At 47.8% G+C, this 115,343-nt stretch carries 95 protein-coding genes, 2 tRNA genes and 1 pseudogene (1 of these 98 running past the window's edge); 36 read left to right on the forward strand and 62 right to left on the reverse strand.

The features are described 5' to 3' along the window. Positions 1 to 194: 194 nt before the first annotated feature. From ACJMM9_RS17540 to ACJMM9_RS17560, 5 genes are all read right to left on the reverse strand, one after another. Positions 195 to 1,244, reverse strand: a complete 1,050-nt coding sequence (locus ACJMM9_RS17540) for a hypothetical protein (RefSeq protein WP_405329930.1) — start codon at positions 1,242 to 1,244, stop codon at positions 195 to 197. A 43-nt stretch (positions 1,245 to 1,287) separates the two neighbouring features. Continuing rightward, on the reverse strand, positions 1,288 to 2,229 hold the full coding sequence (locus tag ACJMM9_RS17545) for a tryptophan-rich sensory protein (RefSeq protein WP_405329933.1): 942 nt from the start codon (positions 2,227 to 2,229) through the stop codon (positions 1,288 to 1,290). Beyond that, on the reverse strand, positions 2,226 to 3,239 hold the full coding sequence (locus ACJMM9_RS17550) for a hypothetical protein (RefSeq protein WP_405329936.1): 1,014 nt from the start codon (positions 3,237 to 3,239) through the stop codon (positions 2,226 to 2,228). The genes ACJMM9_RS17545 and ACJMM9_RS17550 overlap by 4 nt, the downstream gene beginning before the upstream one ends. A 245-nt stretch (positions 3,240 to 3,484) precedes the next feature. Beyond that, positions 3,485 to 4,480: a tryptophan--tRNA ligase gene (locus tag ACJMM9_RS17555; protein WP_290922948.1), complete on the reverse strand. Its 996-nt coding sequence runs from the start codon at positions 4,478 to 4,480 to the stop codon at positions 3,485 to 3,487. A gap of 381 nt (positions 4,481 to 4,861) precedes the next feature. Continuing rightward, positions 4,862 to 5,683, reverse strand: a complete 822-nt coding sequence (locus tag ACJMM9_RS17560; protein ID WP_405329939.1) for a hypothetical protein — start codon at positions 5,681 to 5,683, stop codon at positions 4,862 to 4,864. A 550-nt stretch (positions 5,684 to 6,233) separates the two neighbouring features. On the opposite strand from ACJMM9_RS17560, the gene ACJMM9_RS17565 reads away from it, so the two are divergent. The 4 genes from ACJMM9_RS17565 to ACJMM9_RS17580 all read left to right on the forward strand — a co-directional run bounded on the left by ACJMM9_RS17565 (position 6,234) and on the right by ACJMM9_RS17580 (position 11,223). Beyond that, on the forward strand, positions 6,234 to 7,370 hold the full coding sequence (locus ACJMM9_RS17565) for a ribonuclease D (protein WP_405329941.1): 1,137 nt from the start codon (positions 6,234 to 6,236) through the stop codon (positions 7,368 to 7,370). A gap of 23 nt (positions 7,371 to 7,393) precedes the next feature. Next, positions 7,394 to 7,978, forward strand: a complete 585-nt coding sequence (locus ACJMM9_RS17570; RefSeq protein ID WP_405329944.1) for a 5-formyltetrahydrofolate cyclo-ligase — start codon at positions 7,394 to 7,396, stop codon at positions 7,976 to 7,978. 136 nt (positions 7,979 to 8,114) lie between these two features. After that, the gene (locus tag ACJMM9_RS17575) at positions 8,115 to 9,230 is read left to right on the forward strand and encodes a TrmH family RNA methyltransferase (protein WP_405329946.1); all 1,116 of its coding nucleotides are present in this window, start codon (positions 8,115 to 8,117) and stop codon (positions 9,228 to 9,230) included. A gap of 133 nt (positions 9,231 to 9,363) precedes the next feature. Continuing rightward, positions 9,364 to 11,223 (forward strand): CotH kinase family protein, encoded by a 1,860-nt coding sequence (locus tag ACJMM9_RS17580; RefSeq protein WP_405329949.1) that lies wholly within the window; start codon positions 9,364 to 9,366, stop codon positions 11,221 to 11,223. A 283-nt stretch (positions 11,224 to 11,506) separates the two neighbouring features. On the opposite strand, the gene cysK is transcribed toward ACJMM9_RS17580, so the two are convergent. Further along, positions 11,507 to 12,427: a cysteine synthase A gene (gene cysK / locus ACJMM9_RS17585; RefSeq protein WP_405329952.1), complete on the reverse strand. Its 921-nt coding sequence runs from the start codon at positions 12,425 to 12,427 to the stop codon at positions 11,507 to 11,509. 201 nt (positions 12,428 to 12,628) lie between these two features. On the opposite strand from cysK, the gene rbr reads away from it, so the two are divergent. Beyond that, positions 12,629 to 13,168, forward strand: a complete 540-nt coding sequence (gene rbr, locus ACJMM9_RS17590) for a rubrerythrin (RefSeq protein WP_405329955.1) — start codon at positions 12,629 to 12,631, stop codon at positions 13,166 to 13,168. A 167-nt stretch (positions 13,169 to 13,335) separates the two neighbouring features. Here rbr and ACJMM9_RS17595 read toward each other — a convergent pair whose 3' ends face one another. Next, complete coding sequence (locus ACJMM9_RS17595) at positions 13,336 to 14,838, reverse strand: T9SS type A sorting domain-containing protein (RefSeq protein ID WP_405329958.1); 1,503 nt, start codon at positions 14,836 to 14,838, stop codon at positions 13,336 to 13,338. Between the two features lie 160 nt (positions 14,839 to 14,998). After that, complete coding sequence (locus tag ACJMM9_RS17600; RefSeq protein WP_405329960.1) at positions 14,999 to 15,187, reverse strand: hypothetical protein; 189 nt, start codon at positions 15,185 to 15,187, stop codon at positions 14,999 to 15,001. A gap of 219 nt (positions 15,188 to 15,406) precedes the next feature. On the opposite strand from ACJMM9_RS17600, the gene ACJMM9_RS17605 reads away from it, so the two are divergent. From ACJMM9_RS17605 to nudC, 8 genes are all read left to right on the forward strand, one after another. Further along, positions 15,407 to 16,102, forward strand: a complete 696-nt coding sequence (locus ACJMM9_RS17605) for an Rpn family recombination-promoting nuclease/putative transposase (protein WP_405329963.1) — start codon at positions 15,407 to 15,409, stop codon at positions 16,100 to 16,102. A gap of 87 nt (positions 16,103 to 16,189) precedes the next feature. Continuing rightward, positions 16,190 to 16,378 carry a hypothetical protein gene (locus ACJMM9_RS17610; protein ID WP_405329964.1) on the forward strand — a complete coding sequence of 63 codons (189 nt, stop codon included), beginning with the start codon at positions 16,190 to 16,192 and terminating at the stop codon, positions 16,376 to 16,378. 403 nt (positions 16,379 to 16,781) lie between these two features. Then, entirely contained in the window at positions 16,782 to 19,121 is a 2,340-nt protein-coding gene (locus ACJMM9_RS17615; RefSeq protein ID WP_405329967.1) for an AAA family ATPase, read from the forward strand. Between the two features lie 4 nt (positions 19,122 to 19,125). Then, the gene (locus ACJMM9_RS17620) at positions 19,126 to 19,863 is read left to right on the forward strand and encodes a hypothetical protein (RefSeq protein ID WP_405329970.1); all 738 of its coding nucleotides are present in this window, start codon (positions 19,126 to 19,128) and stop codon (positions 19,861 to 19,863) included. Between the two features lie 215 nt (positions 19,864 to 20,078). Further along, positions 20,079 to 20,231, forward strand: coding sequence for a hypothetical protein (locus ACJMM9_RS17625; RefSeq protein ID WP_405329973.1), 153 nt, complete (start codon positions 20,079 to 20,081; stop codon positions 20,229 to 20,231). A gap of 465 nt (positions 20,232 to 20,696) precedes the next feature. Beyond that, positions 20,697 to 21,971 (forward strand): saccharopine dehydrogenase family protein, encoded by a 1,275-nt coding sequence (locus ACJMM9_RS17630; protein WP_405329976.1) that lies wholly within the window; start codon positions 20,697 to 20,699, stop codon positions 21,969 to 21,971. A gap of 92 nt (positions 21,972 to 22,063) precedes the next feature. Then, positions 22,064 to 23,962, forward strand: coding sequence for a biosynthetic arginine decarboxylase (gene speA / locus ACJMM9_RS17635; RefSeq protein WP_405329979.1), 1,899 nt, complete (start codon positions 22,064 to 22,066; stop codon positions 23,960 to 23,962). A 141-nt stretch (positions 23,963 to 24,103) separates the two neighbouring features. Then, a complete protein-coding gene (gene nudC / locus ACJMM9_RS17640; protein WP_405329982.1) occupies positions 24,104 to 24,934 on the forward strand; it encodes an NAD(+) diphosphatase in 831 nt (276 codons plus the stop codon). A 97-nt stretch (positions 24,935 to 25,031) separates the two neighbouring features. Here the strand turns inward: nudC and ACJMM9_RS17645 are convergent, their stop codons facing one another. After that, entirely contained in the window at positions 25,032 to 25,664 is a 633-nt protein-coding gene (locus ACJMM9_RS17645; RefSeq protein WP_405329985.1) for a hypothetical protein, read from the reverse strand. Between the two features lie 71 nt (positions 25,665 to 25,735). On the opposite strand from ACJMM9_RS17645, the gene ACJMM9_RS17650 reads away from it, so the two are divergent. Further along, positions 25,736 to 25,808: transfer RNA gene (locus ACJMM9_RS17650), tRNA-Gly, on the forward strand. A 250-nt stretch (positions 25,809 to 26,058) separates the two neighbouring features. Here ACJMM9_RS17650 and ACJMM9_RS17655 read toward each other — a convergent pair. The 4 genes from ACJMM9_RS17655 to ACJMM9_RS17670 all read right to left on the reverse strand — a co-directional run bounded on the left by ACJMM9_RS17655 (position 26,059) and on the right by ACJMM9_RS17670 (position 31,747). Beyond that, a complete protein-coding gene (locus ACJMM9_RS17655; RefSeq protein WP_405329987.1) occupies positions 26,059 to 27,168 on the reverse strand; it encodes an HAD-IIA family hydrolase in 1,110 nt (369 codons plus the stop codon). Positions 27,169 to 27,324: 156 nt separating this feature from the next. Continuing rightward, a complete protein-coding gene (locus ACJMM9_RS17660) occupies positions 27,325 to 27,969 on the reverse strand; it encodes a hypothetical protein (protein ID WP_405329990.1) in 645 nt (214 codons plus the stop codon). 241 nt (positions 27,970 to 28,210) lie between these two features. After that, positions 28,211 to 29,119 carry an aspartoacylase gene (locus ACJMM9_RS17665; RefSeq protein ID WP_405329993.1) on the reverse strand — a complete coding sequence of 303 codons (909 nt, stop codon included), beginning with the start codon at positions 29,117 to 29,119 and terminating at the stop codon, positions 28,211 to 28,213. A 9-nt stretch (positions 29,120 to 29,128) separates the two neighbouring features. After that, complete coding sequence (locus ACJMM9_RS17670; RefSeq protein WP_405329996.1) at positions 29,129 to 31,747, reverse strand: RND family transporter; 2,619 nt, start codon at positions 31,745 to 31,747, stop codon at positions 29,129 to 29,131. A gap of 121 nt (positions 31,748 to 31,868) precedes the next feature. Between ACJMM9_RS17670 and ACJMM9_RS17675 the strand changes: the two genes are divergently transcribed. From ACJMM9_RS17675 to ACJMM9_RS17695, 5 genes are all read left to right on the forward strand, one after another. After that, on the forward strand, positions 31,869 to 33,218 hold the full coding sequence (locus tag ACJMM9_RS17675) for a Na+/H+ antiporter NhaC family protein (protein ID WP_405329999.1): 1,350 nt from the start codon (positions 31,869 to 31,871) through the stop codon (positions 33,216 to 33,218). 76 nt (positions 33,219 to 33,294) lie between these two features. After that, entirely contained in the window at positions 33,295 to 37,287 is a 3,993-nt protein-coding gene (locus ACJMM9_RS17680) for an SNF2-related protein (protein WP_405330002.1), read from the forward strand. Positions 37,288 to 37,502: 215 nt separating this feature from the next. Next, complete coding sequence (locus tag ACJMM9_RS17685) at positions 37,503 to 38,435, forward strand: ORF6N domain-containing protein (RefSeq protein ID WP_405330005.1); 933 nt, start codon at positions 37,503 to 37,505, stop codon at positions 38,433 to 38,435. A 102-nt stretch (positions 38,436 to 38,537) separates the two neighbouring features. Next, complete coding sequence (locus ACJMM9_RS17690; protein ID WP_405330008.1) at positions 38,538 to 39,107, forward strand: pyridoxamine 5'-phosphate oxidase family protein; 570 nt, start codon at positions 38,538 to 38,540, stop codon at positions 39,105 to 39,107. Beyond that, positions 39,091 to 39,903, forward strand: coding sequence for a hypothetical protein (locus tag ACJMM9_RS17695; protein ID WP_405330011.1), 813 nt, complete (start codon positions 39,091 to 39,093; stop codon positions 39,901 to 39,903). Before ACJMM9_RS17690 ends, ACJMM9_RS17695 begins: the two co-directional genes overlap by 17 nt. A gap of 42 nt (positions 39,904 to 39,945) precedes the next feature. On the opposite strand, the gene ribF is transcribed toward ACJMM9_RS17695, so the two are convergent. The 6 genes from ribF to rimP all read right to left on the reverse strand — a co-directional run bounded on the left by ribF (position 39,946) and on the right by rimP (position 47,096). Beyond that, a complete protein-coding gene (gene ribF / locus ACJMM9_RS17700; protein WP_405330014.1) occupies positions 39,946 to 40,839 on the reverse strand; it encodes a riboflavin biosynthesis protein RibF in 894 nt (297 codons plus the stop codon). Then, on the reverse strand, positions 40,839 to 41,873 hold the full coding sequence (locus ACJMM9_RS17705; protein ID WP_405330017.1) for a tRNA pseudouridine synthase B: 1,035 nt from the start codon (positions 41,871 to 41,873) through the stop codon (positions 40,839 to 40,841). The genes ribF and ACJMM9_RS17705 overlap by 1 nt, the downstream gene beginning before the upstream one ends. Continuing rightward, positions 41,874 to 42,227, reverse strand: coding sequence for a 30S ribosome-binding factor RbfA (gene rbfA / locus ACJMM9_RS17710; RefSeq protein ID WP_014546935.1), 354 nt, complete (start codon positions 42,225 to 42,227; stop codon positions 41,874 to 41,876). Then, the gene (gene infB / locus ACJMM9_RS17715) at positions 42,227 to 45,325 is read right to left on the reverse strand and encodes a translation initiation factor IF-2 (protein WP_405330020.1); all 3,099 of its coding nucleotides are present in this window, start codon (positions 45,323 to 45,325) and stop codon (positions 42,227 to 42,229) included. The genes rbfA and infB overlap by 1 nt, the downstream gene beginning before the upstream one ends. Positions 45,326 to 45,406: 81 nt before the next feature. Further along, the gene (gene nusA, locus ACJMM9_RS17720; protein ID WP_088639215.1) at positions 45,407 to 46,630 is read right to left on the reverse strand and encodes a transcription termination factor NusA; all 1,224 of its coding nucleotides are present in this window, start codon (positions 46,628 to 46,630) and stop codon (positions 45,407 to 45,409) included. 13 nt (positions 46,631 to 46,643) lie between these two features. Continuing rightward, complete coding sequence (gene rimP / locus ACJMM9_RS17725; protein ID WP_014546932.1) at positions 46,644 to 47,096, reverse strand: ribosome maturation factor RimP; 453 nt, start codon at positions 47,094 to 47,096, stop codon at positions 46,644 to 46,646. A 162-nt stretch (positions 47,097 to 47,258) separates the two neighbouring features. Here rimP and ACJMM9_RS17730 point away from each other — a divergent pair, with 162 nt between their 5' ends. Then, entirely contained in the window at positions 47,259 to 47,468 is a 210-nt protein-coding gene (locus tag ACJMM9_RS17730; protein ID WP_405330025.1) for a hypothetical protein, read from the forward strand. A 91-nt stretch (positions 47,469 to 47,559) separates the two neighbouring features. On the opposite strand, the gene ACJMM9_RS17735 is transcribed toward ACJMM9_RS17730, so the two are convergent. From ACJMM9_RS17735 to ACJMM9_RS17755, 5 genes are all read right to left on the reverse strand, one after another. Continuing rightward, on the reverse strand, positions 47,560 to 48,282 hold the full coding sequence (locus tag ACJMM9_RS17735; protein WP_088639213.1) for an NUDIX domain-containing protein: 723 nt from the start codon (positions 48,280 to 48,282) through the stop codon (positions 47,560 to 47,562). After that, the gene (locus ACJMM9_RS17740; protein WP_405330028.1) at positions 48,279 to 49,343 is read right to left on the reverse strand and encodes a hypothetical protein; all 1,065 of its coding nucleotides are present in this window, start codon (positions 49,341 to 49,343) and stop codon (positions 48,279 to 48,281) included. Before ACJMM9_RS17740 ends, ACJMM9_RS17735 begins: the two co-directional genes overlap by 4 nt. 70 nt (positions 49,344 to 49,413) lie before the next feature. Next, positions 49,414 to 50,157 (reverse strand): peptidase M23, encoded by a 744-nt coding sequence (locus ACJMM9_RS17745; protein ID WP_405330031.1) that lies wholly within the window; start codon positions 50,155 to 50,157, stop codon positions 49,414 to 49,416. Between the two features lie 174 nt (positions 50,158 to 50,331). Next, complete coding sequence (locus ACJMM9_RS17750; RefSeq protein WP_405330033.1) at positions 50,332 to 50,892, reverse strand: STAS domain-containing protein; 561 nt, start codon at positions 50,890 to 50,892, stop codon at positions 50,332 to 50,334. A 29-nt stretch (positions 50,893 to 50,921) separates the two neighbouring features. Further along, complete coding sequence (locus tag ACJMM9_RS17755; protein WP_405330036.1) at positions 50,922 to 52,199, reverse strand: hypothetical protein; 1,278 nt, start codon at positions 52,197 to 52,199, stop codon at positions 50,922 to 50,924. Between the two features lie 108 nt (positions 52,200 to 52,307). Here ACJMM9_RS17755 and ACJMM9_RS17760 point away from each other — a divergent pair, with 108 nt between their 5' ends. Continuing rightward, positions 52,308 to 53,234: a tyrosine-type recombinase/integrase gene (locus ACJMM9_RS17760; protein ID WP_405330039.1), complete on the forward strand. Its 927-nt coding sequence runs from the start codon at positions 52,308 to 52,310 to the stop codon at positions 53,232 to 53,234. Positions 53,235 to 53,367: 133 nt separating this feature from the next. Here ACJMM9_RS17760 and ACJMM9_RS17765 read toward each other — a convergent pair whose 3' ends face one another. The 4 genes from ACJMM9_RS17765 to ACJMM9_RS17780 form a co-directional block, all read right to left on the reverse strand. Further along, the gene (locus tag ACJMM9_RS17765) at positions 53,368 to 54,489 is read right to left on the reverse strand and encodes a hypothetical protein (protein ID WP_405330042.1); all 1,122 of its coding nucleotides are present in this window, start codon (positions 54,487 to 54,489) and stop codon (positions 53,368 to 53,370) included. 8 nt (positions 54,490 to 54,497) lie between these two features. Then, complete coding sequence (locus ACJMM9_RS17770) at positions 54,498 to 55,697, reverse strand: hypothetical protein (RefSeq protein WP_405330045.1); 1,200 nt, start codon at positions 55,695 to 55,697, stop codon at positions 54,498 to 54,500. Between the two features lie 111 nt (positions 55,698 to 55,808). Further along, on the reverse strand, positions 55,809 to 56,342 hold the full coding sequence (locus tag ACJMM9_RS17775) for a DUF4416 family protein (RefSeq protein WP_405330048.1): 534 nt from the start codon (positions 56,340 to 56,342) through the stop codon (positions 55,809 to 55,811). Between the two features lie 4 nt (positions 56,343 to 56,346). Beyond that, positions 56,347 to 57,624, reverse strand: a complete 1,278-nt coding sequence (locus ACJMM9_RS17780) for a hypothetical protein (RefSeq protein WP_405330051.1) — start codon at positions 57,622 to 57,624, stop codon at positions 56,347 to 56,349. A gap of 77 nt (positions 57,625 to 57,701) precedes the next feature. On the opposite strand from ACJMM9_RS17780, the gene ACJMM9_RS17785 reads away from it, so the two are divergent. Continuing rightward, entirely contained in the window at positions 57,702 to 60,101 is a 2,400-nt protein-coding gene (locus tag ACJMM9_RS17785; RefSeq protein WP_405330054.1) for a DNA internalization-related competence protein ComEC/Rec2, read from the forward strand. Here ACJMM9_RS17785 and ACJMM9_RS17790 read toward each other — a convergent pair. The 3 genes from ACJMM9_RS17790 to hisC all read right to left on the reverse strand — a co-directional run bounded on the left by ACJMM9_RS17790 (position 60,083) and on the right by hisC (position 62,279). Further along, positions 60,083 to 60,223, reverse strand: a complete 141-nt coding sequence (locus ACJMM9_RS17790) for a hypothetical protein (protein ID WP_405330057.1) — start codon at positions 60,221 to 60,223, stop codon at positions 60,083 to 60,085. The two genes, ACJMM9_RS17785 and ACJMM9_RS17790, sit on opposite strands and share 19 nt — an antisense overlap. A 121-nt stretch (positions 60,224 to 60,344) precedes the next feature. Beyond that, positions 60,345 to 61,184 carry a histidinol-phosphatase gene (gene hisN / locus ACJMM9_RS17795; protein WP_405330060.1) on the reverse strand — a complete coding sequence of 280 codons (840 nt, stop codon included), beginning with the start codon at positions 61,182 to 61,184 and terminating at the stop codon, positions 60,345 to 60,347. 9 nt (positions 61,185 to 61,193) lie between these two features. Further along, positions 61,194 to 62,279: a histidinol-phosphate transaminase gene (gene hisC / locus ACJMM9_RS17800; protein ID WP_405330062.1), complete on the reverse strand. Its 1,086-nt coding sequence runs from the start codon at positions 62,277 to 62,279 to the stop codon at positions 61,194 to 61,196. A gap of 65 nt (positions 62,280 to 62,344) precedes the next feature. Here hisC and ACJMM9_RS17805 point away from each other — a divergent pair, with 65 nt between their 5' ends. After that, entirely contained in the window at positions 62,345 to 63,043 is a 699-nt protein-coding gene (locus ACJMM9_RS17805; RefSeq protein WP_405330065.1) for a hypothetical protein, read from the forward strand. A gap of 108 nt (positions 63,044 to 63,151) precedes the next feature. Here ACJMM9_RS17805 and ACJMM9_RS17810 read toward each other — a convergent pair whose 3' ends face one another. The 15 genes from ACJMM9_RS17810 to ACJMM9_RS17880 form a co-directional block, all read right to left on the reverse strand. Next, positions 63,152 to 65,719, reverse strand: coding sequence for an ATP-dependent Clp protease ATP-binding subunit (locus ACJMM9_RS17810; protein WP_405330068.1), 2,568 nt, complete (start codon positions 65,717 to 65,719; stop codon positions 63,152 to 63,154). Positions 65,720 to 65,947: 228 nt separating this feature from the next. Beyond that, positions 65,948 to 67,651 (reverse strand): ABC transporter ATP-binding protein, encoded by a 1,704-nt coding sequence (locus ACJMM9_RS17815; protein WP_405330071.1) that lies wholly within the window; start codon positions 67,649 to 67,651, stop codon positions 65,948 to 65,950. Continuing rightward, positions 67,624 to 67,893, reverse strand: coding sequence for a PqqD family protein (locus ACJMM9_RS17820; protein WP_405330074.1), 270 nt, complete (start codon positions 67,891 to 67,893; stop codon positions 67,624 to 67,626). The genes ACJMM9_RS17815 and ACJMM9_RS17820 overlap by 28 nt, the downstream gene beginning before the upstream one ends. Further along, the gene (locus ACJMM9_RS17825; protein WP_405330077.1) at positions 67,890 to 68,369 is read right to left on the reverse strand and encodes a hypothetical protein; all 480 of its coding nucleotides are present in this window, start codon (positions 68,367 to 68,369) and stop codon (positions 67,890 to 67,892) included. Before ACJMM9_RS17825 ends, ACJMM9_RS17820 begins: the two co-directional genes overlap by 4 nt. Next, positions 68,366 to 69,289, reverse strand: a complete 924-nt coding sequence (locus ACJMM9_RS17830) for a hypothetical protein (protein WP_405330080.1) — start codon at positions 69,287 to 69,289, stop codon at positions 68,366 to 68,368. The genes ACJMM9_RS17825 and ACJMM9_RS17830 overlap by 4 nt, the downstream gene beginning before the upstream one ends. A gap of 48 nt (positions 69,290 to 69,337) precedes the next feature. Next, the gene (locus ACJMM9_RS17835) at positions 69,338 to 70,444 is read right to left on the reverse strand and encodes a nucleotidyltransferase family protein (protein WP_405330082.1); all 1,107 of its coding nucleotides are present in this window, start codon (positions 70,442 to 70,444) and stop codon (positions 69,338 to 69,340) included. A gap of 3 nt (positions 70,445 to 70,447) precedes the next feature. Next, the gene (locus ACJMM9_RS17840; protein ID WP_405330084.1) at positions 70,448 to 70,609 is read right to left on the reverse strand and encodes a hypothetical protein; all 162 of its coding nucleotides are present in this window, start codon (positions 70,607 to 70,609) and stop codon (positions 70,448 to 70,450) included. A 17-nt stretch (positions 70,610 to 70,626) separates the two neighbouring features. Next, a complete protein-coding gene (locus ACJMM9_RS17845; RefSeq protein ID WP_405330086.1) occupies positions 70,627 to 71,535 on the reverse strand; it encodes a hypothetical protein in 909 nt (302 codons plus the stop codon). A 517-nt stretch (positions 71,536 to 72,052) separates the two neighbouring features. Then, positions 72,053 to 73,453 carry a TldD/PmbA family protein gene (locus ACJMM9_RS17850; RefSeq protein ID WP_405330088.1) on the reverse strand — a complete coding sequence of 467 codons (1,401 nt, stop codon included), beginning with the start codon at positions 73,451 to 73,453 and terminating at the stop codon, positions 72,053 to 72,055. 1 nt (position 73,454) lies between these two features. Then, positions 73,455 to 74,246 (reverse strand): imidazole glycerol phosphate synthase subunit HisF, encoded by a 792-nt coding sequence (hisF, locus tag ACJMM9_RS17855; protein WP_088629435.1) that lies wholly within the window; start codon positions 74,244 to 74,246, stop codon positions 73,455 to 73,457. 90 nt (positions 74,247 to 74,336) lie between these two features. Then, positions 74,337 to 74,660 (reverse strand): thioredoxin, encoded by a 324-nt coding sequence (gene trxA / locus ACJMM9_RS17860; RefSeq protein WP_173465362.1) that lies wholly within the window; start codon positions 74,658 to 74,660, stop codon positions 74,337 to 74,339. 102 nt (positions 74,661 to 74,762) lie between these two features. After that, the gene (locus ACJMM9_RS17865) at positions 74,763 to 75,524 is read right to left on the reverse strand and encodes an RNA methyltransferase (protein ID WP_405330092.1); all 762 of its coding nucleotides are present in this window, start codon (positions 75,522 to 75,524) and stop codon (positions 74,763 to 74,765) included. A 460-nt stretch (positions 75,525 to 75,984) separates the two neighbouring features. Beyond that, positions 75,985 to 76,055 (reverse strand) — tRNA-Gln (locus ACJMM9_RS17870). A 57-nt stretch (positions 76,056 to 76,112) separates the two neighbouring features. Continuing rightward, positions 76,113 to 77,531, reverse strand: coding sequence for a carboxypeptidase regulatory-like domain-containing protein (locus ACJMM9_RS17875; RefSeq protein WP_405330094.1), 1,419 nt, complete (start codon positions 77,529 to 77,531; stop codon positions 76,113 to 76,115). Then, positions 77,518 to 78,387, reverse strand: coding sequence for a TIGR02147 family protein (locus tag ACJMM9_RS17880; RefSeq protein ID WP_405330216.1), 870 nt, complete (start codon positions 78,385 to 78,387; stop codon positions 77,518 to 77,520). The genes ACJMM9_RS17875 and ACJMM9_RS17880 overlap by 14 nt, the downstream gene beginning before the upstream one ends. Positions 78,388 to 79,167: 780 nt before the next feature. Between ACJMM9_RS17880 and ACJMM9_RS17885 the strand changes: the two genes are divergently transcribed. The 3 genes from ACJMM9_RS17885 to ACJMM9_RS17895 all read left to right on the forward strand — a co-directional run bounded on the left by ACJMM9_RS17885 (position 79,168) and on the right by ACJMM9_RS17895 (position 81,336). Further along, the gene (locus ACJMM9_RS17885) at positions 79,168 to 79,944 is read left to right on the forward strand and encodes an alpha/beta hydrolase (protein ID WP_405330097.1); all 777 of its coding nucleotides are present in this window, start codon (positions 79,168 to 79,170) and stop codon (positions 79,942 to 79,944) included. A 191-nt stretch (positions 79,945 to 80,135) separates the two neighbouring features. After that, positions 80,136 to 80,873, forward strand: a complete 738-nt coding sequence (locus ACJMM9_RS17890) for a hypothetical protein (RefSeq protein ID WP_088639188.1) — start codon at positions 80,136 to 80,138, stop codon at positions 80,871 to 80,873. A 31-nt stretch (positions 80,874 to 80,904) separates the two neighbouring features. After that, complete coding sequence (locus ACJMM9_RS17895) at positions 80,905 to 81,336, forward strand: hypothetical protein (RefSeq protein ID WP_088639187.1); 432 nt, start codon at positions 80,905 to 80,907, stop codon at positions 81,334 to 81,336. 18 nt (positions 81,337 to 81,354) lie between these two features. On the opposite strand, the gene ACJMM9_RS17900 is transcribed toward ACJMM9_RS17895, so the two are convergent. Then, positions 81,355 to 82,074 (reverse strand): UDP-2,3-diacylglucosamine diphosphatase, encoded by a 720-nt coding sequence (locus tag ACJMM9_RS17900; protein ID WP_405330101.1) that lies wholly within the window; start codon positions 82,072 to 82,074, stop codon positions 81,355 to 81,357. Positions 82,075 to 82,192: 118 nt separating this feature from the next. On the opposite strand from ACJMM9_RS17900, the gene ACJMM9_RS17905 reads away from it, so the two are divergent. The 3 genes from ACJMM9_RS17905 (at position 82,193) to lnt (ending at position 85,641) form a co-directional block, all read left to right on the forward strand. Then, a complete protein-coding gene (locus tag ACJMM9_RS17905; RefSeq protein ID WP_405330104.1) occupies positions 82,193 to 82,693 on the forward strand; it encodes a hypothetical protein in 501 nt (166 codons plus the stop codon). Positions 82,694 to 82,936: 243 nt separating this feature from the next. Next, the gene (gene rsmI / locus ACJMM9_RS17910) at positions 82,937 to 83,623 is read left to right on the forward strand and encodes a 16S rRNA (cytidine(1402)-2'-O)-methyltransferase (RefSeq protein ID WP_097020386.1); all 687 of its coding nucleotides are present in this window, start codon (positions 82,937 to 82,939) and stop codon (positions 83,621 to 83,623) included. A gap of 86 nt (positions 83,624 to 83,709) precedes the next feature. After that, positions 83,710 to 85,641 carry an apolipoprotein N-acyltransferase gene (gene lnt, locus ACJMM9_RS17915; RefSeq protein ID WP_405330108.1) on the forward strand — a complete coding sequence of 644 codons (1,932 nt, stop codon included), beginning with the start codon at positions 83,710 to 83,712 and terminating at the stop codon, positions 85,639 to 85,641. Between the two features lie 97 nt (positions 85,642 to 85,738). Here the strand turns inward: lnt and ACJMM9_RS17920 are convergent, their stop codons facing one another. Further along, the gene (locus ACJMM9_RS17920) at positions 85,739 to 86,311 is read right to left on the reverse strand and encodes an alpha/beta fold hydrolase (protein WP_405330111.1); all 573 of its coding nucleotides are present in this window, start codon (positions 86,309 to 86,311) and stop codon (positions 85,739 to 85,741) included. Between the two features lie 320 nt (positions 86,312 to 86,631). Here ACJMM9_RS17920 and ACJMM9_RS17925 point away from each other — a divergent pair, with 320 nt between their 5' ends. From ACJMM9_RS17925 to ACJMM9_RS17940, 4 genes are all read left to right on the forward strand, one after another. Further along, positions 86,632 to 87,660 carry a hypothetical protein gene (locus ACJMM9_RS17925; RefSeq protein WP_405330114.1) on the forward strand — a complete coding sequence of 343 codons (1,029 nt, stop codon included), beginning with the start codon at positions 86,632 to 86,634 and terminating at the stop codon, positions 87,658 to 87,660. A gap of 2 nt (positions 87,661 to 87,662) precedes the next feature. Further along, on the forward strand, positions 87,663 to 88,880 hold the full coding sequence (locus tag ACJMM9_RS17930; RefSeq protein WP_405330117.1) for a hypothetical protein: 1,218 nt from the start codon (positions 87,663 to 87,665) through the stop codon (positions 88,878 to 88,880). A gap of 64 nt (positions 88,881 to 88,944) precedes the next feature. Continuing rightward, on the forward strand, positions 88,945 to 89,745 hold the full coding sequence (locus ACJMM9_RS17935; protein WP_405330119.1) for a TPM domain-containing protein: 801 nt from the start codon (positions 88,945 to 88,947) through the stop codon (positions 89,743 to 89,745). Positions 89,746 to 89,759: 14 nt separating this feature from the next. Continuing rightward, positions 89,760 to 90,446 carry a hypothetical protein gene (locus ACJMM9_RS17940; RefSeq protein WP_405330122.1) on the forward strand — a complete coding sequence of 229 codons (687 nt, stop codon included), beginning with the start codon at positions 89,760 to 89,762 and terminating at the stop codon, positions 90,444 to 90,446. Between the two features lie 20 nt (positions 90,447 to 90,466). On the opposite strand, the gene ACJMM9_RS17945 is transcribed toward ACJMM9_RS17940, so the two are convergent. From ACJMM9_RS17945 to ACJMM9_RS17990, 10 genes and pseudogenes are all read right to left on the reverse strand, one after another. Continuing rightward, a complete protein-coding gene (locus tag ACJMM9_RS17945; protein ID WP_405330125.1) occupies positions 90,467 to 92,662 on the reverse strand; it encodes a toxin-antitoxin system YwqK family antitoxin in 2,196 nt (731 codons plus the stop codon). Between the two features lie 224 nt (positions 92,663 to 92,886). After that, the gene (locus tag ACJMM9_RS17950) at positions 92,887 to 93,786 is read right to left on the reverse strand and encodes a helix-turn-helix domain-containing protein (protein WP_173353304.1); all 900 of its coding nucleotides are present in this window, start codon (positions 93,784 to 93,786) and stop codon (positions 92,887 to 92,889) included. 64 nt (positions 93,787 to 93,850) lie between these two features. Beyond that, a complete protein-coding gene (locus ACJMM9_RS17955) occupies positions 93,851 to 95,398 on the reverse strand; it encodes a DUF3943 domain-containing protein (protein ID WP_405330128.1) in 1,548 nt (515 codons plus the stop codon). Positions 95,399 to 95,506: 108 nt separating this feature from the next. Next, positions 95,507 to 96,442 carry a UDP-glucuronic acid decarboxylase family protein gene (locus ACJMM9_RS17960; RefSeq protein ID WP_088639177.1) on the reverse strand — a complete coding sequence of 312 codons (936 nt, stop codon included), beginning with the start codon at positions 96,440 to 96,442 and terminating at the stop codon, positions 95,507 to 95,509. Positions 96,443 to 96,623: 181 nt separating this feature from the next. Next, positions 96,624 to 97,487: a carboxylating nicotinate-nucleotide diphosphorylase gene (gene nadC, locus ACJMM9_RS17965; RefSeq protein ID WP_405330131.1), complete on the reverse strand. Its 864-nt coding sequence runs from the start codon at positions 97,485 to 97,487 to the stop codon at positions 96,624 to 96,626. Positions 97,488 to 97,541: 54 nt separating this feature from the next. Beyond that, complete coding sequence (locus tag ACJMM9_RS17970) at positions 97,542 to 98,411, reverse strand: BsaWI family type II restriction enzyme (protein WP_405330134.1); 870 nt, start codon at positions 98,409 to 98,411, stop codon at positions 97,542 to 97,544. Continuing rightward, positions 98,408 to 99,586 (reverse strand): DNA cytosine methyltransferase, encoded by a 1,179-nt coding sequence (locus ACJMM9_RS17975; protein WP_405330136.1) that lies wholly within the window; start codon positions 99,584 to 99,586, stop codon positions 98,408 to 98,410. The genes ACJMM9_RS17970 and ACJMM9_RS17975 overlap by 4 nt, the downstream gene beginning before the upstream one ends. 88 nt (positions 99,587 to 99,674) lie before the next feature. Further along, the gene (locus ACJMM9_RS17980) at positions 99,675 to 101,126 is read right to left on the reverse strand and encodes a sugar transferase (protein ID WP_405330139.1); all 1,452 of its coding nucleotides are present in this window, start codon (positions 101,124 to 101,126) and stop codon (positions 99,675 to 99,677) included. Positions 101,127 to 101,139: 13 nt separating this feature from the next. Then, positions 101,140 to 102,429 carry a homoserine dehydrogenase gene (locus ACJMM9_RS17985; protein WP_073423289.1) on the reverse strand — a complete coding sequence of 430 codons (1,290 nt, stop codon included), beginning with the start codon at positions 102,427 to 102,429 and terminating at the stop codon, positions 101,140 to 101,142. 44 nt (positions 102,430 to 102,473) lie between these two features. Beyond that, positions 102,474 to 104,525: pseudogene (locus tag ACJMM9_RS17990) on the reverse strand (TIGR02171 family lipoprotein); the annotation flags it as partial. 283 nt (positions 104,526 to 104,808) lie between these two features. On the opposite strand from ACJMM9_RS17990, the gene ACJMM9_RS17995 reads away from it, so the two are divergent. Further along, the gene (locus ACJMM9_RS17995; protein WP_088639174.1) at positions 104,809 to 105,981 is read left to right on the forward strand and encodes a sugar transferase; all 1,173 of its coding nucleotides are present in this window, start codon (positions 104,809 to 104,811) and stop codon (positions 105,979 to 105,981) included. 258 nt (positions 105,982 to 106,239) lie between these two features. After that, a complete protein-coding gene (locus ACJMM9_RS18000) occupies positions 106,240 to 108,360 on the forward strand; it encodes a glycosyl hydrolase (RefSeq protein WP_405330144.1) in 2,121 nt (706 codons plus the stop codon). A gap of 228 nt (positions 108,361 to 108,588) precedes the next feature. On the opposite strand, the gene ACJMM9_RS18005 is transcribed toward ACJMM9_RS18000, so the two are convergent. From ACJMM9_RS18005 to der, 4 genes are all read right to left on the reverse strand, one after another. Next, positions 108,589 to 110,514: an FISUMP domain-containing protein gene (locus ACJMM9_RS18005; RefSeq protein WP_405330147.1), complete on the reverse strand. Its 1,926-nt coding sequence runs from the start codon at positions 110,512 to 110,514 to the stop codon at positions 108,589 to 108,591. Positions 110,515 to 110,944: 430 nt separating this feature from the next. Continuing rightward, positions 110,945 to 111,976 carry an NAD(P)H-dependent glycerol-3-phosphate dehydrogenase gene (locus ACJMM9_RS18010; RefSeq protein ID WP_088630681.1) on the reverse strand — a complete coding sequence of 344 codons (1,032 nt, stop codon included), beginning with the start codon at positions 111,974 to 111,976 and terminating at the stop codon, positions 110,945 to 110,947. Between the two features lie 235 nt (positions 111,977 to 112,211). Next, positions 112,212 to 112,838, reverse strand: coding sequence for a glycerol-3-phosphate 1-O-acyltransferase PlsY (gene plsY / locus ACJMM9_RS18015; protein ID WP_405330151.1), 627 nt, complete (start codon positions 112,836 to 112,838; stop codon positions 112,212 to 112,214). Next, complete coding sequence (der, locus tag ACJMM9_RS18020; RefSeq protein ID WP_085490876.1) at positions 112,786 to 114,213, reverse strand: ribosome biogenesis GTPase Der; 1,428 nt, start codon at positions 114,211 to 114,213, stop codon at positions 112,786 to 112,788. The genes plsY and der overlap by 53 nt, the downstream gene beginning before the upstream one ends. 279 nt (positions 114,214 to 114,492) lie before the next feature. On the opposite strand from der, the gene aroE reads away from it, so the two are divergent. Further along, positions 114,493 to 115,343 carry the 5' portion of a shikimate dehydrogenase gene (aroE, locus tag ACJMM9_RS18025; protein ID WP_405330154.1) on the forward strand. 49 nt of this gene lie beyond the right edge of the window, so 851 of the gene's 900 nt are visible here — the first part of the coding sequence; it begins with the start codon at positions 114,493 to 114,495; its stop codon lies beyond the right edge, outside the window.

Below are 115,343 nucleotides of genomic sequence, written 5' to 3' on the forward strand. Positions count from 1 at the left end.
CTTGATAGCGTCGTCAGAGATCATAGCGTCGATGATCACCATCGTTTCGTATTGTCTCATAATGAGTCCCTTTGGTCTATCGCCCGGATACCGACATTGGTTCCGGGAGGGTTCCGATTAAAATCGGTGCGCCTAATATAGAAAAAAGCTTTTTCGATGTCAAACCCCGGGCGGAGGTCGGGAGGGCCTACGTTTTAAATGCCGAACTGGAGGCCGAGGAATCCCGCGACAGCCCATTCCTTTACATCGCGATTGAAGTAACGCTGGAAGACCATTTCAAAGGAAATCCACGTGGAACGGAGATTCTTTCGTGCCCAAGGCCATACTTCGCGTAAATTGAAAGCAAAGCCAGAACTAAACGTCACCTGCTGCGCCCATGAAAAGTTGAATTCATAACTGGCACTGCCAACAAGACCAATATACCGGCCCAAAGCGGCACCCATGCCCACTTCAACGCCAAGCGTAAACCCATCAAGCGAAAACATCTTTTCGCAATTGTTTTCTTCATCCAGAAATTCTTGATTTTCCACATCAACAGAGTCTTCGCTTGCAGAAGAACCTTTTACAACCTCGTTCGAATCCGAATCGCTGTTGTTACGCTTTTTAAGGACACCATCTTCCAACTCCTTGCGGAATTCAGAAAGGTCCGTTGTTTCTAGCCCCAACAAAACCGAAGCATAAAAGTCTATCCAGGAAAACGCCTTGTGAAGACGCGCGTTAAAGCGATAACGCTGGTACATAAGCATGACATCGCTGTCAAGAGTGCCGCCAAAGAAGCGAACGTCGATACCACCGGTTATAAATTTTTTATAGTGATACTCGACCTGCCCCTCCCAAACGCCAAGACAGTCACAGTCATCGGACGCCTTGAAAAGCCCTGCACCAATACCAACAGAAAGTCCTTTGCCAAGATACGCCGTCTGGTGCGGCAATGGGATACTACGTTCCTCCGGCTGCTTTTTTTTCTTTTTAATCGATTCCGGCATGATCACATAAACCGTATCGACAACCGTATCCTGAGGAGCTTCTCCAGAAACAAGCGAATCAGTCCCGTTATCCGCCCGAAGCAGAACGGTTGAATCCGAAGCCGCAGGAACAAAAGCCATACCGAACCCCGCTGTTTTTGATGAGTCCACATCGGAAGCGGCAGAGTCATTAACAACAACAGAAGATTTCGACTTTTTATCCTTACGCGAAACGGCACCGGAGTCTTTGGCTTCGGCATAGACATTCAAAATCAACAAGAGGACTAAAAAAAGGATTCGCACGACTGTAATTTAATAAAAATCATTCGTTTGCGCTATCACTCTTATTTTCCTGCTGTTGTATCAGCGCTTTTTCTATTTCTGCGCATTTTTTTGAAATCTCTACATAGGAAAGCGTGGTAAAAGTTTCGCGAGGAGGCATAAGGTCAAGCATCATTTTTTCAATAGCCATAGCGCCCTGCATTCCAAGTATGGAAGCATTGCTCAAATCCAATCGGCGACTGGTTTTGCGTTTATAGTCCTTCAGCAAGACATTCAAAGAATAGCCATCCCAAACAAGATCTGAGTGGTATTCCTGTTCGTATTTTTCTATAGAATTTTTCAGCGATTTCGCAATTAAAGATTTTTCGGAATTCAGCAACACCCACTGGCTAGAATCAATATTTGGCTTTACCCGGTGTTTATAGCCTTCATCATCAATATTTTCAGCACTACACATGCGATAGGCGGCACGATAAAAAACAGAGTCATTCCGTTCCCTGATGGCAATGATGCGAGAATCATTCCACCAAGCGTCTTCCTGAATCATTTCTATTTCGTAATCAGCGTTCTGTACCAAATCCAATTCAACATCCTGCAATGGTTCATCGACAATTTCTGCAAATGGTTGCATTCCTGAATCATGATAAACTATCCATTTTAAAGCAAAAAATAGAAGCAGCACAATGACGGAAACGGCTATGACATACAAAACTTTCTTTGTCTTAAAGAAATTCCCGATAAGAGCACCCGAGACATACAACGCGAGAAAGAACAAGCCCTCAAGCGCCATTTCCAAATCATTTTTGTCAACAAGCCATTGAATACTCCGAAACACGATAAATGCCGGAAGAAGCAAGCCAAGAACTAGCCAAAACTTTTTCCACGACGTCTTTTTGCGGAGCGCAAAGAAAATAATTCCCGGAAGAAATACAGGAAGAATCTCCGTTGCAAAAGTCATTAAGTATTTGAGAATTTCATTCATTTTTCCTCCGAATTATTTAATTCAAGGGAATCTTTTTGATTTGGAGTTTTAACTTGTTCGTAAGACGTATTATTTTGTTGATTATAAACGACGCTATTGACAAAAACGTTACGAGGTTCATTGCACTTTTCTGCGACTTCCCTGTAAGAAAGCGTAGTATAAGTTTCTCGCGGGGGCATAAATCTTTCGAACGTCTTTTCAATCGCCACTGCATCGTACACACGAGAACGTTTTGCATTCGGGAAATACAGCCAACGACGAGTTTTGCGTTTGTAGTCTTTTAGCACAATCATGGAAGCATAGCCCTCTATTCCCCACGCTGGCGAAAGTTCCTGGCTGTAATTTTCAACAGATCTTTTCAGATTTCGAACTAACGCAGATTTTTCAGGATCCAGCAAAACCCACTTGCCATCCAAAGCATATCCGCGCTGACTTTTTAATTTTCGTTCACCATAATCATAGTGGGTATAGGCGCACATATCATAGGTAAACTTGAAAAACACGGAATCGTTTCTTTCGCGAAAAGCAACCGTTCGTGCATCGTCATCCCAACGAATCCACCTAGATTCAGACATCCACTTAAATTCGGACATAAACATTTCGTAATCATCGTGGAAAGCGGCCAAATCGTTTTGTTCCAAAGGTTCATCGGAAATTTCGGCGTAAGGATGAACCATGAGGCTCCAAGCGAAGAACAAGAAAATAAAGAGCGGAGCAATTACGACAAAGGGAACGCACAATCGATGCCAAATTTTTTTCGTATCGAACGCCCGACCAAAAAATCCACAAGCCATAAAAGAAAAAAGATAAAGCAACATCACCACAAAGGGCAATGCTGGCGAGAATACACCATTGAACGCACCGCCATCGTTGATATATAGAAGGAAAACATAGCCGCTGACGAGAGCGCAAAAGACGGCAATCCAAAGGCCGAGCCAAAGCTTTTTAAAGCTGAAATTCTTATAAAAAAAGGCAAGCAAAAAGCTTAGCAAATGCGGCAAAACGATCAAGAACATCACAAACAAGATTTTCGAAAATTCGGGATCATCAAAAATATCCGACATTTGCCAAAAGAAATTTATCATAAGGTTCAATATACACAAAAGCCCTCGGCAGAAAAGCCGAGAGCCTTGTAAAATGTTTTAAAAGGGAGATGTCCGGTCGGGGCCGAGCGGTCTTTTCCAACAGCATCAGCATTTGGAAAAGGAGGGTCTTAGGGAGGGCGGAGCCTTCCCTAGTCGTAAGGAACTTACGTTTAGTAAGTTCCCAACAGATGACGGACGCGGTCCATCATAACCTTGGCCTTGGCGCGGGCGCGTTCCTTACCGTAAGCGAGAATCTTTTCGATTTCATCGGTATGGTCGAGCAAGTAGAAGTACTTTTCGCGAGCGGCACCGAGATGTTCTTCGAGGACATTCTGGAGTTCCTGCTTGGCGTGGCCCCAGCCCATGCCGCCTGCACGGTAGCGTGCTGCAAGAGCTTCGGTCTGTTCCGGCGTTGCAAAGAGTTTGTACAACTTAAACACATTGCAAGTATCCGGATCCTTCGGTTCTTCGATGCCCTGGGAGTTCGTCACAATCTTGCCGAGACGCTTCTTGAGAGCCTTCGGTTCAAGGAAGATGTCGATGTAGTTGTCGTAGGACTTGCTCATCTTGCGACCGTCGAGACCCGGGATAACACCCGTGGATTCCTGGAAAACCGGTTCCGGAACGGTGAACACGTCTTCGCCAAAGTGCTTGTTGAACTTGATGGCGATATCGCGAGCAAATTCGACGTGCTGTTTCTGGTCCTTGCCCACCGGCACGATGTCAGCGCTGAACATGAGGATGTCGGCATCCATGAGGCACGGGTAGCAGTAAAGGCCCATGTTCACGTTGGAGTCCACATCAACGCCAGCGGCGGTGTTTGCTTCGACCTTTGCCTTGTAGGCGTGGGCGCGGTTCATAAAGCCCTTCGGCGTAAAGCAGCTGAGAGCCCAGCTAAGTTCAAAGATTTCAGGAATATCGCTCTGCTTGTAGAACAGGGATTCTTCCGGGTTAAGGCCGAGAGCGAGCCAGGTTGCTGCGACCTTGTAGATGTTCGCACGCATTTCGGCGCCGTTCTGCACAGTCGTCAAAGCATGATAGTCCGCGATGAAATAGACCGTGTCATAAGTCTTCGTAAGTTCAAGAGCCGGGCGGATTGCGCCCACATAGTTGCCGAGATGGGGTGTGCCCGTCGGCTTGATACCGGTAAGTGAAATCTTTTTCATGGGGTGCAATTTAGGAAAATTTAAAGCCCAGCGAGCACCTTAAGCACGATAAAACAGCCCCCAAAAAGCAGATTTTGAAAAAACGCCCAATTTTACGTCAAAAAAATCCAAAAGTTCAAGATTTTACGTAAAAATTTTAGTTTATTAGCAATAAAATTCTATTTTTCACTAAAAAATTCGTTTTTTGAGCCTCATAAATAGATTTCGAAGCTAAAAACAGCCAAATTTAGTGTTTCAAAAGCACATAGACTTCCATTTTCAGCACCGAAATGGTTAATTTGTATCAAATTTTACGTCAAAATCGTTGCACGCAGCTTTTTTTGACGTAAAAAAAACGCCCAAAAACGAGAATCAACACCGCTGCGCAACAAATTAGTTTATTCAAATCAAATATTTTTTGACTAAATCTCGCACAATTTTCGAATTCAAAGGTTTCTCGTGAGTTTCCATAGTAAATATGAGATTGTCACCAAGAAAATACCCGTTATTCTGATACATTTCTATTTTAGCAACTGCATTACGGGCATATTCAGCATCATCCATCAATCCAAAATGCTCCCACACAAACTCCTTGCGGGTGTGAATATTCAAACAAGTAAAATCAGAATAGACATCAATGCAGCGAGACAAATCACCGTTTTTCATTTTATGCGGGAACTCATAGCGATAAGGAATACACAAACTCGCCAAGACATCGGCAATTATGATTTCTGATTTAGAGCGAACGCACTCCCCTTTTGAAGTCAAAAAACCCGTATTTTCAATAGTTTTTCCTTTATAGCGCAAGCTCTGCCATAAATCAGCATATTCCGAATCAGGGATATTCAGTGGCACAATTTGCTTTCGCCACCTTTCACTCATGGACATATACGTTTTTTCACCATTTTGCGGAACATAGCTATTTATCAATTTATCCAAGGCTTTCCTTTGACGTTTAAAATCTTCGAGAAGCAAAGCATTGTACTTTTTTTGCGCAAGCGCTTTAATCAATTTCGAATTTCCGCTAGACAAATAAAAACGTTTTGTACCTACAATACGTTGCCATTGCAACTGCGAATGACTACTTGTACCATTTAGGGAGCCTTCCGGGGCTTTTTCCAATTGTTTTTGCAAAAACTCAATAACTAGCTGAAGTTCATCAATACGTTTTTGAGCCTGAGACAAGATGCAATCAACAGAGACATCTATTTTAAAATTGTTCATTAAATATCCTCGCCATCCTAATTGGCTATATGAACATTCATAAAAGGAACGATATAAAAAGGATATAAGAAAAGATATAAGAACCCGTTTAATATACAAATTAAACAATTAACAAAAAGCAGATTTTGAAAAAACGCCCATTTTTACGTCAAAAAATTCCAAAAGTTCAAAATTTAACGTAAAAATTTTAGTTTGTCAGCAACAAAATTCTATTTTTCACTAAAAAATTCGTTTTTTGAGCCTCATAAATAGATTTTGAAGCAAAAAACAGCCAAATTTAGTGTTTCAAAAGCACATAGACTTCCATTTTCACCGCCAAAATGGTTAATTTGTATCAAATTTTACGCCAAAATCGTTTCGTTCCGCTTTATTTTGACGTAAAAAACGCACTTTTCAAGAAATTTCATCATTAAAAGGACATTTTTTGTGCGCAAACGCACACTTGCGCGGGGAAAGTGCTGTGTTGGGGTAAATTCGGAGGAAAAATAGCGCACTATCAATTTCTTTTATTACATTTCCTTGTCAAATGATTAAAGACGAGAAATACATATTGGTAGATAGTGAAGAATCGCTCGCAAACTTGCTTGCAGATTTGGAGCTTTACGACATGGCCGCAGTCGACACCGAGGCGGATTCCATGTACCATTACACGGCTCGTCTCTGTCTTATCCAGATTACCATTGGCGAACACCATTATATTGTGGACCCGCTTTGTGGACTGGACCTTGCACCGCTGTTCAAGGCACGTGCAATGCAGACGCTGATTTTCCACGGTGCAGATTACGACCTCAGACTTTTGTGGCAGACTTACGGCTTTTCGCCGAAGAGCATTTTCGATACGATGCTTGCAGCAAAGATCCTGGGCGAACAGCACCTCGGGCTTGCCGATCTGGTCAAGGAATATTTTGGCGACGAACTAAAGAAAGAAAATCAGAGAGCCGACTGGACGATTCGACCGCTTTCGCTGGACATGTGCGAATACGCCATCCACGATACGTTCTACCTTCACGAACTTTGTGCTATTTTAGCAGAAAAGCTGCAACAGGCCGGGCGCATGAGCTGGCTTACGGAGCAGTGCAACACGCTTATCGAACACGCAAGAACCCCGAACGCCCCGAAAAAAGACCCGTGGCGCATTACGGGTTCAAGTATTTACGGGCCATGCGCATTGAACATTCTCAAGCACTTGTGGGAATGGCGCGAAAAGCAGGCCGAAGAACTCGACCGTCCGCCTTATAAGGTGATGCAGTCCGAGCTGATGCTTGCGATTGTGAACGCCCAGAATTCGCATTTCCCGGAAGTCGATGAAACGTACCTTCCAAAGCTCCCCCGCAATTTCAAGGGCGAACGCCTGGAATCGTTTCTGAACATGCTCCGTACGGCTGTAGCCGTCCCGGAATGCGATTGGCCGATGCGCCTCCCGAAGGCTCCACCACCGCCAGTCATCCCGCATTCAGACTTGCTCAACGCGCTCAAGACGTGGCGTGACGAAAAGGCCGAAGAGCTGAAAATCGACGCCGCACTCCTTGCGAACAAGTCTCAGCTGATCTGGCTTGCAGCCCCGGGAAACATCCCGTGGGAAAAGCGCTACGAAGAAGCGCATTTGATGCATTGGCAACAAAATATCTGGAACGAAATTTTACGTGACAAGTTGCCGACCGCAAAGCGCATTGGCGACGAAGAGTAGAGCCTCAAAATAAAGGTTTTCAAATGGCCGCGTCCATCGTAATTGTAATCTTAGTGCTGCTGATTTTCGGCAGCAGCCCCATCGTCGAGATGATCCTGAAGATGCGTCGCATGAAAAAAGGCGATGACATCATCAAGGAACCGTGGCAGGAAATCCATGACATTCCGGGCTACCACGATGCAAGAAACATCGCGGCATTTTACCCACTCAAGGGAGAACCAAACATCATGCCGATTCTCGAGGAACTTGCCACCGAAGGCCGCCTTTTGCTCCCCAAGTGCGAAGGAGACGGCATCATGCACTTTTACAAGATTGCAAACCTCAAGAAGGACTTGGTCAAGGGGCACTATGGAATCATGGAACCCCGCGAAGGCATCGAGAAGTTTGAAGGCGACATTCCTGTGTTCCTGGTCCCAGGCGTAAAATTCAACTGGGACGGGAGCAGACAAGGTCACGGCAAGGGATACTACGACAGGTTCCTCGCCAAATACCCAAACGCATTTAAGGCAGGGATCATGACTCCAGCGCAACTTTCCAAGGAACCGCTAGAGCAGAAAGAGACCGATGTGAAGATGCACACGGTCATCGCCTGCCGAGAAAAATACTAGTGTGGAATTCTAAATTTTTTAACGGAGAAGTTCGCTCATTGCGGGCATGACAGAAAGTCAGCATTGGCGATCCCGGAATAAATCCGGGATGACAGTGCAAAAGAAAAATCTTTAACAATTCACGGAGATTCAGAAAATGAGTTTCAATAATGACGACAGCCGTCGCGGTTTTGGTAACGATCGCAAGCGCCACTTTGGGCGCACAGCACGCCCCACGTTCGATGAGGCGAAGTTCAACCGCGAACATCCGGACGAACCCGAACGCGCTCCAGAACGCCGCGAATTTTCACAGGAACGCCGTGGTGGCATCGGCAGCCAGGCGCACCTCCGTCGCGACCGCGACGATTTTGCAAACCGTCCAAGCCGATTCAACAGCGACCGCCCGAGCTTCGGTGATCGCCCCAACCGCTTTGATGGCGAACGCCATTTTGGTGACCGCCGCGACTTTGACAAAAGCCGCGCCAACCAGGAAAACTTTGTACCGGCCGTCGGTGACGCCGATGCAGCCCCGCAGGTTGCTGTCGGTGGTATCAAGGAAGTCGAAGAGCTTTTGAACAAAAGCCCGCTCCAGGTACACCGAGTACTCTTTATGCACAAGTCCGGCAACCCGAAGCTCTATGAACTCCAGAAGCTCGCCAAGCGCGCCCATGTACACGTGCAGCAGGTCGATTCCAAGATTCTCGACAGCTACGCCCGCCCGAACCACGGCGTTGTCGCCCTCATGAACGAGAAGGAACTCCTCAACTGGATGGACATCCGCGAAGAATTCTTCAACGCTCGTGATACGGGCGAAAAGAAGCTCATCGCCGTGGCCACGAACATCGAAGACCCGCGTAACCTCGGTGCCTGCATCCGTAGTTCGCTTGCCTTGGGCGTAGACATTCTGCTCCTCCCCGCGAAGGGCATGTGCGGCATTACCCCGAGCGTCGCCCGCACCTCGGCAGGCGCCCTCGAAAAGCTCCGCATCTGCCGCCCGGACAACCTTGAAGGCGCTATTGGCGAACTCAAGATGGCCGGCTACCAGATTCTCGGACTCGACGCCGACACCGAAACGAACCTCGCCGGCTTTGAATTTGCAGACCACGTAGTTCTCGCCGTCGGCGGTGAAGACGTGGGCCTTCCCCCGTTCATCAAGAAGCAGTGCGACGCCATACTCCGCATCCCGATGAAGCCCGAAGCCCATTCCTATAACGCTTCTGTTGCCCTCTCGCTCGGCCTGTACGAATATGCACGCCTGCGCATAAAGGCTTAAAAGCCCCAAATTGCGCCAAATAAGCCGTTGTTAAGTTGTAAACGCAAACAACGTGTAAACAGAAATAAACGCACCCTTTTGCCAAGGGTGCATTTATTTTATAGAGGTGATGGAAAAGGAGTGTGGATTCACTATGATAAAAAAAGTCTTTTTATCGTGTTGCTTTGCGGCTGGAGTATCACTAGCCCAAACGTACGACTTACCTATTATTTTCGTTGACACAAAGGGCCAGTGCCTCAATAACAAAGTCACCGAAAAAATCCCTGCCACAATGAAAGTGCTTGACGGAAAGACAAATTCCGTTGCCGACAGCGCCAAAGGCACTCCCTATGATATTGGCATCAAGGTAAGAGGACAATCCTCCGCCATGTTCCCGAAGCCCGGCTACAGCATCGAAATTCGCGATGAAAAAGGCGAAGGCAAAGATGTGAGTCTTTTCGGGCTTCCTCCTTTTGACGACTGGGTTTTGCACGGTCCATACGTGGACAAGAGCATGCTCCGAAACGCTCTCGCCTACTGGCTTTTCAGACAGGCAGGCCGTTATGCTCCGCGAACCAAGCATTTTGACCTCTACATCAACGGCGTCTACCGTGGCGTGTACGTGCTTGTCGAAAAAATCAAGCGCGGCAAGTATCGCGTGAACATCAGCAAGCTCAAAGAAACCGATATTGCCGGCGATAGCCTCACCGGTGGCTACCTCTGGGCATTCGACAAGACGGGTACCAATACAGGTGGTGGCGGTAACGGCAGCATCAAAGACGAAGGCTTCAACACCTCCGACGGTTTGAACGTCATCTTGCACTACCCCAAAAAGCAGAACATCCAAAGAGAACAGGAAGAATACCTGAAAAAGTATCTGAACGATCTTGAAGCCTTGTTCAAGAACGGTGGCAGCGGCAAGGGTTACGACAAATACGTCGATGTCGGTTCCGCAGTAGACTACGTCTTGCATCAAGAAATCACGAACAACGCAGACTCCTACTGGTGCAGTTTCTTCTTGTTCAAGCCAAAGGACAAAGGCGGCAAGGATGGCAAGGAACTCAAGGAAGGCAAGGTAACTCTTGGTCCGCCATGGGACTTCAACCTCGCTATGAGCAACGGATCTAGCCCTGAAAACGGCGGCGGCCAGCAAGGCGGCGGCGGCCAGCAAGGCGGTGGTGGCCAATGGGGCGGCGGCTGGGGCGGTGGCTTCGGTGGCGGTTTTGGCGGCGGCTTCGGAAGTTCTGGTGTTACCGGCTGGCAAATTGAAAACAGCAGCAAGGCCGGCGGCGGCATGATGGGCGGATCAGCCTTGAAAGCTCCGAACTGGCTCCTCAAAATGTGGAAGGACAACGATTACCAGAAGGAACTGAAGGAACGTTGGGCAGAACTCCGCAGTGGCGTTTGGCACACCAAGACCATGGATCTTTACCTGGACTCCATGAAGACGTACCTCAAGAACGCAGCCGACAGAAACTTCAAGCGTTGGCCGAATCTTGGAAAATCTAGCGGTCAGGGCGATACCGATCCGCAGCCGATGAAATTCTGCAATGGCAACGGCAGCAGCGGCGGCATGAACTTCCCCATGGGTGGCTACAATGCGACAACCTGGGATGGCGAAGTAGAACACCTCCGCAAGAAGATGAAAGAAAGAATGGCCTGGATGGACCAACAGCTCGGATTCTCTGAACCTGCAAGTCCTGTTGTGATGGCACCAGTCGATCCTTCAATCCATGAACCGGATTGGCAAAAGGACAATGATTCCATTCCTGGTACTGTAAAAATCCATCCGGATAATTTCAGCAGGCTCTCCCCGACAAACTACTTTGTCGTGAACGGCAACAACATTGAAATTCAAACGGATTTAGGCGGAACATTTGCCATTGTTGACTTGAACGGTGCTGTTCTGTACAAGAAACGGATCAAGACGGGAACCACGATGTTGGAAGTTCCTGCAAAGGCAAGAGACAAGCACTGGATAGCAACGCTTAACGGCAAAATGCTTTCTAAATAGCTTCTAAATGAATTCCTCACTTAATAGAAATGCCGGCTCCTCGAGAGTCGGCATTTTCCATTTTTCATAACATCGTCATGTTGAGTAGCAAAGCTACGAAACATCCAGTAAAGTCGAGATATAACTGGATGGGGCTAAAGCCCCAACTCTTTGGCTCAGTTATGTCCATGCAAGCATGGCCGCAACATTCGCCTTCTGAGTTGTCTTCGCTACGCTCAGGATGACGAGTGTGTATGGCGACCCCGGCACGATGGCCGGGGTGACATTGCGTCCGTGATAATTATTACGTGTTCCAGAGCCAGGTGCTGAGGTAACGTTCACCGGTATCCGGGAGCACTGCGACAATGCGCTTGCCCTTGAATTCCGGGCGCTTGGCAACAGTGAGTGCGCATTCCAAAGCAGCACCCGACGAAATTCCGACAAAAATTCCTTCTTCGGCAGCAGCTGCGCGAGCGGCATTTCCCGCCTTTTCGGTGCTCGTGAGGTAGACTTCGTCAATCACCTTCGGGTCATAATTCTTCGGAACAAAGTTTGCACCGATGCCCTGAATCTTGTGCGGGCCAGCAACGCCCTTGGAAATCATCGGAGAATCGTCCGGTTCAATCGCAATCACGTAGACGTTCGGATTCTTTTCTTTGAGGAACTTTGCAGTGCCAGAAACGGTTCCGCCCGTGCCTGCGGTTGCAATGAACACATCCACCTTGCCATCCGTATCGCGCCAGATTTCAGGACCCGTCGAGAGGTAATGCGCTTCGGGATTTGCAGGATTGTCAAACTGCTGCGGAATGAAGCTTCCTGGATTGGCAGCAGCGATTTCGTTCGCCTTCGCGATACAACCCGCCATGCCCTTAGCACCTTCGGTCAACACGACCTCGGCACCGAGCGATTTGAGGAGCATACGGCGTTCCATGCTCATGGAATCCGGCATCGTGAGCACCACCTTGTAGCCCTTGACAGCGCCTACATAAGCAAGGCCAACCCCCGTGTTGCCGCTCGTCGGTTCGATGATGAGCGCACCCGGCTTGAGCTTGCCTTCCTGTTCGGCACGATTAATCATGTTCAGCGCCACGCGGTCCTTTGCACTACCGAGCGGGTTAAACATTTCAAGCTTCACATAGACTTCGGCATCGCCCTTGTTGAGCTTGTTGATGCGGACGAGCGGCGTATTGCCAATCGTTTCGAGAATGTTGTTGTAAATAGCCATAAAAAATTTCTCCGTACTGTACGGAGAACAATCTAGAATTATTTCAACCTTTTTGTTAAAAGGAACAACTGAAGATCCAGTCAGCAAACTTGATCGTTGTTTTCCAATTACTCCAATTTATTATAAAAATATGTCACAAAAGTTTCCTCACAGGCGCAAAATGAGGTATATTAAAATAAACCTATCAACGAGGGAGTTATTATGGCAAATAAATACGCAGGTACCCAGACCGAGAAGAATTTGGAAGCCGCTTTCGCAGGCGAATCCCAAGCCCGCAACAAGTATACTTACTTTGCAAGCCGTGCCAAAAAGGACGGCTTTGAACAGATCGCCGCATTGTTCCAGAAAACCGCTGACAACGAAAAGGAACACGCCAAGCTTTGGTTCAAGGAACTCGAAGGCATCGGCGACACCGCCCAGAACCTGAAGGCTGCCGCCGAAGGCGAAAACTACGAATGGACGGACATGTACGAAGGCTTCGCGAAGACCGCCGAAGAAGAAGGCTTCACCGCTCTCGCCAAGAAGTTCCGCATGGTCGCCGCCATCGAAAAGATGCACGAAGAACGCTACCGCGCCCTCCTCAAGAACGTGGAAACGGCCAAGGTCTTCGAAAAGAGCGAAGTCAAGGTCTGGGAATGCCGCAACTGCGGACACATCATTGTCGGCACAAAGGCTCCTGACGTCTGCCCCGTCTGCGCTCACCCGCAAGCCTACTTCGAAGTTCACGAAGAAAACTACTAAAAGTCGAGAGTCGCGACAAGAAGCGCGGGATGTTACAACAAGACACCGCGCCGCTCGTCTAGACTAAAATTCATTGAACAGGCACCGGAGAAATCCGGTGTTTTTTTACAAAAAAGCCCCGGCTCATTTCGAACCGAGGCAAAGCTTTTAATCGTTTACGATAACTTTTACTTGACCTGCATCTTCATGGTCTTGACCACAGAACCCTGCTGCACACGAACCACATAAGAACCGCTAGGCATCGCAGCGAACGAATGCACGAAGCTGCCTACAGCCATTTTTTCGCTATGATTTTCAACAGCATGGCCCATCATGTCAAAAACCTGAACCTTTACAATACCGGCCTTGGCAATAGTCATGTGCAAGGCATTGCCCTGAAGAGATGCGTTGAAAGCCTTAGCAACCTTGGCTGCAGCAATGCCAACAGACGGAAGAGTTCCTACGCACTTGACATTGTCAATTGCAAGTTCAGTCCCGAGATTAGCAGCAGAGAGCTTTTCATCAACCACCCAGGTCAACTTGGAAACAGCAGCCCAGGAGAAAGCCTTGATGCTGCCCGGCGCCACTTCGGCAACCCATTCAGGCTGAGACATGGTAGAAACCGTCACCGTCTTCCAAGCAGAAGCGGCATTCTGGTCCGGAGCAACGTGTTCATAACCAGCATTGGCCTTGACTCCAGCAACAGAAGCGCGGAGATGGTGGCCAGAACCCTTGTAATCATACCGCACTGCGGTGCAATTAGCAAGAATACCTTCATCAAAGGCAATTTCCATACCGACAGACGGATAAGTCGTGTCACCCGGAGTAATGCCAGAAATGCCGGTCATTGCAGCATAGGAATTTGTGCCATCCGTAGCGATCATATCCCAGGATTTGTCCGTTCCCTGCGTATTGGTGAAGGATCCACCCGCAGAGTACAAATACCAGTAAGCCTTCTTGCCGAGACTTTCCGCAGTCGTATTGCCATCGTCAAAGTCGTCAATCGTAGCCGTCGTGCCTGCCGGAGGATTCGTAGTACCGCCACCAGGATTCGAGGAAGAACCACCAGCATAACCCGCACAGTTCACATCATCAATATAGAGGTAATCCGAAGTAGCTTCGCCCTTGACTTCCCAAGCGAGCTGCACAACATCAGCCATTTTCAAAGCAACTGTGGTACCCCAGCCCTTATCCTGGGCAAGCTGCGATACAGGAACCGAAGCCGTTTTCCAAGCCGTACTGCCAGCAAGTGCCTTTGAATGCCTGTTGTATTCGGTCAACGCACCCGTTTCGTCGCCATCCATCACAGCCTTCAAATTATGGCCAGCACCCTTGTACTTGTAAGAGATCGTGGTACAGCCAGAAAGACCGCCAGCGACATTCAGGCCAAGAACAACATAAGGATCATAAGGATTGTCGCCCTGAACAAGCTTAATACCCGTCAAGCCGGCCCCATATTTCGAGCCATCCGCAGCGGCCTCTTCCAACACGACAACAAGGCCATATTGATCTTCAACATTCGAGTAAGTCGAAGCCCCCTGGTCGTTCTTGTCGTTATAAGCATACCAGGCATCGTTCTTGCCTGTCTTGGCCAAGCCGTTGCCATCTTCAAAATCGTCAATGTTTGCAGTTGACTGTGCAGAAGCCATAGCTGCCGTTGCACACACCGTAAATAGGATTTTCTTATCCATTGTTCCTCCAAGTTTGTTAGAAAGTAATTTAACTTCAGAAGATGCCGCTGTCAAGCATATAATTTTCTCACAAGGTCCTCACGAATAAAATCACGGCCAAATTGCGATTTTTGCCATCCAAATGAATCGTTATGATACAATTTGTATTGTAACTATACATTCATTTATTTTTCGTCAACTTGCCACCCGCAATGAGCACTAGAAAAGCGGCACCGCCAACGCCCGCAATCTTCTTGATATCGCTCCAAAATTCGCGACGTTTTTCTTTGCAGGATTCGCAAAGTTTTTCGGAGTCCACGGCTTTATCGCAGCCGCATTTTTTGCACTTATTCCATAATTTCTGAGACATAAGCAAATTCCATAATTTTGGGACGGTGATGTTTCTTAAAATACCATTTTCATAAAATTCAGAGTAGTGGAAATTACGGATTTGGGGAAAAAGTTCGCCACCTATAGTTGACAAAACAAACGATTTTGCAAACGGTTGTTTGCCAAATTTGCAAAGTTCTGCTTTTTGAAAAATCTCAGTTGTAGATTAGAGCCTCTAAACTTATCAGGAGGTTAATCAATGACTCAAAAATTCGCTCATGACTCTTATGTTCGCTCGGTGCTTAAAGATCCTGCTCGAACTGCGGAGCTTCTTCGACTTGCATCTCGAAAAAACAGCAATCTCGCCCAATTTCTTGCGACAGTGAACCTTGACACTTTGCAAGAGATTTCTGAAGCGTTCAGCGACACGGCCACACACGGCAATGGAGACCTGGCTTTTACAGTGAAACTCGAAAGCGACGAACCTAAACAAGCCGAACTCCTCGTCGGCATTATCGAAGAACACAAGAGTTATCCTGAAACGGGTATTATCCAGCAATTGGTCAAATATTGGTTTCAGATTATGTTTCGCAACCAGAAGAACATTCCAACCGTTGCAATCGTCTTGTACAATGGAAAGAATCCTTTCCGCATCGAAAAAGAGGTGATGTACCCAAACTATCCCAAATACTATCACAAGATTGGATTACCTTTCTTATTGGAAGTCGTCGACGTGAGTGATATCTTCGAAGATTTTGAAATCTCGATGATTTCGCCTAAAATTGCGCTTGCGCTAGTTGCTTTGAAGTATGTTTTTAATGGAGAAAAACTAAAGAAATATTTGAAGCCAGCCATGGCAGGACTCAAGTCTCTTCCCCGCGAAGAAGCGGAAGACTTTCTCACTCAAACTTTTATATATTTGACGCCGATGGCGTCCGCGGCGGCGGCTCGGTAATAAAAATATGCAAGCATATTTTTGCAACGCTCGCCTTGCACGCTTTTGAAGCATTGGTTTAAAGGCGAAGCCAAGGAGCAGTTCAAAATGGATTTCAAAAAATGCAGCGAAGTTTACGGCTACAAGTCCATTGCCGAAGTCGAAGAAGAAGAAATTGCTGAAAAGATTGCTCAACGTGATCGTGACTGGATTGAAGCAATGATTGCTCTTGGCGATTCCGATGAAAAAATTGCAGCCGTTTCCAACTATATAAAGAAAATCCGTGAAGCACAATAATTTAATCTGAACGAAATCAAAATGCAATCAGAAAGCACCGGGCGCAGCACTAAACAATCCATTTGAATAGTCCACGGTATTAGAGCCGTGGACTTTAAATTTATAGAAATTTTTCAGATAATAACTTTTTTCTCTAAAATGGTCAAATTAGACTTCATTACAATCTAGCATAGAACTGTTATTTCGCAGTCACTTATTCAAAGAAAAACGATATGAATTCATAAAAACACACAATTGTACATTTCAGATATAAATATTTAGTACACAACATCCAAAAGATATTAAAAAACATAAATAAAATAAAAAAAATCTTAATAATAAGAAATTTATAAACATTCAAAAGAAATATTAGATTATTTTATGCGTTAAACTACATCCATACCCGTTTTTTAATGAGGACAAAATGCTAAAGTTCCTAAAAGGTATAAAAATTCAAGGTCGAAAATTTACAACCGCCACAGAATTAGATTTTTGGGGGAAGGAAGGTAGTCGCATATCGTTATTGTATGGAAGAAATGGTAGTGGAAAATCTACAATTTCTGATGCATTTGAAGCCTTAAAAAATGAGGGAACTTCAGATTTCACAATAATCGCCCCACAGTCGTTTCCGACAGGATCTTTTGAAGAAGATGATAAAAAAAATATTTATGTCTTTAATGAAAAATTTGTAGATAAAAATATAAAGATTGAAGATGATGGAATTGGAACTATTGTCATGTTTGGTCGTCAGGCGGAACTAGACAACCAAATCAAAGAAAAAAATGAATTACTAAATCAAATAAAAACAACGATAGAACAAGACAATTTGCTTTGCGTTGAGCTCAATGACAAAAAAAACAAAAAATCTCCAGCATTTTATTTAAACAAATGTGAAAGTACATTAAAATCTGATAAAGGTTGGGCAAACCAAGATTCCCTTCTTAAGGGAATGCGCCATAACTCAAATGTAAACTCTTCTATTGTTAAGGATATTGCTGAAAAATTTACATCATCCAAAAGTCTTGATGTTCTCGCAGCTGAATTTCAAAAAAAGAAAAAATTGTATGATTCAGTCACCCCATCGTCAAAAAAAATCACAGAAGACATCAAAACCTGTCCGTTCCTTGGCATTGATTCCTCGGTAAAAACAGCATTAACAAGGAAAATTGAGAAAAACGAACTTACAGGACGAGAACAGAAAATTTTTGATTTTGTTCAGCAAAGGGGATTGATGCTGCTTAACAGCGCAAGGGATTTCTTTAAAGAACAGAAGAATGATTTTTGTCCATATTGTTTTCAACCAATAACTGCGGCAGATAAAGAATCATTAATGAAAGAATTCAAAAATGTTTTAAACAAAGAAGTGGAAACATATTTAGATGAATTGCAGAAAATGAAGATGGAGCCTTTATCTTTCGCTTCCGAACACTTTTCTCAATTAGATCAGTCTCAAGTTCACTCTGTTATCATTTCCTTGAATGAATTAAATCATGAGATAAACAAAATGAATGAAATAATTGATAAACGAGTTGAAAATGTTTATCAATTATTTGGAGAAAACGACTATTCGGCAAATGTTGATTCTGCAGTTTCAAAGTATAATGATGAATTGAAAAAATTAGATGAAAAAAAATGCGAATTCAACAAACTTATTGACGGAAAGAATTCGTTACTAGACGAACTTATTCGTTTAAATAAGCAAATCGCATGTAAAATTATTTCTAGTGATTACTCAAATTTTTTACAACAGAGTATCGCAAAAGCCGCCGCAGAAAAAAAGAAAGAAGATGATGACAAAGAAAAGGAAAAATTAGAACTAGAAATAAGAAATTTAGAAAGCCAAAAGAAAAATGTAAAAATTGCGCAGTTGCATATTAACAAACTACTTAAATATGTTTATTTTGACAACAATCGAATGCAGATTGAATCTGAAAACGACATCTATAGAATAAAATCAAGTGGTCAACCAGTTAAACCCAATAAAATCTCTTGTGGTGAACGAAATATTTTGGCTTTATGTTATTATTTTACAGAATTATTTTCACAAAAGGATGAGTCTACGGTATATTCAAATCCGTATCTGTTGGTGATTGATGATCCTATATCAAGTTATGATAGGGAAAATCAAGTTGGTGTGATTTCACTGCTGAAATATGAATTAAATAAATTTATGTCAAGTAATGCGGAAACGAAATGTTTGTTAATGACTCATGATTTAAAAACATTTTATGATTTGCAACGAATTGCAGATGAATTGGGCAAAAAAGTAAATTGTGTTTTTGATTACAATGAACTTCTTAAATCTAAATTAGAACGCTTTTCTTTTAAAAAGAGAAATGAGTATTCAGAATACCTAAAAAAAGCGTATGAATATGCTTGCGGGCAAAATGATACCATTGGAGATTACATTGGAAACCTTTTGCGTAAAATAGTTGAGTTTTATTCAACATTTTTGTATAGACTCGGTATAGAAGAAATATCAATAAACAAAGATGTATTAGATTTATTGCAGAAGCAAGAACACCGAGATTATTTTGAAAACTTAATGTATCGGTTAGTTTTAAATGGGGAGAGCCATTTGGAAGAACGCGCTCGTAGCATGGATGATTTCTGTAATGGGTTATCTGATGATGAAAAAAAACGAACAGCTAGAGATATCTTGTGCTTTTTATATCTGATGAATCCATTGCATGTGAAAAAACACCTTGATGGATGTTCGAATGTAGAAACAACATTAAAACAATGGTGTAATCGAATAGGTTAATTATATGGATAAATTGATAAAGTGTAAATCGCCTTTTAGTCCTTGGTTGGATCGAAGACAACCTTTGTCAAATCGGTTTATTGAAGAAGACTATGTTGATCCAATTCCCGAAAAAGGAGCAAATTGGGATTGCTTTTTAGCTTTAGAAGAATGCTGGCCTCTCCATATAGCAAATGAATTAAAGTGGGAAAGCTTGGATAAATCTATTCAGGAAACAGATGTTTTTCTTGATAAAGCATCTGAGCTTATTTCTGGTTTAGGTGGGGGTTGGCTAGATTCTGAAGAAAAACACATGATAGAATCTAGTGAAGATTGCGTTCCTCCGACTCCCTGTCTCCCCATTTACATAGTAACAATAAAAAATGAAACGGAAGAACGTGTTGTTTACATAGGGAAAACATCTGCAAGCAATCGTTTTTCCAATGGGCATTCGGTAGCTTTAAAATTGCATAATCCTAAATACAATGGATTCGAAAAAAGATTGTATAGATGTTCTATATGGTTCAATATAAATAACGAGTATGCATGTTTGGAATGGCTTAAACCAAATACGATACCATCTAAAGTATTGGATAGCATAGAATCACATTTGATTTGGTGTGCCCAGCCTGAGTTAAATATTGGTAAAAAAAATAGAAATTATTCAAAATGGTGTTTTTTCATTCATATCCAAAATTTTACAGGTAAAAGTTCTCTGCTGAATGATGTTTTTGCCACTGGAATAAAGAATAGCATAAATTAGTTTATTTAAAACAACATAGTATCAGACTCGATTTTTAGGAGAAATTTCGACGAAATACGGAAAATGTTCAATTTTTCCGAATTTCGTTGAAAAAATTTCAAAAAACGACTACAAATTTGAATATTTGTAGTCGTTTTATACAGGTTACCTAACAAACACACCTTTATTGACCTGCATAATATTTTGCACTATATTGTAATTAAGCAGAGGTTTATATGGCTACCACAGTATTACAAGAACGTCTAGATGCAAATCCTGGATGGAAAGCGTTCATGGATTTGCGCAAGCAGGCACAGCGCGGTGCGGCGGCCGGCATGAGCGAAGCTGAAATTGAAGCCGAAATAGCGGCCTATCGTTCCGGTAAGTAGTTTTTACTCTGCGAAAAAAATACTTGATATTGTTGATACGACATTGCGTACAACATTTATGAACAATCCCTTGCGTTAGGGATAGTGACCACGGTGTGGCGGCCCTTCGGCATAAGGTTGGTGAGCCTGTCGAACCACAGGGACCTTTTTCAATGCGATCCTGCCGAAGGTCCGTCGCAAGAGCTGCGTGGGGGTACCGAAGGTGCGCACGGGCGGCCTTGCGATATAGCCCGCCCTTGCCCATGGGCAAGGGAACGCCCAAAAGGCAAGACTTAACTGGATTGGGCTATAGCCTCCATGACGCGATCGAAGCACATTCATGAGACTTCACTGGATTCTTCGGGCTTTGCCCTCAGAATGACGAGAAGCAGCACTCGTCTTTTACTAAATTATACTCAGTAACATTCTCTACCGGGATCGCCATCCCGATGGATTAACTCTCAACAAATGAGGAACAAACAAAAAATGGCAAGAGCATTGATTATCGGTTGTGGCGCCGTTGCCACAGTTGCTATCAAGAAGTGCTGCACCTGCAGCGAAGTTTTTAGCGAAATCTGCATCGCCAGCCGTCATCGCGAAAATTGCGAGAAGTTGGCTCAGGAACTCCGCCCGAATACGAAGACGGTCATCACGACTGCCGCCGTGGACGCTGACAAGGCCGAGAACGTCTCTGCTCTCATTAAGCAATACAAGCCGGACCTGGTGATGAATATCGCTCTCCCCTACCAGGACCTCGCCATCATGGATGCATGCCTTGAATGTGGCGTGAACTACATGGACACGGCTAACTACGAGCCGGAAAATATCGACGATCCGGAATGGCGCAAGGTCTACGACAAGCGCTGCAAGGAAAAGGGTTTTAGCGCCTACTTCGATTACAGCTGGCAGTGGGCTTACAAGGAAAAGTTTGAAAAGGCTGGTCTCACGGCTTTGCTCGGTTCCGGCTTTGACCCGGGTGTTTCTCAGGCATACTGCGCCTACGCCTTGAAGCACCAGTTCGACACGATTGAAGAAATCGACATTCTCGACTGCAACGGCGGCGATCACGGTTACAAGTTCGCAACGAACTTCAACCCGGAAATCAACCTCCGCGAAGTTTCTGCTCCGGGCAGCTACTGGGACACGGACGAAAACGGCAAGGGCCACTGGGTCGAAATTCCGGCTATGAGCATCAAGCGCGAATACGAATTTGCTCAGGTCGGCAAGAAGGACATGTACCTCCTCCACCACGAAGAAATTGAATCCTTGGCCCAGAACATTCCGGGCATCAAGCGCATCCGCTTCTTCATGACGTTTGGCCAGAGCTACCTCGACCACATGCGTTGCCTCGAAGACGTGGGCATGCTCAGCACACAGCCGATCAAGTTCCAGGGTCAGGACATTGTTCCGATCCAGTTCCTCAAGGCTCTCCTCCCGGACCCGGCAAGTCTCGGTCCTCGCACGGTGGGCAAGACGAACATCGGTTGCATTTTCAAGGGCACGAAGGATGGCAAGCCGAAGACTTACTATCTGTACAATGTTTGCGACCACCAGGAATGCTACAAGGAACTCGGCAGCCAGGCTATCGCCTACACGACTGGCGTTCCGGCTATGTGCGGTGCCATGATGGTGCTCACGGGCAAGTGGAACAAGCCGGGTGTGCATACGGTCGAAGAGTTCGATCCGGATCCGTTCATGGAAGCCCTCACTAAGTACGGTCTCCCGTGGAACGAAGACTTCAACCCGGTGTTGGTCGATTAGTAGGAAGTAGGAAGTTAGAAGTAGACAGGAGTAACGCAGGCGAAACTGTCTACTGCCTACCGTCTACTGTCTACTGATCCGAAGGATCATTCATGAAAAAATGGCGCATTGACGATTCCCGAGATCTTTACAACGTAAAAGGCTGGGGCGTAAGTTACTTTGACATTAACGACAAGGGTCATGCGACGGTTTCGCCGATCAAGAATGGCGGTCCGAGCATTGACCTTTACGAGCTCGTGCAGGAACTTTCCTTGCGCGATGTTTCGACTCCTGTGTTGTTGCGCTTCCCGGATATCCTGGACAGCCGCATCGAAAAGATTCACGAGTGCTTCACGAAGGCGACGACTGAATACGGCTACAAGGGTGGCCATTACAGCATCTTCCCGATCAAGGTGAACCAGCAGCGTGCGGTCTTGGAAGAAGTGGTGAGTCACGGTTCCAAGTTCAACATCGGCCTCGAAGCGGGTTCCAAGCCGGAACTCCACGCGGTTCTTGCAAACATGCAGAACCCGGACGCTTTGATCATCTGCAACGGCTACAAGGACGAAGACTTTATCGAGCTTGCTCTCCTCGCACAGAAGATGGGCAAGAAGATTTTCATTGTCGTCGAGAAGATGAACGAGCTTCACTTGGTTGTTGACTTGTCTCGTCGAATCGGCGTGCGCCCGAACATCGGTATTCGCATCAAGCTTGCAAGCTCTGGCAGCGGCAAGTGGGAAGAATCTGGCGGATACCACAGCAAGTTCGGTCTCAACAGTTCCGAACTTTTGGAAGCTCTCGACTACATCAAGGAAGAGAAGATGGAAGACTGCATGAAGCTCATCCACTTCCACTTGGGTAGCCAGATTACGAACATTCGCCATATCAAGAATGGCCTGCGCGAAGTTTCGCAGTTCTACGTTCAAATTAAGAAGATGGGCATGGGCCTTGAATTCGTGGACGTGGGCGGCGGCTTGGGCGTCGATTACGACGGCACGCGTAGTTCTAACGCTAGCTCCGTGAACTATTCCATTCAGGAATACGCAAACGACGTCGTGTACGCGATGTACGAAGCTTGCGAGAACGGCAACGTTCCTCACCCGAACATCATTGCAGAATCGGGTCGTGCTCTTTCGGCACACCATTCCATCTTGGTGTTCAACGTGCTCGAAACGGCAGGCCAGGCATTCTTCGACGAAAGCGTTCATGAAATCAGCGACGACGCTCCGGAAGCTTTGAAGGACTTGTACGGCATTTACAAGAGCCTTTCTCCGAAGAACTTGCTCGAAAGCTGGCACGATGCCATGCAGATTAACGACGACACCTTGAGCGGATTCAAGATGGGCGACGTGGATTTGCAGACGCGCGCCATGAGCGAACGCTTGTTCTGGAGCATCGCCCGCAAGGTGGACCAGCTCGCTCGCGACCTGCGCCATCCGCCTTATGAATTGAGCGAACTACCGCGCTTGCTTGCCGAAAAGTACTTCTGCAACTTCAGCCTTTTCCAGAGCCTCCCGGACAGCTGGGGCGTGGATCAGGTGTTCCCGATTATGCCGATCCAGCGTTTGGACGAAGAGCCGACGATTGAGACGACGATTCAGGACGTGACTTGCGATAGCGATGGTAAGATTGACATGTTCGTTCGCGGCGGCGAAGTGGCTCGCACCATTCCGCTCCACCCGATCAAGAAGGACGAACCGTACTTTATTGCGGTTTACCTCGTCGGTGCATACCAGGAAATCCTCGGTGACCTTCACAACCTCTTTGGCGATACGAACGCCGTGCACATTGTCTGCAACGACAACGGCGGCTACGACATCGACAAGGTGATTGACGGTGAATCCGTGGAAGACGTGCTCGACTACGTAAACTTCAGCGACAAGGCTCTTGTCCGCAACATGGAAAACTGGGTCACGCGCTCTGTGAAGGAAGGAAAGATTACACTTCAGGAAGGCAAGGAATTCTTGAACATCTATCGTTCCGGACTTTACGGGTATACGTATCTAGAATAGACGAGAACGCCCTTCCGGGCTACAGACGAGAGACGAAAGAAGAGTCATTGGTTATTAGTCAATGGTCTACGGATTTTAGTTTGCACTAAATGTACAATTATTAAAACCAACGACTAATGACCAACAACTAGTAACTTTTTTATGATTCACGAAATTGCTCCGCACAAGTTAGATAACGAATTTAAAGACATTGCACCGAAGCCCACTGATTACTTGATTATTTTCAATGGAGATCAAACGCTTTTCAAGAAATCTGGCGACAACTTCGCCATTCCGCGAGTAAGCGAGTTTCCACAGTGCGAATGCCATTACCTGATCAGCATTGACGGGGACGCTTATTTCTTGTGCAATACGAATCTGCCAGAAGTTCCAGAAGGCTACGAGTTCCGCGGCAACCGCACGTTCCGTACGCTTGAAAGCCATTTGGAGCGCCTCGGCGGTGCAACGTCGGCACACATTGCCAAGTGGGAAAGCTTGAACAAGTTCTGCGGCAAGTGTGGATGCCTCATGAAGCGCGGAATCAAAGAACGCTCCATGATCTGCCCTAGCTGCAAGAACACGGTCTACCCCAAGATTTCACCGGTCGTGATTGTCGCCGTGCATAACGGCAACGAGCTTTTGATGGCCCGCAACTTGGACAATCCGGACAAGACGCGCATGTTCCTGATTTCTGGATTCGTGGAAATCGGCGAATCGCTCGAACAGGCGGTCAAGCGCGAAGTCCTTGAAGAAGCGGGCTTACGTGTCAAGAACATCAAGTACTTTGGAAGCCAGCCATGGCCGTTCTCGGAATCGCTCATTTCGGGATACACCGCAGAACTTGATGGAGATCCGACCATTCACATGCAAGAAGCAGAACTCGCCTGCGCCACTTGGGTCAAGCGCGAGGACATTCCCGAATACGATACGAGCGTAAGCATCAGCAGTTGCCTGATCGAGAATTTTCGCTCGGGATATACGATTAAGGAATAATTATTAACGAGAAAGCGCGGCCGAGAAGCCGCGCATTTTCAAATGACATTCTGAACCTCGAATGAAGCAACCCCGCAACAAGTGCGGGGTGACATGTTTACTGTTCCGAGGCTTTATCTGCCTTATTTTTCGCTTTACTCGGAGAAGCTTTGGGTGTTGCCTCGGGTTTGTTCGCAAGTACAACGTATAAAGTATCGTGAAACACGACGGTATCGCGCACGACAAGCGTATCATGAACAAAGACTGTATCGCGAGTACACACAACATTTGCAGTACTGCTTGCGGGAATCGTCGCAGAAGAAGAATTCGCCACCGGCACAGAAACAACCGCAGAAGAACTCGACTGAGCAGCACATGAGCTAGACAGCGCAGCACTAGAAAGGGCAGCGCTTGACTGCGCAACGCTCGTTACAGACGACGGCATTTTTTCAATCACCGTTATCAATGAATCACGGACATTGCGGAGACTATCCAGCTGTTTGCGGTAACGCGTCTTATTGCCCGGACGGCGCTCTCTAGAGTACTGGACTTCAATCTTATCGATTTGCGATTCAACACTCCTCAGTTCATCAAACACAGGACCTTCACCTTTAACAGCTCCAGTTGGCGTAAAGAAGTTCGCGAAACGTTGCCAGAAAGAGCGCTCTTCACCCCAGGCGAAGTTCAAGGAAACAAGACAAACAAGGACAGTAAAGACTTTGCAAAGAGATTTAAATTTGATATTAAGCATATTTCAATAATAGAAAAAAAGAAGGCATCCCTTTACAAGCCCCCTAATTTTACTAAATTAAGACTACCCATGCGGGAGTAGCTCAGTTGGTAGAGCGCGACCTTCCCAAGGTCGATGTCGAGGGTTCGAGACCCTTTTCCCGCTCGAAAGCAAAGACGACACCTCTATGGTGTCGTTTTTTGCTTTTATTCGTAAACAAAGGTCGAGAACCCGAGAAGAGGGTTCGACAAAATTTGATCATGGACGAAGTCCGAAGAGCGAATTTTGGAATTATCGCGCAAGCGATAAGCCCGTTAGGGTGAGGAGTCAGCCGCGCAAGCGGAGACTGACGACGAATCAAACCCTTTTCCCGCTCTAAAGAAAAGGAACCAGGCGCAAGTCTGGTTCTTTTATTTTACGGTTCCAAATAATAATCGGGCTTGATTCCAAGCGCAGCTTCGTCTGCTTCTAATTCTATAGCAGGAACATTTCGCCCGACAATGAGCGCCGAATCAAAGCCGGCAACTTTCGCGCCAAGCACATCCGTTCCAAGCGTATCGCCAATCATCAGCACACGAGAGTCCGCAGGAAGCGAAGCTTTGACGCGCTCCCAAATCTGCGGGAAGGGCTTGCCCAAGTAATAAGTTTCACAGCCTACTCCCCCATTCGCCTCGCACATCGAATCACGACGCAAGCGTTCCGAAAGCGCCCCCGAAACAGGTTCGCGAACAGTCACGCCATTCTCATCGGGAATTTTTGGAGCCCAAGCATCTGAATTCAGCACAAGAAGAATCGATCCCGGACGTTGCAAAATCTTAGCCGCCCGCACATAAGTTTCTGGAGTATCCTTCGCCGAAGAAATCGCCACAATCGGTTCGACAGGTTCGGCATCCATCGCAACGGCAGTGATTTCGCAAGCTTCAAGCACATGCTTGCCCGTTTCACGACCGATGTAATAAACCTCGCGCAATTCAAGCGATTTCGCGGCTGTTTCATTTGCCGCTCCAGCAGCCGTATTCACGTCCGCGCGTTCCCCACGACGCAGCCGTTCCACGAGTTCTCGCAGCAGGCTTCCAGACGAAATTGTTTCTTCCGTCGAAAAGTCAAAACCGCGCTTGTCCGCATCACGAGCCAAGACTTCATCGACATCGGATGCTGCATTCGTCACCAGTCGTAGATGTTTCCCTGCACGTCGGAGCATCTGGAACCATTCCATTGCGCCGGGATAAACAAAGCTACCGCGATTGTAGAGCGTTCCATAGCCATCAAAGCAAAACGCATCGTAACGGTCCAACAAATCCGCCATGTGGACACGGCGCGGAGCAGTATCAGAAGCGCACAGGATCCTATCGGGCTGCGCCCTCCAGGATGACAATTCATTTTCGCGATGAAATGGAGATTCCCGGCAGCCATCCCGGACTTGTTCCGGAACGGAAATGACAAATGCATTCAAGGATGCACACGCTGCCTGCGATTCAATAATTTGCTTGTAACGCAGGTAAATTTCGGTTTCGAATTGTTCCATTAAAATTCGCTTTTGACCATCATCTTCGCGAAAATGACGATTCTTAAACTCTAGATTTGACTGGATCCTGCTCCTTCGAACCTAACTCCACTAAGGGGCTGAAGCCCCAAGTCTCGTATATTGCGATGCTCAGGATGACAAGCGCGCGATAAGCCCTTACGCGTCGCTACGGAGAATGCCGTAATCGCGACCTTCCACGGGAATCACAAGCTGCAATTTCGAAAGCGTCTTGATATGCTTTTCAAAGACAACCTTGAAATCTTCGCCAAGTTCTTCTTCGTCATCGTGATCGAGATTGTAGGCTACGTAGCTGCCGTCTGCAAAAATCGAGATGCAGCAATCCCACGTGATATCGCCTTCCTGCGGCTGTTCGTCATCGGCGCGGTCCTTGCTTTCGAGCATCAGAATCGGGCGCGGTGCAGGAATCGGTTCGGCATGGCCGTTTTCAAAAATAAAGTAATTGCGGCTCACGAGTTCATGTTCAAGAGCCATCGTGCTCGGAATACGAGCAAATTCACCACGCAAGCGGTTGATGTTTCCAAGATCGTCTTCGTACGGATCCTGAAAATCTTCGGGCAACACAATCTGGTAGTAGTCAAACTTTTTACCGCTAGCGGCATAGTTGTCCTGCCAGGACTGAGGCGGTTCCGGACGGATCGTCAAGAAATCTTCAAAGACATCCAGAATATCGTTCAAACGGGAAGTCCAAGGTTCGTCCTTCAACTTCTGCACGAGTTCCATAAAACTGTTCAGGCTTTCTTCGCCCGTGATAGACTTCAATTCTTCTTCGTTTTCTGCCATATCAAACCTCTGTATTTACGGTACAAATGTAGAAAAGAATCTACGATCCAAAACTAGACTTCACTGGATGGGGCTTAGCCCCACCCCCTGGGCTCGGTCATGCCCAAGCAAGCTTGGTCGCGACATTCGCTTTGCAGGGGTGTCTTCGACTACGCCCTTACGGGCTTCGCTCAGGATGACAAGCGCCGAGTGATTTTTCTCTCGCCTCTCGTCTACCAGCGAAGCGGTCTTTCGTCTAATATCACCATTCTTCCACGGTTTTCACCGTGAGGCTCATAGCGATGTCTTTCTCGTAGTACGCGGGTTCATTGATGAAAATTGGGTAGACCAAGCGACCATCCGGTTCGCCCTCGAACAGGATGTCCTTGCCATCGAACGTGCGGAAAAGCTTATCGCCTTGTCTGAGTTCGCGGTAATCGTGACCGTCCAATTCCGGATGGATCATAGCCTGTATAGCGCCACCGCCCTGCGGCTTCGGGTAACCCAGGTCTCGCCATTGCGTATAAACTTCAACCTTAATCGGTGCGCGCTTTTGCAGCTCGCCACGGTTCCATTCCTCGGCGAGTTCCAAATAACGTTTCACGAGCTTTTCGGAACGTTCAAAAATGGCGGCATTCAGCGTTCCATGCTGCTGCGGGCCAATTTCAATGCACACGTCTGCCTTGGCGACAGTTCCAAAATACGGAGAAGCACTGCGTTCTTCGGGCTGGTAATAAATCCAAGCATCCTCAAATTCTTGCGTGAGCACAGCAGACGCCTTCATCGTAAACGGATCACGAGTCGAAAGAATCAGGCAATAGCCCATGTTCGAACCCGTATTGTGCACGTCCAGAATCAAGTCCGTACGCGTATTCTCGCCCTTGGGGCCATAAATCTTATTGAGTTCACGAGCGCGGCGGAATTCATACTGCGCAGGTTCTACAGTCACATCCAAACAAGTCTGCGAAAAAGCGCGATTCAAGTCATGGTCACGGTAACGGCGATTGAGCCGCATCGCCTCGGGGTTGCTTAGGACAAGTTCAACATTTGCACTTGGGCAAAGCGTGTTATAACATTCAGGATGAGCCTTCCACTTTTCGACCAGGCTCACGCCCGTGCGTTCGTTGCCATGCGTTCCACCAGCAACGACAATTGTGTTGATTTTACTCATAAATCATCCTTATTTCGTTTCTTCCTTTTTCTTGAGCCAGGAGCCACAAAGATACATAGAGAAGATAACACTTGTCACGAGGAACATAAAGATTCCTATGCAAGCGAGGTGTCCGATACCCTGCAAGCCACGATGCGTTGTGAACAAGAATCCCACAAAGCCTGCAATCGTCGTCGTGGAGCTAGCCATCACGTTACGGCCCGTCGTGTCGAAGAGCTGGCGTATCGACATGTTCTTATTAGAATTTGAAGTCCAGGATGTGATAAAGTGAATCGTCGCATCAATACCGATACCAAGTGTCATCGGAATCACAATCACATTATAGATGCTGATTTTTCCAAATTCAAAGAAATGCGTCAGGCAACCCAAAACGCCAAGGGTCAACAGCGTACCCATGCCAAACGAAACGCAACCCGCCAAGAAATATTTTGGCTTGCGGAACGAAATGACCAACGTACCAAAGATTACGATAATAATGACAGACGCCAGGCTAAAGCTATCTTCCTTCACAGACTGAATCACATCCGAAAGAATGAACTGCGAAGAGAATGTGCGTAATTTTTCGCCATCAAAATCCCAGTGTCCATAACGGTCCTGGAACAAATGCAAAGCCTTAGCATCCCAGCTTTGGAATCCGCCATAGATAAAGCCAATTTTTCCATAGCTGCCATCTTTTTCACGTAACAGGTCCAAAGCCCAATCAGGAATATCCTTAGCTTCAAAAGCTCTATCCACTGAAGAAAGTTTTCTGAGCGTCGCCACATTTGCGGAGTCCTCCCCTTCTGCGCGGTCGAAAACTCTAGCCTCGACAAGGTCGCGAATTTCTTCAATCACCTCAAGACGGCGTTCCTGGGAATCCAGAGGTGGAACAAATGTTTTGAGAGTTAAGAAACTGCGAAGCAACGTATCATGTTCAACATGCAAGCGCACCATCAAGGTGTCGTACAGCAGATCCAGCTGCTCCGACTTGCTGCCCATAACTGCCGCCGGAGTCGAAGACGCGCGATTGTTGCTACGCGCTTCACCAGTCCCAATTCGGTCTTTCTTTTCTGTTTTTTCAATGGCAACACGGCGCAAATTACGCAGGTTGTGTTCAAAATCAACATCTCGTGCAAACCAGATTGCCACAATACCAAGAGCAAAGCCGATAAAGGCAAGGACCTTGAAGAAGCTGACAATTTTTGCATCACTCCAGGATTTTGGTAACAAACTCCCCTTAGGCGCCGCAGGGATCCCGCCCATGCACTTGATAAAGACAGGAAGCACAAGCACAGATGTGAGCATACTGAAAATCACGCCCATCGATGCCACAAGGCCAAATTCATAAAAGCCGCGGAAATGAGCCGTCAAAAGCGTAAGGAATGCGGCCACCGTCGTAAAACTTGCAAGAATAAAGGGCTTAAGCATCCTTCTCTGGGCAAGTTCGAGAACTTCTTCAAGCGTAGAACTCTTCTGCAAGAATTTTTGCGCTGTTCCTAAGATATGGATAGAATAGTCGATACCGATGCCAAGAATAATGGACGCCACAAAAACCGTAAACGGGTTCATCTTACCGTAGAACAATGCGGTAAACGCAAGCGTCGGAATGCAAGCATAAAGCACGGATGCCGTCACAAGAATCGGGCCTTTCACGCTCCTGAAGAAGAACATTGTCAGAAGCACAATCAAGACAAGGCTTACACCGAACGAGAAAATGGAATCATTGGCCACTTCATCGACTTCTTTAAGCCCCTCATAAGTTCCTTCTACAGAGAATCGCGTAGGAACAGGATAAGTTTTGCTGCGGAAGAAAGCAAGCAAGGAATCAGTGCGTTCAAGAATATGCGTTACAAATTCATAATCCGTAGAAGGCCTGATGAGCTTTGCATTGACAATACCATTGAACAAGATTTTTCCTGTACTGTCAGGACGAGGGCAACCAATAAGACGAGTCTTCAAATCTTCGGGAACAGGCTTTTTGCCATCCCATTTCGGCTTATCCGACGATGCAACCTGCTGTTCAGTTTCTTCTTTATTTTTCTTAAAGAACGAATCAAAAGCGCCAGCAGCTTCATCAGGGAGGCCCAGCTCCTGCGGTAAATTAGCATCAAACCAGATGCGTTCCTTTTTTTCTGTAGACGAAGAATCGGCAGAGGCATCCCCAAGCAAATCGACTACAAGCGGGCCATTTTTTCGACCAATTTCTAGCTGGAGATCTTCCAAGTTGTCGCGAATACGTTCAAGGTGCTTGACCGGGAGGTACAAAAGCGCATTATCCTTGAAGAACTTGTTATCGTTATCAACCTGAGTCGAAACGACATCGCCCTGCCAATTTTTGCGAATATAATCGCTGATTGAATCCTGCAAAGCGGCGACCAAGTACGCATCGTCACTCTGAATAGCAATCATGAACCTGTCGGTGGAACCAAATCGCTGGTAAGACTCCTCAAGAGCCTTTACGCTCGGCGTATTCTCAGGCAAGAGGTGCGAAAGGTCGGCATCCAGTTTTAATCCCGGCTTTACAAGAATCGGGAAAGCCATCAAAATGGCAAGCAGAATGTAAAAGGCAAGAGCCTTGTTTTTATTCCGGCAGACAAGTGGAATATACCACTGTGAAAATCTTTCAGTAAACGACTTTTTCGTGTTCATGCGTAGAAATATATAAATATCCCCATAAACCTATAGCTGAGTCCGCCGCAATTTCCGACGAAACGCCTAAAATCGAGGCTTTTAGGGAATCTGGCAGAAAACCTTTTTTTATCTTTGGAACATGCAAAACGAATATACAGAAGAAAAAATCAAGGGTAACCCAATCGCCCTTTTGCCCATCGCCGTTTTCTTGATACTTTATCTTGGACTCGGCATCACATTCGAATACGTACTCAAGATTCCAATGGGATTTTACAACATCCCGATTGTTGCGGCATTTTTGGTGGCCATTTTTGTGGCATGTGTGCAAAACCGCAAACTGAATTTTGACAGAAAGATGAACGTGATGGCAGGAGCACTTGGCGACAGAAACATCTTCCTGATGATTCTGATATTCCTCTGTGCAGGCATTTTCGCCGGGATTCTCGGGCGGTCAAGCGCTTCGGCAGCCGCGTACCTGCTTCTAGATTTTATTCCGGCGCAGTTTGCCGTAGTGGTGTTATTCGTCGTGGCAGCGTTTGTCTCTACCGCAATGGGGACATCCGTCGGGACAATCGCAGTCGTATCGCCGATTGCCGTCGAGGTTGCGCAAGTTGCAGGCTTCGGCGTTCCATTCTGCGTTGCAACCGTGATTGGCGGCGCCATGTTCGGAGACAACCTGAGTTTTATCTCTGATACAACAATTGCAGCAACATCAACGCAAGGCTGCAAAATGAAAGACAAATTCCATGTGAACTTTTTGATAGCCTCCCCTGCGGCGATCCTTGCCATTTTAATTATCACGGCAATTTCTTTTGCAACAGAAGCAAAGACTGTTGCAGAAAATCCATATAACCTCGTACAACTTATTCCCTACGTACTCGTCTTGGTACTTGCCCTTACTGGAATCAACGTGTTTACAGTGCTGCTGGTCGGCATTGTCGCCGCCTCCGTGATTATGGTATGCTTTGGACCTCTCGACATGATTGGACTTTTACAAAACATCGGAAACGGCATTTCCGGAATGTACGAAACGATCCTTGTAGCCGTTCTGGTGAGCGCATTGTGCGGTCTCATCCGCATTCACGGCGGTTTTGCAGCGTTACTTGACTTTATTCATAAAGTATTCAAAGGGCACCGCAGCGGGCAGGTGGGCGTAGGCCTTTTAGTAAGCGCTCTCGACATTGCAACAGCAAATAACACCGTTGCAATTGTAATGGCAGGCCCCATCGCAAAGCAAATGGGTAACGAATACAGGATCTCGCCGAAAAAGACCGCTTCGCTTTTGGACATTTTCAGCTGCGTGGTTCAAGGGATTTTGCCTTACGGCGCACAAATGCTTGTGGCGCTTGCAGCCATTTCGACTGCAATTCCAGACGCAAACATCAGCGCATTTGACGTAATCCCCTACATGTTCTACCCTTTCCTGCTTCTCGTGAGCGTTCTCATTTTCATCGCCATTTCTCCAAGAAAAAACAAGCCGCAAGAATAAAAGTAACGCCATTTTTCAGGCCCCAGCAGGCGCGCTTCATTTGTTCATTTGAGCAGTTTTTACTATATTTGCGCCCATGGATTTTGGAAGTTTCGGAAAGACTTGGTGGGCAAACAAATGGCTGAACTCGATTCTTGCGACAGCAAGCGATCAAGCTGTTTTGCAGGGACTCAAGTTCGCCGCGCGGGGCCAGGTGACAAGCATCGACATCGTCGATAACCGCGTGATTTCCGTAGTGAAAGGTCCGAATGGAGGACTCCACAACAACTACATCGTCTTCCCGAAATTTTCTAAAGAATCTTCCGAAATTTTCGTGAGCTTCTTGAAGCAACAACCTGCGGAACTTTTGGCTCTAAACAACAAGGCGTTAAGCCCGTCGCTTGAACTCTTGATGAGTAAAAGCGGACTCCAGCTTTTTGACGATCCAGCCAAAGTCAACATGGGTTGCGACTGCCGCGACGAACGCCCGTGCAAGTACCTCGTTGCCACGTTTTTGAAAATTGCAGAACAGGCAGACAAGGAGCCGAACGTTCTTTTCAAGATTCACGGACTCGACCTGGATTTTATCAAGGACTACAAGCCAGACGCGATGGAAATGGAGGCGCCCAGCGAAGCCATTCTCGTGAGGTCGTTCAGCAAAGCGACAAGACTCGTAGGCTCAAGTGCCGAAAACGCATCCGCTAACGAGAATGCCGCCGGGAATGCCGCAGAAAGTGCGGATGGTGCGATTACGGGAAGCGCCGGGGATAGCGACGAGCGCGCCGAACGCGAAGCGCAGAATGCAGCCGAACTTTCCCACGCTGAAGACGCGAGCGCAAGTTTATTTGGTGGGTATAAAGGCTCGGGCCGCGAATCGCAAAACAGCATCCCGCCAAAGCAACTGCCAACATTCGATTTCAAGAGCTGGAAAGATTACTCGCATATTCTGCCCGCGATGTTGCAAAACTTCCCCAAGTTCTGCCCCGCCGGGAATTTCCGCAAGAGTTTTACGGATGAACTAGAATCGTGCCATAAGTTCTTTACCGACTTCGATAATTTTGATGAATTCTCGGAACAGTTCCGCGTGAACAACGCGAAGACGTTCCTAATGGAAAACGAACAACTGCGACTGTTCCACAAGTCCGGATGGCATTGGAATTTCGAGCAGTCCATGGCAGACAAGGTCATCAATAGCAACCTCACCGTTACAAACGTGATGGGAGCGCTTTGCTGCCTCAGCGCCGGGAATTTTTCATGGCACCATTACTCCGTGCGTTACTTGCACTTGATGTTGCAAGTGGCATTTTATCTTGTGCGCACCGGAGCCATTTATCCGCAAGTTTTCTGGATCGGGAAAGACGTGGCGCAAATTCGCTGGCTCCCCGCCGAAATGCTCCCTGAAATTCTGTACATTGTCGCAGACCTCGAAGTCACGGCCCCGCGAGAACTCGCGTGGACAAGCAAGGAAGAATCCTTCTTTGAAATTGCGGAACCCGCCGAACACATTCTTTCGCTGTTCATCTCGCAGCTATTGAAATTCGCCCGCAAATACAAGACGCCACTCAAGACGAATCACGGCAATTTGCTTTCGTTCTTTTTCGATAGCGTTTCAGGAAAACTTGCGAACAACGCGCATGCCATTCCGGGAAAAATCCAGCAATGGCTCTCGGTGTATTCTTGCCTCGGTTGCCGCACACAGATTCTCTTCGTCTGTAGCGAAATGGACGAAGATGTGGCATTAGACGTTTTTGTACTTGATGAAGATGCTGCGAGTGCCACCGGGAATGAAGCGGGAATGCAAAATGCCGCGAGACGCACGCCGCTTTCGGAACTTTTCGAAAACAACGATTCCCGCCTGCTCTCAATTATGAGCGTACTGAACGGCATTGCCGATGGTTTCAAGCCGCTCGATGCGTACCTGGAACGCCGTGCAAGCGAATCGATTTTGATGCGAGGCACAGAACTCCTTGAATTTTTGCAGGATTGCCTCAAAAAACTACAACTGTTCGGCATCCAGACGGAAATTCCGAAGAACCTCTTGAACATCGGAAAGCCGAAGCCCAAGATGCGCTTGCAAGGCAGCATGAGCTTTGGAGCATTCACTGCCGGCGACCTGCTCGACTTTGACTGGGAAATCGCCATCGGCGATGAAAACATTTCGGCAAAGGAATTCTTGGAACTCGCTGAACAAGCGGACGGGCTTTTAAAATACAAGTCCAGTTACGTGCAAATTACCGAACAGGATTTGCAATCCATCCGCGATAAAATTGAAGGTAAGTCCAGCGCAAATTCCAAAGACGGCAAAGGCAAGAAAGCTGGTGGAAATGCTGCGGGATCTAATAACGAGAATGCCGCCGAGGGTGTCGCGACGTCCGCCGACGAAATCCTCGAAGAAGATTCCGCTCCAGAAATCACACAAGCAAAACTTGTGCAAGCATGCTTCACCGGTGAATGCGACAACATCCCGGTCGAAATGGCAAGCGATTTCAAGCAACAGTTCGATGCCTGGCGCGCCGAAACAGACATTCCGTTGCCCGAGAATTTGAACGCGACACTCCGCCCGTACCAAATGCGCGGCTACTCCTGGATGTACAAGAATCTGGAAATCGGATTCGGTTGCATTCTCGCCGATGACATGGGTCTTGGCAAGACGCTGCAAGTCATTACGTTCCTCCTCAAGATGAAACAAGAGGGCAAATTCGCGGAGAAAAAAGCCATTGTCGTGATGCCCGCCGGCCTCCTGTGCAACTGGCAAGTCGAAATCAAGAAGTTCGCACCGGAACTCACGTTCTTTGCATACCACGGCGGCCGCCGCAACTTGCAAAAGTTCAACGCCGATGTTCTGCTCACGACATACGCTACCTTCCGCAAGGACTTTGCCGAACTCGATAAAATCGAATGGCAAACAATCATCATCGACGAAGCACAAAACATCAAAAACGCCGATAGCGAACAGAGTAAATTACTCCGCCGCATGCGCGCGCCCATGAAAATCGCGATGAGCGGCACCCCTGTCGAAAACCGCCTCATGGAATTCTGGACCATCATGGATTTTGCGAACCACGGATTCTTCCCGAGCGCAAGCGAATTCCGCGAAAAATTCGAAACGCCGATTCAAAAGAACGGCAACCAGATTGTCGCCGAAACGTTCCGCAAAATCACAGCGCCGTTCATGCTGCGCCGCCTCAAGACCGACAAGAGCATCATCAGCGACCTGCCCGACAAAATCATTCAGGACGAATACGCTGAACTCACGCGCTCGCAAGCCGCCCTTTATCAAAAAACGCTTGAGCACTTTATGCAAGAGCTTGAGATGGAGCAGGCTCTCAACGAAAAGGCAAACGACGCTCACGCTTTGTTCAAACGCAAAGGCATCATCTTGCAGATGATTCTTGCCCTCAAGCAAATCTGCAATCATCCCGCGACATTCTTGAAAGGCCTTGCCGCAGACACCCCGTCCCAACGTCATCCTGACGACCATCGGGAGGAAGGATCCAGTGAAGTCTCGGGCAACGATTCCATCGCAGCCGCCCCCAAGAAATCCAGCAAGCTTGAATCCGGCAAGATGCAGATGCTCTTGGACCTCCTCACATCCATCCAAGAGCAAGGCGAAAAGACGCTCATCTTTACGCAATTTGCCGAAATGGGCCACCTGCTGAAATCAACCATTGAAAGCGAACTCGGTCTCCGCACACATTTCTATCACGGCGGTTGCACACAAACGCAGCGTTCCGAAATGATTCAGGATTTCCAGGAAAATCCTGACTGCAAAGTGCTCATTCTCTCGCTTAAGGCAGGCGGCACCGGCTTAAACCTCGTCGCCGCATCGCAAGTCATCCATTACGATTTGTGGTGGAACCCCGCCATCGAAGCACAAGCCACCGACCGCGCCTTCCGTATCGGCCAAAAGCGCAACGTCCAAGTCCACCGCTTTATCACCAAAGGCACCTTCGAAGAGAAAATCAACGCTCTCCTCGAAACCAAAAAAGCCATCGCCAACTTGACCGTGAACGCCGGTGAAACATGGCTCGCCGACATGGACGACAAGCAACTCGCCGAAGTCTTCTGCTTGGACAATACTATTGTGTAAAGCAGCGCACTTGACCTTTAGAATTTTATTTTGTAGATTATACGCAGCACTTGGTGATTAAAGCTAATGTGCTGATTTTTGCTATATCATTATCTATATCATTTCTTTTATCCCTTAGCTATATCCATTTCTAGATGAATCGGTAATCCGATTCGATTTTTCACATCAATAAAACTGATGCATTTTTTGCAACAGTTCAAAAAGGCTTTTATCAAATGAAAAAAGAAAACGAAAGTAATGATATCGTTCCAATCCATCCGCTTGTAGAAACTGGCGTAGAGAAAATAATTCAAGTAATTCGCGGAAAGCAGGTGTTACTAGACCACGACTTGGCTACGCTTTACGGAGTAGAAACTAGAATCATCAATCAAGCAGTAAAAAGAAATCCAAAGAAATTTCCTGAAAGATTTTGCTTTCAACTTGATCGGGAGGAACTTCCAAATTCTTTAATATCACAAATTGTGATTTTAAACGAAAACGGCAATAAACGAGGGCTCCACATCAAGAAAATGCCTTTCGCCTTTACCGAACAAGGAGTCGCAATGCTAGCAACAGTATTGCATAGCGATACAGCCATTTCAGCAACTATTCAAATTATGGACGCATTTGTCGCAATGCGACATTATCTAATAAACAATGCAGGGCTCATCAATCGACTTTCCAATGTAGAAGCAAAGGATTTGGAGCAAGACCAACGTTTACTCGCCCACGATCGCAAACTTGATGAGGTTTTCGAAGCAATGGATCGCGGAGAACTCAAAGCCAAAGGACTATTCTACAATAACCAGCAGTTCGATGCTTATGTTTTCGTATGCGGACTCATTCGGCAAGCAAAAAAGAGAATTGTTCTCATAGACAACTACGTAGATGAAAAGACCTTGGCAATGATGCTCAAACGAAACGAAGGCGTTTCTGTTACCATTTACACCTACAACAAAAGCAAAGTATTCGAAGTTGATTTAAGCACTTACAATGCTCAGTATGCCGACTCGCCCATTGAAATTTTACCAAGTGATGGCGTCCATGATCGTTTTTTATTTATTGATAACATAGCTTACCATTTTGGCGCATCTCTAAAAGACTTGGGTAAAAACACATTCTTCTTTTCAAAAGAAGATTTTACGCTAGAAGAAGTCTTAAAGAAATGAAAGCTAAGATTTTAAATTTATTGAAAAAGCCACAAAGATCAATATTGTAAACCTCTTTAGATAATTATATTTAAAACTGAATAACGAAAAAGTTGAGGTAAAATGCGGCGCAAGGACAGAGAAGTTTTAGGTGACGAAAACATCGCAAAGATTATTGAGCAATGCACGACTTGCCATGTCGCAATGTTTGACGATGCAAATGCAAACATGCCTTACGTGATTCCGCTGTCGTTCGGTTACAGCTTGGAATGTGGCATTCTGGAGCTGTATTTCCATTGCGCGCATGTCGGCAAAAAACTCGACTGCATCCGCAAAAATCCGAATGTTGCTTTCAGCATGTGCATTGAAAACCGCATCGAGATTTACGAAGATGTCTATTGCAAAAGCGGGCGCTTTTACGCAAGCGTTGTCGGGCAAGGTATAGCCGAAATCGTCGAAAATGTTGCTGAAAAATGCCGCGGGCTCTCGCTCTTAATGAAACGTCAAGCAGCCGGAGCGCCACAACACCCAGGTTCCGCGCATTCCCTGCAATCCGCCGCGCAATGTCCGCATTCAGCATCCGCGCACAAGTTCGAATTCACGCCCGAACAAGCCGCCACCGTGACAATATTCAAAATAACAAGCACGAATTTCACAGGAAAATCGAAAAACGACTATGCTCAAAAGTGCTAGAAAAATACTGATGTTGGCCTTGGCTTGTTCTGCCCTCTGCTGGGCGGAAGAACAAATGCTAAATCTATCCCTGCAAATCACGAAGAACTATATGGTCATCGGTGCATTCGGAGGTTTTTCAAAAAATTTTTATTACAGAGCCGCTCACGATTTATATGAGAGCCGCTACATTTCGCTTCACAAGGAATACGAAAATGATGCCGGACGTATTGTATGGGCACTTTATTCCGAAAAAAACGGCATGCCGGATAGCGTGATTGTCGATGAGAACAATGAAATCTATTCAGCCTTTGGTCGTGGCGAAGGCGGGATATGGCCGCCCCATCTGAAGCACAGACTCAAGCAGCACAGGGACGATAAAGTTGCCATCGCTCCTTTATCCATATTCGATGAAATTTTTAGGGAACTGCATAAATACCGTCATGCAGCAAGTTATGCACCGAAATATGACACAAATGATATTGTCATTGTTTTGGACCCAGATAAAATTGCAGAACCGAATGATAATAGAGAAAACTTCTTGAAGAAACTTCAATCCTATAAGCCGCTAATACAGATGATAAAAGATGCAGGGTTTACCTACATCGCCATCGCTATTACAACACATAACATTAAAGAAACTGGACTTGACTATGGTGATATCGCGATTTTGGTCCAGGATATGTACAAGACATTGGGACTGGAAACTCCACCAAAACGGGAAGGACAAGGCAAGCTTCTTCTACGCACAACAGACAAGAAATACCTTGAGGAATGCGAGAAAGCTTATCTAGAATTTAAAAATCAAAAAAAATAATTCAGCCACAATAGTTTTCGGAATTAGAATCTATTCCTTATCCTACTCCGCCCAGTGATTTCCGTTGTAATTCTTGGCAGTGTCGGCGTCCATGCCGATTTGGCGAATTAAATCTTCGATGCTCGCAAACTTCTTTTCGGGGCGCAAGAAGGCGAGCAAGTCCAGCGCTAAGTGCTGGCCGTAAATGTCTTCGCTAAAATCCAGCAAATATGCTTCGACCGCAAGGTTATGCGTTCCGGGCGTTGTCGGTTGCGTTCCGATGTTCACGACAGAACGGTAAATGCGGCCATCCGAGAGTCTTGCGCTTGCAACATACACGCCGCCTTTCGGCAAGAACTTGAACTGTTCCATCTGCACGTTGGCGGTCGGGAATCCAATCGTATGGCCAAGGCGTTTGCCAACAACAACTGTTCCAGATAAGCGATACGGGCGGCCCAGATACGTCTGCGCTCGGTCCACATCGCCATTCAAAAGAGCATTGCGCACGGCAGAAGAACTCACGCGTTCGCCCTTGTGCAGCACCATCGATAGCATCTGCGTCGAAAGTTCCGGGAACGCCGCGGTAATCGTCTCATAATTGCCCTTGCCACCAGCGCCAAAGCAATGGTCGTGCCCAAAGAACATCGAAACGACTTCGCGCTTTTCAATCAGTTCCGTGCGGACAAATTTATCAAATGGGAGTTTTGCCAATTCACTCGTGAACGGCAATACCAAAAATTCAATGCCGAGACTCTCGACGAACTCGCGTTTTTCTTCGGTCGTCGTGAGGAGCAGCGGATCGCCCGGCCCACGCAAAACGTAATTGGAATGGGGTTCAAAGCTGATGACTGTCGGCTGCAAATGGTTCACTTCCGCAACCGCCTTGAGCGTGCGAAAAAGTGCCTGATGCCCCAAATGGCACCCATCAAAATTACCCATTGTCACAGCGCGTTTCATTAATCATCACCCAAAAAGAACTTGGGGCAAATGCGACCCGGATCATAAACGCCAAGTCCAATCACAGCGCCATCTTTATCGGCGGTAAAGACAAACTTTTCCGTCCCAGGCGTCGTGCTTAAATTTTCAACAGGTGTGCGCCACGGCACCCAATTTCCTAAACGTATGGCTTTCACCTGATCGTCATTCAAGCGGACCACCGGGAAATCAAGCACCTGGTCCACAGGGAGCAAATGTTCCGGCGTGAGAGCATCCCCGCGAACAGCGCGGTCCACAGTCACATTACCAATGCGATGGCGACGGATCATCGAAACGCAGCCACACGTTCCAAGCGCACGAGCCAAATCACGACCGAGCGAACGGATGTACGTTCCCTTGCTACAATTGCATTCCAAATCAAACGTGGCAAAGCACTTGCCGGTACAGCCTTCCGTCACAAGCCCCTCGCCCACAACCTTCAGCGATTCGATATGGATGCGGCGAGGCTTGAGTTCCACATCACGGCCACGATTCGCCAAGTCGCTTGCGCGATGGCCGTCGATTTTCACAGCACTGTAATTCGGCGGAACCTGGTCAATGTCGCCAATGAACTGCGGGAGGACAGCTTCGAGGTCCGCGCGCGTCACCGATGGCTTTCCGCACTGAATTGTATTAAGTTCCACACCGGTGCAATAAGAACTGTATGGATCCTCCTTCGGAGGATGACTGATTCCAGAAAGACTCTCAACCTCGCCACTCTCGTCTCTAGTCTCTAGTCTCTCGTCTACCTTAACCACTTCCCCGTCCCATTCAAGGGTATCTGTTTCGTAGCCCAAATGAAGACGGAACGTATAGCACTTGTCCTTCGCCTCGATGTAGGGCAAAAGGCGCGTCGCACGGCCGGTGGCTGCAATGATAAGCCCGCTTGCACGCAAATCGAGCGTACCCGCATGGCCCACGCGTTTAGTACAAAAGACCCTTTTCAGAGGGAAAAGGGCCTTAAAAGATGTTTCACCTGCAATTTTGTCCAAGAGGACGAAGCCGGAAGAGGACAATTAAAGTTCCCCTTTCTGCTTCAGTTCTGCAAGGATTTCTTCAATGTGCATGGCATGTTCGAGATTTTCGTCAAGAACGAACTTGAGTTCCGGAACCTTGAAAATCTTCAAAGCCTTGCCCAAAACGCCACGGATAAAGCCGGCGGAATTGTTGAGTCCGACAAGCGTATCGCGCTTTTCTTTATCGGAACCCATCACCGAGACGAGGGCCTTTGCGTAGCTCAGGTCTTCGGTAATGTCCACACGGGTAATGCTCGCGAGAGTGCTCACGCGCGGATCCTTCAAGCCCTTCTGGATGAGCTTGGAGATTTCTTCGCGGAACTGCTCGCCTAATCTATCGGTTCTACGAGTCATTAAGCGTTTTCCTTCGCTGCGGCAGCTTCTTCAGCAGCCTTCTTTGCCTTTTCTTCAGCTTCTTCGCGGGCAACGTCTTCCAACGTACGGGCAACCTTGACTTCCTTGAAGAAGATAAGGCTATCGCCTTCCTTGATATCGTCGTAACCCTTGAGGCCGATACCGCATTCAAAGCCACGAGCGACAGACTTGACGTCGTCCTTCATGCGCTTCAAAGACTGGACCACGGTCGTACCGAGTTCGATACCGTTGCGGTAAACGCGGACATGGCTCGTGCGGTCGACTTCGCCGTCGGTAACCATACAGCCAGCGATGAGACCGACCTTCGGAACCTTGAACACCTGGCGGATTTCGGCTTCGCCAACGAGTTCTTCGCGCATGATCGGCTTGAGGAGGCCTTCCACAGCGTTCTTGATATCTTCAATGCAGTCGTAAATCACGCGGTAATTGCGGATTTCAATGCCTTCCTTCTGAGCCATTTCGCGGACAGCGAGAGACGGCATCAAGTGGAAGGAAATAATGATTGCCTGTGCGGTCGTTGCAAACAGGATATCGGATTCCGTAATCGTACCCACACCCTTGCGGATGATGTTGACGCGGACTTCCTTGTTGGTAAGCTTTTCGAGGGAAGCGGCCAAAGCTTCTGCAGAACCACCCACGTCGGCCTTGACGATGAGGTTGAGTTCGGAGAGCGTACCTTCCTTCTTTGCGTTGAAGGAGTTTTCGAGAGAGACCGTCTTGCGGGCGCGGAGATCGCGTTCACGGGCAGCCATACGGCGCTTGGAAGCAATTTCACGTGCGGTCTTTTCGTCTTCCACCACGACAAGTTCGTCACCGGCCTGCGGAGTACCGTCAAAGCCGAGCACCTGACACGGAGCAGAAGGAGGAGCTTCCTTCAACTGGGCACCACGTTCATTGAACATGGCACGGACACGGCCAGCGTAGATACCGCAAACAAACGGGTCACCCACATGGAGCGTACCGTTCTGCACGAGGATCGTAGCCATGGAACCCTTACCCACGTCGAGCTTGGATTCAACGACAGCGCCACGGGCGTGCGTATCCGGATTGGCCTTGAGTTCAAGAATTTCAGCTTCGAGAGCGAGCGTTTCGAGGAGCACATCCATGCCCTGACCCGTACGTGCAGAAACTTCGATACAGCTGGTCTGACCGCCCCACTGTTCGACTTCCACACCGCGTTCTGCGAGCTGGGCGCGAATCTTGTCCGGGTTAGCGGTCGGGAGGTCCATCTTTGTAATGGCGACGACCATCGGAACGTTTTCACGCTTTGCAAGTTCAATACATTCAACCGTCTGCGGCATGACCATGGAGTCTGCAGCCACGACGAGAACGATAACGTCAGTCACCTGGGAACCGCGAGCACGCATAGCACTGAAGGCTTCGTGACCCGGAGTATCGAGGAAGGTAACCTTGCCCTGCTTGGTGGTGACTTCGTATGCACCGATGTGCTGCGTAATGCCACCCGATTCGCCGGACACCACGTGGGTCTTACGAATCCAGTCGAGGAGAGAAGTCTTACCGTGGTCAACGTGGCCCATGACGGTAACCACCGGATGACGCGGCTGGAGATTTTCCTGAGATTCTTCCTCGATACCGAGAGCTTCTTCTTCGTATTCTTCCATCAGCTGAGCTTCGTAACCGAATTCATCAGCCAAAATCTGGATCGTTTCGAAATCAAGGCGAGCGTTGATGGTCACCATCATGCCCATTTCCATGCACTTTGCAATGACGCGTGCCGGCATCTGGTCCATGAGACCTGCGAGTTCGCCCACCGTAATAAAGTCAGAAGTCTTGAGAATCTTCTTTTCTTCACCCGAGTTGTTTTCGGAATGTTCTTTGTGATAAACTTTCTTGACCGGGTTCTTGGAAAGCGAAGCCATCACGCGGGAAACGTTCTGACGTACGGCTTCCTGCTGCTGTTCCTTCTGCATTTCCTGACGGTCTTTAGTATTGCTACGACGGTTCTTGTCGTTATTATGGCGACCATTCTGGCCCTTGCCATTGCCCTTGCCGTTCTGATTCTGGCCAAGAGCCTGGTTGTTGTTATTGGAAGCGTTGAAAGCTTCCTGCATGGAGCCACTAGAGAACCCACCGTTACGACCCGTATAACCGCGGCTACTGCTGCTGGCGTTACCACCATTCGGGCGACGGTTATTGTTGTTATTGTTGCGGTTTTCGTTACCGCCATTGTTGTTGTTCGAAAGACGGCCAAACGTACCTGTATAGCCCTGGCCATTGTTGCCATTGCCACCGCGACCGCCATTCGGACGATGGTTGTTACGAGCGGCCTGAGCCTGCTGGCGAGACTTTTCGATACGGGCAAGGATTGCAGCATCGGGCTTGAAGACCTGAGCCTTCATCGGCGGCTGCTTGAGTTCCGTAGAAGCAGACATCATAGTCGGCTGCGGAGCAGCGGGCTTTGCGACGGCCGGAGCGGCAGGCTTTACAGCCGAAGCAGGAGCAGCAGGCTTCGGTGCGGCTGGTGCAGGCGCCGGGGCGGCAGGCTTTGCCTGCGGTGCCGGGGCCGGTGCAGGAGCGGCGGGCTTAACAGCCGGAGCGGCTGGAGCAGCAGGCGCTGCAGCAGGTGCGGGAGCCGGGGCAGCAGGCTTCGGGGCCAGAGCGGCAGGAGCCACTTGAGCCGGAGCAGGAGCTGCCTGCTTCGGGGCAACTTGTGCAGGTGCCGGGGCAGCCGGTTTTACAGCAGCCGGAGCAGCGGGCTTTGCAACCTGGGGCTTCACATCCTGTTTAGCGGCAGGCTTCGGAGCTTCCTTGCGGGGACCCGGGCCTTTCTTGAGGCTCACCTTCAAGCCAAGTCTGTTCGTCGCAACCGACGTTTCCTTCTTCTTTGCAGGAGCGGAAGCGGAAGAATCAGATTCAGAAGCTGTAGGCCTCTTGAGATTCTTGTTGCGGGCATCCTGCTTCTGTTTTTCGGCAGCGGCAGCATCCTCGATTTTAGCAAAGTCTGCCATATCCAATTTGGACATATGGGTACGAACTGCAACGCCTGCATCGCGGAGCAGCTTCATCACCACATCAACCTTCAATCCATGAGCATCTGCCCAATCCTTAGGTTTCATTTGAGATTCATTCGTCATGAATAGCCTATTCAATTCCTTTTCTTATTCTTCCGTTAAACTATTTGCCCTGCGCAAAAGTTTTTAAGCGTTCACGTCCTTCTTGACAGCTGCGGCCTTAGCCTTTCTGTCTTCGTCCATACGCTTCGCTCTCATTCTTCTTTCATCCTCATAGTTCGGAGCGAGGATGTTGTTCTTGGCTTCTTCGTCCATCTGAGACCATTCCTGTTCTCCATGAACATCGAGCTTGCGATCCACCAAGCGACCAGCAAGTTCCACGTTCTGGCCACCCTTACCGATAGCCTGAGCGAGGTTTTCGTCATCCACGATGATCACGATACGGTCCGTATCCGGAACCGGGAACATCTTGAGGACAGATGCCGGAGCCAAGGAACGCTGTACGAACACGTCGAAGTTTTCGTCCCAGTGAACGATGTCGATACGTTCGTTGCCGAGTTCGCGGACGATCGTCTGAACGCGAGCACCCTTCATGCCGACGCAAGCGCCAACCGGGTCAATCTTTTCATCGCGAGAGTAAACAGCAATCTTTGCACGGCGATTCTTGGAGTCACGGGCAACAGCCTTGATTTCGACAGTGCCTTCGTAGATTTCCGGAACTTCCTGACGGAGAAGCGCCTTGAGGAAGTCGGCATTGGATCTAGACAAAATAACCTGAGCACCGCTCTTCGTGGATTCTTCCACGCGGGCAATCACAGCCTTCACAGAAGCGCCCTGAGTCAAGCGTTCGTGCGGGATCTGTTCGCGAGCCGGGAGTTCAGCTTCAATCTTGTTGCCAAGGTCAACGATGACATTACGTTGTTCCAAACGAAGCACCGTACCGTTGATGATCGTACCGATGCGGCTGCGGTAGATGTCCATGATACGCTGGCATTCGGCACTACGGATGTGCTGGGTCAAGAGCTGCTTTGCAGTCTGGATGGCCTGACGACCAAAGGAGGAGGTCGGGAGTTCCATATAAAGGCTGTCGCCTGCCTGAGCATCTTCGTTGAAGTCACGAGCTTCTTCGACGAGCATGTAGCCTTCGTCCATTTCAGCCACTTCATCGGCAGTCATGTTCGGGTCGTAGTCCGGATAGTCATCGACAACTTCGACGTTCAAGAACACATGGACTTCGTTTGTTTCCATGTCGATATCGACGTTGATCTTCTTTTCGATGTGCAGATACTTGCGGGCCGCAGAAATAAGAGCCTTCTTGAGGGCGTCCAAAATCACGGAATCATCGACACTCTTGTCTTCAACGACTTCCTTGAGTACGTCGAGCAAGTTTACTTTCGGTTCGTTCTTCATATAGTTGACCTTCCTATTTAATTTCTACTTCGACCTTGGCCGAAAGCACTTCGGACCGCGGTATGACGATTTCGCCGGCATTGCCCTTGAGCTTGAGCGTCAGATTTTCTTCGTCGGCATTCAAAAGTTCACCAGTCACTGGCTTGCCCGTCGAGCGGGTCACACGGAGCAGGCGCCCCTTGTTGCGTTCAAAATCCGCCATCGACTTGAGGGGGCGGTCTATTCCCGGAGAAGAAACTTCAAGCGTATAAGCGCCCTCGATCAACTCGGGATCCAGGTCCAGCGCATCCGAAAGGAAATGACTCACGTTCGTGCAGTCATCGATAGTTACACCTTCGGGCTTGTCGATAAAGATTCGCAATGTCTTGCGTTTGCCAGCACGGAACACATCAGCTTCCACAAGCGTAACAGATGCGGACTTGCATGCATCGGCAATGAGAGAATTCAGTTTTTCTTGGGCGACCAAATAAACCTCTTACAATAAACGGCGTTCGTATTCGGACCCGAATCCGGCTCGTTCAAGCCAAATTTGAACCCACGAACGTCAGTACACACCAAATAGAGAAATTTTTTTTGCACTAGGCAACTGATAGAGTATAAAAATGGGGCAATATGCTATATTTGTGGCATGGCTTACGTACTTCTTATCCTTATCAGTTTCGGCGGGCTTGCGCTCTGCGGTTTTTACCTCAAGAAAAATATTATCCGTATCAAGGACAAGAACAAGGACGAACCGAAAAAGTACAAGCGCATCTGGAACTACGTGCCGACCGGACTCTGGTACGGCTACCTCATCCTGTTCTTCGCTGGACTTACGATTAACAACTTGATTTTTTAAAAATTAGGTTTTAGGCAACAGGAATTAGAATTCAAAATCGCGGCGTAGCCGCCAAACTTCCAACTTCCTACTGTCTACCGTCTACTTCCTACTAATAGTACACCTTCTGCGATTCGAGCCAGCGTTCGTAGAGGAACAGCGCAATAAAGTTCTTCCCGTCGATAAACTGGTGAGCGGCTTCTTCGTAAGGCAGAACTTCCGTACGAATCCATTCGTTCTCGTCCGTGTAGGTCTGGTTCCTGCCATCCATCGCATTAAGTTCTTCACGCGTCACGCTGCGTTCAATCGCATAAAGGCGGATGCGTTCATCCAAAAGCCCGCAGCTTCCGGCAAAGCCGTCGTATTTACCCTTGTACCAGAAATCCATCAAATCAATAAGCTCTGAATCTTTCGCCTTGATTTGAGCTTCCTCTTCAAGTTCCGAGAGCGCCACCTTGCGGAAATCGCCCGACCAGTCAAGAATCCCCGCCGGAATTTCAAGCGAATCCGTTTCCGAGATTGCAAATCGCGGCTGGCGTACCAGGAGCAAATAACGCTTGCCTTCGCAATGGAGCACCACAAGCACACCCACCGCATGGCCACGCACAAGCACGATCCCATGCACAGGCTTTCCATCCGGCAAGAACGCCGTCGCATTCAGCTTGATAAACAACGGTTCATGGCGCTTGCTAAAGTAATCGACCGAAGCAAAATGCACCTTCGTGATGTTGAATTTTTTTTCAGATGCTTCAAGCCACTGCTTATAAATCTTGCTTTCGAGAATTACCGGCTTGTCTTCTTCGGCAATTTCAGCAGCAAAGGAATATTCAATCATTTTGACTCCGTCGAATCGGCCTTAAGCGTATCGTTAGCAACCGTTGCCGACTTCCAGGTTTTATACAAACTATCTATAAATTCTTTTTCTTCAGATTCAGTTACCAGGCTATCCGTGGCAAGGTTATAGACTAACCAATCTTTCCTTGTCGAAGGGCCACAGGAGAGTTCACTTTCATCCGGTTCAAAAAGTTCGCGCCCAAACACCATGTTTTGGCCAAGGATAAATCCCGTATGCGAAAATTCACTGATCTGTCCACACGAAGGAATATTCTCTATGTAATACAAACTCGTATGCCAAACCGTATCAAGGCGCTCATTCACCTTACCAAGAGCAGTAGAATCATATTCCCACTTTGCCTCCAGGCAATACGTTGAATCTTCAAAGGCACAGGCACGACGCACCGGCACAAGCACAGTATCATCAGCAATCCACTGTCCAGGATAAATAGTATCGGCAACAACGGAATCACACATATCTACACGCATGGCGCAATTTGCGCGAAGTGTACGCCAGAAAAACTTTTGCGGTGTAATCGAATCCAGTACGCGCAAAATCGAAGGGGATCCTTTCGTCCTTAACGGAAACTGCCCCGGTTCTCCAAATGCGGAATCCACAAAAATGCTAAAGGTATCCCGCACAAATTTTCCCCGGCGAAGCATAATGGAATCTAAAAGTGAATCCACATCGTTTTTCACGACAATTTCTGTAATCTTAGAAGGAATGTCCTTATCCATCAGCATCTTAAACGTCGAATCAGGACGATACATCGGAGCAGGGCAATCATCCGAATTCACCTTTATTTTCACCGTTGGTGAAATGACCAAAACTGAATCTCCAAAGGAATAGTTCAGATCAATTGACGTCAACGAGCAATTCGAAAAAGACCAGATTTGAGATAACGTAACATAAAGCGTATCCGAGATCAGGTGAATCGCCTTGCCAGAATCAAGCGACGCTTTCAGGAAATAGCCTTTACCTTCAATAGCGTATCCATTCGGCATCACATCCAGCGGACCATCGCCATCCTGTGCGCACGAAGACAAAAAGCTAGTAAACAAAGGCGCCAAAAAGAAAAGCAAGCAAAAGGGGAATTTTAGCACTGCGGATTTACGCTTCATACAGACTCACTCAAAAAGGCAGATTCTTTTTGAATATAGCAATTTGGGTTGAATCCACCGGATGCGTTGATTTATAAAAATCCTTCCAGCGCACGAACAAGCCATTTTGACGGACCGTCAAAAAGAACGTGGAGCTATCCTGTGGCGAAAGGCGTCCCACCGCATCCTTGACACCAAGCGCCTTGCCAACCGTCGGCGCCATCTTCCATGAGCCAATGCCAAACATGCGCGAAGTAATCCCGTTACCATGATTAAGCTCGACAAAATTTCCAAGCGAGTCACGCCCCGCTTCCAGCACAACACCAGGAAGCACAGGATAGATCGGAGCTTCGCCAAGTCCAGTAAAGACATCCGCAGAAAGCAGCTGTTCCATACCTTCAAAGTCAAAGTTGTCTACAATCGCAAGCGCCGACCATCCCAGAGGCACATGCGGACACGGTCCCGGGAAAAGGCATCCGGTCTTGCTTGAAACCCAGACCTTCGAAGAATCCTCGCGGGTCATATGCAAATAGACATTGCGAGTTGAATCCTCAAGCACAACAAGAAGGGCGTCGCCAAAATCTTTTTTAGAAGCGACCCAATGGATTTTGGAACCATCACTGGCCAAGTTCTTGACATAGCGCAAGAATGAATTGGGAAGCGCCAGGGAATCCGTAACAATCCAGGAACATTGCGCATATTCTTTCTTGAGTTCAAAGGGCGTTCCGTCATACGACGTGCATCCCGCAATCCATTCCTCAACCGTAGGTGCCACTGGTTCTTCATTCCCTGGAAGCGGAAGCAATTCCACTAGTTTGTGAAACCACCCATTCGTATAGGCAACCACAATCAACGTAAAGACAAGGACAATCCTTATCAGCGGGAATTTACCATGTTCCCGCGGTTTTCTTTTTTTCCCTTGATACTCAGAAAATTCTACAGCCATCGATTACAAAACTAAATAGGAAACAACAGCGACAACAACCAGCAAAAGGACAAGTACCGCAATGCAGGACCCCTTTGAAGACGACGATTCATCAACAAGCGGATTCTTATCCATGACTTTTGGGTCTACCGCCGGAGCCTGGTGAACCTGAGATTCAACTTGCGAAGCACTCGTCGGCGAAGAAGCCTCCTCTACATGCTTCACAGGTTCGTCAACAACTGCTGCCGGATTCTTTTGATCAACCGGAGTGAACGCAGCCATATCATCAACACTTCCGAAGATACGAATGAACCGTTCAAGCCCCACTTTTCTCAAGCTCTTGGCAAGCGATTCCTTATCGGCAAGAACCGCAAAGGCGCCCTTGCGCTTTGAAAGCTCCTGATGGAACTGCATAAAAGCGTTGTAGGCATCGCTATAGACAAAATCAAGGCCCGACAAGTCTACTCCTATAAACTTCGCCTTCGAATTCGCGGCAACAGCGGCACGAAAATCCGCCTTAAATGTTTCCGCGTCAAAAGCCCCAATCGGATTGAGTGGTGCCGGAAGCAAAAGAAACAAACCCACACTCTTTACATTTCCCATCTTGTAGCCCTCTATTCCAGAATTTCGTCATCCGTTTCTACAATCGCAGCTGGGCGAGCAGGCGTAACCGCAGGAGCCGAAGTTTCAGAAGTTTCCGAAGCTGAAGGAGCTGTAGGTGCCACAGGTGCGTCCGAAGACACAGATTCAGTAGCCGTCGCCTGCGCCGCAGGAACAAGCGTTTCAGCCGGAGGTTCCACCTGAGCTGTCGGAGCAACAGATTTCTGGATACTCTCTTCCACAAATTCTTCTGTAAGCAAATCTTCCGGTTCTTCAGTGACAAGTTTCCTTGCTGCGGCAGCCTTGTCCAAATGCCCCTGTTCTCTAGGCTTGTGCCCAAAGAGGTACGGGCTAAAGCTTACACTCACGCGATGCACCGGAGAAAAAACCGGATGAGATTCAAATGCATAGTCTACCACAAGGAAGTTCGCAATTGTAAGACCAGCACCCGCCGTTACACTCTTGAACGTCGTGAAGCTGCTAAGGCCAACGCGCAACTTGAGTCCAAAGTCAAAAGAAAATTCAACACCACCACGGCCACCAGAAAGCCAGTCGATAGGATTTTCCCAAATGCGCTTGCCTTTAGTATCGGTATCCAGATCCAGGTCTCTCGCTTCGCGATGGAACAAGCCTGCACTCTGCCAATAGAAATTGAACTTGCCATACAAGTATTCCACAGGTAGGCCATAGCTCAAAGCCAGATAAAATTCAGGCGCAGAATATTCAAACTCGCCTGAATCCCAGGTTGCAGCCGACGAAGTCCAACCTTTCAATAGGCCAGATACATAAAAATCGTCCTTGATCCGATAGCGGGCACTAGCATCGCCGCGGAAGCCCCAGCCACTCTGGTCCATATCGCGGTACAGCACGTGGAACGCAACACCCAAGTCCAGACGGTCCATGATGCGGCGCCCCCAAGACGCGGAAAACACCCAGTCAGCTATAGAAAGAGTATTGTAATTCGAGCCCTCAGGTAACGGTTCGCCATCCTTGATATACGGGATGTCATCCGCACCAAATCTTGAAAATGCAACCCCCAATCCCTGGTTACCAGGAATAGGAATCACCATAGATGCATAATCGTACTTGGTATCCTCGTAATAAGCCGTATGCGAGAACGAGGCCCACATATACTTAGCCTGGGAAAGCTGATACGCATTAGTCGTAAGTCCAAGATAGTCACCCTCGACAGCAAGGGTTGCCGAACCGAGCGCCGCAGAACGTGCACCAGGTTCAACATCAAGAGTCGCATTCGCCCCAACAACGCGGTCAGCGGCAAAAACCGCCGGCACAAGCGCACAGGCAAGAAAACTAATCCGAAGAGATATATTTTTTTTCAAAAAAGACATTTGGTGTCAACTAAGATAGATTATTTTTCTTTTTGACAACAGCGAAGAACAATGCTTTTAGACGAATACATCAAAAATTTCCTGTTATACCTGCAAACACAGCGCAGGTACTCCGAAAGAACGGTCGAAACCTACCGGAAATCACTCGAAAAATATATCGCATCACTGGCAGAAAACAACTCCAGTCCAAATGCAAAACAAGAAGCATTACCGCTCGAAGCCTTTTCCGAAATGAACATCAAGGCTTTTGTGTGGGACCTGAAAATCAAGCAGAAACTAGCGCCCACAAGCATCTGCGAGCATCTGGCCGCATTAAAAAGCTTTGGCAAGTACCTCGTACGTTCCATGGTATTGCAAAAAAATCCCGCAGAAGCGGTCCCCATGCCCAAGCGTCCAAAGCGTCTCGTTTCCTTTCTCGGACAGAAAGATCTCGCCGAAGAAAAATTCCCGGAACTCCCCGAGAATCCGTCATTAAAGCAAGTCCGCGCCCGCCTCCTGCTCGAACTCATTTACGGTTCGGGGCTTCGAATTTCAGAATGCCAAAGCCTCTGCTGGAATCAGTTACAGATAAAAGAAAAGCTTGTCCGCGTGATCGGTAAAGGAAACAAGGAACGCATCGTCCCCATTACGGATTCGCTCATTTCCTGGCTCGAAAAATTCAGGGCGGCAGAAATTAACGCAGGACACGCCCCAGGCGCCACGAGCTTTGTATTCCTGAGCGAAGACGGCAAACCATTTGGACTCCGCACATTGCGCAACGACATCCATGACTTGCTGCGGGAAATCGGCTGGGAAGGCAAGGCAAGCCCGCACGTACTGCGCCACAGTTTCGCCACGCACCTGCTAGAAAACGGCGCCGAAATCATGAGCGTCAAGGAAATGCTCGGACATTCAAACATTTCCACCACGCAAATCTACACGCACGTAAACGCCGAACGCTTAAAGCAAGCCTTCAAGAAAACGCATCCAAGGGCGTAGCCCTCTAGACGAAAGAACGAACCAAAGGTCCTACAGACGAAAGACGAGAGAGATTCTTTCAACTATTAGGCGCCAAAGGCGCGACTATTCATCTTTCGTCTCTCGTCTACCAGCGAAGCGATCATTCGTCTAATTAGAAGAAGCTTCCCTTAACGCCAACGGCAATCGTCCACTGCTGGCCAATATCTTTCCAGTCCGGAGCGTTCCACTTTTTCATAGGACTTTCATCGTATTCGTTCTTGGCATTAGCGCCACCCGCCTTGTCGTGAATCGGCAGCGAAAGCGCAAGGAACACCGGGAAATCCGGATTCGAGAACTCAATGCCATACACAAGCGAGAACGACCAAGCCTGGTGATCCGGATCCGGCTTCGGGTCATAGACGCCCTCCGTTTCTGAAGGAATCCAGGCCACGCCAAGCGGAACAGAGAAGTTCAAGCCGAACGACTGCACAATGCCGGTACGGCCGCGATAACCATAGGCAATCGAGCCGCCAACGGACGGAGGTGTAAATGCGCCAAGGTCATTTTCTCCATAAGGCTTAAAACGGTACTTGAAGCGATCTCCGTGTTTTTTGATATTCTTCCAGTAGCTGTCGTTAAACTCGTTTTTCCCCGAGAACAAGTGCATTGCAAACGGGTGCGTGTAGCTCAAGCTATAAAGCCAAATACCCTTGTCCGTATCACGGCTGTAATCCCATCCAAGAGTAAGCGAATAAAGGCCACTCCCTTTCTGGAAACTGCTCGGCAAGATTTCTTTTGAATTATCCGTACCACGCTTGATATCGTACTGCCCAGTCGGAATCGTGAGCGAAGCCGAAAGCGAGGCCGCACCGCCACTGCCGATCGTCTTCGAAAAGTCAAACGAGATATCACCAAGGCCACCCGTACTGCGGTCTGTCGGAGCCTGGTTACTACGGTACTGCACTTCGCCCTGATGGCTCACAAGCGGAATAGAAACGCCAAGCTTCGTATCCCAGGTCGGTTTAATCGAAAAATGCGGATTTACAGAAAGTGCCGAGAAGTTCTGCCCTACATTGTACTTCGTAAAGACCTCGGCTTCAAGATAGCCGCCAGAAACACCTTGGCCAATCCACTTAATGCCATCGCCAGAGCCACCTCCAGATCCACCCGCACCGCAACCGCCAATGGACTGCCACGGAGTCGCAGGCGCCACAGGAGAATTAAAGCCCGCATAAAAAGCAACCGCAACAAGCGCGACTAAAGAACAGCCTTCAACCAATAAATTCTTTTTCATGCCGGACCTCACGGAAGCTTAATCAAATAGGCATTGTTTGTGCCAGTCGCCAGGAACTTGCCGTCAGGAGAGCGGCCTCCAGTCATGGGCACAGGCGCAATTTCGATATTATTTCCAACCCATTCCACGGCAAGGTCAGCAGGAGCACCCGCATTCAAGCGAATCTCGCGCATCACCGTACGGCCGACAGAACCATCCTGGCTCGATGCTTCATTCAGCTTGTGCTTATTCAGCATCTGCATTTCCGAACTCTGCGGGAACTCAGCCCACAAAACAAAGAGCCGATCATTAAACTGGAACCAATGCGGCTGGGCCGGTTCAGACATCATGTCCTTCGTCAATTCAATCTTTACGGCTTTTGAATTCTCGGAGAGTTCCTGCACATAGGCTTCCCAGGTGTTTTCGCTCTTTTTCATGTTATAGACGACAAACTTTCCATCCGGCGAAATCAAAGGGCTATCAATATTCCAGTTTTCGCGGTCAGACGGCTTTTTCAGCCTAACGGCCTTGCCTCCGTTTGCATAATCGACAAACACGATTTTTCTTTGCGGATACTGTTCCCCCTCAATGTAGGTGAGGCGCACATTCTTTGTTCCAAAGAAGCCTTCAATCGTTGAATCATCGCCATCTTCAGGAGCTTCAGCCGAAGGATCAACCCACACATGCGGAGTCGCTTCTCCAATAATCTTCTTCTCATAGAACCAGAATTTTTCCTTATCCGACGTACGAACGGCAAAAATCCCGTAGTCCAGATCTTCGCAAGCCTTGCTGCCATTGACATCATAACCACGCAAAGCGACGATGTAATCAGCATGCGTACTCCATTCAGGGTCCTGGAACTCGCATTCGCCTTTGGATACATCGCGCATCAGATACCACTTCACATCGTTAGCCGTATCCGAAACCGTTAAGCGGTCATGCACACTTACTTTTTCTACGCTATAGTTAGCATCGTGCTTACCCACATTGATTTTACCGAAGTTGAGCCAGAGCATCGATGCCGGGAATTTTACAGGATCATTGCTCACAGAAGGATTGCAGGTTTGCTCTCCATCTTTTTCGTCACCATCCACCGGGTAAACCTTTCCTATTTCCGATTCCACACTGGAACCAGAATTATTCAATGATTCTGCCTCGAACGGATCGGGGGAATAACACGCCATAAGCGAAGAGGTCAAAAGACCAAGGAGTAAATGCTTCTTATTCATCAATATGCAATATAAAAAGATTTAGACTTAGAGAATCGCCCTTCTCGACCAAAGGGAGGGAATCAAGCGATATTGAGCGATAATTCCTAATTCCGAACTACTAATTCCGAATTATCCCTTACGCGCTTTTTTGAACTTTTCACGGATCAGCTGCAAATCGTGCTGATAGGGATTCCGTACAAAATCATCAAAGGCCCAAGATGTCGGATGAAAAACGCCCTTTGCGTATGTCAATAGCATGTCGAGCCACACGCCCTTGCCCGCATAAAGCTTGAACGGTCCGCGTTTATAACTTGGCAGCACCACCTTGTCCATGTCCATGTAGCCAATGTCAATGTTTACATGGCGAAGTTCAGGAGCTTCAGCCGAAGCGGTCGTAAGTTCTAGCGCATTGCTGCGTTCCTTTTCTTCAGCAATCGTCTCTGGCGGGATTTCCTTTTCAAAAGAAACGACCCCACGATAAAGGCCATCGCCCATTTCAGGCTTGTAGTAATCCGTCTTGTCAAACGCAAAGAGGCGTCCTTTATGGCGGATCGGTCCCCAAGTCTTTTCAAGAAGTTCAATTACTTTCGGATCCCATTCAGACCCTTTTTGCAACACAAACGCAATCAGTTGCGCATTTTCAGAAAATTGAGAAGCTTTCATCTTTTTAGTGCGGGAAAATCATCAAGGAAGATCGAATTATTTCCATCTGCTGGTTCGTAAACGAGGCGCCCTCATTACAGTCAACCGTCACAGGGAACATAATATTATCTAAATCTGGGCAAGCATAAATCGGATCGTTTCTCGAAATGGCGCAATTTTCACGGCAACCACTAGAAACAAAATCATAACGCCCTGACTGCTTATAAAGAGTACTCGTCAAAAAATACCTACAGAACGGAGTATCCGTCAACCCATCTTCGATGTTTGACATATCTCCCTTCAAATCACGCCGCGTTGCCGACGTATGCCTTAGCCCAAAGAAATGCCCCGTCTCGTGCACAGCAGTCATCACAATGTTATAGGACGAAAGAAGTTCCAGTTCATTCAACGACTTTCTGACATGCGTTCCTATCACAACTGAATTTTCCTTTCCGGCGCCAAGAACTCCCGAGAACAAGTGGGCAAAACCCATGATTTCATTTTCACCAATGCTATGTACTAAAATTACATTCAGCGAATTGCGAAGATTATCTTCAGGCCACCCAGCAAGTTCACTCAAAAACATATCTTCGGAACTTTCACCAGCGACCCAGGGCTTATCCGCCGGATATTTACTCCCCAACGTTGGATGTTCATGCGCATAACGCACATAAAGAGTATCAATGGTTACACCGTAATACTTTTCGCGAAAAAGATCTAGCATGTAGCGGGAAAGTTCATCGACATTCTTCCCGTCACACGTTTTTTCCATGGCACCAACAACAATCAAATTAATAGAAAAATGGTCGCTATATGTGCCAGTTCCATTAAAGCTTATATTATTGATTTTACCTTCATAATAATTTCCATCAACGCCTAGCGTCGTAAACCATATCGACATCTTGTTTTCTTCGCAAATAAAAGAATAGACATAGCGATTTCCGACAATCTCCGGCAATAAAGTACGCACCTTTTTGTAGCCAACACGTCCATCAGGATCGTTGATATCGAAAGTACGGAACAACTGCAATTCTGGGACCGGTTGTGTAGAATCTATATCAAACGATAACGTATAGGACGCTTTAGGATGAACGACAAGCATGACTCCAAGAGCGAGATTTGCCGCAGCAGAATCATTTTTCGCCATGTCGTTTGGATAAAGTTTATGAACAATCGTAAGGTTTTTCGGAGGTAACGTCACGTCACCATCTGCGCCAACGGTATCAGAACACGATGTAAAAAAGCTTGTCCACAAAAAGCAAAAAAGCCCCAAAACCCACATCTTTTTACAAACATTTTTCATAAAAAACGGACCCAAATTCTCCTCAAATGCGTGTATAAGAAACAGACACCCACTTAAAATACAAAAGAAATCTTAAAATGAAAAAAAATATCAAAGAAAAAATATTTATCACATTTAACGATCTTTTAGCCCCGCTAAACGGGAAACCCGCCCTAGTGAGCGCAATAGCGACCGTCATCACATTAGTATCCATCGACAAGCCCGAATATGCTGTTTTTCTACTTGGAGCACTGCTTTTTTCGACGCATTTATTCAGAAAACGCATCCAATGGGTCATATTCGTCTCCATGGCTGCAGGAATTGTCGCCCATGAGGGGATTCCAGGGATTTTTGAGCTATCGAACGAGCAATTTACTAGTAAGATAGTTTGCAAAAGCGATGCCATAAGTAATTCTGGCTGCGGGATAGTCGAGTCTAGGCTCCCACGGCCCAAAGGGACGGCGTTTATCATCAATGTTTCAGCAAATGCCGAGAAAATAGCTCACGAGAGTGCGCACGGGGAATATAAAGTGCGCCTGACCGAGAAGCGGAACTTACCGGACCTACCCCTGCCTGGAGATTCCATCTGTTTTGAAGCTTCGTGGTACCCCGTGACGCCGCCGAGTGTCCCGGGCGCATTTGACACGCAAAACTGGCTAAAATCGCAAAATTTGGCCGCTTATGGCAAATTCAAGCACTGGAACGCGTATCCGGGCGATTGGACTTTTGAACGAAGCTTTTTTAATTTCCGGCAATTTATGCAGGCGAGATTCGCAAAATTCCTCGACCCAGCCGAAACGGGACTCTTGATGGGGCTACTGGCAGGCGACCGCTCGGGGATTCCAGAAGTGCTGCGGAGCGATTTTCAGCGGTCGGGACTTGTACATGTACTTGCAATTAGCGGTTTTCACGTCGTCTTGCTTGCGGGAATGCTCATGATTTTCCTGAAAGCAACCGGGATTCCACACAAAATCGTAACTATCATTGCAGCAATTCTCCTCTCCATTTACGTTCCCGTCACGGGAGGTTCGCCAGCCGTGCGCCGTGCCGTCATGATGTTTGTCATCCCGCAAATTGGCACTTTATTCGGGAAACCCACAAACACGCTCAACAGTCTGGGAGTCGCATTGCTTCTCATCATTTTGCCAGAGCCAAGCGTCATCTGGAATCCGGGATTCCAGCTTTCTTTTGCCGCGACCGCAGGCATCATCATCGGTACACCACACAACCCGACAAAACTTTTGCCCGACAATTTCAAACAAAACAAGCTTTGGCAAAAGATTCAAGCGTTCGCGATAGACCCGACTTATGTTACGCTCTGCGCAACACTCGCGACAGCCCCGTTCCTCATCCATCATTTCAAGACGCTTTCGCCGTTCGCCTGGTTCGGGAACCTGATTATCGTGCCCGCGATTTCTCTTGGCATGCAAGCGGGGCTTTTTGCACAGCTTTCGCCCATAGACTTTGTCTGCGGAACATTTTGCGCTGCCGCGAGATTCTTTTTGAGGTTGGCTTCGCTATTGACGCGCATTCTCTCGGACTGTGCAGCAGCCTCGATGACCGTCGGCCCGTTTTCTCCAGCGGTACTCTTGGCGCTAGGGATCCTAATTTTGCTTTTGCCTGTTTGCTACAAGAATTACATTGCCCGCAAGTACGCTTTTTTATGCATTTTGATCGCCGCTGCTTTATTTGCGTTTGAAAGCTACCGCGAGGTTCTGCACCCGTCCTGGACACTCACGACTATCGACGTCGGGCAAGGCGACAGCCATCTCGTCAAGGCACCATCCGGCAGGTATTTTCTCGTGGACGCAGGCGACAACAGCCGCCAAGATTCCGGCAAAGACATCATCGTTCCGTTTTTGCATCACATCGGCGTAAGTAAGCTCGATGCGCTCATCATCACGCACCCCGACAAGGACCATTTCGGCGGAGCGCTTTCGCTCCTGAAAATGTTCCCCGTCAAGGAACTTTGGACAAGTGACTGTTCCATGAAAGAAAGTAAGCCCGACTGGCAACAAGTTCTTCAAGAAGCCCGTAAGCGAAACATCCCCATCCGCAACATCCATCGCGGCATTCTATGGAAAGAGAAATACTTCGAAATGCGGACGATCCACCCGCGAAACGACATCTGCGTCGAAGCGAACGAAGGAAGCATTACGCTTAGGCTTAAAGGACTCGGGCATTCAGCAATCCTCACCGGAGATCTCACTGTCAAAGGCGAAAAAGAAATCATGAAGACAGACGCTTATCTAAAAAGCGATGTATTAAAGCTTGGGCACCACGGTTCCAAGACATCCAGCAGCGTACAGTTCTTAAACGCAGTCTCCCCCACGTACGCCATCATCCCGAGCGGTCGCAAGAATAAATTCCGCCACCCGCACAAACAAGTGACCGACCGCCTCGACTCGCTAAACATTCCCTACATCAACACCGCCAAAAAAGGGACGATAACGTTCACGTTCGTCCCTGATTCCATCAGCTATACAACAATGTGGTAAACAACGTCATCCCAAGACTCCACACTCACCGTCATCCCGAGACGCGAAGCGACGAGGGATCCAGTAAAGGTATAGGCTATCGCGGAGTATTCAGTGGCGTCATGGCGGACTTGATCCGCCATCTAGATTCCGGCTAGGTTCCGGCTCAAGGGCCGGAATGACGTAGCGGAACGACGTGTAAGGAAATCAAGCGAGAGGCCACTTGTGGACTCGCATTTGATTTCCGCCGAGTCATGAGCTCGCTCAATGACGTGTAAGAGTTTCGAGTGCAATGTCGTGCAAAAGTCCGTTCGTTGCGATGCTCGTAAAGCCTTCGTAAATCGGAGCCGTCGGCTTGCCGTTTGCATCGAAGAGTTCCGTCTTACCGTCAATGGTACTGAACTTGCCGCCCGCTTCCTTCATCAAGAGCGGGAACGGAGCAATGTCCCACAGAGAAACGACCGGATCCACCATGATTTCGGCACGGCCAGCAGTCACGAGGTAATAGCCGTAGCAATCACCCCAGCCACGGTGCAAACGAGCGCTACGGCGGAGCTTCGCAAAGCCTTCGCCAAAGCCCTTGTCTTCCATCGTATTGACCGTTCCCGAAAGCACGAGAGCATCGCTCAACTGCGATACCTTCGAAGCGCGAACTTCGCGACCATCCAAAAAGGCGCCGCCGCCATTCACCGCCCACACGGCGCTTTTCATTGCCGGCAAACGGATCACGCTCGCAATCGGAACGTTCTTGTGGTAAAGGCCAATCAGCGTTCCGAACAAAGGCACTCCGTGGATAAACGACTTGGTACCGTCAATCGGGTCAATCACCCACTGGTATTCCGCATCCGGGCTTTCAATGCCGAATTCTTCGCCAATGACGCCAAAACCGGGCGTTTCCTTCGCCCAGAATTTGCGGGCGAGTTCTTCCGTTCCCTTGTCCGCAATCGTCACGGGAGTCTTGTCAGCCTTCCATTCAACGCCAACATCGTTCTGATAAAACTTGAGGATGTTCTCTTCGGCAAGTTCCGCCGTCTTGAGAGCAATCTTCAGGAGTTCCAGATTCTCGGGAGCGACACCGGCCTTTGCAATTTCGCGATTTTCCATAACAAGCTCCTAGCCGACCCACTTCTTGACAAGCGAAACGAGGAGTTCGTTTTCTTCGGGCTTGCCGACCGTGATGCGGATGTGTTCCGGCATGCCAAAGCTAGTAAGGCCACGAACGATCATACCGTTCTGTTCCAAGAACGCAACAAGTTCCTTGGCACGTTCACCGATGCGGACACAGATAAAGTTCGCCTGCGTCGGGAGCACATTGAAACCAAGCGCACTAAGTTCGCGGTTCAAATACTCAAAGCCAACAGCGTTGTTCTTGCGGGTCGCTTCAATATGTGCGGTATCGGCAAGAGCAGCCACAGCCGCCACCTGAGCAGCCTGGTTCACGTCAAACGGCGGCTTAATCTTCCACATGGCACGGACGACTTCAACACTAGCCATGGCATAACCCACGCGGAGTCCAGCCAAGCCGTAAATCTTGCTGAATGTGCGGTTGAGGAACAAGTTCGGGTATTCCGAAAGCAGCGGAGCCATCTTCGGATAATCGGCAGCCGTAGCAAATTCAGCGTAAGCTTCGTCCAAGAACACGAGAACATTCGACGGCACTTTCGCAAGGAAGCTGCGAATCTCGGCTTCAGTGTAATAGTGACCGGTCGGGTTGTTCGGGTTGCAAATGAAAGCGACGCGAGTCTTTTCGTTAACCGCAGCCGCAAGCTTATCAAGCGTTGCCTTCTCTTCGCCTTCGCCAACGCCGATAAAGTCGGCACCGTTCGAAAGCGTCGTAAACTTGTAGACGGAGAACGTCGGCGTGATGCCCACGCAATTGTCACCCTGGCGGATAAAAGCCTTGCCCACCATGTCGATGATTTCATCGGAACCGTTACCAATCACGATCTGGTTGGTCGAAACGCCATACATCTTTGCAATGGCATCGATGAGCTTCGGAGCATCGCCACGCGGGTACAAGTGCAACGAATTTGCAATTTCATGGAACGCTTCCACCGCTTTCGGAGAAGCACCCAACGGGTTTTCGTTAGACGCAAGCTTTACAACATTCTTAAGACCATAACGTTCACGAATTTCGTCGATGGACTTGCCTGGGACGTAATCGGAAAGTTTAGAAAGTTCTGGACGCGGTTCTATCACAAATACCTCCATTTTACGCGTGTAAATTTAGCTTTTACCAAGCGATTTATCTAACTTTGATGGACATGAAACACATTCTTTGCCTGCTATTTGCCATTTTAGCAACAAATGCATTTGCTGTGGACCGTTTCTGGGACATGCGCTACAACTTCGGTCCCGAAAGCCGGCCATCGCCAAAAATCGGAGTCGGCCTCGGTATCCGTTCTCCATTCAATTCCGATGTGCTCTTTCCCATCAACTTGACAACGCGACTGAACAAAGAATTCGACGTCGGTGCAAAGCTCGACATCAACACCTACAATAAACTAGAAGAAATAAAGACAGCCCTAGACCTCGGCGTTCGTTACCGTTTCAAACCCAGTTCCTATATTGCATTTGACGGCTATCTCGACTTAAGCGACATGAACGGAAGTGCAATCGCCTTCACTCTCGGAACACAGCAATTTATCGCCAAGTGCTTTGCAACCTATTATGAAATCCGCGCAGGATTTCTCGAAGGCGCCACTGGCAAAGATGGCTATGCAAAATTCGCAGGAGCCATGATCCCGACGCTCATTTTTGGACAAGTTCTTCGAATTTTCCTAGAAATCAATTCCTCGTTTAGCGTTGGAAATATTCGCGATGACTTCATGATTGACATCATCCCGAAAATTGAACTCACCTTCGGCGACACACACGTCCGTATTGACTTTGACGTCGGCGTCATGCAAGAAAAGAACAATGATCGCAAGACCATTGCTCTTTACGTTATGACAGCTCTTTAATTAGACGAGAGAACGTTCGCAAAGCTCACTTTAGACGAAAGACGAGAGAAAAAGTAATCGTATCTTTCGTCTCTCGTCTGTAGCACCAAAGGTGCGTTCTTTCGTCTATCACTTCACCACAAACATTCCGTCTTTGTAATCGACCACGGCAGGCTTTGCCGCACTCACGGTTCCCGAGAGTATCGCGTGGCTGAGCGGACGTTCAATGTTGCGTTCGATGTAACGCTGAATCGGACGTGCGCCGAATTCCGGCTGGTAAGCACCTTCCGCAATCGCATCAAGCGCCGCATCCGAAAGCGTAAGCACCAAGTCCTGACGGGCAGCACGGTTCGCCAAATCCGCAAATTTGAGTTTCACGATTTCGCGAATCTGCTTCTTCGAGAGGCTCTGGAACACAAGCACTTCGTCCAAGCGGTTCAAGAATTCCGGGCGGAAGAATGCATGCAAGTCAGCTTCGACATCCGCAAGCGCCACCTGCGGCGGTTCACCGTTCTTGGCACTAGCCGCACTCAAGCGGAACTTCTCGGCACCCAAGTTCGAGGTCATCAAAATCAAGGTGTTCTTGAAGTTCACCGTACGGCCCTTGCCGTCCGTCAAACGGCCATCGTCCAGCACCTGCAACAGCGTATTGAACACGTCCGGGTGCGCCTTCTCGATTTCGTCGAGCAAAATCACGCAGTACGGATGCGTACGCACGGCTTCGGTCAGCTGGCCGCCTTCTTCGTAGCCCACGTATCCCGGAGGAGCACCGATCAAACGGCTCACGCTATGCTTTTCCATGTATTCGCTCATGTCGATACGCACAAGCGCATTTTCGCTATCGAAAAGTTCCACAGCCAAAGCCTTCGCGAGTTCCGTCTTACCGACACCCGTCGGGCCTAAGAACAAGAAGCTACCAATCGGCGCATTTTCACGGCTTAAGCCGCTACGGTTACGCAAGATGGCTTCGGACACGGCTTCCACGGCATCGTCCTGGCCAATCACGCGGGCATGCAGACGTTCGTCCAAGTGCAACAACTTCGCCTTTTCGCCTTCGCAAAGCTTCGTTACCGGAATGCCCGTCCAACGGCTTACCACGAGCGCAATCGTCTCTTCCGTGACTTCTTCGCTCAAGCCGCCTTCTTCGGCACTCTTGCGGAGCGCTTCGGTCTTCTGGGCGAGTTCCTTTTCGATGTTCACGATCTTGTTGTATTTGAGTTCCGCAGCACGGTTCAAGTCGTAACGGGCTTCGGCCTGTTCCATCTCGTCCTTTGCAGCCTTCAAGGATTTCTTCAAGTCCTGCACTTCGGCAAAAGCGGCACGGCGATCCTGCCAGCGTTCCTGCATCTGCTTGACAGCAGCATCGGTCACAGCAAGGTCTTCACGGAGTTCTTTCAAGCGCTTGACGCTCGCTTCATCCGTTTCCTTTGCCAAGGCCTGCTCCTCGATTTTCATCTGGAGTTCCTTACGCTGCAACGTATCAAGCGCTTCCGGGACTGTATCCATCTGCGTTTTCACAAAGCTTGCCGCCTCGTCAATCAAGTCAATAGCCTTATCCGGCAAGAATCTATCGCTAATGTAACGGTTCGAAAGTTTCACTGCAGCCACGAGCGCATTGTCGTGCAGACGCACACCATGGTGCGCATCAAAGCCATCCTTAATGCCACGCAAGATGGAAATAGCTTCGTCTTCGCTCGGTTCCGAAACCTGCACCGGTTGGAAACGACGTTCCAAAGCGGAATCCTTTTCGATGTACTTGCGGTATTCCTGAGTTGTCGTTGCACCAATGCAATGGAGTTCGCCACGAGCAAGCTTCGGCTTAAGCATATTGCCAAGGTCCATCGAGCCCTCGGTCTTGCCCGCGCCCACAATGTTGTGGAGTTCGTCGATGAACATAAGCGTGTTGCCATCTTCTTCGATAGCGTCAATCACAGATTTGAGACGTTCTTCAAAGTCGCCACGGTACTTGGCACCCGCCATCAAGGCCGACAAATCCAGCGCAAACACCTTCTTGCCCTTCAACGCATCCGGCACGTCACCGCGGTAAATACGTTCGGCAAGGCCTTCGACAATAGCGGTCTTACCCACACCCGGTTCACCGACCAAGCAAGGGTTATTCTTTGTCTTACGGCTCAAGATCAAAATCACACGGCGGATTTCTTCTTCACGGCCAATCACCGGCGAGAGCTTTCCGTCAGCCGCCATTTCCACCAGTTCACGACCGTAGAGTTTCAGCGGAGACTGTTCCTCGGCATTCGCGGCACCCGCAAACGGGTCCGAAAGCCAGGTTTCCACCACTTCGGTCGAGCCAAGCGCATCGGCAAACACCTTCGAAAGCGCACGGTCGCCCGAGAACTTCATCAACGCCACGAGCAAATCGCCCGGCGTCACCATACGGCTCACCTGACGCGCCGCCTGCACAGCCGCACGCAAAATACGGTTCAAGTCAGAATCCGGTTCTACATCCGGGTTCACGCCTTCCATGCGCGGGATTTTTTGGACAAACGGTTCCAAACGGCCACGGAGTTCCGAGGTCTTTACCCCTTTAGATTTATAGAGTTTCTTCAGGGTTGCATCGGGGCCTTCAACAAGACCAACGGCCAAATGAGCCGCACCCAAATAGGAGTGCGAACAGCGGTCACGCAAGCTTTGCGCCTTGGCCAAGACCTTTTCTGCATCGTTAGTAAAATCTGACATAATAGACCTTCTTTCTTTTTTTACGCCTTACCCTATGCAAACGGCGTGCCAAAAGTCCCCTAGCTCCCCAAAATCGCGATTTTCAGCGAAAAAACGGCAATTTTCAGCCGTCCCCAAACCCCACCTATTCAAAAAATAACACACCAGCGTTTCAAAAGCAACGATTCAGAGGATTTTTTTGAAACAGCCCCAAGGCCGCGCGCAGTCCCATTTAGCTCTCGCACAGACCTAAAGCCTTACGGTCTCATCGCACATTTCGCAAATGGCAGTCCTGTGCGTCACGAAAAGCATCGTCTTTTCCGGGAAGGCCTCGAACAGCCGGCGGTAAAGTTCCGCCTCGGTTGCCTCATCCAGCGAAGAGCTGATTTCATCAAACAGCAGAATGTAGCCCGGACGCAGAAGCCCACGGGCAATTGCAATACGCTGGGCCTGGCCTTCACTAAGTCCATGTCCGCGTTCGCCGATTTCGCAATCCATGCCATCCGGCAAGTCATACACAAATTCAGCACAGGCTATATGCAAAACACGCTTCATCTCGTCATCGGTGGCATCTGGTTTTGCAAGTTGCAAATTATAGCGCACAGAGCCGTTCATCAGAGTATTGCCCTGTGGCACGTACACAAAATTCGAGCGGGTCGCCTCCGAAACAGCTACCGAATCGCCGCGCATTTCCGCAGGTTCGCCTTCCGTATAAATTTCTATTCGACCGAAATCGGGCTTTATAAATCCAAGCAAAAGCCTGAACAATGTCGTCTTGCCCTTGCCCGTCTCGCCCATGATGGCGTTCTTGCTGCCCGGCTTAAAATCGTGCGAGAACCCGCATACAATTTCGCGATCCCCGCCCTCATAACCAAAGCTTACGTTTTCAAAGCGCAACCCAAGCCGCCCGCGCATTCCCCCGTGCACTCCCAATTGCTCTTCCACGCGCATTCCCGGCAGCGATTCCCCCGGAGTCTCGTCTGCGCCTTTTTCGAGTTCATCCAGGCGATCAATGCTCGCCGTCGAATGCACCAGTTGCGGCACCATTCCAAGCAACGTCAAAATCGGGTGCTGAATCTGCCCGACCAGCTGCAAAAAAGACGTCATCACACCAAACGTGATGGTCCCCTCGCGCAACCCAAGACCGCCCCAAATAAAGGCAAGCAAGTACCCAAGCCCAAACGCAGAGCCAATCGCAAACCGGGCCACCGCCGTAAAACGCGTCCGGCGCATCACATCGTTTTCAAGCTTATTTTGTTTTAAACCAAGACGTTCCAATACCCAGTTCTCGCTTTCAAGCGAACGCAACACAGCGTTATATTCCACGCCCTCCTGCACCTGCATCTGGATGCGGCTTTCGCCCTCGCGAATTTCAAGCGTCATATTGCGTAAACGCCGAGAAATCAGTTTGCCCACCACGATCAGCACAGGTGTCAGCAGCAACAGCGCCCACGCCAACCGCGCATCGAACCAGCGCATCAGCAAAAATGCGCCCACAAGCTGGATTCCGGTCACCGCCATCTGCGGAATCGTATCAATAATAGAAGACGATACCGTTTCGATATCCTTCGAAAGCCTCGAAGACACATCACCCGAATGCAGTTCATGGCCGTCAAAAAGCTTGCGCCTGAACAGTGTGCCAAAATAGAATAGCCTCAGCGCATTCGTCTTTTTGACCGTCGCTGTAGCCGTCATGTAGTAATACAAAAGCCTAAGGACAATCGTCCCCACCACCGTAAGCACCAGGAACAAAATCATCTGCACAATGTCGTCTTGCGTTCCGGTGCGAATCGTCTCGTCGATAAACCGCTTGCTGAGCCATATCATCAAAAGGCCACACGCTACGCGCGCAGTCCCCGCCAAAATGCGAGTGACGATATTTACGCGAACACCTTCCGTTCCGCGCCACAGCCAAGCGATGTACTTCATTCGAGAACGTTCACCTTTTGCCATTCACCGACAATCGCAGCAACATCGGCCTTGGCCTGTTCTTCGCTCACGTCATATTCGTTGCAAAGCGCCTGAGCAAGCGATTCCACAGTAAAATCACCTTGCTGTTCAGCTTGCTTCCAAAGCCATGCAGCCGTTTCGTTCAAACACAAAAGGCGGCCAAAATCCAAGGCACCAATGCCCTCGCCCATGATAACCTGTTCACCGCACACATCGCGCAATACAAAACCGTTCTTGATTTTCATCTTTTCACCCTTCGATAAATCCAAAGTAAATAACGTCTCACTGGTAACAGAATATACCAAACTTTTGCAGCAACCCGCCCCCAAAAAGCTCCCGTCGAGCATTTTTTTCCGTTCGGCTGGACCACGCAAACCACCTTGGCATAGACCTCAGATCGCTTGCAGTATTCCCGCTGCACAAGGTTCCCATCTCCCATGAGGACCACATTTTCGTCCGAGAGCGCAACGATTCTATGGATAACATAACGCTTTTCTGCATTTTCCAAATGCGCGACATTATCCGGGATCGCATGCGCCAGCACCACGTCATAAACGCGCAAGTCCACAGGCTTTTCAAGAATCACGCTGTCGCGACCGCCCACGATAAACGGCAACATGCTACAGCCGTTCACCGGAAACGAGACACTCACGCCCTCGCCCACCAGGCGAATTGCCTCGGCCATGATGATTGCATCACTTTTTTTCGCGGAATCCATCATTGAATCTCACGAGCAATCGACTGGCAACAAAGCTTTGCAGCCTCTTCATCGGGCAGGCATTCCAAATGCCATATCATCACATTCGAGGCAAGATCATTTTGCGTGAGATGCAATCCATCGGCAATTTTCTTGTCCCAGCGCATTCCCGAAATGCTCGGCAGAATCGCCGCATAAGCAGATACGCCTTTCAGCGGAGTAATCTTGTTGAATGGAGCCTGCGACAATAGCACAAAACCGCCCAATTCAAATTTGACATTTTTGTAGCAAGGCGTCTTGCCACTCCACGGCGAGCCATAAGCAACAGCAAACTTTCGACCGTCTTTTTCAAATAAACGCACTACAGGATTATCGTCATTGAACAATTCTGTACCTTCGATGTACTTGAGCCAAAGCCTTGCATGCGTACTTTTGCCCGTACCGCTCTTGCCCAAGAACAAATAACCGAGTCCCTTATAGCTAACGCTCGCCGCATGGAATAGAGCCGTGCCAAGCCCAGCCGTTGCAAGGGCGTACAAGACCATCAGCGCATTGTTCAGCGCAAACTGGCGCATTCCGGTAATCGCCGCACTAGCAGCATTCGCACCATTGCCCTTTTCACCTAAAAACAGCACCGTGTGCTTAAAATCCTTTTCGCATACGAGCACACCCGTAGACTTTTCTAAAAGCCAAAAGTCAAATACCGGCAGGCCTTCTGCCGTACGCCCGCATACAATGGACTGGCCCTCATCATCTTGGCGGGTATCCTCGGTAAACTCAGGAGCGACCGTTTCTTGCACCGTAAGCGAAAACACCAGATTTTCACAAGACGCATCGCGAGCATCCACCTCAAAAGGCGCATAATTGCTCATTTGCGAGAGCATTTCATCGCAAGCTTCAACACCAAAAACATGGTCAGCCACTTTAAAAAATTTCTTATCCATCAGTCTTCTTCACAGCTTAACCGAATTGTTTCCAAGCAATCAAGAAAACTAAAGAGCAATTTTCCGACGCCGAATACGCTCAGGAATAAGCGAAATGGTATTGATCCAATATTTAGATTCTTTGTAAATGCAATACTGAGGAGCAACAGGAAATATACATAAGCTATTTACACGATCGTTGAACCATCGTTTAAACACATTCACATTCCGTTTGTATATTCTTTTAACTCCAAAATCGCCTTCGGCAAATGTCGCGCGGTACAGGACACTGCAACCCAATTTACTTGGCTTGCAGAGCATTTTATCTTCAGACAACTTGAATACACGCCCCAAGACTCCCATAATAGCAGCACAACCCTGCCGCATGCCGATTTTCTTGACGAATTCCCATGTGTACTGACGGTCCGCCTCGGTAGAGTGTGTCAGCAGCATATAGTAATCCATATACTGCCTAATACCAATTCCCGAAAGTAAAGCGTGCTTGTACAAATGAACGAGCTGCATCAGCAGCGCAAATCGGATACTTGGGCTGTAAAAGCCTTCGGGCGTAAGCGTCAGGTTTTCAAGCTCTGGTTCCAGGACTTTCAGGATTTCATCATAAGTCTTGTTCAAGCGTACGGCATATGTTGCAGACGTGGGCTTGTGATGGACTTCCACAAGGACGCCTTTCTCATTTACAAATTCAATGTCGTGATAATCAGGCGTCAAATGTTCAAGGTTTGGAATCCCTAGACTTTGCAGCAACTCCAGAACCTTGTCGTAACCACCGGGAACATAGATGTCGATATCGCCTGGCTGCCTTGAAAATGGATCAGGATACAAGCGCGCATTGGCCTGGCCCTTCAAGATGGCACTTCGGAACCCGCGTTCGGCAAACAGCTGCGTGTAACGGGCTGATTCCTGATAGAAAAGGCGGTTCTTGCCACGGATGGCTTCGGCATCCCTTGCCCAAAGCAGCGTTAACAGATGCGGAGGCTGAGATTCCTTGGGTAAGCGCGTTATGCCATTATAAGCGACCCCTAAAAGTGTTTGGCGATGCGCCATTGTATAGAGCGCCTGCCACTCCTTGTCGGTCGGTATATACGGAAAAACCTGCGAGAGGCCAAGGGCGACTCGCAGGAGTTCACAGAACATTTCGTCGAGCGAATGTTTCAAGGCTTAAGCCTTGTTATTGTCGATTTTGCCGATATCCAGACCCAGGAGTCCATTATTGATTTCCGGAACATCAATATTTTCTCCACCGCAAGAACCGGCCAAAAGGTTAGTTTTGCATTCAAAATCGATAGAGCTCATCTTAGGAGTTTCGTATTGCTTTTTCATGATAAATCTCCTTTGGATTAGTGCTTAATAACTTTCTTGTTGACGTACATGATCTTGTTCTGGGGCTTGCCGTTAAGCTTGCGACCCTTGAGGTCATAGTAGCGATCCTGCATCTGGATTTCGCCAGTTCTGGTGTTCATCGTGCCGATGGACAAAGTTTCGCCACTCTTACCCAACAAGCGGACATTGATGACGTCAGGAAGTTCTTCTACTGCGGACTTGGGCAAACCATTGTTGCTATATCCGCTGCTTGTACAGGTCAAGTATGCACGTAACGGAAGAAGAGTCACGTTCGAGCCAACCTTTACAAATTGACCCGCACTATATCCTTCACCTGCTGCTGCGGCATATCCATAAACGTTGGAAGGTGCCGTCTCCCAAGTTTTTTTTGCATAAGAGCCAGTGAACGTCCAGCAAGAATGAGGCAAATTGCTAGAATATTCATTGGAGCCTGTAGCCACTATAGTATACGAACCACCACTCTTGGTAAATGTAAAGTTGTCAGGTGAACCTGTAACCTTTACAAGGTATGGTGTATTGGCATCAATTTTTCCATCTTCTACTATTGAAAAGTTCATTGTTTTTTCGTCCGCCATATAACCAGTTGGGACATAAGCGGCTACAATTTCATCGCTTTCACCAACATTGACTGTTGCCGGAAGCATAAGAGTGGAATACGTTGCGGATGCAGCGCCTCGCTGAACATGAATCGTATTGATTCCCTCACCATAATCAGATTTGTCAAGATTATCAACATCAGATGCTGTAATCGTGATTGCATTATAATCATCCGTCGAGAACAACGTCAATATACCGTATTCGTTGTCCCACGAATAGCCCACGCCCGTTCCAGCCCAGGCTGCGGTTGACCCCATCAGAGCGACTGTTGCCATAGCGGCAAACCGTGTTAGATGTACTTTTTTCATGTATTTTCTTCCTTCTTCTTTGTTGTTTATGTGAAAAAAACATTAAAATACTCTTACTTGCAATATATAATTCTAATTTTTGTAAGTTTTTCGCAAGTTTTCTACATAACCACAGCCGCAAAACTGATACAAAAAGTTCCACTTGCAGCAAAAATGTATGTTGTAAGTGTTGTAAAGCTTTACATCGGAAAAAGAACCAAAATATACCACGATTATTCCAATTTAAACTATTTTATGGATACAAAACCAAACATCCCATACACCAAAACAACGGCACCTCTTCGGAGATGCCGTTGTTTCTTTTTTGTTCATTTTTCTTGTTTTATTCGAAACATTTTTGTACTTTACTCGAAATGACAACCCATAATACTCCAAAGCCCTCTTACGAGGGCTTTTCCATTATAAAGCACACGGGTCATTCCGTAGCATCTCCGTCATTCCGAACGAAGTGAGGAATCCTGTTAAAGTTATAATCTCGTCGTTCTGAGCGTAGCGAAGAACCCAGTCAAGTCTTGTATTATCGTCCACCGACGAGGATCTGGTCCACTTTTATGGAGGGCTGGCCGACGGTTACCGGCACATGTCCCGAAGAGGCGCCACAGACGCCTGCAGCCTGCTCAAAGTCCGTTCCGACCATGCTAATGCGCGGCATGATTTCGTGACCTTTACCAATCAGCGTTGCACCGCGAACCGGCTCACAAATCTTGCCATTACGAATGACGTAACCTTCATCGACAGCAAAGTTGAATTCGCCCGTTGCCGGGTTCACAGAACCGCCTGCCATGCGGGCGGCATAAAGGCCATTATCCACGCTTGCAATCATGGAATCGAGCGTATCCTTGCCCGGAGCGATAAACGTATTGCGCATACGGCTTACAGGCGCGTACTTGTAGCTTTCACGGCGAGCACTTCCGGTGCGTTCAACACCCACGTCCATAGCGCCCACGCGGTCACTCATGTACGTTTTCAAGATGCCGTTTTCAATAAGCGTCGTACGTTGCGTCGGCGTTCCTTCGTCATCGTACTTGAGACTACCCCACACACCGTCCATCGTGCCATCGTCAATAGCAGTCAAGCAGGGCTGGCCAATCGCTTCGCCGAGCTTTCCGCAGAACGGGCTTGCATTGCGACGGATCGATTCCGTTTCGAGCGGATGGCCGCAAGCTTCATGGAAAATTACGCCGCCAAAGCCATTGCCCATCACGACCGGCATCTGGCCGCCAGTGATGTAACCGGCATCAAGCATGCGCAACACACGCTCGCCACATTCTGTTGCAAGCGCTTCCGGAGAATAATTTGCCAAAAGTTCATAGCCACCGAGCGCGCCCGGAGCTTCGTGCGTCGTCAAGCGTTCCGTGCCGTCCGTTGCGGTTACGTTCACGTTTACACGCAAACGACCGCGCGTCATTTCAAGATGCAAGCCTTCGCTATTCAAAAGAGAAATCGAAGTGCAGCTGTCCGTCACACTAGCGCCCACCTGGGCGATCTTCGGCGAGAGCGCACGGGCCGCCTTGTCTGCACGGAACAAGAAGTCCTGCTTCATGGCCTGGCCGAGCACACGCGGATCCTTGTAAGCCGCCGTGTTAAAATCGCAAATGCGCTTTTCAGGAGCAAATTCAAACGGCCTTGCAGCCGAGCCTTCCGCCCCCGCTGCGGCGGCAATGCGCCCGAACGCAAGCGTTTTCACAAGCTTCACGAGAGCTTCTTCGCTATCGTCGCTCGTGAATCCGTACAGGACTTCCGTCCCGTACAAAAGGCGAACGCCGATACCGTACTCGGTACCCGCGGTCGCCGTTTCAATCTGGCGGTCCTTCAAGCCGAGGCTTGAACTGCGGGTCTCTTCTTCAAAAATTTCAACAAAGTCAGCCCCGGCACTTTTGCCGGCTTCAAAAATCTTGACGGCAACTTCCGGATTCATCTTACACCTCGCCGTTCATCTTCTTGCGCACTGGGATTCCAGCAGCAAGCATTTCGCCCTTGATTCCAGGGACCGTATAATCGCCAAAATGCACCATCGACGCGACCAGTGCCGCATCGGCACTCGTCTTGCGGAACAAGTCCACGATGTGCGCCGGAGTTCCAGCACCGCCACTTGCAATCACAGGCACTTGCACGGCCTTTGCAATCATGTCGGTAATCGTGAGTTCATAACCATTCTTAACGCCATCGGTGTCGATGGAGTTCAAGCAAATTTCGCCAACGCCAAGTTCTTCTGCACGCTTTGCCCACTGCAAAGCGTCGATGCCCATCGCCTGGCGACCACCACGGATAAATACTTCGTAACCGCTCGGAATCTTATCCGAGACGCCCACGAACTTCGCATCCATGCCAAGCACGATGCACTGGCGTCCAAACGCCTTTGCACCTTCGGCAATGATTTCAGGGTGGAGCACTGCAAGGCTGTTCACGCTCACCTTTTCAGCACCCGCGAGGAGAGCTTCGTGCATGTCGTCCAAGTTACGGATACCACCCCCCACTGCAAACGGGATAAACACGCGCTTTGCAATCTGGCGGATCATTTCCATGTCGCACGGACGGTTCTCGGCGCTCGCCGTGATATCGTAAAAAACAAGTTCATCGACACCGTCATCGCTATAACGCGCACCCATTTCTACGGGATCGCCAATGTCGATATTACCTTTAAACTTTACACCCTTCGTGACCTTGCGGTTACGGACATCCAAGCAGACAATTAAACGTTTCGTGAGCATATTCCAAATGTAGAAAACTGGCAAAAGCCGTCAACAACAAAGAGCCCGGTACATCAAACCGAGCTCTTTCAAACGCACTTTTCCAAGCGATTAGAGATTCTTTTCGATAGCGTTCTTGAGAGTATTCTTCGGCACGGCACCGACAACGTTGCCCACTTCGACACCGTTTTTGAACAACTTCATGTTCGGGATATTCGTGATGCCAAAACGAGCGCAAATGTCCGATACGCCTTCGTCATCGACGTTGATCTTTGCGATAATGGCGCGACCGTCAAATTCGTTGGAAAGTTCTTCGACCACAGGCCCCATCATCATGCACGGGCGGCACCAGGTAGCCCAGAAGTCAACGAGTACAAGCTGCCCCGAAGAAATAACTTTGTCAAAGGATTCCGCAGTAAGATTCAATGCTGCCATAAAAAATCTCCTATATACCGATAGGAAATATAGCAAACTACAACGTCATTCTGAGTCCGTCAGGACGAAGAATCCAGTTATTTCTAGTACCAACTCTCAGCCCTAAGCTTTCTTAACCATCTTCGCGCAATAGATGGGTCCGCAGCCACGGGTCTTGTCCGGCAAAATATGAACGCCAAGTTCAGTGCGGTCCGCACCCTCTGGCAAGTCCTCAATTCGAACAAATTCCATCATCTTGCGTTTTTTCAAGATTTTAGCGACCACGGCATCGTTTTCGAGAGGCGAAAGCGCACAAGTCCCGTAAATCAGTTCGCCACCCGGTCTAAGTGCATCCACCGCCGATGCAAGGAGCGAACCCTGCTCCACCGACAAGCGCTTCACGCGCTTCACCGACCACACTTCCAAATGCGAAGGCGAATTCAGTACATGCCTATCCGAAGAGCACGGCGCATCAAGCAAAATGCGGTCGTAGCATTCCTTCTTGTGCATACCGAACTTCACGCCATCGTAGCCTGTGACGTTGATGATCGAGCGCCAAGACTCCGGCAAGGAATTTTCAAGCACATGCTGCAAGCGAAGCCGCCTATCGGGCGAGCGGTCATTGCACTGGAGCGAACCCTCGCCCTTGAGCATCGAGGCTATCACAAGCGACTTGCCACCCGGAGCGGCACACATGTCGAGCACGTCCATTCCCGGTTCTACAGCAAGCGCCTTAGCCGCAAACACCGAAGCCTCGTCCAAAAAGTACGGTTCCAAGGCTTCATCAAACTGGAGCTTTGTAGCACAGCCCTCGCCTTTCAGCGATTCCAGCAACGCAGGCCAGCGCTCGCCATAAACCTCTTCAAAGTAGTCGAAAAATTCCATAGCACAAATATAGACGAAAGATGTGAGACGAGAGACGAGAGCTGGCAAAAATGCAAAATAAAAACTGGCAAATCAGCCAAGCGCAAACAAACTAAATCACCTGTAAAAATTCAAATTTCCGAAAATCGCCCAATTTTACGTAAAAAGCTCTCACAAACATCAATTTTTGACGTAAAATTTTAACTTTGTATGTAACATTTTAGCATTTTTCCGCATTTCAACGCCCTTCTGAGCCAAAATTTTAGACCAAAAGCCCCAAAAAGCACCAAGCAAGCAGGCAACTCACCCATTTTCAATCATTTTTCCGCATGATCCACTTAGTTTGTATAAAATTTTACGTCATTTTTCGCACTTTTCCGTCATTTTTGACGTAAAAAAACGCAATTATTCCAAATTTCGCAATCTCGACGGCAAATTCCGCACATAACAAAAAAAGTTCCTCGGAGTAGAGGAACTTTAGTTGAGCTACCAGGATTCGAACCTAGACAAACAGAGTCAGAATCTGTTGTGCTACCGTTACACCATAGCTCATCAGTGCGCACCAATTTTAGAAAATAATTTTCAATCTTGCAAGGGGTAATTGAAAAATTATTTCACAAATTGCAAAGTTGGTGGCTCGTATGTCATCCACTGCTGATCCAGAGTATCATTTTTCGGCAACTGGATATGAGCAATTCTCACATAATCATCTATTTCGGCACCCGATTCCTGAAGCGTTTTCACGACCTTCGGATCACCCGAGTACAAAACGATATCATGTCCACCGGCCGGAATATTCTCGATCTTGAGCATATTGCAAACCATTTCTCTCACAAAATGACTCGTGCCCTTCAGCCCAACAACCACGCTGTTAGCCATGCAGTTATCGATTTCTGTCGTATCGGTATCGGCACCGTCAATAGCAAGCTTGACACCACTTACAAGCACCGATGGCGGCAGAAGCTCAGATTCTTCCAGCCTAAGAGTATCTTTTAAGCCTTTGAGTTCAGAAGCTCTTACATAGCGACTCACACCGGCCAAAACAACTTTTCCTTCTTCGGAAAGCAATCGATATTCCATGCGGAGACTATCATAAGGAACCTTTTCCGGAGCAGGCAACACCCAGCGTCCAGAAGAATCCGTCACCGTCTGCCACACAAAACTTGTAGAATCTCCTTCAACAAAGTCAAAGCCATACAAGTCTGTAATCACACCAACCTGAACATTTGAACAAGTCTTTTCAGAGCCACACTTCACGACTCCGGATATATAAGGCTTCTTGGCCTTTCTTTCTTCGAGCTTGATAAGGGAATCAACTTCCATCGTCGGGCTCCAGATAAACGGGCCTTTAGAAAGCGTATCGCCCGACTTTATCTTACCGTCCATGCTCCATGTACGATAAATTAACGAATCTGCCATACCAGAATCAGTGAGTCGAGCTACGATCTGAGGATCGCCCGGACAGAATCCAAACCACCATTCACCAGCAGGAATAAGCATGGAGAAAGAATCCCCAGCAAACACACTCTGGGAGAACGGCGTACCCGGCATGAACACCTTGAAGTGATCCCCGACCACCACAGACGGTTCGGACACATTTTCATACAGAAGCACACTACTGAACACGGCAGCCTTTTCAAGCTTGATGCTATCCAGCACAGCGCCCTTCTTCGTTTTCGTCACAGTCGCACGCGGCTTATACGAAATTTCCTGATGTTCGGCATCAACAACAGCCAGCTGGAACGTATCCGCCAACACAGAATCAAACGAGAACACGCCCTGCGAGTCCGTCACCGTTTCAACATACTCTGGTTCTGCAAGAGTATCACCGGCAACAGGTTCACGAGCCATGCGGACCATAGCAGCAACAGCACGGGATCCGTCGGTACGAGTCACGACGCCACCAAGTGCAACCGTATTTCCCGTATCCGTAACGGTACCTGCAATGCCACCGTTTTCACCCGTGCAAGCAAACAAGCAAACACAAAGTGCAGAAAGTACACCTAGATAAGACTTAGCAAATTTCATCTTCACCCTCCCCATCATCTGTCTCTGGCGGAAGAGCCAATTTTTCCTTGCTCAGCGGGAAGAACTGGATGTTCAATTCGCAAACCATAGATTCGCCTTCATCCGAGCGGACTATATCTACGATTTCCTTGCGGAACAAATCAATCTTGCTAATTATACGTTCCAATCCCTGCGCCGATACACTCATCGTCATACAAGATACATTTCTACGTTCCGTACTGTAGTGATCTAGCGCATCCTTGCCCAAATCAATCATCTGCTTTTGGAACTGATGAACGAAAAGCGGGGCGATTTCACTGCCATTCGTAATTGCCTTGTTTACGGAATGGTAGAATCCATCATCGCCAAGCTCTATAAGTCCCAAGTTGAGAAGGAGCTGGATAGTCTGCTTTGCCTGCGGGAGAGAAATTTTCGGGTTCAGGAAAAGCGCAAGTTCCTGAATATTCTTGTCGTTAATCTTCAAAACGGCAAGAGCTTCGCGAGCTACAACATAGTACCACTTGCTGTAGTATTCCTGCTGGTTTTTGGTCAAGTTCTTGATGGTACGCGGCAAAAGCGCCGACATCTGATCAAAGATCTGCTGCTTCGAAGACGCTGTCGTCGCATGCGTGAAATCAACCATCAAGGTAAAGTAGCGGCCTTCCCTTTCATTGAGTCCAAGAGCTTCTATAAACTTTGGAATCATCTGCGGGGTGAGAGATTTGCGTCCGCGAATCAAGTCCAGATATAGACCGGACGAGGAATACCCAGCCTTCTTTGCAAAAGACCGGTACGAGAAATACCTCTGCACGGACTTACGATATTCATAGTAGTCCTGAAGGTACTTTCGATAATTGTAGTAGGCATATACGTTCATCAAAAAGAAATCTAATTTTTTTTGAATTTTTTGGGAACACCTGTTTTTGAAAACATACCGAAAAAAAGCCCTATTCCATTCTAAATTCGACAAAAAAGAACACTTCGAGAACACTTTTTGTTTTTTAGGTGATACGCTTTCAAAAAAAATTGCTTAATTTAAAGGAACACCCAATCCCATCCCTCGGACTTCCGGTTGTACTCCACCGGAAGTCCTTTTGCGTTATAGGCCTACGGCCGTATAACGCAAAATGCTGGCCTCGGTCATGTCCATGCAAGCATGGCCGCGACTCTCGGCCTACGCATTTGTGTTTTTTGGCCAACCGGCATTCTTTCTACACTAGCCTTACGTGTTTGTGCGTTATAAATCTGCGACGCTCGCCTTACGCATTTGTGTATTTTTGCACAGCCCTCTTTCTAGCATCTCTCGCACTTTGCTAAGCGTTCTCGCGACTCGCCATGCGTTTTCGATTCTCGTCATGCCGAGGCGTAGCCGATATACGAAACTCGCAAGCTTGCTTGCCTAGTAGAGTTATACTCAAAGAGCATAACTCTACTAGGCCACTAAAGTGGCGAGTATCGTTTAGGTTCGAAGGAGCAGCATCCAGTTATTTTTCACCAGCGGCAAGACTTTACTGGATCTTCACTTTCGTTCAGGATGACGCATTCTTAATCGCTAACTACAGCTTACTTCCTACTGTCTACTTCCTACCGCCTATCAAGATCTTTTTCTAAATTCACTATTAGCTAATAACTATTGACTAAAGACTAACGACTTTTTATGAAAATAAAAGAACTCGCCCTGGGAACGCTCAGCCGCATCCTCCGCCTTACTGGCATCCTCCTTATTATATATGTAAGCATGATCTTTTACCTGGCGCTTACCGAGCGCAGGAACGCATTCCCGCGCGCAATCACCCACAACGAAGCTCGAACCGCTATCGCAGACAAGGCAAAAAACATCAATTGCACACTCGATGACGGCACTGTTCTTGAAGGCTTCATTGTCGGAAACGAACAGAACGACGTCCTCCTTTATTATCCCGACGCCGATGAAGACGCAGCACAGTTCCTCGCCGAACTTGACAGCCTCCCCGGCTATGCCGCAGCGACATTCAATTACCGTGGAAGCGGAGAAAACAAAGGCACACCTTCAGAAGAAACATTCGTATCCGACGCACAGATGATTCACGAATGCGCAACACAGATAAACGGAAGATCACCAAAAATCGTTGCTGGACGCGGGACAGGAGCCATTTTAGCGACAAAAATGGTCAAAAAGGAAAACAACATCCTTCTAATTGATCCAATTTGGAGTATTGCCGATGCAATTTCCGACAAATATCGCCTCCTTTACCCAAAATTTCTTGTCCGTGCTGACGTAAAGATCGAAAAAAAGGACATTTCCACCTCCAATAACGTAGTAATTCTGTCAGACAGGGCCCGTTTTAACGAGCGAACTAATACATTCAAGCTGTCATTTGAGGACATTAACTTATCAAAGCGAGGCTCTCAAACCCTGTCAGAAGCCATACTAAACGTGATAATCCGCAAATAAAGAAAAAATTTTTTCATTTGTTGCAACATTTTACTTTTTTATTATTATTTTTTATACAACAGATGTTATTGGTTACGAAAAAGCTATTTTTATCCTTTGTACATGCTTTTTTCGTGAAAATCTTTGACATTTGGACTATAAATTTTTATTTTATCGTCAATCAAAACAAAAAACAAACAAAAGAGGTGTAAATGGAAAACGTAATCGTTAAAATGGATGTTCGCGGCTTCATCAGATTCCCGGAAGAAGCTGTCAAGGCCCTCAAGCTCGACAAGCTTGCCACTCAGACCAAGACTGAAGATGGCAGAACAGTCGATGTCGGTCCTTATGTAGACGTCGAAGTCGATCCGGCAGGCAAGCGCATTGCAATCACGCCGATCAAGACCCCGAAGTCCACATCTTTCCGCTTCATTAACGGAATCATCGGTTCCAAGTCTAAGTTCCTTTACTTCAAGGGCGCATTCAATGCCATCGGTCTTCAGGTAGCAACCGGTGCTTACACTTTGGTCAAGGAAGGCAACAAGTATGTCTTCACTGCAAAGGGTTCCAAGAAGAAGGGCGAATGGACGACTCTCGCATGCCGTAACGCTGTGGGCAACAAGACCATGCTTTCCATCGACACCCGTGGTACCATCATTTTTGACCACAACACCAAAAATGCTCTGAATACTAAGGAAAACAAGACGATGGTTGCAGAATATGATGCAGCCAAGAAGACCTTTAAGCTGACCTTCAGCAAGAACAAGGGCTTCATCAACGTCCGTACAATCGCAAGCCATGCCAATGCATCGTTCATGGGTACGCTTTCCTCTCACGGCATCGCACTTCCGCTCAAGAGCTTCCGTACTGAAAGCCAGGTCGACAAGAACGTCCTCACGTTCAGCGTCGCAGCCCTCGTCGCTCAGCAGAAGGCAGCAAAGAAGAAGTAATTCCCTTTAGTTCCCAAAGAGAGGTGATAAAATGATTGAGGTTCTCAAAGTATTTTATCCGACTCACTACAATTTCGCAGCTCTATGTATATTACTGGTTCTCCTTTTAATATATCTGCTGACGAAAAAGAACTATAAGTGGAGCATCATCACCTTAATCCTGCTCTTAGCGTTTAATATCGGTATATATAAGCGCACCGTAGACCGGGAGTGGACAATAACAATCGATCCGGAACCGTCGTCCGATCCATTCTATACACAGCAACCTCAGACAATGACGTTCTCTGTAAAGAAAAATTGGACGATTACCGACGAAAAAGGCGTTGTTCACCATTGGTGTTGGGTAGAAGAATATTGGCAAAAGTTCGCCAGCGTGGATCTAGTTGCTAAGCTCTGGGGTACAAACTCAAGCAAGAAACTGGTCAAATCATCAGAAAAACACGCTGAAGACCTTGAGAAATAGATTTCTACCAGTCTTCGACTAAAGCGAAACAAGTTTCAGCCCGCCATTCTCCATACAGAGGATGGCGGGATTTTTTATAAACTCTCCGGGAGAAGCGACTACGCCATTGGGCGTATTCCAGATTCCCGCATGGTGGTGATGTCCGTGAATGCAGTAATCACAATGTTCCTTCTTCAGCATGCGGTCGCCCCATTCTAGATATTCATCAATCCGAACGACACGATGTTCGCCACATTTACGGCTGTTGCGCCCGACAAAACGGGCAATCCCCATTCCCCAGTCTGGATGAATCTGCTTAAATAGGAACCTATTTAACGGTAAATCCAGAATTTTGCGCATTAATCGATAACCGGAATCAGACTTGGGAACGCCATCGCCATGTGTAAAAAACACGCGCTTACCCTGAATTTCGAGAATCAAGGATTTATGGACAGGAACACCCAGATGTTTCGGGAAAAAGTCTCCATAGGCAAAATCATGGTTCCCTTGCAGGACGTGGACCTCTACACCAGATTCTACAAGTTCTGCAAAGGCGCGGTATAAATTGAAATGTGCCGACGCTATATAATAGTTGTACTCGTACCAGAATTCAAAAAGATCGCCAACCACGACGACATGACTGGCCTTGCCCTTCCACGAAGAAAGAAGCTGTACAAACATTTGCTCCCTGTCGGGGACCGCACCCGGCGGGTCGATTCCTAAATGGGCGTCACTAATAAAATAAGCAGGCAATTCCATAGGCACAATCTAAATAAAATCGATGACGTTCGTTTTTTTATATCTTTGAGACATGCGTTCCATCGTCAATTTTTCATGTTTAGCCGTCGCTTTAGCAGCATTTTTCTCCGGATGCTCCATGAAACTTACGCAGGGAAACCTCGAAGGGATCCCCCTGACAACCGAAAAACACAGTTTTTTCGGAAATATACCGTTCATTTATGGCAGTGATTCTCTTGAGCTATCACAAGATTTGCTGCGAGCCTACACGGAAGCTGCAAGCGCTACAGATTTTCCACGCGAAGCCTGCCGCGGAGAAGCGACCATCAAGGCGACAGTCCTGCAAAACGAGCCGAACTCAGCTTGGAATATCGGCGTTCTCATTCCGCTATGGCCGATTCTCCCAGTCAACGAATCATGGACTTACGCTCTTTCGGCAAGAATTTTCTGCAACGGAACACTTGTGCGCCATGTGGAATTCATTGAGCAGCAAGACGTTAAAGCAATCCTTTACGGGCGCATGCGCGCAGACCTCGTAAACAAGGCTTCCAATGAAATGCACCGCAAGCTCGTACAGCGCTTGGCATTCGAACTCAACGCAAACAGGCTCACCGATTTAAACAGCGCAAGCGACTATTAAATTCGGAAGTAGGAATTAGGAAGTTGGAATTAATTTTTTAATTCGGCGGCGCAGTTGGCAAACGTCATTCCGAGTCCGTGAGGACGAGGAATCCAGTTATTTCTAGCGAATAATTTTACTGGACGGATCCTCCTAGCGGAGGATGATTCATTCTTCCTACTTCTTACTACTTACTAACCACTAATCACGAGTTTTCTCTCGTCTCTCGTCTCAAGTCTCTCGTCTAAAATCTATTTTTATATCATGTCATACACTTTATACATCGTAGCAACTCCCATCGGGAACATGGAAGACATCACCTACCGCGCTGTGCGCATTCTTAAAGAAGTTCCCCTCGTTCTTGCCGAAGACACCCGCCATTCGAGAATTCTCTTTGACAATTACGGCATCACGACGCCCATGGAAGCCTACCATGACTTCAACAAAGAAAAGGTCACGCCCAAGTACGTCGACTTCTTGAAGAATACCGGCGACATCGCACTCGTTAGCGATGCGGGAACGCCCGGCGTTGCAGACCCGGCATTCAACCTCGTGCGCGAATGCGTCCGCGAAGGCATTGACGTCCGTGCCATCCCGGGACCGTGCGCGATGATTACCGCACTCGTCTCGTGCGGCATGCCAACCGACCACTTTACGTTCCAGTATTTCTCTCCCAAGAAGAGCGCCCAGCGCATCCACTTGCTCGAGAAGCTGAAAGACGAAGAAGCAACACAGATTTTCTACGCTAGCCCGCACAACATCGACAAGTTCGTCGAAGAGATCAAGCTTGTCTTTGGAGATATCAAGATTGCATTGATGCGCGAACTTACCAAGAAGTTCGAGGAACACCTGATCGGAACGCCAACGGAGATTTCCGCACACTTCAAAGCGCACCCGCCCAAAGGCGAATTCGTACTCGTGTTCAATCCCCAAGACAAAAGCGGATTGTAATTCGAGAAAGGCGATCCCGTGACAAGCACGGGATGACATGCACCAAACACTTCCTACTGCCTACCGCCTACTTCCTACTCAAACCAATGACTATTGACCAATTACTAAATAAGCTTAAAGCACTTCCGCGGGCGTACAAGGTTTACGTCGCGGTACTTGTTGCCGTTGAACTCGTACTGTTCCTGTTGCGCCCGGACACGCCGGGGCTTTACACGCAGCTTCCGCAGCTGTTGCCTATCGTTGCAGCCCTCCCGTTCCTGTTCTTCAAAAACGCCCGCCGCCCCTTCGCGCGGTTCATGAATACATATGGCATCATCGTCTTTACGTTCCTGGCCTTGGATTACCTCACGCGCAGCCATGCCGGGCTTTTCCAGATTGTAACGACATTCATCCCGATGATGCTTTACTGGTTTGCATTGTTCTTCCGCTGGAACGTGAAGCTCTTTAAGCAAAAAGACGCCCGTATCGCACTTGCACTCGCCACAATTTCGTGGGGTTTCGTCGCATTCGCATTCCCGCCTCTGCCGCTTGGCCCGGCGATACTCATCTTGCTTGTGCCGTGGTTCATCATGCTTAACAAGTACAACCGCGAGACAGCAGTCTTTGCCACATTCTGGGCAAGCATGGTCTACAACACCATCAATTACTACTGGATCCGCAATGTGATGAACGTAGAGACAGCCCCTTCGGGACTCATATTCCTCGGTCTCATCCTCCTCATCGCATACCTCAGCTTGTTCAATGTCCTCGCCGCATTTGCTTATTCCACCGCCAAGAATTTAAAGATCAAGGGCAAAGCTTACCTGCTTATCTTCTTCCCCATTTTCTTTGCGGGAATTGAAATAGTGCGCACAACAGGTGACTTCGCGTTCCCGTGGAGCCATCTCGGCTACACATTCGGTAACCACCTCGAACTGATTCAGTCTCTTTCCATCATCGGCGTATTCGGCTACACAATCCTGATTGTCGCCTCGAACCAAGCTGTCGCTTACGCATTCTTGCAGAAAGGCCGCAAAAAAATTGCGATCTTCGCCATTCCTTTCGTGATTTTCCTGACTCTTTTGATTCACGGATTTTGCATACTTTCAGCACCAGAAGCAGCCCCGTACTATAACGCCAACGCTCCTGAAAATCCGTCAATCGCCATGGTGCAGCCAAGCATTACGCAAGGCGTCAAGTGGAGCAAAACCCGCTTTGATTCCATAATCACCAAAACGTTTAACATGGCGCTGGACAGCGCTCAACCAGGCACCAACATAATCCTCCTCGCTGAGACCGCAATCCCAGACCACATCCGTAGGCAGCCGATCATTCTCAGACGTTTGCACCAAATGGCAGACATGAGAAACGCAAGCATCCTGACCGGAGCGCTGGACTACAAGCGTATTTCAAACGACATGAACAACCCGCGTCGCTTCGAGATCTACAACGCATCATTCCTGTTTACGCCAGGCGACAATGATTTTCCCAAGCGATACATCAAAAAACATCTCGTTCCTTTTAGCGAACGCATTCCTTTCGATGACGTTTTCCCCATTTTAAACTATGTCGATCTTGGCGAAGGCGACTTCGTTCCCGGAAAGGAAACTCCTGTTTACGGCCCATACAACTGGACTCCTTACATCTGCTACGACGCGATTTTCGGAGATCTCATCCGGGAAGCAATCCAGGCCGGTTCCCGCCTGATGGTAAACATCACGAACGACGGTTGGTTCGGCCGCAGCACAGCGCCTTTCCAGCACCTGAACATCGTACGCCACCTCGCCGTAACTTACGGCTACCCGGTCGCTCGCCTTGCAAACAGTGGCGTCTCTGCATTCATCGACCAGTACGGCCATTATGACCAGAACACAGGCATCTTTGAAACTCGAGTCATACAAAGAAAAATGCCCCTCAAGACGAGGAGCACCATCTACACATCTGTCGGTGAATTCTTTGAAAAGTTCTTGCTCTGGTTCTTTGCGATTTACCTTGTAGCACTGTTTGCGCTTGGAAAGTTGAAAAAAATCAAGAAGTGATTAGTGAAGTAGTCGGTAGGAAGTAGGAAGTTTTTATAATCGCGGCGAAGCCGCCTAGCTATTACTGTCAACTGCCTACAAACCACAGTCTACTTGCTTAAAGCAACAGCATCGGTGGCCAGTGGCCTGCTTTGGGGCGTTCCCTAAATTCAGCTTTGGGCAAAAACTCCTTGAGTTTCAGCGTCCATTCCGGCTGAACCGTCGCATCCAGTCGTCCATAAAGCACCTGAATATTCTCACTGTTCGGGATTACAGATTCTACGCGATGCGACGCCAAGTACATTAGTCCCTTAGCTAGAGATTCCGCATCATACTTTTTGGCTTCATTGAACCAGTCGTCCTGCCAGTCGCCAAAATCATCTTCAAACAGTTCCATGAACGCTTTGAGCGCAGGTTCAGTAGTGGTTTCCAGCTGGTGAGCCATAAAATGCAAGTTCGGCACAGTCCAGTTACCGATTTCATCACAAAAATCTGCATAAGGCGAAAGCAATATCCACTTTTGCCCCTTTTGAGGCCCTTCCGTAGAGCACATCAGCGATAATGCACCGAGTCCCCAGGCCACAACCGTTGAGCATTTCTTGAAATCAGGAATATTCTCCGGCTTTTCCAGAAAATCCGCCATCAAGCTATAAGCCACATAATTATGGTTTGCTGAAGGAGCGACGTCCATCAGATCATCCTCCCAAACACCCAAATTTGAAGCCCAATCTGGCAGCCAGATCCATTTTTCGCTCATTTTCAACCTCACTTTAAGTGAAGAATCTACCTAACACTCTCCAAACTACATAATTGTTAACAAATTTCCCAATATCAACGAAACTTTTTTAACAAACGTAGCTCTAATGGTATATATATCCAATTTTCCCTTTGATAGCAACTCTTAAAAAAAGTATTTTACAATTCGTATTATTTGTTTACTTTCGAAGGCAAAACATTGTATATTATCTGTATAAAAAATGTAGGAAACTCTTTAAAAAGAGATTTTGTAATATGAGACACTTGATTCCATCTCTCTGCTTAGCACTTCTTCTGGCCGAAACAGCCTGTTCCGCACCGCACGCTGTAAAGCGCGGCGATTCTGATGCACGTCAAAAGAACGCGGCTACACGTCAAAGAGCAGAAAGTGCCTACGACGAATTAAACGGCTATGGTTCCACAGCCGGAAGTAGCACCAAATCTGGGATCAACACAGCATCCAAGAAGGTCGCAGCAACGGCTGCGGCAGCCGAAACGTATATCAACCAGGATGCCGTACAAGGTGCATCCCAGCCCGTCATCATGGTTTCTCCAGTCTTAACCATGAAGGATGGCGTTCCGGACATGTCCGCTGAAAGCCCGTACTCCCGCACAACAGCAGAAGCCATCAACGGGTTCCTCACCAAGAAGAACTACGAGGTCAAGTCCATCGACGGCCAGTCCGAATTGAGCAGCATCCTCCAGATGCAAAGCGACATCGCCAATACCGAAGACGACTTGTCTTACCTTGCAAGCGTCGCTCTTGATGCCGACATCTATATCAAGTACGCTCCAGAAGTTACAAACGAAGAAGTTTCCGTTGAAGTTTCTGCATACGAGACCTCGACCGCCCGTCTCCTCGGTTCACAGTCCGCTGTCGTTCGCAACAATGGACACACTTCCAAGATCAACATCAATTCAAACATCGGCGCAGCGGTCCGCAAGGCAATGCCAGGACTGGAACAAAAGATCCTCAACTACTGGAAAATGGATCTTGCCAAGGGCACCCAGTATAAAGTTGTAGCAAATATCAAAGGCGAATACTCCGACAGCCAGACCGAAGATTTGCACGATGCCATCATGAAGGGCCTCAAAGGAAACTTTAGTTCCGTGAAGGTCAATGTCATGACTGCAAAGACACTGGACTTTGTCATCTATGCCAATCCCATAAAGTACAGGGATTCCCAGGAAGTTTACTCGAAGATCAGACAGATTTTCAAGCCAATCGCCGAGACAAAGAAAATCAACATCACACGTAAGCTGATTTTGATGGAGCTGAATTAGCAATGAATATAAAATCCCTTATCCTTTGCGCTTGCCTCGCTATAGTTCCAGCAATGGCAGGGAAAATCGTCACCTATACGGCAACGTCGAAAGTTTCACAAGAAGAAGCGAACAACGCGGCTATTGCAGGTGTTGCAAAACAAGTTAAATCCCAGGTTTCAGCAACACAGACGCAAACCAAGTACGAAGACATCACCAACGGGAAAAGTGTTCTTGGTGAAACTTACCGCGCAAAGAACAACGTGAAAAGCAATGTCGTTCTCAAGGGCGTCAAAGTCACTCCGGTCAAAGCCGATAAGGGATTCAAGGCAACTGCGACTCTTGATATGGACGAGTTCACAGCAAGCCTCCAATTCCGTTTGAAAACGCTACAGCAAGAAATTGCAAAGCTCGAAAAATCTGCAAGAAAAGCAATCGATACACGCGTTTACGTCAATGCGGCCAACGACCTTGAAACCGCAGAAGACAAAGTCAACGAATACAACTTCTACTTACTGCAGCTTGCCGATGTCTATCCGCTCAATGATAGCCACCGCTTACAGCACGGTCTCCCGGAAATCGAGAAAGTCCTCATCGAAAAGCTCTCTAGCCTAACAATCACGACTACAACTGAACCCAATTTTGAATTGACTCGTGCAGAAATGCCGTCCTGGAATGTGATTGTCAAGGATTCCATCGGCCCTGTACCTAGCTTCCCGTTAGTTGCCCGCCAGAGCAAGACTCTCTCTGAACGCCGCACACAGAAAAACGGCATTGCAACATTCAAGCTCCGCAACGTGAATTACGAAAAAGGTCCCTATGTAATCACCGTGGAACCCAATCTTCCTTTAGAGCTTCTGAAAAAAACAGGATTGAGGAACGCTCTTGAAGTTCCATACCGCGTGAAGCTTTCTCGTTGTGAAATCAAGCTTGAATGCGACATGATTGCAAACACTTGCAACGCTCTCGAAAATGCACTTTCCAAGAAGTCCATATTCGTCACCTCCGATGAAGAAGCAAACGTCCCGGAACTCAGCGTTGAAATTGACAACACATTCAGAGGCAGGCTCGGATTCATTTCATCTTTCGATTTCTCCATAGCCATCAAAGGTGACAAGGTAAACTTCTTCACGACTTCCAAAGGAGTCGGCAAGACTGAAGTCGACGCCACAATTAGCGCGATCAAGAAAACGGACTTTAGCCCGCTCCAGAAACAGCTGTTGCCGCTCTGTAAGAATTAGTTGGCAGAACTTCGGGCCTAATTGTTTTTATCTTTACAAAGCCGCTGGTTAGCGGCTTTTTTCTATGAGAAAAAGAGTTTTATCAATACTGTTCATTCTGTTGCTCGCAATCCCAGTTGCGGCAGGTTTTCGCGTAAACAAGGCGGGACTCCCGAAGCGCCCGCAGAACAGTTACGTTTACGATGAAGATCGTTTGATTTCAAAACAAGAAATTCAGTTCATCAACGCACTTTCTGAAGAACTTTACAAGAAAGCAGGCTTTGGGCTTGCTGTAGCGCTTATCCATGACATCGGTTTTGCGGACTTTAGAGATTATGCCTTGAACATAGCCGAAAGCTGGGGCGTTGGCGGCAAGACGAACGAAGGCGTCCTGATTTTTGCGGCGATGAAGCAGCACAAGCGCAGTGTCGAAGTCGGCTATGGCGCCGAAGGCTACTTGCCCGATGTGCTTGTGGAACGGCTCCAGCAAAAGACGATTGTGCCAGCATTCAGAGTTGAAAAGTACGGTCAAGGCGTCATGCTATTGGCTTGGGAAATCGCTCAAGTTGTCGCTAAAGAAAAAGGCATTACGATCGAGGTCAACACAGACCAGCTTCCGCAAGAAGAAGAAAGCAGTCCGTTCGGACTCGCACTCATTATTTTCGTGATTCTGTTCCTGCTCGTTTCGAAGAACGGCGGCGGACGCGGAAACGGATGCCTCTGGTTCTTGCTCGGAAACGCCCTTAGCAATAGCAGTCGTGGCCACCACCGTGGCGGTTTCGGCGGAGGATTCGGGGGATTTGGCGGAGGCGGCTTTGGAGGCGGTTTCGGCGGTGGATTTGGTGGAGGCCACTTTGGCGGTGGCGGCTCCGGCGGAAGCTGGTAATTTAGAGGTACCCTATGAGAAAGATTTTAAGTGTTGCAGAATTTCAAAATTCGGAATGGCCGAAGCTCTTTGAAGAAGCGTTCGGCGACAATCTCGTATCGGCATTCATTCACGGCAACTGCCTGATGGAAGGATTCTCCTCGCTGGAATCCACGTGGACCGTCAGCTTCATTCTAAAGTCCAATTCCATCGAGGACTTGCTTCCGTTACAAAAGCTCACGGCAAAGGCAAAGCGCGAGAACATCGAGTTCAACCATATATTCTCACGTTTTGAAATCAAGTCGTCGCAAGATGTGTTCCCGCTGGAATTTTTGCATATCAAAAGCCGAAATGTAACGATTTGTGGCGAAACACCGCTTGCAAAGTTCAGTCCAAATCTTGCGGAACTGCGTATGGAATGTGAACGCGAACTGCGCGGGTTGCTCGTGCATTTGCGCCAATTTTTTCTTTACCTCAAGGAATACCGCAATCCGCACGAGATTTACGTACGTTCAACAATAACGCTCCTTCCCTTGCTTTACGGGGTCTATTACCTTGCAACAGGCAATTATCCCGAAAATCACGAACAAGTTTACGAGATGTTCCCAGGAGTTCGCATTCCTAACATGACCAAGGACAATGATGTAATTGTGGAAAACATTAACAAGTACATCGAAGCCGTGACGACTATCGTGAATCAAGTCGATGCGATGAAAGTTTAAAACATTCACCTAACCGTCAATTATTTTTTCGGCAGCTCATACCAATAATCTAGTACGACATCTCCGTTTTTAAGCCACCAATCCCAAGCTTCATTTCTATTAGCAGGTTGGGTTTGCTCTTTTGTTTTTTCGTCAGACTTTTCGCTAGCTCTATATACGATCGCGACTGGCTTCCCGACTTCATCCCACTTTTTCCAGCCGGTTAGATGTACATCCATTTTACAAGAATCATTTCTTCTCAGCAATCCGTTTTTATCCCACTCCTTCCAAGCGCCATCCGGTTTGCCCGATTTATAAGCGCCTTCAAAACCCAACTGGCCATCGGCATACCAGACTTTCCACACACCATCCTTTTTGTGAGACTTGTAATTCCCTTCAAACACCAGTTTTCCATTGCTATACCATCCCCTCCACACGCCCTCACCTTGACCCGCTTTATAGGACTTTTCCACTTTCAGCAATCCATTTTCATATCGAGTTTTCCATATGCCGTCTTTACGGTCAGATACAAAATTTCCCTCATTTTTCAATTGACCATTTTCGTACCATTCTTTCCAAATACCGACCTTGTCTCCTGATTCATAAGTTCCTTCTTCTTTCAATTGCCCATTTGCATGCCATTCTCTCCAAATACCGACCTTGCCCCCTGATTCATAATTTCCTTCTTTCAATTGCCCATTTGCATGCCAAAATTTCCAGACTCCGACACGATTATTCGACTTGTATTTTCCCATTCTCTTCAATTGACCATTCTCATGCCACTCTTTCATAACACCATCAAGGTGACCAGATTTGTAATTCGATTCTTCCTTCAATTGACCATTTGCATACCATTCTTTCCAGACACCTATTTCTTCTCCTAATCTGTATATTCTTTTTTCCCTCAGCTGGCCATTCTCATACCACATCTTCCAAGCGCCATCAATCCCACTCGGTTTATAACAAATTTCTTCTTTCAGCTGACCATTGGCGAACCACTTTCTCCAGACACCTATTTCTTTACTGGACTTGTATCTTCCCATTTCCTTCAGTTGACCATTCTCATACCAAGTTTTTCCCAAGCCGTCTTCTGCTCCGGCTTTGTAATGTTTTTTCTCCTTTATTTGCCCGTTCTTATACCAAACCTTGCTATTGCCATCAAGCTTACCTGATTTATAATAAGATTCTCTTTCTAGCTGTCCATTCTCATACCACTCTTTCCAAACACTGACCTCATTTCCTGATTCATAAGTACTTTCTCTTTTCAATTGTCCGTTTTCATGCCAAAATTTCCATGTACCATCTGCTTCACCCGATTTATAATAAAGTTCCTCCTCTATTTGACCATTCTCATACCATGTTTTCCACAAGCCGTCTTTTACTCCGGCTTTGTAACGCTTTTCCTCCTTTATTTGCCCGTTTTCGTACCAAACTTTCCAGACACCATCATACTTACCCGATTTATAATAAGATTCTCTTTCTAGCTGTCCATTCTCATACCACTCTTTTCCCGAACCATCTCCGACAAGATCTTGTTCGACTTCTCCCGTCTCAGTAAAATGCATTATACCACTTAAGGATCTTTTTAGTAAAAGATGAAGAACTCCATGTAACGGACGATTTCTTTTCGGCAAGAGCCAAAGACTATCCCTGCCTTCAGAGAAAATTTCTTCCCGTTCAGGATTACCATTTAGATACCAGCTTTTATAGGCAAAGATTTTTCCTTTCCTGTAATCGATCAACTCTTTTTGTTGACCGTTTTCGTACCAAGTTCGCCAGATGCCGTCTTTCTTTTCGGAATTATAAGCGCCTTCCGTTGCCTGCTGTCCATTTGCGAACCATTCTTTCCAGACATAGCTTAGCGTATCGGCATCATAATACTTTTCCGATTCCAGCAGTCCCGCATCGTTCCATCTTTTCCAGGCGCCCTCTTTTTTGCCTGCTTTATATGCGCCTTCAAATTCCAGCACTCCATTTGCATACCAGTTTTTCCAGACACCTTCTCGCTTATCATCTTTATATAGCCCCTCTTCCTTCTTCGTCCCGTTCAGATACCAGAAGGTGTATTCCCCTTCTTTTACAAAAAGTCCCGTATCTTCTATTTTACGGTATGTTGTTCTAGATTTCAACTTGCCTTTGCTGTAATATTCTTCGCGTTTTTCAAAACCGTCGTTGCAGGCGGCAAGGAAGAATGCAACAACAACAATTACAATGGGGAAACAGATTCTGGATTTCATTGCGGAGGAAGACCGTGGTTGCAACATTGACGCTTCGTTCAAGATGACACTTCTAAAATAATTTACAACTTCTGCTCCCGATTGATTACTAGCAATCGGTTAAATCATCGTAAAAAAAAAGAATTTCCCGGGCGGGGCCGGGAATAATAAAATTTTTGATTTTACAGAATAAACTCTTTCGTCTCTCGTCTGTAGCGAGCAGAGCGAGCGTTCTTTCGTCTAAATCAATCTGTTGTTTTGCGGTAGGCTTTGGGCGAGACTCCGACGAGGCGCTTGAAGAACTTGCCAAAGAACGAGACGTCCGGGAAGTTCAGAATCTTGGAGACCTTCTGGATGTCCCTAGAAGACGAGCGCAACAGCACCTTTGCATCGAGTGCGATATGTTCGTCAATCCAGCGCTTGGCATTCTTGCCCGTCTGCTCTTCGGCAACAGCAGAGAGGTACTTCGGCGTAATGCCAAGTTCATCGGCATAATACTTCACGGAATGCTGTTCGCGATGCTTTTCGACGACGAGATCAATGAACTGCGCGAATAGCACCTGGCCACGGCTCTTGACCACATCCGTTGTAAGCGGTTCCTCGACAAAGCCGATACATTCATACAAGAGGCCAATCAGATGATTCTTGAGGACTTGCAAGCGGCATGAATTGTTTTCAGTCGTTTCAAACTTTTTCTTCAGGAATTCGAAGCTTGTATTCAGGCGATCGAACTCATCCTTATCCAGTTGCTGAAGCGGATTTTCCCGGAACCTTAAAATCAAGCGCGTATTGTCGTCAAAACGAATGATCAGTTCATCAATCATATTCTTGGAGCAAGCGATACAGATTGGATCAAAATCTTCTGACGCTTTCTTGGCCCGCAAGACCTGCTCTGGGAAAACGACAAACAAGGCTCCCGCCTCAAGATGATAGGTCTTAAGGTCTAGTTCAACGTCCACAGATCCTCGTTTCACCAAGAGGAGCACTGCCGCCTGTACTTTTACATAATTTTCAAGTCCGAATTCCTTGAGATTGCTAAACATGGCAATCTTGTCAGGCAACACATTTACTTGCTGTAAATAATTCAATATCGAAAAATCCGCCGTGCGGATATTCGCATTTTTATGAAAAGGAATGTCATTCATTATATGAACATCATAGAAAAAAGTAGAATGAATGTCAATTATTAAAAAAGGACTAATAACTCCATTAAAATAGTTTATAGCTGAAGTACATGGTGTACGCAAAGACGCCTCGGCTCATGGGTTCAAAGAACTCAGAGGAATATGCTGCAATCTTTGCATAAGTATCCAGGCGGCCTCCTACTGAAAAGACATCCGTCAGATCATACTCAACCGAGGTGTAATTCATCAGCAACATATCCCAGCCATCAGCGCCATAGTGCGGAAGCGAACCAGGAATCGTATGCAGGACATCGATAATCATTTTATTTTTCAAACGGAATTTTTTGCCGACCTGCACTTCAACACCTAAAACATATTTTGCACCCATGTTGTACTGGTAATTGTCCATATCGGACTCATATTCTGGATGTACAGCCTGGATCAAGTCATCATAGCCCATGTCCGTCGTTCCAAGCAATATAAAATAAATCTGGTGGTACATGCGGAAGCGGAGCGATGGCAAAAGCCAGAGCGAAAAATCGATACCCGTTCCGATAGAAATTGTGCCGACCGTTGCGAAGTCGCCATAGAATGTACAATAGTCGAGATAAGTTGCAAAGTCCACCCAGTGTCCACGACCATGAACCCCCACGTTTGTAAGTTTTCCAGTCACATCAAGCTGGAAAAGCGTACCATCGGGACCTACTTCGCCCATAGCAAATAAAGTAAAATAATCAAAAGGACGTTTGACCTTCCTGAATGGTTTGCCATATTCAATTTCGCCACCATACATGATATGCTTATCATCCCAGCGCTGGTCCAGATCATCCTCATTGCGGCCACCAAACCTGTAGATATTTCCAAAACGGGAACCAGCTCCTAAGAATAAGGACAAGTCCATCGGAGTGTTTCCTGTAATGCCATCGCGATTTCCAAACACCTTTCTTTGCAGATAAGCGGCATGGGCAAGTCCAAACGCACCGACTTGCTTATACCAGGAAGATTCGTCAACCCCATAAAATTTTCGCGAAAGCCTGTAAAGGACTTCGCCATAAACGGCTCCGCCAATAGATGTCGCTATAAGATCGTTCGGAGCCGGATATTCCGTTTCAGCAAACATTTCCCACGTGTAACTGCCAATTGCAGAAAACAGAAGACTTGCATAGAATCCATACCCTGCACCGCGAGCAAAGTTGTAATAAGTCGCTCCCTGATAAGGATGACCATAGAAATTGATGGCCCAATGATTGTGATCCCATTCCCACCCTTCCTTAAAATTGCGCTTCCAGAAACTCGGGCCAGTACGTGCATAATCCTTATCAAGGACATAGCGGTCCCAAGCCCACACAAACACGTTAAATCCCAAAATTTCGCTCAAGACAATAAACGGAGACAGCTCCTTGGGCTTGTTCAACGCCTCCACATCAAGAGTATCCTCAAATGTCGTATTTGTAATGGAATACTCGACATTGATGGAATCTTCGGATAATTTCTGAGATTGAACCGAAAACAAGGGTATAACGCCCAGCGGAATAGGGTTCGTCACATCAGGGACCATGCCTTTGGAAATATCTTCACCAAATACACTTACCGACAAAAATAAAAGTAATGGCAATAATTTTCGATACAACATATCACACTCTTTGCCGTAAAAGGTAGAACTTTGAGACAAAAATTTAAAGAGGAGTCTCGACAACTCCTCCAATTAAGAGATTGAATGACAAATATTTAAGATAAAAGGTTACTTCGTCTTGAGCAAGTTATCGAAGTAGACGATTGTCTTTTCGAGTCCCTGGCGGAGTGGAATTGTCGGTTCCCATTTGAGGGCGCTTTTCGCAAGCGTGATGTCCGGACGGCGCATCTTGGGGTCGTCACCCGGGAGCGGCTTGTAGACAATCTTGCTCTTGGAACCCGTGAGTTCAAGCACTTCCTTCGCAAGTTCGAGCATCGTGAATTCGCCAGGATTTCCGATGTTGACAGGTCCAATAATCTTGTCCTGGTTCATCATGCGGACAAAGCCTTCGATGAGGTCGTCCACGTAGCAGAAGCTGCGGGTCTGGCTGCCATCACCGTAGATGGTAATGTCTTCGCCATTGAGCGCCTGGACGATGAAGTTCGAAACGACGCGGCCATCGTTCGGGAGCATGCGCGGGCCGTACGTATTGAAAATGCGGACGATGCGGATATCAACCTTGTTCTGGCGGTGGTAATCCATGAAGAGCGTTTCGGCGACGCGCTTGCCTTCGTCATAGCAGCTGCGGATGCCGATGGGGTTCACGTTTCCCCAGTAGTCTTCGGTCTGCGGATGCACAGCCGGGTCGCCGTAGACTTCACTTGTTGAAGCCTGCAAGATGCGGGCCTTGACGCGCTTTGCAAGGCCGAGCATGTTGATTGCGCCCATGACGCTTGTCTTGATGGTCTTTACCGGGTTGAACTGGTAATGGATCGGGCTTGCCGGGCAGGCCAGGTTGAAAATGCGGTCCACTTCCAGAAGAATCGGCTCAGTCACATCGTGACGGATAAGTTCGAAATTGCGATTGTCGCGCAGGTGGGCAACGTTAGCCATACGGCCTGTGAAGTAATTGTCCAGGCAAATGACTTCGTGACCGTCATTCAAAAGTCTTTCGCAAAGGTGACTTCCTAAGAATCCAGCACCACCAGTAACTAAACAACGCATAAAAACTCCCATAAAGCGTCTGTATAGTGGAAATATAGTAAAGGAGCGACTTTGCCGCAGTTAGAAGTTAGAGCTTAGTAGACTTATAAATAGGAGATGCCCGATCAAGTCGGGCATGACAATTCAGCATCAAGCTTAACAGCTAGATGGCGGAGCAATGCCCGCCATGACAATATTCGAATTAAATTCTCATCGAAATGTCGAGGGCCTTGACGCTGTGCGTGAGAGCACCGACAGAGATGAAGTCGAGACCGAGCATCGCAATCTGCTTCGCACGTTCGAGCGTCATGTTGCCAGAACCTTCTACAAGGCACTTGTCGCCGCTTTCCTTGATGATCTTCAAAGCCTCGGCCATCATTTCGTTGCTCATGTTGTCGAGCATGATGACATCGACACCCTTGTTGAGGAGCGCGCGGAGCTGGTCGAAGTTTTCGACTTCCATTTCGACCATCAAGCCCTGCTTGTTGTTCTTCTTGACGACTTCAAGAGCTTCGAGCACGCCACCAGCAGCAGCAATGTGGTTGTCCTTCACGAGTACCATGTCAAAGAGGCCCATGCGGTGGTTGGAACCGCCACCGACGCGAACGGCGTACTTCTGCAACGTGCGGAATCCCGGAATCGTCTTGCGGGTATCGAGCACCTTCGTCTTGCCGCCCTTCAAGGCTTCCTGGAACGTGTGCGCAACAGTTGCCACACCGGAGAGCTGCTGGATAAAGTTCAGGAGCGTACGTTCGCCCGTCAAAAGTTCGTGCGTTGTTCCGTCGAGTTCTGCAATCAGGTCACCCTTCTTCACGACGTCACCATCTTTCTTGTGGAGCGTCACCTTGGCGTTTGCCTTGAGTTCCTGGAACACGAGTTCGATAATCGGGAGGCCGGCGAGCACACCATCTTCTTTTGCAATGAGGCGGGCATGCTGTTTCTGGTCTGCTGGGATGGTCCATTCGCTGGTCACATCGCCCGTGCGAACGTCTTCCGCCAAAGCGAGGCGGATCATGGTCAAAGCATCTTCGGTTGGGAATACTGGAGTAGAATTATCGCCGTACATAGGTAGATTATAAGTTATAGGTTTTAGGTTTTAGAAAGTTGGAAGTAAGAGGAATTAGTTTGTGGCTCGCCATTCGTTATTAAACCATTGGCGTTGAGTAAGCCAATACTCAGCAGCTTCAGCAGCATGCTTCTTAAAATTTTTCAGACTCAAGTCTGTTGAATAAATTCTATCAATAGAATATTTTTCCGAAAAAACATACATTCCATGCCATCCATTTGTAGGATGTTCAGTACTACCTCCATTCACCATATTCACAAATTTTTTGTTTTTTAAAAAATCTCCATCAAGAACTATAATAGAACTCCAAAAAAAGGATTGCATTGCAGCAATAGACGGTTCTCTATCTCGTGTTACACGATCTCGAATACTAGTCTTGCTTTGAATACATCCATAACAATATTTTTTCCCATTTTTCTTATTTGTTACAACCGCATACAAATCAAAAATAGCAGCATTGATCTGTTCCTTTAGCCAACTAATATCTCGCGGTTCATTTCCAAGAATTCCATCTTGAATCATTGTATTCAAGTCACGCTGTAGGACTATTTCAATTCCAGAATCAGATAACTCTAAATTTCCTAAATACTTTATTACCTCTTCAAATGCATGACCACTTGATTTTTTCCAACTTTGATCAGCACTAATAACCTTTTCTATTACCTCTGTATCATCAATACCGCTTTTCCGATGAACATGTGTTGCATAAATAATTTTCCACAATGTAGCAGGCTCTTCATCCGGATATCTTCTTATAACTTCAACAATAGCTCTTTTGATGGCTTCCTTTTGAGCAGCAGTTTCAGCATTGCTCTTTTGACTTTCCGTCACCCGTTTTTGATTTTTTTCTGTAAAATACTGATATTCCTCTTGGTATGTTACATTATAAATATGGCGGCAAAATTCAATAATCTCGGTTTTCATAAGTTTTCCTCAAAAATTTTTCTTATTTCAACACCCCATGCATACGCTAAAAGCGGAGGCACGGCATCACCAATCTGCTCATATTTATCTTGCACATCTCTATTAATATGCGGTACGATATAAGGACCGCCACAAAAATCATAGCTATCCGGAAACGACTGCAACCTAGCACACTCTCGCACCGTCAGTGCCCTATCAAAATAAGGATGAACAAATTCATCAAGACAATGACTTGTAACAGTTGGAGCTGGCTCACTAGGATTTAGCCTATAATTTCTTTTGATAAACATTTTTTTGGGAAGGACTCTCTTATTTTGCAATTTTTCTCGTTCCGCTCCCTGATATCTATCAAACAAGTCTTTCAGACTCTCCCCTTGTTTCAACAAGGAAAAGCGTTCCAAAGTACATTCTCGATGCTTCATAGGCATTTGGTAAGTTAGTTTACCCGTATGCAAATTTTGCCTATTCCAAAAGGAATCATCCTGCATCAATTTTGAAAAGTTAGATGAACTTTTCGAATATTTTGAAGCTTCTTCACCACTATTCGGAATTACATTTGGCAATCCAGCCAACGCATTTTTTACATTTTCCACATTTTTTGTCGTCGGCAAAGGAGCTGACAATCTCCAATTTTCATTTCTACTAGCAAGAATGAAAAAACGATTACGTTTTTGAGGAACTCCAAAATCAGTTGCACTTAAAACAATTTCAATAAAGTTCGCATATCCAGCATCTTTTAATTCTTTTTTTAACACAGTTACAATAAGTTCAGCCGAATTTTTCGCAACAGTTTTCGTCGTTATTGCAGGGACATTTTCAAAAAGAATCATTTTTGCATTTGCAATTTTCGCAATACGAATTCCCTCACGGAACAAAAACTGCCTATCATCATAAAAAGATCTGGATGTATTTCCTGCTGTTGAAAATGTCTCACATGGCATTCCCGAAGTAACCAAATCAATACCTTCTTTGGGAATATACGGAAGAATATCCTCAGGTAATACATTTCTAATATCGGAATGAATCACGTGGACTTCAGGATGATTCTTTTTATACGTTTCTACACAACTACCAATATACTCAATGGCAATTTTTGTATCAAAACCAGCCGCATGAAGCCCCGTACAAATACCTCCGGGACCAGCAAAACAATCTATGTGAGTTATTTTTTTCATCAACACAAATATAAATTACTTAAATGTCAAAAAATAACAAAAAAAGTTACGCGATTTAAATTCTAGCACTTGTTACCAAACACCCTCATCACTGCGCACCCTTGCCAGTTAGCACAACATAAACTGTTCGTACAAGAATCTGGAAGTCCAAGAGCAGGCTCATGTTCTCGTAGTAATACATATCGTACTGGAGCTTGATCTGCACATCTTCGATGCTCGTATCATAATGGTGGCAAACCTGAGCCCAGCCAGTGAGGCCCGGTTTCATCTTGAGGCGGCTGATGTAGAACGGGATCTGTTCACGGAGCTTGCCGATAAACACGGCGCGTTCCGGACGCGGGCCCACCATGCTCATGTCGCCTTTCAAAACACAAAGAATCTGCGGAAGTTCATCAATGCGGGTTTTGCGCAAGAAGCGGCCGATTCGCGTAATGCGCGGGTCCTTCTTGGTCGCCCACTGGGCACCGAACTTTTCAGCATCGGTACGCATTGTGCGGAACTTGTAAACCGTAAACGGCTTGCCGTAAAGGCCAATGCGTTCCTGAGAATAGAAAACAGGGCCATGGTCATCGAGCTTAATCGCAATGGCAGCAAACAAACAGACCGGGAGCGACAAAAGTCCGAGGAACAAGCCAAAAGCAATATCAATAATGCGCTTGACACGCACCTGCCAAGGCGGCATCGTAAACGCAAAAAGTTCCTGCAATTCAAAACCGTAAACAAGGTTTGCCTTGAAGCGTCCATTCACGACGCTATAAAGTTCAGGAACAATATAAATGTGGAGAGGGAGTTCGCAAATCCAGACGAGCACACGCATAATCTCTTGCGGAGACGTACTTTCGTGCGCAATGATAATGCCGCTCACCTTGTACTTCTTGACGAGAGCCGGCAAATCGGAATACTTGCCGAGAATCGGAACTTTCGCAAACTTTTTCGGCAAGACCTGGTAGCGTTCATCGACAAAGCCAACAACGCGCTGACCACGAGCCGGAGTCTTCGCCAAGTCTCGGGCAATCTTTTTACCCGCTTCCGTAGCGCCGAGCACAAGAATGTTGTTTGCCCCATAGCCCTTACGGAGCAAAGCCCGCAAGAAGATATAGATGAGCATACGGAACAGGCCCACAAGCAAAATTGCAAGGCCGCCGTAAATAAAAATCCACGGGAACCGAGATCCATAGAGATAGCCTTCGCTGAGCGGTTGGTTCGTGAAGACCTTCCCCATGAATTCAGCACCGAAAAGACAGACAATAATCAGGACCACACCGATTACGACGGCACGGAGGACTCGTAAAACCTGGTGCGTCCTTGATAACAATAGCCAGGAACGATACAATCCGGCAAAGGCAAATAGAGTAAGCCAGCCCACATTCAAAACGAGTCCGAACTGCCAATAGCTATCGAATGTCTTGGTCGGGTCAAACTTATCTACAATCCAGCCACTATGGAACTGAACCCAGAACGCCAAGGCGAAACAAATCGACAAAGCGGCAAAATCCGATAGGATTAACAGAATTCGTTCCAAAGTAGTTGCGCGAATCATATACGACCTTTAATTAAGCGAGGAAGCGGATGACCTGGCTCTTCTCAACAATTTCGGAGAGAGAGTTCACAGCATCGACAGCCTTGGAGAGCTTGCTATCGAGAGTCTTTTCCGTAATGACGACGATGGACACCTTGCCCGGGTCGTTCACGTTCTTCTGGATAATCGTTTCGATAGAGATGTTATTGTCAGCAAGGATCTTCGTAATCTTGGCGAGCACACCGCAAGCGTCACGGGACGTGAAGCGGAGGTAGTAGCGGGCGCTAGTTTCGGAGATAGGAACGAGCGTTGCAGAGTTTTCGACGTTGAACCAGCCCATCGGGAGTGCCTTGCGGCTGCCCTGGTCGGTAGAACGGGCGAGGGACACGAGGTCAGCCACGACTGCAGATGCGGTCGGGAGGCGGCCAGCACCGGCACCGGTCTGAACCGTTTCGCCGAGGTTGTCGCACTTGAGGTAAACAGCGTTGATGACGCCGTTCACGTTAGAAAGCAAGTTCGTGTTCGGGACGAAGCACGGATGGACACGGGCGTCCACGCGGTCGCCGTCACGGTGGTAGATACCAAGGAGCTTCACGCAGCAGCCAAGTTCCTTGGCAAATGCGATATCCTGGGCGGTAATCTTAGAAATACCGGTGACGTGGATCTTTTCGAAGTCCACGCGCTTGCCACTGCAAAGGCTAGCGAGGAGGGCGGTCTTGTGGGCGGAGTCGATACCTTCAATATCGAAAGTCGGGTCTGCTTCGGCAAAGCCGAGCTTCTGGGCATCCTTCAGGACGACGTCAAAGTCGAGACCTTCTTCGGCCATGCGGCTCAAGATGTAGTTGCAAGTACCATTAATGATGCAGCTCAGGCTTTCGACCGTAGAGCCAACGAAGCCTTCCTGGACGCTGCGGATGATAGGAATGCCACCGCCAACAGCAGCTTCGAACAAGACATGCAAGCCCTTCTTTGCGGCGAGCGGGAAAATTTCGTGACCATACTTGGCGAGGAGAGCCTTGTTAGCCGTCACCACGTGCTTGCCGCTTTCGAGAGCAGCGAGGATCCACTTGCGCGGCATGTTGTAGCCACCGGCGAGTTCCACGAGCACGTCGATATCGTCGCCAGCAATCATTTCGTCGGCATTGGTCGAGACCTTGTAGCCCTTAGCCTTGTACGGGGCCACTTCTTCTTCGGACTTAGCGCAGATGCATGCAAGCTGCAGTTCAACGCCAAGCTTTTCCTTATATTCGGCAATCTTCTGTTCAAGAATCTGAATGACACCACCACCAACGGTACCCGTGCCAATTAAACCAATACGCAACATATAGCGTCTCCATTTTAAATTTTACGCGCTATAATGTAGAAAAATCATTTCAATGTTTTCAACAGGGAATCCAGACGGTGGGTCATTTGCTCAGCACCAGCTCGACAGAGGTGGTCATCATCGTAGTTCATGCCATTGAGATAATCGTGTTCCCCCATCTTATGCTGGTCAAAGAAGGTGAAATTGTCGTATTTCTGGGTCAGCGCGTTTAAACGTTCAATGATTTCTGGAGCATCGCTATTGCGTAGCCCGTACTTTCCATAAGCATCAACATTCTTGTAATTGGGATTTAGCGGCATTTCTACACCGACCACCTTAATACCTTTTGCCTTTGCCAACAGGATAATTTCAGTCAAGTACCCCAAGGTCTCTTCAAGGCGCACTCGCCCCGTATCAAGCCACGCTACATCCCTTTCGGCGTAAACAGACGACCTCCAGTTGCTACATCCGCTTAAAGGCATATAACCCCGCTCGGTCAGGTTGGCCGAATACGAGGAGACCTTAGGAACATTCTGCGTGTGCTCCAACAAACCTTCGGGAACGCCCGACTTCCAGAAATCGTGATTGGCATCGTAAACATACCCCTTGATTTCCGGACTTTTAAGATAAAAGAAACTATTTAATTTTGTGAGCCACAGCCTATCAAGTGCAATTTCTATGATAATGTACTTCAACTTTTTATAATGGGGCAACACGTAGTTTACCGCCATATAATGTGAACTGTGAAGATTGCCATGTGCACTGGCCAGGTACACCACAAAGAACTAATCACTGAACAAGGCTGGAATAACACCATGATGCGGCCTGGAAGACCCAAAAACAACGACATCGGCCTGATCCATATAGGTCCAGACAAGTTCCATCTTGTAACTCCAATGCGCTTCCTGGAATTCATTGTTCTTCACATAAAATCCTGCGCTATCCTCATCCAGCACAAACTTTTCAACCAGATTTTCCGAAGAACTACTAGAACTTTTTTCGTCATTGCGAGAACTCGAAGAGTTCAAAGCAGTCCCTTCACTGCTGCTTGATTTTACGCTACTAGAACTCGATTTCGCGGAACTGCTGGAAACTTTTCCTGAGCTGTTTGATTTTCTGGAGCTACTGGAAACATCACCTGAACTGCTCGACACCTCGGAACGACCGATAGACACACTAGAACTAGAAAGCGCCTTCGTTTTCCCCTGGATCCAGAGGCACGGATGCCATAATTCTTCACCTTCAACAAGACTTGTAACAGAACTATCCGCCAAGTGGACAAGGACAATTTTCGTGTGAGCGCCATCTATATTCGTAAGAGTGGCCACAAGGTTCTGGTTTACAAACCCCGTAGCCCATTCGGAATGGTCAAATACAAAACCCGCAGGCGCCCTCACGCCTTGAACTAGCTTGCCAGAGCTGTCCGCAACAAGTAGATACTCGTGGACTCTGTATTTTTCGTGAACAAAAGCCTTGCCTGTTTCACCTCCAAAATCAAGAAAAGCCGTACGCTTACTATAATCCCTCGCAAGCGATACGTTGCACACTTGCTCCTTATTGTACCAGGTTTTCTCTTTTTTATGGACGCGAGCACGGAGAACCTTCGCCCCTGTAACCGCAAGCGACTCATCTTCACTGATTCCGCCATGGAACGAACCGTCGAACAGCTTTACCGGCTTTCCGAACTTTCCTTTTGCAAAGGGCACTTGCCATGTACTTGCACTTTTGAAGTTCTTATCGTTTGAATTATCGCCTGCTTTGGTCACGTAGGTAATAACCGTATCGCCATTAGCCAGTACGCTCCAGCGAGGAATAGCCGCACTTTTGACATCAAGTTTTACAAGATCGGACCCCTTTGAATCCAAGTTTCGAACATAAAGCCGGGAAGTCCGATCAACACCTTCGATACCCGTACAGAAAGCCACTTTTTTCCCATCCGGAGAAATATCGGGATGATAAGCCGGAATCGTATCCTCAATTTCCACGACATCGTTTTCTTTTGTATAATCTATATAGGTGAGATTGCCAGTAGCCTCGTTTTTGAAGACAAGCTTGACCTTAGAAGTCTTTGTGTAATCCCAAAGCTTCAGCGCCGATGAAACTTTTCTGACAGGTGATTTTTACTTGTACCCAATACAATGGTATCCTTGGAACCCTCGACAAGCAACATTTGCCTCTGCATGACCGAATACGGAATATCCTCACCTGGAGAACTCCCCCCTTCCGAATGACACCCCAAAAAAGATGCCGCAAAAAAAAGCATCCCCAAAAGCCTAATTTTCATTTTCTACCTTCTATGAAATAATCTAATAAAAAATTTTCAATTTGAAAACATTGATTTACAACGCCTAAAAAAGCACTCTTATTGAAAGCAATCCCCATTTTTATATATTTAGGCACATGGAACAGGAAACCGTCAATCCCGCAATTGGTTCGATTCTTAACGAACAGAAGTTAAAGAACATTGTGTATCCAGCCAAGCTCTTCAAAGCTAGGCTGAACGAAGAATTTTTGCGCGCGAACCGCACCCGAAAACCTTTCCTTTTCATCAAGATTTATTCACACCAGTTCGATGTTCTCGGCTGGGGCCGTCCTTCGAAAATTGTCGAAAATACCTGGAAAATCAGCGTCCTCACGATGTTTTCGCATCTGCGCTTTATCGACGTCCTCGGTTACTTGAGCGACAACAGCGGTATCGGCATTATCCTCCTGAACTCCGACATGAGTACGCTCGAAAGCATCCGCAAGGAAATCCTCCATAAGCTAAACGATGCAGGGCTTATCCAGGCGCTCCGCCACAAGCCAAAGGCCCCTATTTTCCAGGCTTACCTTTACACCGGCTATCAGGAAAAGGACAACCTCGAAATGGACGACAAGCTGAAGGAATTCAACAGCACGAACGGAAGCTTCTTCACACTCAACAGATTAAACCTTTCAGACATCTGGGTCCACCCGCACAAGATCCGTTTTAGGCACATCATCAAGAGGATCGTAGACATCACCTGCACTTCCGCAGCACTGATTGTGCTCTCCCCGCTCCTTTTGTTCTGCGCACTCGCCGTAAAAATCAGCGATCCTAAGGGTCCGATCATCTTCAAGCAGACACGAGTCGGCAAAAACGGTACACTGTTTACAATGTACAAGTTCCGTAGCATGTACGCCGATGCAGAAGAACGCAAAAAAGAACTCATGGCCATGAACGAAACAGGCGGCAAGACCTTCAAGATGAAGAACGACCCGCGTATTTATCCGTTTGGCCATATTCTCCGCAAGTTCAGTCTCGACGAACTGCCGCAGCTCATCAATATCCTTAAAGGCGATATGTCCATTGTCGGACCGCGCCCGCCAATTCCCTCCGAAGTGGCCGAATACGAACCGTGGCACCGCATGCGTCTCTCCGTGACACCGGGCCTCACCTGCATCTGGCAGGTCAGCGGTCGCAGCAACATCCCGTTCGAAGGGCAGATGCGTCTCGACAACGACTATATCCGCCGCGACGGCAAGCTCGGGGACGACTTCAAGCTCATCCTCAAGACATTCAAGGTCGTGTTCAAAGGCGACGGGGCGTATTAATTCGGAATTAGGAATTAGGAATTAGGAATTTTTTCAGATTCCTTAGTGAAATGCTCCATTCAGACTCGTCATGCTGAGTTCGAAAAACGAAGCATCCAGTTACTTCTAGTAAATAATTTTACTGGATCCTGATCCTTACGTGGTCAGGATCACATTTCGTCTAAATCCTAAGCTTTAAAATTCTTGAAACTCCTTGCTACTTTTAGTATCTTTCTCTCCCGGTGTATGGTATATCTTGGTGTGATATAAGGAGCGTTTATGAAAAAAATCATTACCACGGCATTGCTCGCTTCAAGTGCATTCGCCGCAACAATTTCAGTTGACCCAGCCACTACGGCTCAAAAGGTGGTCGGATTTGGCGCCGGTGCCGCCTATTACCAGAGCTGGATTACAGCAATGAGTTCTTCATTGCAAAAGGACTTCTACGACACAGCATTTACAGGACTCAACCTTTCGCTGCTCCGCATCGGCAACTGGAAACAGGAAGACACAACAAGCATTGCAGCCGATGCAGCCATAGTCAAAGCCGGCAAGCAACGCCTCGGCAACCACCTCAAAATCGAAATGTCCAGCTGGTCAGCACCAGGCCGTCTCAAGCCAAGTGGCAGTGTGAACGGTTCGGACGGTCATTCCAAGAGCGACAAATCGCTCAAGACCTCAAGCAACGACCCTTATGGCAAGTACGTCTATAGCGAATTTGCCCACTGGTGGAAGACCTCCTTGCAGTCCTATGAACAGATGGGAATCATCCCGGACTACATCAGCCTCCAAAACGAACCCGATATGGAAGCGACGTACGAAGAAACTCTGTTCGAACCCACCGAAACAAGTGAAATCGCAGGTTACAAGCAGGCCCTCCAGGCTGTGCGCGATTCCGTGAGTTCGCTCGCCAATCCGCCGAAAATTCTCGGACCAGAACCGCTTGGCATTGGCTACAACAACTTTGAAAAATACGCAAAGGCTCTCGACAACAACAATCTCGACGGCTACGCCTACCACCTGTACCATGCAGGCGATGGCAACGACAATTCCGGCACGAACTACCTGAATCCGGAAAACTTCCGCAAAGCGATGACCGCCATCGGCAAGAACTATGGCAGCGATGCAAAGCCAATCATCATGACGGAATTCTGCACGATGGAAAGTGCCGTACGCGAACAGGACATGCTCGGCCTTGCACACATCATGCAGGTCGGCTTTACAAGCGGCAAGCTCAACGCCTACATCGCCTGGGAACTTTTCTGGGGCGAACAAAACGGCCAGCTCATCGGCGTATGCCCGGGCAATGGCTGGAGCAGCTGTACCGAAGCAAAGCTCTACATCAACCCCGAATACCACGCCATGCGCCACTACTCCAAGTTCGTAAACCCGGGTTGGCGCGTCGTTAGCACAACAAGCGACGGAAGCGACCTCTACGCTGTAGCCTTCCGTAGTGCCGACTGCGACTCCATCTCTGTTATCGCCATCAACAAGGGTACCGCACAGAACTTGAACATTTCTGTCAATGGCTACACTCCGGTATCTGCAGTCCAGTCCGTTGAAAGCGGCGACAAGAGCAAGGCCATTACCGCAGGAACCATCATCGACGCCCCGGCAAAGTCCATTACGACGATCGTGTTCACAACGAGCAACACTGCTGCGCTCCAGTGCGAAGACTCCCCCATTGAAGACCCTTACATCGATCCTTCAAAGCAAATCGGTGATTCTCTCGTCATTGTCAACTATGCAAACGAATCTTCCGCCACAGGCTGGACAAGCGACAAGACCCTCGACGCCGTCACATTTGAAACAACGGCTCTCGATGGCGTTTCCAAGTACGTGAAGGTTCCGCTCGCCAATTGTGCTCAGGATGACTGTGGCTACCAACATGCTCTCTTTACAATCCCAGATGCAGCAGCCGTAAAGGATCCGCTGACCAAGTGCAAAGAACTTGTATTCACCATGCGCAGCATCGATACTGAAGACGCTTCCGTAAATATCGGCGGCGCAGGCGGCAGCACATGGCAAAACTACCAGTACGGCAACACAGCCCCCGCTGGTTCTTGGGCCGAAGTTTCTGTCCCGCTTGACAACGAAATTGACTCTACAGGCGCCCCGTTTGGTTCAACCCAGCTTTCGTTCAACAGCGACAATGCAGGCATTTACATTGCAAAGATTGTCGCAAAAGGCTGCGGAACATCTTCTATCAAGAACATCAGAACAAACTTTGCTGACAGAAGCAACGGCGAAGCCATGATTTTCGACCTGAACGGAAACCTTGTATGGAAGGGACTCAAGAGCGAAGCCCTTAATGACAACGGAACTATCAAGCCGAAACTTCATCAAGGCGCCTACATTTTGAAGACTAAATACAACGCACAGCGCGTCGTGAAGAACTAAAGACATAGCACAGAATTATTCATCTTAAATCCTTTGATTTTATTGTTATGCAGTTGGCAGACCGCATTTCAATAGTAATCAAAGGATTTATTGTTTTCAGCACCGCCCAAAGACTTCTTTAGAACCACCGGCCTAGCCGGTGTTTTTTTATACAAAAAGGCACCTGGAGGAGAGCCAGGTGCCTTGGAGCTGTATTATGTGATATTTATTTTATTTGTTGCAGCAAAGCTAGATCGCACCCTTGACGCAACGGATTGTATATGCATAGGCCTTGTTGGAAGTTTCAACAGAGCTATTATCATTGTCTACGATAACCAAGCCCCAAGCCTGTTCATCCGAATCAGCAGCATCGCTAGACCAGAAGTTAGCTTCAGTACCCATGGACTTCTTTTCGCTGATATTATAGTATCCCAAGAAGTCAACATTGAAGTTAAGAACCTTTTCAGTATTATCAAGGTCTGCAAAGCCACCCTCGGCCACATCGTTAGCAAAATCGCTAAGATCTTCGAGTTCAGCCTTAGTCGGCAATCTCCAGCCAGCCGGGCATGCACCCACAACCTTGTCTTTATCCTTAAGGCTAGTTTCATCAAGAACAACGTCACTTCTCATATCGCCGATACCCATTGCAGAGTTCCAGGTATAGTAGCGACCTTCAGCAGCCTCGAAGTTTTCAAAGGGGTCGTCCTCGTAATGCAGCACACCGCCTTTAACATCAAGAGAAGTACTTAAAGTATCGCCCGTTTCTTTGTCAATTTCATACACCTTCTTCGGCAACTTATATTTGAAGGCAAGGTTTTCAGTAAACCAGGTCACCCCGTTAATTTCCTTAAACGCATAGAGATGATTGTCACGAATATCGCAGAACTTCTTTTCTGGATTATAGGCAACCCCACCGCACAATTCAGGATCGGATTCAACACCACAGGTGGTCTTCAGCCCTTCAAGAGCTTCGTAGAACGATGCCAACTGTTCCGATGTAAAATCGTCGAGTTTTTCCCCAATCAAGCCGCCAAAGAAGCTTGAGCTAGAAGAAGCTGCTTCGACATCTTCCTCTTCTTCTTCAGGGAATAGACTTTTACCGATTTTATTATATGCAGTTTCAAGTTTTTCATCATCGGCATACTTACAGTAGTCCTTGATAGAGTCCGTTACACCATCATGCTTCTTGTCGCAGTACTGGTTCATGGAGAACTCCTCACCACCGCACTTTTTCGTAATGATGCCTGCCAAGCAGAATTCATCCGCCTTAGTTGCACGATTGGCGACCACTTCATAGCTTCCATCTTTTTTCAACTTAACTTCAGAACACAATGGGGCAACAACATTATCATTGCAGTATTCTCTATTCACAACGAAGGTCTTGCCATCGCACTTGTCATAGAGCTTGCCAAGGACGCAGAACTGTTCGGCAGGATCATAGGAATCGTCACCGCACATGGCCTTGTAAATGGTTACTGCAGATGCATCACCGCACTTCACCTCAATCTTGCCATTAGCCTTTTCCGTGCTAGTGCAGCTTGTACCCTCAGTACCGTTCCACACGGTTCCGACAGCTTCATCGCCGCAATACAGCGTGAAACCGGTCTTATCACCCAATTTCGCAGGTGTAGCAGAGCAGCCTGTACCAGTTTCACCATTCCAGACAGTACCGACAACTTCACCGTCGCATGTCACGACGATACCTTCTCGGCCATTCTTAGAAGTGGTTGAAGCCGTGCAGCTCTTACCATCAAGGAGGGTTGCTTCCTGATTACCGCACTTGACGACGGCACCTAAATCAGAACGATTTACCGTACAGGATTCACCAGCCTTGCCGTTAAGCAACGAACCAACAGACTTGTCGCCGCAATACACGTCGAAACCAGTTTTGTCTGAACGTTCCTTGGTGGTACAGCTTGAACCGGTTTTACCATCCTTACCAGTGGCACCATCTTTACCGTTTTTCAAGACGCCTACAGAGTCCCCTGCGCAAAGCACCTTATAACCGGAACCATTTTTCAGGGCCTTAACTTCGCAGCTTGTACCGTTTTTACCATCGGCACCATTTTTACCATTAAGACCGTTTACACCGTTGACGCCGTCTTCACCAGAACAAGCGGCGAGTCCAAGCATGAGAGCGGCACAGCCCGCAACTCCAAGGATTTTGTTTTGCATAATATGCTCCCTTGTTAATTTTCTCCAATCTTTGTGAATCATCTTCACAACACAAATCTTACATATTTTTTACAAAAAGTGCAAACAAAAACTTACAAAAAGCTATTCCTACTTGGAATAAGCTTTCAAAATTACGTATATTTTCTTACGAAAATACTATTTGATTTAAAAGCAAACTTTTATGAATTTTTGGCGAATTTTGAGTGATTTCGCCATTTTTGATTTTTAGCAATTTAAGACAAGAGAGCAGAAAAGAAATTCAGAAAACTTATAGTAAATTTTAGTTTACATTCGTGTTTTTCATGTTTTTTCTGTTTTTTTCGAGAAATAACTAGATCCTTTGGGCTTTTAGTCCTCAGGATGACGAGATAAAAAAGTCCCGCGGTCGAATCAACGATCGCGGGAATCATAAATTGTTAGTTTGTATTAACTAAGCCCAGTTTTCAGCCTTGAGTTCGCGGCCCCAGATTTCCTTGACCACGTCTTCGACCTTGCGGTTTTCGAACAACATCTGATAAACGGCTTCGACGATCGGCATTTCTACGCCGAGCTTCTTGGCGAGAGCGCGAGTGCTGCGGCAAGTCGGCACACCTTCGGCAATCATCTTCATGCCAGCAAGCACCTGGTCGAGCGTTTCGCCCTTACCAATGTGTTCGCCCACGTAACGGTTACGGCTGTGCTGGGAAAGGCAAGTCACGATGAGGTCGCCCATACCGGCAAGTCCCGCAAACGTTTCGGGCTTTGCACCAAGAGCCTTGCCCAAGCGGCACATTTCGGCCTGGCCACGCGTGAGGATTGCAGCGCGGGTATTGTCACCGATCTTGAACTTGCCGCTCGCTTCGAGGCCATAAAGCACACCGGAAGCAATTGCAATCACGTTCTTCACGGAACCGCAGAGTTCCACACCAACGATGTCAGTCGAAGTATAGACGCGGAGATAAGAGCAGCTCATGGCCTTCTGCACAATCTTTGCAGAGTCTTCGTTCACGCAAGCAGCAACAATGGCTGTGAGCACGTGGCGGCTCACTTCTTCAGCGTGAGACGGACCGCTAAAGGCGACCATCTTATCTTCGGTAAGCCAAGGCACCTTTTCGAGGATGACTTCGCTCATGAGCTGGTCCGTGCCTTCGAGAATGCCCTTTGTCGCACAGACGACAATCGGTTCTTTGCCCTTTGCAGGGGTCCAGGAGCCAAGATTTGCGGCAACGCCAGCCATAAACTGCGACGGAACAACGATAAGAACCATGTCACAGCCTTCAAGGGCCGCATGCATGTCAGTCGTGTACTTAAAATCAGCCGGGAAAATAACGCCAGGGAGCTTATCCTTGTACTGGTGTTCGGTGGAGAGAAGGTCTACTTCTGCTTGGGAATTGGTCCAAAAAGTGAGTTCGTTCTTGTTTTCGTAAACAACTTGACCGAGGGTAAGGCCCCAGCCACCGGTACCTAAAACTGTAACTTTCATAATATCGTTTCCTTATTAAAAGCTATGAGCACGGTCGCCTACGGCTCCCTTTGAGGTTTGAGCACGCAACGCTTTGGGCTTTTAATGCGACCTTTTCGCTATAATCTATATAATTCTGCAAGAAGAGGCTAATCAAGGCTTAAAAAACGCCTTCGGAACCGTGTAAGGCGACCCCGGAATAAATCCGGGGTGACGAGCGCGAAGGTTTCTCTTCCTACCGCCTACTTCCTACTGTCTACTTCTTACGCTTACTGCCGAAGCCGTTCTCGGTGCCGTTGAGGAGGCGCTTGATGTTCGACTTGTGCTTCACGATGACGAACACGGCGACAATCACAGCGAGAATCATCTGGCCAAGGTTGATGCTTTCGAAGTAGTATTCCGGGCAAACATAGCCAAACACGGAAAGTGCACCGAGAAGCCCGCACCCGAAGATGCTACCGACAGAGACGTATTTCGTAGTGACCGTGAGGATAATCCAGAGGGCAAATGCGCAAAGGACTGTCAAGGGAGAAATTGCAAGGAACACGCCAAGTGCGGCGAGTACGCCCTTACCACCGCGGAAACCAGCAAAGCAGGTGAAGCTGTGGCCGAGAATCACGAGGAGGCCAGCAACGAGCGGCACCCAAGCGCTATAATCGGCACCGCCAGCAGCAACCTGTGCTTCGCACATTTTCTGGGCGATAAACGGTCCAAAAAAGCCCTTCAAAAGGTCCATGAACACGACCGGGAGAGCAGGCTTCCAGCCGAGCACACGGAATGTATTCGTGAGGCCCGCATTCTTGGAGCCGTAATCACGAATATCAAAATTCTTACCTTTCGCGAGTTTTGCGATCCATATGGCGCTGGGGATCGACCCCAGCAAGTACGCTATTGGAAGACTCAGTAAACTGTTCAAGTTCTTCATCCTTTCTGAGGGTTAACTTTCTATCGAAATTCAGGCGGAGCGGAGCGCCCTGCAACTGGAATTCATCATAAAACTTTTTGAGCAAGTAGCGCTTGTACGATTCGTCGACAAGTTCCGGCGTACGGGTTTCGATGTCGATGACCGGCGGTTCCACCATGATCTGGCAGGCGCGGGTAAGCATGACGACACGGCCGTTGTGGCTCGGAGGAGCCTTCTCTTGCAAAAAGTTTGCAAAGCTTTCGGCAACGCGGTCACGGCCAAGCACACGGCGGCAGTTGGCATAGACGGTCTGGATAGCCTGAATCACACGGCCAACGCGCTGGCCTTCCTTGGCGCTGATCGAGAGAATCGGAACAAATTCAAGCATCGGTTCGCGTTCGAGAAGTTCCTTGACCATGTGGTCAAACGACTTGTCGTTCTTGTTCGGGAGGATGTCCCACTTGTTCAGCACGACAACGAGGCCCTTGCCTGCCTTGCGGATTTCCGTGATGATGCGGTAGTCCTGGATTTCCATGCCGCGTGTGCAATCGACAACGAGCACAGAGAGGTCTGAACGGCGGATGCTTTCGAGCGTACGCATGTTGCTGAAGACTTCCACTTCGTCTTCGACGCGAGCCTTTTTGCGAAGGCCTGCGGTATCGGTAACCACGAACTTTTGTCCGTCAACGACAAAGTCACAGTCGATGGAATCACGGGTCGTACCCGGGATGTCGGAGACCACAGCGCGGTCTTCGTTCAACAGGCGGTTGAGGAGCGTACTCTTGCCTGCGTTCGGGCGGCCGAGAATGGCAAAACGCACCGGGCGTTCTTCGCGGCGTTCGCCACGCACTGGAGTCGGGAGCACGGAGACCACTTCGTCCAAGAGCGAGAGGCAAGCGTAGCCGGTCAAGGCACTGACTGTACGCGGCTGGCCAAAGCCGAGCTTGAGGAATTCGTAGCTTTCCTGACGGTCGCCCTGCAATTCGCTCTTGTTTGCGACGAGGATGACCTTCTTGTCGAGCTTGCGGATGAGGCGAGCAAACTGCTGGTCGAGCTTGGTAATGCCCACGCGGATATCGACCATGAAGAGCACGAGGTCGGCTTCGTTCACGGCGTTGAAAATCTGGGTGCGGACGCTGTCCGCCAAGACGTCGATAGAATCATCGGGCAAGAATCCACCCGTATCGACGACTGTAAATTCGTGACCCTTGTAAATCGCATTCTGGTAATGACGGTCGCGAGTAACACCATCGCGGTCGCTCACCACAGCGGCACGGCGGCCAAGAATGCGGTTGAAGAGGGAGGACTTTCCGACGTTCGGACGTCCAATTATGCAAACGATAGGTAATTTCATTGGGCACAAATATAGAAATTATGTCTAGGGGGTGTTTAGACGAGAGAACGCCGCTATGCGGCTACAGACGAAAGACGAAAGCTTTCAAAATCATTGCAATAAAGAAGGAGATGCCCGCTCGGAGGCGGGCATGACAAGTTCTAGCGGGAATGGCACTTCCTACTGTCTACTAACCTCTGTTAATTTCTTATTGCATAATTTTTTATCTAGAATAATATATCTTTGTACTGTATTATTTAGAGTTTTTCCCCACAGGTGGGAAGGACATACGAGGTTACTTTGGCTTCCATAAACGGAAAGACGGAAACTCTTTGCATTTTTGGGCATCCGGTTGCTCACAGCAAATCGCCCGCTATGCACAATGCCCTTTTTGACGCCCTTGGCATCAATGCGGCTTATCTCCCCTACGCACCCGAACCGGAAAATTTCGCCCAGGCGATTCAAGGCTTCAAGGCGATGAAGTTCCACGGTGCAAACGTCACCATCCCCTATAAGACGGAATTCTTCAATGCAGACGGAACGGCCCGCCTGGTGGATGAACTTTCGGAAATTTCGAAGTTCACCGGCAGCGTGAACACGCTATACTGGAAAGACGGGATTATCGGCGGAACGCTTTGCGGAACGACGACGGACCCATACGGTTGCGTACGAAATCTCGAAGAGAATGAGGTCGATCCATCGAACAAAAAAATTGCACTGCTCGGAAACGGCGGGGCCGCAAAGGCTATTGCCTACACGCTCGTCGAGCAGCACAACGAACTCACAATTGTATGCCGTAGCCGCGACAAGGGTGAAGCTCTCGCAGATGGGTTAAATCAGGTTTTCACCAACAAGGCTCCCAAAGTAGAAGTCGCCATTTTCGCCGAATTTGCAGGTATTTCTGCAAACTTCGACATTATCATCAATGCGACTTCAGTCGGCATGAGCCCAAACATCGACGCATCCCCCATTACAGATGAATGTCTGCACAAAGGTCAGGTCGTCTGCGACATCGTCTACACGCCACCACACACCAAGCTATTGCAGATGGCAGAAGCTAAGGGCTGCAAGATCGTGACGGGCGAAGGCATGCTCGTACACCAGGGCCTCGAAAGCTTTAAAAAGTGGTTCCCGAAGGAAACCGAAAACAA

It is taken from the genome of Fibrobacter sp., assembly GCF_045112255.1.
Lineage (GTDB): Bacteria > Fibrobacterota > Fibrobacteria > Fibrobacterales > Fibrobacteraceae > Fibrobacter.

Coding starts and splice junctions, on each gene's coding strand:
- ribF (WP_405330014.1), bottom strand. CDS start 40,839: ATGAAACGCGCTGTGACAATGGGTAATTTTGATGGGTGCCATTTGGGG.
- ACJMM9_RS17865 (WP_405330092.1), bottom strand. CDS start 75,524: ATGGAATTTTTCGACTACTTTGAAGAGGTTTATGGCGAGCGCTGGCCT.
- speA (WP_405329979.1), top strand. CDS start 22,064: ATGAAAAAATGGCGCATTGACGATTCCCGAGATCTTTACAACGTAAAA.
- ACJMM9_RS17955 (WP_405330128.1), bottom strand. CDS start 95,398: ATGTTGTATCGAAAATTATTGCCATTACTTTTATTTTTGTCGGTAAGT.
- cysK (WP_405329952.1), bottom strand. CDS start 12,427: ATGGCTATTTACAACAACATTCTCGAAACGATTGGCAATACGCCGCTC.
- ACJMM9_RS17675 (WP_405329999.1), top strand. CDS start 31,869: ATGCAAAACGAATATACAGAAGAAAAAATCAAGGGTAACCCAATCGCC.
- ACJMM9_RS17805 (WP_405330065.1), top strand. CDS start 62,345: ATGAAACACATTCTTTGCCTGCTATTTGCCATTTTAGCAACAAATGCA.
- ACJMM9_RS17905 (WP_405330104.1), top strand. CDS start 82,193: ATGAAACTTACGCAGGGAAACCTCGAAGGGATCCCCCTGACAACCGAA.
- nusA (WP_088639215.1), bottom strand. CDS start 46,630: ATGAAGAACGAACCGAAAGTAAACTTGCTCGACGTACTCAAGGAAGTC.
- ACJMM9_RS17790 (WP_405330057.1), bottom strand. CDS start 60,223: ATGGCGGATCAAGTCCGCCATGACGCCACTGAATACTCCGCGATAGCC.
- ACJMM9_RS17995 (WP_088639174.1), top strand. CDS start 104,809: ATGGAACAGGAAACCGTCAATCCCGCAATTGGTTCGATTCTTAACGAA.
- ACJMM9_RS17545 (WP_405329933.1), bottom strand. CDS start 2,229: ATGAATGAAATTCTCAAATACTTAATGACTTTTGCAACGGAGATTCTT.
- ACJMM9_RS17845 (WP_405330086.1), bottom strand. CDS start 71,535: ATGAAAAAAGTACATCTAACACGGTTTGCCGCTATGGCAACAGTCGCT.
- ACJMM9_RS17810 (WP_405330068.1), bottom strand. CDS start 65,719: ATGTCAGATTTTACTAACGATGCAGAAAAGGTCTTGGCCAAGGCGCAA.
- ACJMM9_RS17890 (WP_088639188.1), top strand. CDS start 80,136: ATGGAAAACGTAATCGTTAAAATGGATGTTCGCGGCTTCATCAGATTC.
- hisF (WP_088629435.1), bottom strand. CDS start 74,246: ATGCTCACGAAACGTTTAATTGTCTGCTTGGATGTCCGTAACCGCAAG.
- ACJMM9_RS17920 (WP_405330111.1), bottom strand. CDS start 86,311: ATGGACGTCGCTCCTTCAGCAAACCATAATTATGTGGCTTATAGCTTG.
- ACJMM9_RS17600 (WP_405329960.1), bottom strand. CDS start 15,187: ATGTCTCAGAAATTATGGAATAAGTGCAAAAAATGCGGCTGCGATAAA.
- ACJMM9_RS17830 (WP_405330080.1), bottom strand. CDS start 69,289: ATGGATAAGAAATTTTTTAAAGTGGCTGACCATGTTTTTGGTGTTGAA.
- ACJMM9_RS17610 (WP_405329964.1), top strand. CDS start 16,190: ATGGATTTCAAAAAATGCAGCGAAGTTTACGGCTACAAGTCCATTGCC.
- ACJMM9_RS17570 (WP_405329944.1), top strand. CDS start 7,394: ATGGCCGCGTCCATCGTAATTGTAATCTTAGTGCTGCTGATTTTCGGC.
- ACJMM9_RS17895 (WP_088639187.1), top strand. CDS start 80,905: ATGATTGAGGTTCTCAAAGTATTTTATCCGACTCACTACAATTTCGCA.
- ACJMM9_RS17695 (WP_405330011.1), top strand. CDS start 39,091: ATGCTCAAAAGTGCTAGAAAAATACTGATGTTGGCCTTGGCTTGTTCT.
- ACJMM9_RS17770 (WP_405330045.1), bottom strand. CDS start 55,697: ATGAATAAGAAGCATTTACTCCTTGGTCTTTTGACCTCTTCGCTTATG.
- ACJMM9_RS17765 (WP_405330042.1), bottom strand. CDS start 54,489: ATGAAAAAGAATTTATTGGTTGAAGGCTGTTCTTTAGTCGCGCTTGTT.
- ACJMM9_RS17980 (WP_405330139.1), bottom strand. CDS start 101,126: ATGATTCGCGCAACTACTTTGGAACGAATTCTGTTAATCCTATCGGAT.
- ACJMM9_RS18010 (WP_088630681.1), bottom strand. CDS start 111,976: ATGAAAGTTACAGTTTTAGGTACCGGTGGCTGGGGCCTTACCCTCGGT.
- ACJMM9_RS17930 (WP_405330117.1), top strand. CDS start 87,663: ATGAATATAAAATCCCTTATCCTTTGCGCTTGCCTCGCTATAGTTCCA.
- ACJMM9_RS17775 (WP_405330048.1), bottom strand. CDS start 56,342: ATGAAAGCTTCTCAATTTTCTGAAAATGCGCAACTGATTGCGTTTGTG.
- ACJMM9_RS17970 (WP_405330134.1), bottom strand. CDS start 98,411: ATGAAAACCGAGATTATTGAATTTTGCCGCCATATTTATAATGTAACA.
- nadC (WP_405330131.1), bottom strand. CDS start 97,487: ATGTACGGCGATAATTCTACTCCAGTATTCCCAACCGAAGATGCTTTG.
- ACJMM9_RS17685 (WP_405330005.1), top strand. CDS start 37,503: ATGAAAAAAGAAAACGAAAGTAATGATATCGTTCCAATCCATCCGCTT.
- lnt (WP_405330108.1), top strand. CDS start 83,710: ATGACTATTGACCAATTACTAAATAAGCTTAAAGCACTTCCGCGGGCG.
- ACJMM9_RS17820 (WP_405330074.1), bottom strand. CDS start 67,893: ATGAAAATCAAGAACGGTTTTGTATTGCGCGATGTGTGCGGTGAACAG.
- ACJMM9_RS17605 (WP_405329963.1), top strand. CDS start 15,407: ATGACTCAAAAATTCGCTCATGACTCTTATGTTCGCTCGGTGCTTAAA.
- ACJMM9_RS17940 (WP_405330122.1), top strand. CDS start 89,760: ATGAGAAAGATTTTAAGTGTTGCAGAATTTCAAAATTCGGAATGGCCG.
- ACJMM9_RS17760 (WP_405330039.1), top strand. CDS start 52,308: ATGCTTTTAGACGAATACATCAAAAATTTCCTGTTATACCTGCAAACA.
- infB (WP_405330020.1), bottom strand. CDS start 45,325: ATGAAACCTAAGGATTGGGCAGATGCTCATGGATTGAAGGTTGATGTG.
- ACJMM9_RS17975 (WP_405330136.1), bottom strand. CDS start 99,586: ATGAAAAAAATAACTCACATAGATTGTTTTGCTGGTCCCGGAGGTATT.
- ACJMM9_RS17880 (WP_405330216.1), bottom strand. CDS start 78,387: ATGAACGTATATGCCTACTACAATTATCGAAAGTACCTTCAGGACTAC.
- ACJMM9_RS17875 (WP_405330094.1), bottom strand. CDS start 77,531: ATGAAATTTGCTAAGTCTTATCTAGGTGTACTTTCTGCACTTTGTGTT.
- ACJMM9_RS17575 (WP_405329946.1), top strand. CDS start 8,115: ATGAGTTTCAATAATGACGACAGCCGTCGCGGTTTTGGTAACGATCGC.
- ACJMM9_RS17655 (WP_405329987.1), bottom strand. CDS start 27,168: ATGGAACAATTCGAAACCGAAATTTACCTGCGTTACAAGCAAATTATT.
- ACJMM9_RS17730 (WP_405330025.1), top strand. CDS start 47,259: ATGGCTTACGTACTTCTTATCCTTATCAGTTTCGGCGGGCTTGCGCTC.
- ACJMM9_RS17840 (WP_405330084.1), bottom strand. CDS start 70,609: ATGAAAAAGCAATACGAAACTCCTAAGATGAGCTCTATCGATTTTGAA.
- ACJMM9_RS17680 (WP_405330002.1), top strand. CDS start 33,295: ATGGATTTTGGAAGTTTCGGAAAGACTTGGTGGGCAAACAAATGGCTG.
- ACJMM9_RS17595 (WP_405329958.1), bottom strand. CDS start 14,838: ATGGATAAGAAAATCCTATTTACGGTGTGTGCAACGGCAGCTATGGCT.
- ACJMM9_RS17580 (WP_405329949.1), top strand. CDS start 9,364: ATGATAAAAAAAGTCTTTTTATCGTGTTGCTTTGCGGCTGGAGTATCA.
- ACJMM9_RS17925 (WP_405330114.1), top strand. CDS start 86,632: ATGAGACACTTGATTCCATCTCTCTGCTTAGCACTTCTTCTGGCCGAA.
- ACJMM9_RS17815 (WP_405330071.1), bottom strand. CDS start 67,651: ATGGCAAAAGGTGAACGTTCTCGAATGAAGTACATCGCTTGGCTGTGG.
- ACJMM9_RS17615 (WP_405329967.1), top strand. CDS start 16,782: ATGCTAAAGTTCCTAAAAGGTATAAAAATTCAAGGTCGAAAATTTACA.
- ACJMM9_RS17935 (WP_405330119.1), top strand. CDS start 88,945: ATGAGAAAAAGAGTTTTATCAATACTGTTCATTCTGTTGCTCGCAATC.
- ACJMM9_RS18005 (WP_405330147.1), bottom strand. CDS start 110,514: ATGCAAAACAAAATCCTTGGAGTTGCGGGCTGTGCCGCTCTCATGCTT.
- ACJMM9_RS17785 (WP_405330054.1), top strand. CDS start 57,702: ATGAAAAAAAATATCAAAGAAAAAATATTTATCACATTTAACGATCTT.
- ACJMM9_RS17950 (WP_173353304.1), bottom strand. CDS start 93,786: ATGAATGACATTCCTTTTCATAAAAATGCGAATATCCGCACGGCGGAT.
- nudC (WP_405329982.1), top strand. CDS start 24,104: ATGATTCACGAAATTGCTCCGCACAAGTTAGATAACGAATTTAAAGAC.
- ACJMM9_RS17630 (WP_405329976.1), top strand. CDS start 20,697: ATGGCAAGAGCATTGATTATCGGTTGTGGCGCCGTTGCCACAGTTGCT.
- der (WP_085490876.1), bottom strand. CDS start 114,213: ATGAAATTACCTATCGTTTGCATAATTGGACGTCCGAACGTCGGAAAG.
- rbfA (WP_014546935.1), bottom strand. CDS start 42,227: ATGACTCGTAGAACCGATAGATTAGGCGAGCAGTTCCGCGAAGAAATC.
- ACJMM9_RS17555 (WP_290922948.1), bottom strand. CDS start 4,480: ATGAAAAAGATTTCACTTACCGGTATCAAGCCGACGGGCACACCCCAT.
- trxA (WP_173465362.1), bottom strand. CDS start 74,660: ATGGCAGCATTGAATCTTACTGCGGAATCCTTTGACAAAGTTATTTCT.
- ACJMM9_RS17850 (WP_405330088.1), bottom strand. CDS start 73,453: ATGAATCCGGAAGTTGCCGTCAAGATTTTTGAAGCCGGCAAAAGTGCC.
- ACJMM9_RS17560 (WP_405329939.1), bottom strand. CDS start 5,683: ATGAACAATTTTAAAATAGATGTCTCTGTTGATTGCATCTTGTCTCAG.
- ACJMM9_RS17625 (WP_405329973.1), top strand. CDS start 20,079: ATGGCTACCACAGTATTACAAGAACGTCTAGATGCAAATCCTGGATGG.
- ACJMM9_RS17825 (WP_405330077.1), bottom strand. CDS start 68,369: ATGATGGATTCCGCGAAAAAAAGTGATGCAATCATCATGGCCGAGGCA.
- ACJMM9_RS17735 (WP_088639213.1), bottom strand. CDS start 48,282: ATGATTGAATATTCCTTTGCTGCTGAAATTGCCGAAGAAGACAAGCCG.
- hisN (WP_405330060.1), bottom strand. CDS start 61,184: ATGGAAAATCGCGAAATTGCAAAGGCCGGTGTCGCTCCCGAGAATCTG.
- ACJMM9_RS17665 (WP_405329993.1), bottom strand. CDS start 29,119: ATGAGTAAAATCAACACAATTGTCGTTGCTGGTGGAACGCATGGCAAC.
- ACJMM9_RS17660 (WP_405329990.1), bottom strand. CDS start 27,969: ATGGCAGAAAACGAAGAAGAATTGAAGTCTATCACGGGCGAAGAAAGC.
- ACJMM9_RS17945 (WP_405330125.1), bottom strand. CDS start 92,662: ATGAAATCCAGAATCTGTTTCCCCATTGTAATTGTTGTTGTTGCATTC.
- ACJMM9_RS18000 (WP_405330144.1), top strand. CDS start 106,240: ATGAAAAAAATCATTACCACGGCATTGCTCGCTTCAAGTGCATTCGCC.
- ACJMM9_RS17960 (WP_088639177.1), bottom strand. CDS start 96,442: ATGCGTTGTTTAGTTACTGGTGGTGCTGGATTCTTAGGAAGTCACCTT.
- rbr (WP_405329955.1), top strand. CDS start 12,629: ATGGCAAATAAATACGCAGGTACCCAGACCGAGAAGAATTTGGAAGCC.
- ACJMM9_RS17645 (WP_405329985.1), bottom strand. CDS start 25,664: ATGCTTAATATCAAATTTAAATCTCTTTGCAAAGTCTTTACTGTCCTT.
- ACJMM9_RS17780 (WP_405330051.1), bottom strand. CDS start 57,624: ATGAAAAATGTTTGTAAAAAGATGTGGGTTTTGGGGCTTTTTTGCTTT.
- ACJMM9_RS17900 (WP_405330101.1), bottom strand. CDS start 82,074: ATGGAATTGCCTGCTTATTTTATTAGTGACGCCCATTTAGGAATCGAC.
- rsmI (WP_097020386.1), top strand. CDS start 82,937: ATGTCATACACTTTATACATCGTAGCAACTCCCATCGGGAACATGGAA.
- ACJMM9_RS17690 (WP_405330008.1), top strand. CDS start 38,538: ATGCGGCGCAAGGACAGAGAAGTTTTAGGTGACGAAAACATCGCAAAG.
- ACJMM9_RS17985 (WP_073423289.1), bottom strand. CDS start 102,429: ATGTTGCGTATTGGTTTAATTGGCACGGGTACCGTTGGTGGTGGTGTC.
- ACJMM9_RS17885 (WP_405330097.1), top strand. CDS start 79,168: ATGAAAATAAAAGAACTCGCCCTGGGAACGCTCAGCCGCATCCTCCGC.
- ACJMM9_RS17620 (WP_405329970.1), top strand. CDS start 19,126: ATGGATAAATTGATAAAGTGTAAATCGCCTTTTAGTCCTTGGTTGGAT.
- ACJMM9_RS17670 (WP_405329996.1), bottom strand. CDS start 31,747: ATGAACACGAAAAAGTCGTTTACTGAAAGATTTTCACAGTGGTATATT.